The organism is Streptomyces sp. TOM-9, assembly GCF_056858595.1.
This window is the reverse complement of sequence record NZ_JBXEQB010000001.1, coordinates 6,893,015-7,007,530: the sequence shown is the minus strand read 5'-3', so window position 1 is coordinate 7,007,530 and position 114,516 is coordinate 6,893,015. Positions and strand designations below refer to the sequence as shown.

Sequence of the window (114,516 nt, the reverse complement as noted above, 5' to 3'; positions counted from 1 at the left end):
GTTGAGGGTCATGCGAAGAGCTCCTTGGCGATGATCGACCGCTGGACTTCGGTGGCACCTTCGTAGATACGCGGTGCGCGGACCTCGCGGTAGAGGTGTTCCAGGACGTGGCCGCGCTCCAGGGCGCGGGCCCCGTGGATCTGGACGGCCGCGTCGACGGCGTACTGGGCGGTCTCGGTGGCGAAGAGCTTGGCCATGGCGGAGCTGCGGGCGGTGCCGGGGGCACCGCAGTCGTAGGCCTCGGCGGCGGCGTAGACCAGCAGCCGGGCGGCCTCGGTGCGGGTGGCCATCTCGGCGAGGGTGTGGGAGACGGCCTGGAGGTCCTTCAGGGGCGCGCCGAAGGCGGTGCGGGAGGCGGCGTGGGCGGTGGCCGCATCGAGGGCGGCCTGCGCCATGCCGACCGCGAAGGCACCGACGCTGGGCCGGAAGCGGTTGAGGGTGGTCATGGCGACCCGGAAGCCGCGGTCGACCTCGCCGATCACGTCGTGCCGCCCGACCGGTACGGCGTCGAAGCGCAGCCGGCCGATGGGGTGCGGGGAGAGCATGTCGAGGTGTTCGCCGCCGAGCCCGGGGCGGTCGGCGGGGACGGCGAAGGCGGTGACGCCGCGGGCCCCGGCGCCGGGGGCGGTCCGGGCGAAGACCGTGTAGATGTCGGCCTCGGGGGCGTTGGAGATCCAGCACTTTTCGCCGGTGAGCCGCCAGCCGCCGTCCGGCGCGGGCTCCGCGGCCAGTTCGAGGGCGGCCGCGTCGGAACCGGCGCCCGGCTCGGTGAGCGCGAAGGCCGCGACGGCCTCGCCGGAGACGACCCGCGGGATCCAGCGGGCGGCCAGTTCGGGGGATTCCAGCAGGGGGTGGGCGCCCAGGCCCTGCAGGGCGAGCGCGGTCTCCGCCTCGGTGCACTCCCGGGCCAGGGACTCCCGGAGCAGGCACAGCTCGAGGGCGGTGCCGGGGAAGAGGCGCCCCAGCAGGCCGAGTTCGCCGAGGGCGGCGAGCAGCGGCCGGTTGACCCGCCCGGGTTCGCCGGACCCCGCCAGCGGCCGGAGCCGTTCGGCGGCCCAATCACGGACCTGTGCGCACCACTTGAGCTGTTCCGGGTCCAGCGCGAACGATGCCACGCGGCACCTCCCGTATCGCGTACCGTTGACTGCCGTCACAAACACGTTACGCTGAATCCGCCCGCAACCAGGTGCCAACGAGGGGCGAACCCGCCATGGACCTGCTGCCATCAGCACACGTGGACACTTTCCCGCGGGATCACCTCCCGCCGCGTGACCAGTGGCCCGTCCTGACCCAAGACCTCCCCGAGCTGGCCTATCCCGGCCGGCTCAACTGCGGCACCGAACTCCTTGCCGCCGGCCTGCCCGGGGCGCCCTGCCTGCGGATGCCGGGCGGTGAGGTCTGGTCGTACGCGGACCTGCGCGCCGCCTCCGACCGCATCGCGCACGTGCTGACCGACGAGCTCGGGGTGGTGCCCGGGAACCGCGTGCTGCTGCGCGGCCCCACCACGCCGTGGCTGGTGGCGTGCTGGTTCGCCGTCATGAAGGCGGGCGCGGTCGCGGTGACCGTGCTCGCGGCCCACCGCCCGCACGAGCTGGCGACGATCTGCGAGATCGCCGCCGTCCGGCACGCGTTGTGCGACATCCGCGCGGTCGACGACCTCGCCAAGTGCGAGGCGCCCGGGCTGCGCATCGCCACGTACGGCGGGGAGGCACCGGACGATCTGCTGCGGCTCGCGGCCGACCGGCCGGACCCCTTCCCCGCGGTGGAGACCTCGGCCGACGACGTCGCGCTGATCGCCTTCACCTCCGGGACGACCGGACGGCCCAAGGGGTGCATGCACTTCCACCGGGACGTGCTGGCGATCGCCGACACCTTCTCCGCGCACATACTGCGACCGACCTCCGCCGACGTGTTCGCCGGCAGCCCGCCGCTGGGCTTCACCTTCGGGCTGGGCGGCCTGGTCGTCTTCCCGCTGCGCGTGGGGGCGTCGGCGCTGCTGCTGGAGCAGGCCGGACCCGAACAGCTCGCCCGGGCCGTCGCGGAGCACGCGGTGACCGTGCTGTTCACCGCGCCCACCGCCTACCGGGCCATACTCGCCTCGCACGGCACCCGCGACCTGTCCTCGCTGCGGCGCTGCGTGTCGGCGGGCGAGAACCTGCCCGAGGCGACCTGGCACGCCTGGTACGAGTCGACGGGGCTGCGGATCATCAACGGCATAGGGGCCACGGAGCTGCTGCACATCTTCATCTCCGCCGCCGACGACGTGATCCGGCCGGGCACCACGGGCCTGCCGGTGCCGGGCTACCAGGCCCGGGTCGTCGACCCCGCGACGCTGTCCCCCGTGCCGGACGGCGAACCGGGGCTGCTGGCGGTGCGCGGTCCCACGGGCTGCCGCTACCTGGCGGACGAACGGCAGCGGGAGTACGTGCGCGACGGCTGGAACATCACCGGCGACACCTACGTGCGCGAGCCGGACGGCTACTTCCGCTACGTGGCCCGAGCCGACGACATGATCATCTCGTCGGGGTACAACATCGCGGGCCCCGAGGTCGAGGAGGCGCTGCTGCGCCACCCCGACGTGCGGGAGGCCGCGGTCATCGGCGTGCCGGACGACCAGCGCGGCCAGATCGTCCGGGCCTTCGTCGTGCTGCGGGACGGCCCCCCGCGCGACGAGCACACGGTCGAGGCGCTGCGCGCCTTCACCCGGGAGGAGATCGCGAGCTACAAGTGCCCCCGCGAGATCGCCTTCCTCGACGCCCTGCCCCGCACTCCCACCGGGAAACTGCAGCGCTTCCGGCTGCGCGACCTACAGTGATCGCGTGACCGAGCACACCCCCAGTTCGCTGATCGTGACCTTCTTCGGCGCCTACGGCCGGGCCGAGGCCTGGGACGGGCGGATACCCGTCGCCGGGCTGATCCGGCTGATGGGCGCCGTGGACGTGGACCCGCAGTCGGTACGCTCGGCGGTCTCCCGGCTCAAGCGCCGCGGCCTGCTGGAGCCGGACCGCGTCTCCGGCGCCGCGGGCTACGCCCTGTCCGAGGACGCCCGGCAGCTGCTCGCCGACGGCGACCGCCGCATCTACGGTCACCCGGCCGGCGGAGCCGGGGACCAGGAGTGGGTGCTCGCGGTCTTCTCCGTGCCGGAGAGCGAGCGCCACAAGCGGCACCTGCTCCGCTCCCGCCTGGCCCGGCTGGGCTTCGGCACCGCCGCCCCGGGCGTGTGGATCGCGCCCGCCCGCCTCCACGAGGAGGCCCTGCACACCCTGCGCCGGCTCGGCCTGGACACCTACGTCGACCTCTTCACCGGCACCCACCTCGGCTTCGAGCCGACGGCCGCGGCCGTGCGCCGCTGGTGGGACCTCGACGCGGTCGCCAAGCGCCACCACACCTTCCTCGACGCCCACGAGCCCGTGCTGCGCGCCTGGGCCGCCCGGGAGGCGACCCCGCCGCAGGAAGCCTTCGCGGACTACCTGCGCGCCCTCGACTCCTGGCGCCGCCTCCCCTACGCCGACCCGGGCCTGACGCCCGCCCTCCTCCCGCCCGACTGGCCCGGCGGCCGCGCCGCCGCCGTCTTCGAGGGCCTGCACGCGCGGCTGCGCGACGCGGGGGCGGAGTTCGCGCGGTCCGCCGGCCCCACGGCGTGACCGCCCTCCTCCGGTGATCGTTGGCAGGATGTACGCCCGCGCCACCCGGCGGGGCACCGCTTCGTCCCCGACGCATCCGTGGCCCCCCGGCGCTTCTTCCGCGGTCTCGACTCGTGGGCAGATGCGGACGGCGTCGTGATGACCGTCGAGGTGACGTCCTCCCGCCCGGACAAGGATCGCGGCCCGAAGCGACGCGGCCACGCCGCCGCCGGCATCCCGTTCCACCTGCCGGTGGACCGCACCGAGGGCACGGTCACCCTGTACAGCGAGCCGGACGCCGAGGACTACCGCCAGGACGTCCGGGTGCTGTTCGGCAAGGAGCTCGACCTCCCCGAGCCGTTCGCGTTCGCCCTCGACACCTCCGTCTTCGGCTGAGGCGGCCGCCTCTCACACATCCAGCGTGAGCCGGGGACGGGGGGCGTCCGTGCGGCCCGTGGGCGGTCGGCGGCTGCCCGCCTGGTACGGGAGGGGCCAGGGGGCGCCGGGTCCGGAGTAGTCCTGTTCGGCGGCGGCGTGGAGCGTCCAGTTGGGGTCGTAGAGGTGGGGGCGGGCGAGCGCGCACAGGTCGGCGCGGCCCGCGAGGATCAGGGAGTTGACGTCGTCCCAGGAGGAGATGGCGCCGACCGTGATGACGGGCACCCCGAGTTCGTTGCGGATCCGGTCGGCGTAGGGGGTCTGGTAGGAGCGGCCGAAGTCGGGGGCCTCGTCGGCGACGACCTGGCCGGTCGAGACGTCGATGGCGTCGGCACCGTGGGCGGCGAAGGCCCGGGCGATCTCGACCGCCTCGTCGGCGGTCGTACCGCCCTCGGCCCAGTCGGTGGCGGAGATGCGGACGGTCATCGGGCGGTCGGCGGGCCAGACCTCGCGGACGGCGTCGAAGACCTCCAGGGGGAAGCGCAGCCGTCCGGTCAGGTCGCGGCCGTAGGCGTCGGTGCGCCGGTTGGTGAGCGGGGAGAGGAAGGACGAGAGCAGGTAGCCGTGGGCGCAGTGCAGTTCCAGCAGGTCGAACCCGGCGCGGGCGCCGCGCGCGGCGGAGGCGGCGAACTGCTCGCGGATCTCGGCGAGCCCCTCGGCGTCCAGGGCGTGCGGGACCTGGCTCACGTGGGGGTGGTACGGCAGCGGGGAGGGGGCCGCGAGCGGCCAGTTGCCCTCCGGGAGCGGCTGGTCGATGCCCTCCCACATCAGCCGGGTGGAGCCCTTGCGGCCGCTGTGGCCGAGCTGGAGGCCGATCGCGGCCCCGGGCCGGGCGTGCACGAATTCGGTGACGCGGCGCCAGGCGTCCTCGTGCCCGTCGTTCCACAGGCCCGCGCAACCGGGGGTGATGCGGCCCTCGGGGCTGACGCAGACCATCTCGGTCATGACCAGGCCGGCGCCGCCGAGGGCGCGGGCGCCGAGGTGGACGAGGTGGAAGTCGCCGGGGGTGCCGTCGGTGGCGGAGTACATGTCCATCGGCGAGACGACGACCCGGTTGCGCAGGGTCAGCCCGCGCAGGGTGAAGGGGGTGAACATCGGCGGGGTGTCCGGCCCGGTGCCGAACTCCCGCTCCACGGAGGCGGTGAACTCCGCGTCGCGCAGCCGCAGGTTGTCGTGGGTGACCCGGCGGCTGCGGGTGAGCAGGTTGAAGGCGAACTGCCGGGGCGGCTGGGCGGTGTACTGCTCCAGGTGCTCGAACCACTCCAGGCTGGCCCGCGCGGCGCGCTGCGTGCTGGCGACGACCGGCTTGCGCTCGGCCTCGTAGGCGGCGAGCGCCTCGGGGACGCCGGGCTGCTCGTGCAGGCAGGCGGCGAGGGCGAGGGCGTCCTCCATGGCGAGCTTGGTGCCGGAGCCGATGGAGAAGTGCGCGGTGTGCGCGGCGTCGCCGAGGAGCACGATGTTCCCGTGCCGCCAGCGCTCGTTGACGACGGTGGTGAAGGCGATCCAGCGGGATCGGTTGCCGCGCAGGCCGTGGCCGTGCAGGGCGTCGGCGAAGATCTTCTCGCAGCGGGCGATCGACTCGGCCTCGTCCAGCCGGTCCAGCCCGGCGCGCTGCCAGACGTCCTCGCGCATCTCGACGATGAAGGTGCTCGCGTCCGGCCGGTACGGATAGCCGTGGGCCTGCATCACGCCGTGCTCGGTCTCGGCGATCTCGAAGCGGAAGGCGTCCAGGACGAGGTCGGTGGAGAGCCAGATGTAGCGGCAGCGGTGGCCGGTGAGGGTGGGGCGGAAGACGGCGGCGTGGGCCCCGCGGGTGGCGCTGCCCGCGCCGTCGGCGGCGATGACCAGGTCGTGGCCGCGGGCCAGCCGTTCGGCGGCCGGGGCGAGTTCGCGGCTGCGGACGGTCACGCCGAGCTCGCGGCAGCGGTCGTGGAGGACCGCCAGCAGCGTGCGCCGGTCCACCGCCGCGAAGCCGTGGCCGCCGGAGGTGACGGCACGGCCGCGGTGGCGCACGTCGATGTCGTCCCAGCGGGTGAACTCCCTTTCCAGGGCGCGGAAGACGACCGGGTCGGCGTGCTCGATGCCGCCGAGCGTCTCGTCGGACAGCACGACGCCGAAGCCGAAGGTGTCCTGCGGCGAGCCGCGCTCCCAGACCGTGATCTCACGTTCCGGGTCGAGGCGCTTGAGCAGTGCGGCCGCGTAGAGCCCGCCGGGGCCGCCGCCGATGATGGCCACCCGCACGGCTAACGGCCCTTCCAGTTGGGGCTGCGCTTGTCGGTGAACGCGGCGTGGAACTCGGCGTAGTCCTCGCTGGTCATCAGCAGCGCCTGGGTCGCGGCGTCCATCTCCACGGCGGCGCCGAGCGGCATGTCGAGCTCCGCGGTGAGCAGGGCCTTGGTCTGCGCGTACGCCAGCGCGGGACCGGCCGCCAGGCGCTTGGCGAGGGCGGCGGCGCTCGCGTCCGCCTGCCCGTCGTCGACGAGCTCGCTGACCAGGCCGATGCGGTCGGCCTCCGCGGCGCCGACGGTGTCGCCGAGCATCAGCAGCCGGGTGGCATGGCCGAGGCCGACGATGCGGGGCAGCAGGTAGGCGGCGCCCATGTCGGCGCCCGCGAGGCCGACCTTGGTGAAGAGGAAGGCGAAGCGGGCCGAGCGCTCGACGATCCGGAAGTCGGAGGCGAGGGCGATGACGGAACCGGCTCCGGCCGCGACGCCGTGGACGGCGGCGACGACGGGGAAGGGGGCCTCGCGGAGGGCGCGGACGACCTGCCCGGTCATGCGGGTGAAGTCCAGGAGCTGGCCCGCGCCCATGGCGAGGGTGGCACCGATGATCTCGTCGACGTCCCCGCCGGAGCAGAAGCCGCGACCGGCCCCCGCGAGCACGAGCACGCGGGTGTCGCCGTGGTGCGGCAGCTCGGTGAGCAGGTCGCGCAGGTCGGCGTAGGCGCCGAAGGTGAGCGCGTTGAGCTTGTCGGGCCGGTCGAGGGTGACGGTGACGACGCCGTCGGCGCGCTCGACGCGCAGGTGCCGCCATTCCTCGGTCCGGCCTGCGGAGCCTCGGTAGGGGCTCATGGGCACGTCCTCCTTCGCGGGGGAGGCAGGCTTGCCAACACCGCGAAGTTATCACTCCTTCGTGACCGCCGTCACGAGTGCGCGATATGCACGGCGCCTCACATGCCTGCCAGCGTGGCGACGAGGACGGCCTTGATGGTGTGCATCCGGTTCTCGGCCTGGTCGAAGACGATGGAGTACGCCGACTCGAATACCTCGTCGGTGACCTCCAGCGAGGTCAGCCCGTGCCGTTCGTGGATCTCCCGGGCCAAGGTGGTGCCCAGGTCGTGGAAGGCGGGCAGGCAGTGCATGAACTTCGCGTCGGGGCGGCCGGTGGCCCGCAGCACGTCCGCGGTCACGGCGTACGGCTTCAGCAGCGCGATGCGCTCGTCCCACACCTCGGCGGGCTCGCCCATGGACACCCAGACGTCGGTGTGGACGAACTCCGCGCCGGCGACCCCCTCGGCGACGTCCTCGGTCAGGGTGACGCGGGCGCCGGTGACCTCCGCGAGGCGCCGCGCCTCGGCGACGACGCCGTCGTCCGGCCACAGCTGCTCCGGGGCGGCGATGCGGACGTCCATGCCGAGGAGGGCTCCGGTGACCAGCAGCGAGTTGCCCATGTTGGAGCGGGCGTCGCCGAGGTAGGCGTAGGCGGTCTCCCCCAGCGGGGAACGGGAGTGCTCGGCCATGGTGAGCACGTCGGCGAGCATCTGGGTGGGGTGCCACTGGTCGGTGAGGCCGTTCCACACCGGCACCCCGGCGTGGGCTGCCAGTTCCTCGACGACCTCCTGGCCCGTCCCGCGGTACTCGATGCCGTCGTACATCCGGCCGAGCACGCGGGCGGTGTCCTTCACCGACTCCTTGTGGCCGAGCTGGGAGCCGGCCGGGTCCAGGTAGGTCGTGGACGCGCCCTGGTCGGCCGCGGCGACCTCGAAGGCGCAGCGGGTGCGGGTGGAGGTCTTGGCGAAGATCAGGGCGATGTTCCGGCCGGCGAGCCGCCGGACCTCGGTGCCCGCCTTCTTGGCCGCCTTCAGCTCGGCGGCCAGGTCCACCAGCCCGCGGAACTCCTCGGGGGCGAAGTCCAGCTCCTTGAGGAAGTGGCGGCCCGTGAGGTCGATGGCCATGGGGGCTCCTAGGTCGAGGTCGGCCGGGTGCCGAACATGAGTGCGCCGAGACCATGGAAGTCTATACGAATCGACGCATCCTTATACAGCCCGAACCCGGCCCACGGATCGCCCCGTCAGACCGGATCCCGCTCGATGGGGCAGCTCATGCAGCGCGGACCGCCGCGGCCGCGCCCCAGTTCGCTCCCGGGGATCTCTATGACCTCGATGCCTCGCTTGCGCAGGAAGGTGTTCGTGGTGACGTTGCGCTCGTACGCCAGCACGACGCCCGGCTCCAGCGCGAGCACGTTGCACCCGTCGTCCCACTGCTCGCGCTCGGCGGAATGGACGTCCTGGGTCGCGGTGAGCACGCGGATGTCGTCCAGGCCCAGGGCCGCCGCGATGGCCCGGTGCATGTGCTCCGGCGGGTGGTCGGTGACCTTCAGGTCGCGCTCCCCCGCGCCGGGCTCGATGGTGTACGAGCGCAGCATGCCCAGGCCCGCGTACTTGGTGAAGGTGTCGCCGTCGACCATCGTCATCACGGTGTCCAGGTGCATGAAGGCACGGCGCTTGGGCATGTCGAGGGCCACGATCGTGGTGGCCGACCCGGCGTTGAACAGGCGCTGGGCCAGCATCTCCACGGCCTGCGGGGTGGTGCGCTCGCTCATGCCGATGAGGACGGCGCCGTTGCCGATCACCAGGACGTCGCCGCCCTCGATGGTGGAGGGGTAGGCCGCCTGGCCCTCGGACCACACGTGGAAGGAGCCGCCCGCGAAGAGCGGGTGGTGGCGGTAGATCGCCTCGTAGTGGATCGTCTCGTGCCAGCGGGCCGGCCAGCGCATCGCGTTGATGCTGACCCCGTCGTAGACCCAGGCCGAGGTGTCCCGGGTGAAGATGTGGTTGGGCAGCGGGTTGACCAGGAAGTCGTCCAGGTCCGTCACGTGGAAGCGGACCGAGGTCGGCTCCGCGAAACGGGCCAGGAACTCCCGCTTGGTCATGCCGCCCACCAGGGCCTCGGTCAGCTCGGCCGCGGACAGCTCGTCGAAGGCGGCGCGCAGGTGGTCGGTGACCACCGGGCCGTACTCCTTCTCGTCGAAGACCCGGTCCAGCACCATGCGCCGGGCCTCGGGCAGGGTCAGCGTCTCGCGCAGCAGGTCACCGAAGAGGTGCACGGCCACGCCCCGGTCGCGCAGCACGTCGGCGAAGCCGTCGTGCTCGGCACGGGCCCGGCGCACCCACAGGACGTCGTCGAAGAGCAGGGCGTCCTTGTTCGACGGCGTGAGCCTTTTCAGCTCCAGGTCGGGGCGGTGGAGGATGACGCGGTGCAGCCGCCCTGCCTCGGAGTCCACATGGAATGCCATGGAGCTAGACATTCCCACTTGGCAAGGGTTTACCGCCAGGGAGGGGCGGGCACCCGGGTGCCCGCCCCCCGCCCGTCACAGCCGGGGGTCCACCGGCTCGGACTCCAGCGCCAGGACGGCGAAGACCGCCTCGTGCACGCGCCACAGCGGCTCGCCCGCGGCCAGCCGGTCCAGCGCCTCCAGGCCCAGGCCGTACTCGCGCAGCGCGAGGGAGCGCTTGTGGCCCAGGGCGCGGGAGCGGAGCCTGGCCAGCTGGTCGGGCCGGGTGTACTCGGGACCGTAGATGATCCGCAGGTACTCCCGGCCGCGGCACTTGATGCCGGGCTGGACCAGCCGGTTGCCGTCCTCGGTGCGCACCAGCGCCTGGAGCGGCTTGACGACCATGCCCTCGCCGCCGGCGGAGGTCAGCTCCAGCCACCACTGCGTACCGGCAGCCACCGACTCCTCGTCGCGGGTGTCGACCAGCAGCCGGCGGGTCTCCTGGAGCAGCCCCGTCGGGTCGGCGGCGACCATGCGGTCGATGAGCGCCAGCTGCTCGTCGTGCGCGAGCGCGGCGAGACTGCGGCCCTGGGCGGCCAGGATCTGGAACGGCGCGAGACGCACCCCGTCCAGGCCCTCGGTCGTCCAGCAGTAGCGCCGGTACGCCTCGGTGAAGGCGGCGGCGTCGGCCGACCGCCCGCGCTGCCGCTCCAGCAGGCCCGCCACGTCGGTGCCGCGCGCGGCGGCGGATTCCAGGGCGGCGATCGCGCCCGGGAAGACCGCGCCGGAGGCGGCGCCCACGGCGGCGTACTGCTTGCGCAGCAGGCCGGTGGCCTTCAGCGACCAGGGCAGCAGCTCGGCGTCGAGCAGCAGCCAGTCCGTGCCCAGCTCCTCCCAGAGCCCGGCGGCGGTGACCGAGGCCCGCAGCCGGTCCAGGACCTGCTCGGTGACGGCCGGGTCGTCGAAGAACGGACGGCCCGTGCGCGTGTGCAGGGCGCCCGTCACGCCGCCGGTCACCCCGAAGCGCTCGGCGGCCGTCTCCGCGTCGCGGCACACCAGCGCCACGGCGCGGGAGCCCATGTGCTTCTCCTCGCAGAGCACCTGGCCGATGCCGTCCGCGCGGTAGGCGGCGAACGCCTCGTGCGGGTGCTCCAGGTAACCCTCCCGTTGCGAGGTCGCGCACGGCGACATCGTCGGCGGCAGGTACATCAGCAGCCGCGGGTCGACCGCGAAGCGGCTCATGACCTCCAGCGCGGCGGCCGCGTTCTCCTCACGGACGGCGACCCGGCCGTGGTGCACGGTCTCCACGACACGGCGGCCGGCGACGTCGGCGAGGTCGAGCGGCCGCCCGTCCTGCCCACCGGGGGCCTGGCTCGCGAGCGGCTTCGCCGGCTCGTACCAGACCCGCTCGGCGGGGACGTCGACGATCTCGCGCTCGGGCCAGCGCAGGGCGGTCATCCGCCCGCCGAAGACGGCGCCGGTGTCGAGGCAGATCGTGTTGTTGATCCACGAGGTGCTCGGCACGGGTGTGTGGCCGTAGACGACGGCGGCGCGGCCGCGGTAGTCCTCGGCCCACGGGTAGCGCACGGGCAGGCCGAACTCGTCGGTCTCGCCGGTGGTGTCGCCGTACAGGGCGTGCGAGCGGACCCGGCCGGAGGTGCGGCCGTGGTACTTCTCGGGCAGGCCGGCGTGGCAGACGACCAGCTTGCCGCCGTCGAGGACGTAGTGGCTGACGAGTCCTTCGATGAACTCGCGCACCTGCTCGCGGAAGGCGGGGTCCTTCTCGTCCTCCTTCTCCAGCTGCTCGATGGTCTCGGCGAGGCCGTGGGTGTGCTGGACCTTCTTGCCCTTCAGCCAGCGGCCCAGCTTGTTCTCGTGGTTGCCGGGCACGCACAGGGCGCTGCCTGCGGCGACCATGCCCATGACGCGGCGCAGCACGCCGGGGCTGTCGGGGCCGCGGTCGACGAGGTCCCCCACGAAGACGGCCGTGCGGCCCTCGGGGTGCACGCCGTCGACGTAGCCCAGCTTGCCGAGCACGGTCTCCAGCTCGGAGCTGCAGCCGTGGATGTCACCGATGATGTCGAACGGGCCGGTGAACTCGCGCTTGTCGTTGTAGCGGCGCTCCAGCACGACCTCGGCCGCCTCGACCTCCTCGGTGCCGCGCAGGACGTGCACCTTGCGGAAGCCCTCGCGCTCCAGCTGCCGCAGGGAGCGGCGCAGCTCGCGCTGCTGGCGCTGCACGACGTGCCGGGGCAGGTGGGCGCGGTCGGGACGGGACGCGTTCCGCTCGATGCAGACCTGCTCGGGGACGTCGAGGACGATCGCGATGGGCAGCACGTCGTACTCGCGGGCGAGCCGGACGAGCTGGCGGCGGCTCTCCTGCTGCACGCTGGTGGCGTCGACGACGGTGAGCCGGCCGGCGGCCAGCCGCTTGCCCGCGATGTAGTGCAGCACGTCGAAGGCGTCGCCGCTGGCGCCCTGGTCGTTCTCGTCGTCGCTGACCAGGCCGCGGCAGAAGTCCGAGGAGATCACCTCGGTAGGCTTGAAGTGGCGCCGGGCGAAGGTGGACTTGCCGGAGCCGGTGGTGCCGATCAGGACCACGAGGGAAAGGTCGGTCACCGGGAGGGTGCGCTTGCCGGTCATGCGGACGTGACCTCCTTCGCGGTCATCGTGAGAACTGCCATCTGGGTGGGCGGGCCGACCTCGGGGTCGTCGGGGCCGACGGGGACGAACCGCACGCCGTAGCCGTACCGTCCGGCGACCTGCTCCGCCCAGGAGCGGAACTCCGCCCGCGTCCACTCGAAGCGGTGGTCCGCGTGCCGGGCGTGCCCGGCGGGCAGCGTCTCCCAGCGCACGTTGTACTCGACGTTCGGCGTGGTCACGACCACGGTCGCGGGTCGTGCCGCACCGAAGACGGCGTACTCCAGGGCGGGGAGCCGGGGCAGGTCGAGGTGCTCGACGACCTCGCTGAGCACCGCGGCGTCGTAGCCCTTGAGGCGGGCGTCGGTGTACGTCAGGGAACCCTGCACGAGCCGGACGCGGGAGGACTGCCGCTCGCCCATGCGGTCCAGCCGCAGTCGCCGCGCCGCCTCGCCCAGGGCCCGGGCCGACACGTCGACGCCGAGGACCTCGGTGAAGCGGACGTCCTTCAGCAGCGCGCCGACCAGCTGGCCCTGACCGCAGCCTAGGTCGAGGACCCGGCTCGCCCCGGCGTCGCGGAGCTCCGCCAGGATCGCCTCGCGGCGCTGCACCGCCAGGGGCAGCGGCTTCTCCTCGGTGTCCACCTCCTCGTCGACGGCGTTGTCCAGCTCCTCGGCCTCGCTGTCGTCGGCCTCGGCGAGCCGGGCCAGTTCCAGCCGCTCCATGGCCTGCCGGGTCAGCGACCAGCGGCGGGCGAGGTAGCGGCTGGTGATCAGCCGCTGCTCCGGGTGGCCGGCGAGCCATCCGTCGCCCATGCGCAGCAGCTTGTCGACCTCGTCGGGCGACACCCAGTAGTGCTTGGCGTCGTCCAGGACCGGGAGCAGCACGTACAGGTGCCGCAGGGCCTCGGACAGCCGCAGCTCGCCCTCCAGGGCCAGCCGCACGTAGCGCGACTCGCCCCACTCGGGGAACCGCTCGTCCAGCGCGACCGGTTCGGCCTCCACGGTCCAGCCCAGCGGCTCGAACAGCCGGCGGACGAGGGCGGCACCGCCGCGCGCGGGCACGGCGGGGATCTCGATCCGCAGCGGCAGCGGCTGTGCGGCCCGCTCGGGGCGGGCGTCGCAGACGCCCCTCAGGGCGCTGGCGAACACCGTGCGGAGGGCGACCGCGAGCAGCGACGAGGCGGCGTACGGCCGGTCGTTGACGTAGTGGCCGAGAGCGGAGTCCGGGGCTCCGCCCCGGCCCTTGCCCTTGCCGCGCCGCACGAGCGCCACCGGATCGACCTCCAGCAGCAGCGCGGCCGTGCACCGTTGCTCGGACACCATGGGGTAGAAGACATGGGCGTCGCCGTAGGAGGTCGAGAAGACCTGGGCCTTCTCCGGATGCTTGTGCAGCAGGAAGCCGAGGTCCGTGGCGGGCATGCCGCCGCTGCCGGTGGTCGTTATCGTCAGGAACACCGCCTGAGTATCGCCTGCCCGTCCCCGCTCCGAACAGCGGTTTTCCCCGGCTGTGGGGTGAGTGCGCGGGCGAGGGCGGATATCTGCGCAGGGCCGACCCGGCAGCATCCCCCGATGAGCCGGGCACCGGCCCGCTGCCAGCCGGACGCAAGCGCCGGGTCGAAGACGGAGCCGCCGCCCCAGTCGCGGGCCCGTTCGTCCCAGATCTCGCCGCTGTTGGGGTAGACGACCACGGGACGGTCCACGGTCGCCGCCGCCGTCTCCACCGCCAGGGCGGCGTCCGCCGGGTCACAGCAGTTGACGCCGACGGCGATCACCGCGTCCGCGTCCGCCGCGATCCGGAACGCCTCCTCCAGCGGCTGGCCCGCCCGGGTCGTCGCGCCGGCGACGGTGTAGCTCAGCCAGACCGGCACGCCGAGGTCCGCGACGATCCTCAGCAGCGCCTCCGCCTCGTCGATGTCGGGCACGGTCTCCAGCGCCAGGACGTCCGGACCGGCCTCGGCCAGCGTCTCGATCCTGGGCCGGTGGAAGCGCTCCAGTTCCGCGACGCTCAGCCCGTAGCGGCCCCGGTACTCGCTGCCGTCCGCGAGCATGGCGCCGTACGGTCCCACGGAGGCCGCCACCCAGACGTCGTCGCGGTCGTGGGCGGCGGCACGGGCGAGGGCGACGCTGCGGCGCAGCAGGGCGGTCGCCTCCTGCCGCCCGATGCCGCGCGCGGCGAAGCCCTCGTAGGTTGCCTGGTAGCTGGAGGTGATGAGCACCCGCGCGCCCGCCCGCACGTAGGCGGTGTGCGCCGCCTCGATCTGCTCCGGCGCGTCGGCGAGCAGCCGGGCCGACCAGAGCACGTCGGCCAGGTCGCAGCCCTGGTCGGCGAGCTGGTTGGACAGCCCGCCGTCGAGGACGACGGTGGACTCGGCCAGGGCCTGCGCCAAGGGCCGGCGGGGTGCGGGCATCGCGGGTGCTCCTTGCGGTGGTGTGCCGGGGTCAGCCGAGCTGCGACTGGACCTCGGAGGCGATCAGTTCCAGGTGCCCGAGGTCGCTCAGGTCCAGGATCTGCAGGTAGAAGCGGGTGGCACCGAGCTCGGCGTAGCGGCCGATCTTGTCGACGACCTCGGCAGGGGACCCGGCGAGGCCGTTGGCCTTGAGCTCCTCGACCTCGCGGCCGATGGTGGCGGCCCGGCGGGCGACCTCGGCGTCGTCCTTGCCGACGCACACGACGAGGGCGTTGGAGTAGACGATCTCGTCCTTGCCCCGGCCGTGTGCCTCGGCGGCCTCCCGGACCCGGGCGAACTGCTGGGCGGTGTCCTCCAGCGAACCGAACGGCAGGTTGAACTCGTCGGCGTAGCGGGCCGCGAGCCGCGGGGTGCGCCTGGCGCCGTGCCCGCCGATGAGGACGGGGAGCTTCGCCTGGGCCGGCTTGGGCAGGGCGGGCGAGTTCTCCACCGTGTAGTGCGCGCCCTTGAAGTCGAAGGTCTCGCCCATCGGGGTGCCCCACAGCCCGGTGACGATGGCGAGCTGCTCCTCCAGCCGGGCGAACTTCTCCTTCGGGAAGGGGATGCCGTACGCGGCGTGCTCGTCCGCGTACCACCCGGCGCCCAGGCCCAGCTCGACGCGGCCGCCCGACATCTGGTCCACCTGCGCGACCTGGATGGCGAGCACACCGGGCAGCCGGAACGTGGCGGCCGTCATCAGGGTGCCGAGCCGGATCCGCTTCGTCTCGCGGGCGAGGCCGGCCAGGGTGATCCACGCGTCGGTCGGCCCCGGCAGGCCGTCCGCGTCGCCCATCTTGAGGTAGTGGTCCGACCGGAAGAAGGCATCAAAGCCGAGCTCCTCGGTCGCCTTGGCGACGGAGAGCAGGGTGTCGTACGAGGCCCCTTGCTGGGGCTCGGTGAAGATTCGAAGATCCATGACTCCATCCTGCACCTCTCCGGTCCGAATCGATCGGCAACCTGTGGCGCGTGGCACCTTCTCCGACCAGAGGCAACGGCAATCCGCCAACTCCGTTCCCGCGCAGGAGGCTTGCCGTTCATGCGCCCTCCCGTTGCCGCGCCTCGACCGCGCGCAGGAGCACACCCACCCGGTCCTTGGACTCGTCGGCGGCGTCCACCGCCTCGATGCACTGCCAGTACTCCGTCTCGCTCTCGGCGGTGCAGGCCACCGAGACCAGGGCCATGCCCAGCTCCGACAGCAGCTCGCGCAGTTCGCGCAAGGTCCCGGCCGGCTCGCGCACGTCGGTGAGCAGGGACGCCCGCAACGGCCCGGAGGCCACCCCCGGCGGCCCCGTGGCGCCGCAGGCCCTGCCGCCCGCCTCGCAGACGGAGAAGCCGGGGGTGCGCAGCTCGGGCGCCCCGTGGAGGGCGAGGTGGCTGCCGACCGCCTCCGTCAGCGCCTGCACCTGCCAGGCCTCCGCCATCAGCTCACGCTCGGTCCCGCCGCTTCGCAGCGCCTCCCGCGTGGCCCGGATCAGCCGTACCGCGTCCATCACGACGCACCTCCGCCCCGTCTCCGCCCCGTCGATCCCGTTCCTCACTCAGAGTGACGGATCGCGACGCGAGGTGGAAGTGGCCGGTTCCCGCCTGTGGACAACCCGCTCAGCCGCCCGTGACAACGGGCGAACGCGCGGTTGACCGGAACCCCCGCACCCGTGGCGCACCCGCCGCCGCGCGCCTCAGTCCCCGGCCCCTGGCAGCGGGAAGCGCAGCTCGTTGCGGTCGATCTTGGCGGACAGCGCCTCGAGCACGTCGACGCCGAGCACCTCGCAGAACTGCAGCAGGTACGCGAGCACGTCCGCCACCTCGTCTCGTACCCGGTGGGCGCTGTCGGGGTCCTCCATGACCCGTGTCGCCTGCTCGGGCGTGAGCCACTGGAAGATCTCCAGGAGCTCGGAGGCCTCGACGCTCAGGGCCACGGCCAGGTTCTTGGGCGTGTGGTACGGCTCCCAGCGCCGGGCGGCCGCGAAGGCGGCCAGCCTGCGCTGCAGCGCGTGCAGATCCTCGGTCACACCCGCAGGTCTACCCCATCGCCGCCGCGTGCTGCGCCGTGGCCTGCCCGGCCGGCGGGGCCCCGGTGTCCGGCGCGTCCGGACCCGCCCCCTGGGCCGGCACCCGTTCCGGGTCGGCCGCGGCGCTCCCGAGGCGCAGCAGGGTGACCCCGTCCGCCCCCTCGGCCACCGAGGGGTCGTGCACCGTGCCGAGCAGCCTGATGTGGCCGCGCTCGGCGACCAGGGCGGCCAGCGCCAGCAACTGCCGCGTCTGCGCCCGGTCGAGACCGGCGTCCAGTCCGTCCGCCAGGACCGTGAGTACCTGCACGGCGTCCGGCACCTCGCCGCTGGTGTCCACCTCCAGCACGCCCGGCCCGGTGAGCAGCACCAGCGCCAGCGCGAGGAAGCGCAACTCCCCGTCGCCGAGCCGGTCCACCGGCACCAGCCCCAGCGGTCCCCGGTCGACGGCCGCGAGTACGGACTCCGCGTACGCCCCCGTCCCCGGCTCCCCCGCGGGGATCACCGTCAGGCCCTCGACGGGCGGGCTGCACACCGCCCGCAGGGCACCGACCAGCGCCGCGTGCCGCGTACGGCACTCGCCCTGGGTGCGGCGCAGCACCGCCGAGAGGTTGTCGCAGCCGCCGCGGAGCAGGCCGTCCGCCACGCGCGCGGGTTCCCGCATCGCGTGCGGCCGGGGGTCGACGGGGAACGCCCCGCGCAGCGCGAGCACCGTCTGCTCGGCGGCGGCGAGCACCAGCCGCTGCCCCTCGGTCGTCCCCGCGACGCGCAGCGGCAGCAGGGAGGTGGCCAGCCGGTCGTCGGGCAGCGGGGCCCGGGTCACCGGGACCAGCCCCGCCGTGTGCCAGGCCGCCTGGACCGTGCGCCGTCCCGGGTCGCGCAGCGCGGTGGCGAGCAGGGTCTCCCCGGCGCCGGTCAACCGCTCGCCGACGATGCGCAGTTCGGGTTCGGTCTGCACGGCGACGTCGAGCACGACGGGGCCGACCGCGCCGTCCACCGTGCACCCGATGCGGAATCCGCGCCGCCCCTCCGCGTCCGGCCGGGCCGCGTGGGGCACGCAGGCCGCCACTCCCCCGCGCACGCCGTCGAACGCCGTCGCCAGTTCCTCGCCCGCGGCGAGCCGGCCGAGCAGGCCGAGGCCCTCCAGGACGCTGGACTTGCCGGTCCCGCTCGCGCCGCCCAGCAGGGTGAGCGGCCCGAGCGGGAAGCTCGCGCCGCGATGCGACTTGAAGGCGGAGAGCCGCAGTTCGGTGACGACCGGGCGGTCACGCTTCGTGCTCATGGACGCGAACGTAGCGGCGGCGCCCGGTGCCGAACCGTTCCGCCGGGCCGGTGGTCCTCCGAAAGTGGGTAAGCCCGGCGAGGCGACGGTTAATGTGGCGGGGTGACCGGATACGTGGCGCTCCTGCGCGGGATCAACGTCGGAGCGACGACCAGGCTCCCGATGCAGGACCTGCGACAGCTGCTGGAGGAGATCGGCGGCACCTGCGTGCGCACCCATCTGCAGAGCGGCAACGCCCTGTTCGAGCACGAGCAGGCCGACCCGGGGAAGCTGGCGGACGCGCTGGAGGCGGCCATCGCCGCCGCGTTCGACGGGCGGAAGGTGCCGTGCGTCGTCCGCGAGGCGACCGCACTCGCCGGGGTCGTCGAGCGCAACCCGTTCGACATGACGGGCGTCGATCCCGCGCGCTTCCTGGTCACCTTCCTGTCCGGGCCGGTCGATCCGGACCGGATCGCCGGTCTCGACCCGGCCGACTACGCGCCCGACGACTTCCGCCCCGGCGAGCGCGAGATCTACGTGCACTGCCCGGGCGGGGTGCAGAAGACCCGGCTGTCCCACGCGCTGTGGGAGAAGCGCCTGGGCCTGACGGCCACGGCCCGCAACTGGAACACCGTGACCCGCCTGGCGGCGATGGCCACGGAGTGACGGGGCGGGCCGGCGCGCGCCCCGTCACCCCCTCCCGCTCAGCCCAGGCCCCAGCCCGTCCCGAGCCGGTACGCCGCGCAGAGGTTGACGTCGAGCATGTAGGCGGCCGCCGTGCCGCACTGGGCCGCCCCGCTGCCCGGGTCGACGGGCTGGCCGTGGCCCATGCCCGTGATGCTGTACGTCTCGACGACGGCGGCGCCCGAAGCGTCCTTGTACGTCCGGTGCGGGAAGCCCGCCACGGTGTCGGAGACGTCGGCGGTCTGGTCGGCGCCGTGCACATCCGTCCACTGCCGTACGAGGTCGTCCATGTTGACGGGCTTGACCGTGTAGTCGGCGGTGCCCTGGAAGACGGTCAGCCGCGGCCACGGGCCCGCGTGCGAGGGGAAGGCGGCGCGGACCCGGGCGCCCCACTGCGCGGGGGTCTGCGTCGCGCCGACGTACATGCACACGTACGGCGAACCCGCCGCCTGCGCGCAGCCGTACGGCAGCCCGGCGACCACGCCGCCCGCGGCGTACACGTCGGGATAGGCCGCCATCATCACCGCGGTCATCGCGCCGCCCGCGGAGAGCCCGGTGACGTACACCCGGGACGGATCCGCGCCGGCGTCCGCGATCTGACGGTCGGTCATCTGCCGGATGGAGGCGGCCTCGCCCTGGCCGCGCGCGATGTCGCCGGTCTGGAACCAGTTGAAGCACTGGCTGAGGTTGTTGGCCGAGGTCTGCCCGGGCAGCACCACGGAGAAGCCCCAGCGGTCCGCCAGGGCGGTCCAGCCGCTCTGGGCGCCGTACCCCTGGGCGTTCTGGGTGCAGCCGTGGAGGGCGACGACGACCGGCCGGCCCTGCGGCAGCCCGGCGGGGACGTAGCGGTACATCCGCAGCGCGCCCGGGTTGCTGCCGAAGCCCGTCACCTCCTCGATCGCGCCGGCGGCGTGGGCGGGACGGACGGGGACGAGGGCGGCGAGGAGCGCCACGAGGACGGCGAGCAGGGCGGCACGCGGGCGGCCCCGGTGGAGTGCGGCTCTGAGTAAGGTCATGCGCCGGACGGTAGGAGCCGTGCGACGCCCGCGACATGGCCCGGGGCACCACATCGCGGGCGCCGCGCGTGGTGCCCCGGACCGCTCAGTCCCTCCGGTGCCCGGGCAGCGCCGGGGGCTCGCCGCGTACCTCCCGCCAGTGGTCGAAGACGTACTCCAGCACGCCCTCGCCGCTGGTCAGGGCGGGCAGTCGGCGTTCCAGGGCGTGCACCTGCGATGCGGGGACGTCGCCCTCGACGACGTAGGACGCACCCTGCGGCGCCGAGGTGCGCGGCACCGCGCCCAGCCGGGCGAGGACGGGCAGCACCCGGGCGTAGGCCTGCTCGGGGAGGTCGAGGGTGAAGCGGTGGACCGGCTCGCAGACGACCGTGCCCGCCTGTTCCAGCGCGCGCATCAGCACCACCGGGGTGAGGCCCCGGAAGTCCCCGGCGGTGCTCGACATGCTCTTGTCGAACACCGCGTGCGCGTGGCTCTGCCGAGCGGCGTAACCCGAGTGCGTCATGGTGACCGTGCAGTCGACGACCCGCCAGCCGTACAGGCCGTGCCGCAGCGTCTCGGTGACGGTCTCCTCGACGGCCCGGATGAAGGCGTAGGGCATGGAGCCGAGTTCGACCTCCAGACCGAACGCCACCCCGCTGCCCGTCGGTGCCGGGTCGACGCGCAGTCCCACGGTCGCCAGGAAGGGGTTGGAGCCGGTGTGGATGACCTCGGCGGCCGCGCCCGTGCCCACCGGCCGCTCGATGTGGATCGTCGTGGTCTCCTCGAAGGTCACCTCGACGCCGAAGTCGTCCGCCAGCGTCGCCTGGACGACCTCCTTCTGCACCTCTCCGTAGAGGGAGACGGCGATCTCCTGCCGCACGTCGTCCAGCCGCAGGTCGATCAGCGGGTCCTGTTCGGCGAGCCGGGTGAGCGCCACGTGCAGCGCGCCCGCGTCCGCCGGCCGGCGGGGCACGACGACCGTCTCCAGCGTGGGCGGCGCGAAGTGCCGGTCCGCGCCGGGGGCCGTACGGTGCGGTTCGCCGATCGCGTCACCGACGCGGATCCCGCCGAGCCCCCAGAGCCTGCCGATCTGCCCCGCGCGGACCGCCTCCCCGGGCGTGTCCACGCCGCGCTCGAACACGCTGACCGCGGTGACCTTGCCCTCCTCCCCGGCGCCGTGCGGCAGGCGGTCCCGTACGCGGACGGTCCCCGAGAACATCCGTACGTGGGCAATCTTCTCCCCCGCGGGGCCGCGTTCGATCTTGAAGACGGTGCCGGAGACCGGGCCCTCCGCGCTGCTCGCGGCGACGGGGAGCAGTTCCGCGATCCCCCGGACCAGGGCGTCCACCCCGGCTCCGGTGACGGCCGATCCGAAGTAGACCGGATGGACCAGTGCCCCGCGCGTCTGGGCGGCGAGTGCCGCCCGCAGCCGCGGGTAGGACGGCGCCGTCCCGTCCGCGACGTAGGCGGCAAGGAGCTCCTCGTCCCGCACGGACAGGACGTCCAGCAGCCGGGTGGTGAACCCGGTGTCGTCCGGACCGTACGGCGTGGAGCGCGCGTCCCGGGTGCCGAGGCCCTCGACGCGGCCCATGGCCACGCAGCCCTGGCTGAGCCGCTCCGCGAGGGCGCGCAGCACTTCGGCGTCCCTGGCGCCGGAACGGTCCGTCTTGTTGACGAAGAGCAGGGTGGGGATGCGCAGCCGGTGCAGCGTCCGCATCAGCACGCGGGTCTGCGCCTGTACGCCCTCCACCGCCGACACCACGAGCACGGCGCCGTCGAGGACGCCGAGCGCCCGTTCCACCTCCGCGATGAAGTCCGGGTGGCCGGGGGTGTCGATGAGGTTGACGGTGATGTCGTCGCCGATCGCGAACGAGGCGACGGCGGACCTGATGGTGATGCCCCGCGCCCGTTCCAGGGCCAGGGTGTCGGTCTGGGTGCTGCCGTCGTCGACGCTGCCGAGCGTGTCGATGACGCCGGCGGTGTGCAGCAGCCGCTCGGTCAGGCTGGTCTTCCCGGCGTCAACATGCGCCAGGATCCCAAGGTTGAGCACGTGCATGGAATGCCATGTCCTCCGAATGGGCGATGAATTCGGGCTGGGTGGACATGTGCAGTCCCCGCATGATCACGACTCCCCGGTGGATGGCCTGTGGTCCTGGCAGTGCAGCAGAGGCCGCGGGCCGGGGGCAACCGGATTACCCCCTGCCGCCGGCCGGCCGGCGGCACCCGGGCGGCTCAGGGGACGAGGACCATGCGGAAGCGCGCGGCGCCGGACATCATGCGGGCGAACGCCTCGTTGACCTCCTCCAGCGGCACCGTCTCGGTCATCGGGCGGATCCCCGCGAGCGCGCTGAAGTCCATCGTGTGCTCGACGTCGCGCGAGGTGCCGGACGGGTGCCCGACGACCGAACGGGACGACAGGATCAGCTGGGCCGGGGTGATCGGCAGCGGCTCGGAGTCGATCCCGATGACGATCAGCTCGCCGCGCGGCTGGAGACCCTCGACACCGGCCGCCATGGCCTGGGAGTTGGAGGCCGTGGCGAGCACCGCGGTGGCCCCGCCGAGGGCCTGGATCTCCTTGGCCGGGTCGCCGGCGGAACTGTCGATGTAGTGGTGGGCGCCGAGCTCCATGGCCAGGGCCCGCTTGTCCTCGCCTCGCGCCACGGCGACCGTCTCGAAGCCGAACGCGGCCGCGTACTGCACCGCGAGGTGGCCGAGGCCGCCGATGCCGATCACCGCGACGAGGTCGCCGGGCCGGGCGGAGCTCTTCTTGAAGGCGTTGTACGTGGTGACGCCGGCGCAGCCGAGGGGGGCGGCGTCGACCGCGGTCAGCCCGTCGGGGATCCGGGCCAGCGCGTTGACCGGCGCGACCATGTGCGTGGCGTAGCCGCCCTCGTACGCCCAGCCGGGCACCTGCAGGTTCCGGCAGTCGATGAAGTCGCCCTCTCGGCAGGGCGGGCAGTGCCCGCAGTGCCCGCCGAACCAGCCGACCTCCACGCGGTCGCCCACCGTCCAGTGCCGCACGCCCTCACCGAGGGCGTCGATGCGCCCGGCGACCTCGTGGCCGGCGACCAGGGGGAAGGTGATGTGGGGGAAGGAGTTGTACACGAAGCCGGCGTCACTGTGGCAGACGCCCGACGCCTCGACGGCGATCCGGACGTGGCCGGGGCCGGGCTCCGGCAGCGCGCGCTCGACGATTTCGAATGGTCCGCCCGGTTCTGCGACCTGGGCCACCCGCATGGAGTTCATGGCCGTCCGTGTGTGAGCAGTTGCGGCGCGTGGCGCCCTTCCCACCCATCGTGACCCCGGGGGCGTGATTTCTCGCGCCGAGCACCGGTCGCCGGGCCGCCGGGCGGGGAGCGTAGGCTGCGCCCAGCCGACCGAGGGATCACCGTGAAACTACCCGCCGACCTGCTCGACCTCCTGCACCGCCCGAGCCTGTGCTTCCTGGCGACCACCATGCCGGACGGCTCGCCGCAGCTGACCCAGACGTGGGTCGACACGGACGGCGAGCATGTGCTCGTCAACAGCGTCCAGAGCCACGTGAAGACGCGGAACATCGCGCGGGACCCGCGGGTGGCCGTCGCCGTCTCCGATCCGGACGACCCGTCCCGCTACTTCCAGGTCCGCGGGCGCGTGCGCGAGGTGACCACGGAGGGCGCGGCCGACCACATCGAGAAGCTCTCGCACCGGTACACCGGCGGCCCCTACCCCTGGTACGGCGGCCGTGACCAGGTGCGCGTGGTCTTCGTGATCGAGGCCGAGAGCATCAGCGGCACGGCGTGACCGCGGCGGGTCCGCGACCGCGGCAGGCGGCCGCGGACCCCGGCCCGTTCAGCCCGTGGCGCCGGGCACGCGCTCGATGACGGCGGCCAGGTCCGTCCCGGCCGGGAGGGTGCCGAAGGCCAGGCCCCGGTCGCCGGCCAGGCGGGAGGCGCAGAAGGCGTCCGCGACCGGTGCCGGCGCGTACCGGACGAGCAGCGAACCCTGCAGCACCAGCGCCAGGCGCTCGACCAGACGGCGGGCCCGCAGCGGGGCGTCCTCGGTGGGCACCAGCTCGCCGCGCACCTGGCGCCACGCCTCGTCGAGGCGGGCGTCGCCGCCCGCGGCGGCCTCGACCTCGGCGCGGAAGGCATCGAGGGAGTCCGGCTCACGGGTCAGGGCGCGCAGCACGTCGAGGGCGTTGACGTTGCCCGAGCCCTCCCAGATGCCGTTCAGCGGGGCCTCGCGGTAGAGCCGGGGCATGCCGGACGCCTCGTCGTAGCCGTTGCCGCCCAGGCACTCCAGCGCCTCCGCGACCGCCGCGGGCTGCCGCTTGCACACCCAGTACTTGCCGACCGCGGTGGCCAGCCGCAGGAAGGCCCGCTCCTGCGCGTCCCCGCGGCGGGCCCGGTCGACCGCTCCGGCGACGCGCAGCGCGAGGGTGGTGGCGGCCTCGGACTCCAGGCCCAGGTCGGCGATGACGTTGCGCATCAGGGGCTGGTCGATCAGCCGGGCCCCGGACACCGCGCGGTGGCGGACGTGGTGGGCGGCCTGGGCGAGCGCGGCACGGGTGCCGGAGGCGGAGCCGAGGACGCAGTCCAGCCGCGTCATGGTGACCATCTCGATGATGGTCCGTACACCCTGGCCCTCGGGACCGACCAGCCAGGCCACGGTGTCGTCGAACTCGGGCTCGCTGCTGGCGTTGCTGCGGTTGCCGAGCTTGTCCTTCAGCCGCTGGATGCGGAAGGTGTTGCGGCTGCCGTCCGGCAGCACCCTGGGCACCAGGAAGCAGGACAGGCCCGCGGGGGCCTGGGCCAGCACGAGGAACAGGTCGTTCATGGGCGCGCTGGTGAACCACTTGTGCCCGCGCAGCCGCCAGGTGCCGTCCGGCTGCTCGACGGCGGTGGTGGTGTTGGCCCGTACGTCGGTACCGCCCTGCTTCTCGGTCATCCCCATGCCCGCCAGGAGCCCGCGCTTGCCGGCGGGGGCGCGCAGTCCGGGGTCGTAGACGCGGCTGGTGAGCAGCGGCTCGTACACCGCCGCCAGGTCCGGCGCGGCACGCAGCGCGGGGACGACGGCGTAGGTCATGGACACCGGGCAGCCGTGGCCGGCCTCGGCGGTGCTCCACACCATGAAGCCGGCCGCGCGGGCCACGTGCGCGCCGGGCCGGTCATCGGCCCAGGGTGCGCCGGCGAGGCCCTCGGCGAGGGCGACCTCCATGAGCGCGTGGTAGGAGGGGTGGAAGTCCACCTCGTCGACACGGTTGCCGTACCGGTCGTGGGTGCGCAGCACCGGCTCGTACCGGTTGGCCTCCTCGGCCCAGCGCTGCACCTGCTCCGATCCGGCGAGCCGGCCCAGCCGGTGCAGGTCGTCGACGTACCACCCGGCTCCCTCGCGGCGCACGCCCTCCAGCAGCACGACGTCTTCGGCGACGTCGTGGCCGACCAGCGGCGGGGCCTGGTTGGTCACCTCGTGCGTGCGCGCGGTGGGGTTGCTGCGCGGCGCGGCATCTGCGATCGCGGTCATGGCAGTCGGGCCCTTCGTGGTCGTGGGGAGTCAGACGGCGGGCGCGGCGCCCGCGCAGCGCAGGGACATCGCCACCAGTTCGGTGACGAGGTGGTCGGCGGCGGCGCCCTCGGCGGGGGCGGACAGCGGGTCCACCAGGACCTCGCCGATGGCCCCGGTCAGCGCCGCCGCGGTGACCTCGGGGTCCTGGGCGGGGAGGAGCCCGGCGGCCATCCCTTCGCGGATCACCTCGGCGAAGACGGCACGGTAGCGGCGCCGGAAGTCCAGGCGCTCCGCGCCCAGGGCCGGTTCCGCGGGGGCCGCGAGCAGGGCGTGGGCCAGTCCCCGGTTCTCCATGGCGCGGCGGGCGAAGACGGTGACCCCCAGGGTCAGCCGCTGCACCGGGTCGCCGGCGCCGTCGCGGAGCACCTCGCCGAGCACCTCGACCTCGCGGCCCGAGGCCCGTCGGAAGACCTCGACCGCGAGCGCGCCCTTGGACGCGAAGTGCTGGTACACCGTGCCCACGGACATGCCGGCCGCGGCCGCCACCGCGGTGACGGAGGCGTTCGCCCAGCCCACGTCGGCGACGACGGCCGTGGCCCGCGCCACCAGGTGCTCCCTGGCAGCGGTCAGGCGGTCCTGCACCGCGGGGGTCTTCCGGTAGGCCATGGCAACAAGTGAAGCACCGTTCAGAGCTTCGAGCCACCCCTCGGCCGGCCGCGCCGCCCGCGGAGCCGGCGGATCGCGCCGCAGCTCAGGGCAGCCCCGTGACGGGACCCGCAACTGCTGCCGCACATCTCTTGGTTGCCGCTCGATCTGCACGTTCCGCCCGCTCCAGGGCCGCTCCGCACGCCACGTGGTGTGCCGTCGGGAAGACGCGCAAGGGATCCCCTGCGGGGTGAACCCAAAGATCAGGCCATGTTTTCGGGCTTTCCGGCCAGGCTTTGCGAGTCGATGGGCGTCCCATGGGCGTCATGAATTCCGATCATGCTCGCCCCGCACTTCGAGCACCGGTTGTTCTCGGCCACACTTCCTCCATCAACGCCCGGGCCGGCATCGCGGCATGCACCGGCGCCTTGAGGCGGTCGCGCCCGGCATTGGACACACCGTCACACTTCGGAAAGATCAAGTAGTGCACTACAGCGGGGAGTTGTCGCCTGGCCGCGCGATGGCGCGAAGGCGCCCATGGGCGGTCAGCGCTCGACGGATCCAGCCTCAAAGCTTGAGCACAAATTACACACATTCACTCTTCATACCGGCGCCGATGGTCTAGATTGACCTTGCTTCAGCCGTTCGGGCACGAGGCGACCATTAATGATCTACAGGTTCGGCGCAACGGAAAGCCAGCAGTCGCGTACCCGGCGCCAGACGTGGGGGTGATCGGTCCTTGGAGCCCGAGAAGGGGCCTTGGGTGCGGGGAGCCCTGAGGTTTCGACGGGTTCCGGCACATCTCGAGAGTTCAGCGGAACCGGTAAGTCCGCTTCCGCCAGGGTGGGTTGTTCAAGTGACTCCGAAATAACCGGGAGTCATGCGCGGGAGGCGGGGGCCTCCCGAGGGGAGGAACGGTGCGGGAGGCGGGGGCCTCCCGGGGGGAGGGACCGTGTTGGGCGAACACGTCGAACCACTGGGGACCTGGGGGGTTCTGTGCGGCATGGGGGACTAGTCAGCCCGTTTCCGTCAGCACGCGAGCATCTGGGGAACGGCGCGATCAGCCGGCCCGCAATCGAATGGGAGCAGCGGTACCGCCGAGCCGTGATCACCAGCGACACGGTGGCCACCGCCTTCGTGGTGGCCGCGATCGGCAGTTTCTTCGGGGTCCGGGACGCGGCCAACTGGCACGAGAAGTGGGGGATCCTCGCCTTCGGCACCGAGCTGCTGGTGCTGGGGACGCTTGCGGTGAGCCGCTCGTGGGCTCCGGCCGTGCTCGGCCAGGGCGCCGAGGAGTTCCGCCGGCTCGGACGCTCACTGTGCACGGCGGCCGTCGTGCTGGCGCTCGGCGGGGTCGCCGTCACCTCGCGCAACATCAAGCTCTGGATCTTCGTCGCGATCCCGGCGATCGCACTCGTCACCATGACCGAGCGGTACCTGCTGCGCCTGTGGCTGCACAAGCAGCGGAAGGAAGGGCGGTGCCTGCGACCGGTGCTCGCTGCCGGGAGCCCGGCCACCGTGCGCGACCTGATCACCCGGATCCGCAAGTTCCCGCACCTGGGCTGGCAGGTGGAGGCCGTGTGCACGGCGGACGCTCCCGGGCTCGACGGTGACCACGTGGACGGGGTGCCGGTCGTCGGCCGGCTGACCGACGTCGCGGGCCACGTCCGCCGCAACGGCTACCGTGTCGTCGCGGTCACACCGGACCCGCACTGGTCACCGGACCGGCTGCAGCGGCTTGCCTGGAACCTCGAGGGCAGCGACGCCGAGATGGTCGTGGCCCCCGTGCTGATGGAGGTGGCCGGCCCGCGGCTGCACGTCGACGCGGTGCTGGGGATACCGCTGCTGCGGCTCAGCATGCCGACCTTCACCGGGGGCCGCCGCGCGGTCAAGGAGGTCGTCGACCGGCTGGGCGCGGCGGTCCTGCTGATGCTGTTCGCGCCGCTGATGGTGTTCGTCGGGCTGCTCGTGCTGGCCGACAGTCCGGGTGGGGCGTTCTACCGCCAGCGCAGGGTCGGCAAGGACGGACGCGAGTTCACCATCTTCAAGTTCCGCACCATGGTCTCCGGGGCCGACAGGGCACGTGCCGAGCTGGCCGACCGCAACGAGGGTGCCGGCCTGCTGTTCAAGCTCCGCCGGGATCCGCGGGTGACCCGGGTGGGAGCGGTGCTGCGCCGGTACTCGATCGACGAGCTCCCGCAGCTCTTCAACGTGCTCACCGGCTCGATGTCGCTCGTCGGTCCGCGGCCTCCGCTGCCGGAGGAGTCCGCCGCGTACGGCCCGGACATCCGGCGGCGGCTGCTGGTCAAGCCCGGGCTCACCGGCCTGTGGCAGATCAGCGGACGCAGCGACCTGCCGTGGGACGAGGCGGTCCGGCTGGACCTGCGGTACGTGGAGGACTGGTCGCTCGCCCTGGACACGGTGATCTTGTGGAAGACGCTGCGTGCGGTGCTCCACGGGCAGGGGGCCTACTGATGCGCGGAGGTCGTCGTCCGGCCGGCGCGAGGATCGCAGGCCGGGAGAGCCTGCCTGGGGGGAGGAACGGGTCATGAGGGTCAGCGTTTTCGGGCTCGGCTACGTGGGCTGCGTGTCGGCAGCGTGCCTGGCCAGCATGGGTCACGAGGTCATCGGGGTGGACGTGAACCCGGTGAAGGTCGACCTGGTCAACGACGGCAAGGCCCCGGTGGTCGAGGAGCGGATCGGCGAGCTCACCGCCGACGTCGTGCGGACCGGAGCGCTGCGCGCCACCGGCGACGTCCGCGAGGCGATCATGGGCAGCGAGGTGTCACTGATCTGCGTGGGCACACCGTCGGAGCCCAACGGCAGCCTGTGCACCACGTACTTGGAGCGGGTCACCGAGCAGATCGGCGCCGCGCTGGCCGAGCGGGGTGGGCGGCACACCGTCGTGTTCCGCAGCACCATGCTCCCGGGCACCTGCCTGAACCTGCTGGTGCCGATCCTGGAGAAGTACGTCGGCGGCACGGCCGGGGTGGACATCGGGGTCGCGGTCAACCCGGAGTTCCTGCGCGAGGGCACGAGCGTGCGGGACTTCTTCGACCCGCCCAAGACCGTCATCGGCGAGCTCGACGCGGCGAGCGGCGACGTGGTGACGGCGCTGTACGACGGCTTGCCCGGCGAGGTGTTCCGGGTACCGGTCCCGACGGCCGAGGCGATCAAGTACGCGGACAACGCGTTCCACGGCCTCAAGATCGGCTTCGCGAACGAACTGGGCGCGGTGTGCCAGGCGCTCGGGGTGGACTCGCACCAGGTGATGGACGTGTTCCTGGCCGACCGCAAGCTGAACATCAGCCCCGCCTACCTGCGGCCCGGCTTCGCCTTCGGCGGCTCCTGCCTGCCCAAGGACCTGCGCAGCCTGGTCCACGCCGCGCAGCGGGCCGACGTCTCGGTGCCGATCCTCGCCAACGTGCTGACCTCCAACTCCGAACATCTGCAGCGCGCGGTGGAGCTGGTCGAGCGCACCGGCAAGCGCCGGGTGGGCCTGTTCGGGTTGTCCTTCAAGCCCGGCACCGACGACCTCCGCGAGAGCCCGCTCGTCGAGCTGGCGGAGAGGCTCTTCGGCAAGGGGTACGACCTGCGCATCCACGACGCCAACGTGAGCCTGTCCCGGCTGATGGGCGCGAACCGCGAGTACATCGAGACCCGGCTGCCGCACCTGGCGCAGCTGCTCGGGGACTCCGTCGGCGAGGTGCTCGAGCACGCCGAGGTGGTCCTGGTCGGGACCAGGGATCCCGCCGTGCTGTCGGCGCTGCCCCATGGCGACGGCCCGCTGATCGTCGACCTCATCCGCCTTCCCGACGCCGAGGCGCGCCGGGCCGAACCGGGGTACATGGGCCTTGCTTGGTGACACGACCAGCGGCGACCGGCCGGACCGGCGCGCGCTGATCCTGGTGGAGAACCTGTCGGTGCCGTTCGACCGGCGGGTGTGGCAGGAGTGCACGACGCTGCGCGACGCGGGCTGGGAGGTGCACGTCATCTGTCCCCGGGGGAGCAAGCGGGACACGGAGCCGGAGGCGGAGATCGACGGGGTGCGGATCCACCGCTACCCGTTGCGCGCCGCCACCGGAGGGCCGGCCGGCTACCTCGGCGAGTACGGATCGGCGTTGTGGCACACGTTCCGGCTGGCCCGCAAGGTCGGTCCGGTCGACGTGGTCCACGCCTGCAACCCGCCCGACCTGCTGTTCCTGCCGGCGCTGTGGCTGAAGCGGCGCGGCGCGCGGTTCGTCTTCGACCAGCACGACCTGGTGCCCGAGCTGTACCTGTCCCGGTTCGACCGCGGGAAGGACCTCCTCTACCGCGCGGTGTGCGCGCTGGAACGGCGGACCTACCGGGCCGCGGACGTCGTGCTCGCCACGAACGAGAGCTACCGGGACGTCGCGCTGCGCCGTGGCGGCAAGCGGCCGGAGGACGTCTTCGTGGTGCGCAGCGCGCCCGACGTCGACCGTTTCCACCCGGTACCGCCGGAGCCGGAACTGAAGCGCGGCAAGCCTCATCTGCTGTGCTACCTCGGTGTCATGGGTCCGCAGGACGGCGTCGACTACGCCTTGCGGGCCCTGGCGAAGCTGCGCGACGAGTTCGGGCGGAGCGACTGGCACGCGGTGTTCGTCGGCGCCGGCGACGCCTTCGACGCGATGGTCGAGCTGTCCCGGCGGCTCGGGCTCTCGGACCAGGTGCAGTTCACCGGGCGCATCCCGGACGCCGACCTGGTGCGCTACCTGTCGACCGCGGACGTGTGCCTCTCCCCCGACCCGCGCAATCCGCTCAACGACGTGTCGACCATGAACAAGGTCCTGGAGTACATGGTGATGGGGCGGCCGATCGTCTCGTTCGACCTCCGGGAGGCACGGGTCTCCGCCGGTGACGCCGCCGTCTACGCGCCCGCCAACGACGAGGCCGAATTCGCGGGGCTCATCGCACTGCTGCTGGACGATCCGGAGGAGCGGGCCCGGATGGGCAAGATCGGCCAGGAGCGGATCACCGGGCAGCTCTCCTGGCGCACCTCGCAGCGGTCGCTCCTCGCCGCCTACGCCGCCGCCTGTCGTGACCGGGCTCCGGCGTCGGCGGGCGACCCGGTTCCGACAGAGAAAAGGCCGCCCCGTTGAGCGATGACACGATACGCCTGGCCATGATCGGGCGGATGATCCGTCGGCGCTGGCGGCTGCTCGCCGTCCTCGCCGTGGTGGGCGGGCTCGTCGGCTACGGCGCCTCCTTGCTGTTCCCACCGCGGTACACGACGTCGGCATCGGTACTGCTGCCGGGGGCGTGGGAGGAGCGCGAGCTGCTGACCCAGTCGGAGATCGCGACCAGTTCGGTGGTGCTCGACCGGTCGGCCGCCACGCTCGGCTGGGCCGGGGTCGGCGGCGCCGAGCTGCGGGACCGGGTGAGCGCCAAGGCCACCGAGGGGAACATCATCAAGATCTCGGGTACGGCCGACACCCCGGAGCGCGCGCAGCGGCTCTCCGACGAGGTGGCCCAGCAGTACGTCACCTTCGCCGCACGGGTCGTGGGCGACAACACCGATCCCGAGGCGTCGGCGAATCCCGAGGCGCTGCGGGAGCTGATGGAGCAGACCAGCCGCCGCATCACCGACCTCGCCAAGGCGGCCGATCCGGGCCGGACCGTGGAGAGCGTGCAGGCCCGCACCGAGCTCGAGAAGCTGCGCACGACGCTGGAGCAGGCCATGGACAAGCTGGACCAGACCGATCCGGCGACCAACAAGGCCAACATGGTCGTCATGGGGGCGGCGGCCCGGCCGATCGGCCAGGCACCACCGACCAGGACGCAGTTCATCGTCACCGGGGCGCTGCTGTTCCTGCTGTTCGCGGTCGTCGGCCATCTCGCCGCCGCACGGATGAGTCGCCGGCCGCGCACCGAGCCGGAGATCGCCGCGGCGCTGGGTTCGGCGCTGCTGGGTACCGTCGACGTACCTGAGGGACGGCGCGCGCACCGGCCGGAAGGCCGTGGCGCGCGGACCCGGATCCGCCGGCTGCTGGGTGTCGACACCCGGTGGGACGTGCCGGCCCTGCACGCGTCCGGTGACGAGGCCGGCAGGAAGATCCGCTACGGCCGGGTGTGCGCTCGCCTCCGGGACCAACTTCCGGCCCCCCGGCGGCTGCTGGTGGTCGTCCCGGACGGCGACGGGACCGCCCGCCGGGCCGCCGAACAACTCGTCGCCGAGGCCGGGAGCGATCCGCTGCTGCGGGTGGTGGGGGTTTCGGTGTCCCGGCCGTTGGTGCCGGACCGCGACACCGAGTCCGGTGTCCTGGTCGTGCTCAGCGCGGGCAGCTGGACGGCAGGGGAGCTCGCCGGCATCGGCGAGGCATGTGCGGACGCCCGGCATACGGTCGTCGGCATCGTCGTCGCCGGCGCGGTCAGGGACCGTCGGGCCCGGTCTGCCGCGCGTCCTCCGGACGGCGCCACGCCGGCGGTCACGGTGGGCGTCGACGCGATGGGAGGTTCGGTGTGACGACGAGCACGACTTCGCAGTCGCCGGCAGCCGCTCCGCTGCTGGACCTGCAGGCGCTGGTGGTGGCGGTACGCAGGCGCCGCCGCCTGTGGTGTTCCGTGGCGCTGCTGGGGTTGCTGGTCGGCGCGGGGGGCGCGGTCCTGCTGCCACCGCAGCCGACCGCGGTGACCACGGTGCTGGTCGCCCATCAGGCGGACCAGCCGAACGACCCCGGAACGCTGATCCGCACCGACGCCGCGCTGCTGGAGACCACGCAGATCGCCGGTGAGGCCCTGCGGTCGCTGAGGTCCTCGGAAGACCCGGAACACTTCATGCGGGACTACCGGGGCATCGGTCTGACCAACAACCTGCTGCAGATCAACGTGACGGGTGACAGCGACGCGGAAGCCGTGGCCCGCGCCAAAGCACTGGCCGACGCCTTCGTCGCGGACCATGTCGAGCGGATACAGAAGGCCGCGAACGCCGAGGCCAAGACCCTGCTCGACCAGCGTGACCGCATGCGGGACGAACTCGCCCAGGTCAACAAGTCGATCGGAGAAGGGCCGCCGGAGAGCGACCCGAACGCGTCGGCGAACCTCGAGTCGCTCTTCGCCCGCCGGGCCGAACTCACCTCGCGCATCGCCGATTTCGACCAGCGCGCCGCGGAGGCGGGCGTCGGCACGCCCCAGCTCATCGCCGGCACGCAGATCGTGGACGCCCCGCGCGCGGTGCAGCACTCCCTGCCCAAGGCCGCTGCCACCAACTCCGCGATCGGACTCGGCCTCGGGCTCGTGCTCGGGCTCGCGCTGGCCGCGGTCGGCGCGGTGGTGGCGGACCGCCCCGTGCTGCGCCGGGAGATCGCGGCGAACCTGGGCGCCTCGGTCATCGCGGAGCTGCGCCGCACGCCCCGCCGCCGGTCGGCCGGGCGGTGGCAGCGCCGGCGGACCCGGGCGGCACGCGAACGGCTCACCGCGACCCTGGCCCGCACCGTACGCGGCTCCGCGGAACCGGTGTCGCTGCTGGAACTGGGCTGCGCACGCGGCGTGAGCGTGATCGCCCTGGACCTCGCCGGCGCACTGGCGGCGGATAGGCCCGTGGTGATCATCGACGGTCTGCCCGGCCGGCAGCTCGCCAACCGCCGCCGGAAGTCGGGAGACCCGGCCGTGGTCGTCGGCGAGCGTGCCGCGACCGTGTCGGACGAGGTGCGCCGGCTCGGCGTCGGCTCGGTCGCGCCCGGCACGGCGTGGACCGACCTCCAGTTCCTCGGCACCCAGACGGTGCTCGTCGTGCGTGCCGGGCACGGCAGCGCCGCATGGCTGCACACCGTGGCGCGGCAGCTCGCGGACCTGCGCATCCCGGTGATCGGTGTGGTGCTGATCGACCCCGATCCGCGTGACCGGACCGACGGCACGCTGTGGGACGGGCTGCACACCGCGCTGCGCGGCCACAACGAACGGCTGGCCCGGCAGAGCGGGACGGGCCAACCGCGGCCGAAGCAGCCGTCGTGGGCCGCACGGGTCCCGGACAGCGACCAGGAGGCGCGCTAGACATGTGTGGCATCGCAGGCACGTACCGATGGCCGGACGGGAAGGCCGTGGCCGACCGGCTCACCGACACCCTCGCCCACCGCGGTCCGGACGGCGCGGGCCGGTACGGCCATCCCGTCGGTGACGGCGAAGTGCACCTCGGGCACCGCCGGCTGGCCATCATCGACCTGTCCGAGACCGGCGCCCAGCCGATGGTCTCGGACGGCCTGGTCCTGACGTACAACGGCGAGCTGTACAACGCGCCCGAGCTGCGTGCCGAACTGGCCTCCGCCGGGGTGCGCTTCCGCGGTACCTCCGACACCGAGGTCCTGCTGGAGGCCTGGCGGCGCTGGGGCACGGACTGCCTGCCCCGGCTGCGCGGCATGTTCGCGTTCGGGATCTTCGACGAGCGAACCGGTGAACTGGTGCTCGCCCGCGACCAGCTCGGCATCAAGCCGCTGTTCCTGCTCCGGCGCGGCGAGGGTCTGGTGTTCGCCTCCGAGCTCAAGGCGCTCGCCGCCGTGACCGGCGGGTCGCTGCAGGTGGACCCTGCGGCGCTGGTGGCCTCGCTGCTGTACTACTGGGTGCCGGACTCGCGGTGCGCGTTCCGCGAAGCGGAGAAGCTGCCGCCGGGGACCTGGCTGCGGTGCCGGCCCGACGGCCGCGTGGAGCGCGGCCGGTTCTGGAACCTCAAGGACGTCGCCGCCGAGGGACGGGAGCGGGCCCTCAGCGGCGAGCAGCCGGACATCGCCGCCGTCGTCGAGGAGTCGACCCGGCGCCACCTGCTCTCCGACGTACCCGTGGCGACCTTCCTGTCCGGCGGGCTGGACTCGAGCTACCTGACCGCGCTGGCCGCCCGCGACCGCCCCGGGATCTCCGCTTACACGATCGGGTTCCGCGCCGAGGACGCCAAGTTCGAGGCGATGCCGGACGACCTGCGCTACGCCCGGCAGGTGGCCGAGCGGTTCGGCGTCGACCTGCACGAGATCGAGATCGCTCCGAACGTGCTCGACCTGCTGCCGCGGATGACCCACCACCTGGACGAGCCGATCGGCGACCCCGCCGCCATCAACACGTTCCTGATCTGCTCGGCCGCCCGGGAGGCCGGGGTCAAGGTGATGCTCTCGGGGATGGGCGCCGACGAGCTGTTCGCCGGTTACCGCAAGCACCTGGCCAACACGATCGCGCTGCGCTATCAGCGCATCCCGCGGTCCGTGCGGCGCGGCCTGTCCGCGGCCGTGGACCGGCTGCCGGTCGCAACGGCCCGCCGGGGGTACCGGTCGGTGCGCTTCGCGAAGCGGTTCCTGTCCTTCGCCGATCTGCCGGAGGAGACCGCGTTCCGGCGCAGCTACACCATGTACGACCAGGACGAGCTGCTCGCCCTGGTCGATCCGGACCTGGCCGGGTCGGTCGATGACGTGCTGACCGAGCACGCGGACGTCTACCAGGACAACGACCTGGACGACTTCGTCAACCGCATGTGCCTGGGCGACGCCCGGATGTTCCTGCCGGGCCTGAACCTCACCTACACGGACCGGTCGAGCATGGCCGCGTCGACCGAGGTGCGGGTGCCGTACGTGGACGTCGAGGTGGTCAGGGCGGCGTTCGCCGTGCCCGGCGACCGCAAGATCGTCGGACGGCAGGGCAAGGCCGTCCTCAAGGAGGCGGCCACCTCGATCCTGCCCCGGGAGATCGTGTACCGGCCCAAGGGCCTGTTCAGCGCCCCGCTGCGAGCATGGATGAGCCGGGACCTGGCACCGCTGGTGCGCGAGGTGGTGAACGACGGCGTGCTCGTCACTTCCGGGTTCCTGCGCCGCGACGCGCTGGCCCGCATGGTCGCCGAGGACGCCGCCGGACAGCGGGACTTCTCCAAGCATCTGTGGCATGTACTGACCCTCGAGTACTGGTACCGCGACGCGACCTCCGGGTCCGGCCAGGACTCTCGCTCGGCGGCGTAGAAGACGGCGTAGAAACAAGGGGACTTCGGGTGAAGCAGGTTGTGCAGAACTACAAGAGCGGCGAGCTGGCGGTGCTCGACGTGCCCGAGCCGGGGTGCAAGCCGGGCGGTGTGCTGGTCAGGACCGCCTACTCGCTGATCTCCACCGGGACCGAGCTCATGAAGGTGTCCGAGGCGGGCATGTCGATGCTGGGCAAGGCCCGCTCGCGGCCGGACCAGGTGGCCAAGGTCATGCAGAGCGTGGCCACCAACGGGGTGCCCGCCACCTACCGCAAGGTGATGGGGAAGCTGGACTCCTACACCCCGCTGGGCTACTCGCTGTGCGGGGTGGTCGAGCAGGTCGGCAGCGGGATCGACGACGTGAAGGTCGGCGACCTCGTGGCCTGCGCCGGCAACGAGCACGCGCTGCACGCCGAGCTGAACTGGGTTCCCAAGAACCTCTACACCCCGGTGCCGGACGGCCTCGCGCCGCGGCACGCGGCCTTCGGCACCGTCGGGTCGATCGCGATGCAGGGTGTCCGCCAAGGCGAGCCGCAGCTCGGCGAGGTGGCGCTGGTCATCGGCCTCGGGCTGATCGGGCAGCTGGTGGTGCAGCTCCTGACCGCCGCGGGGGTGCGCGTCGTCGGGGTCGACCCCGACCCGGTGCGCTGCGAGCTCGCCGAGCGCCTGGGCGCCGCGGCCTGCGGCGATCCCTCGTCCGCGGCCGTGGAAGCCGCCGTCGCCGAACTCACCGGCGGTCACGGCGTGGACCAGGTGTACCTGGCCGCCGGCGGCGGCAGCAACCAGCCCGTCGAGCTGGCCGCGCGGCTGAGCCGGGACCGCGGCCGGGTCGTCGACATCGGCAAATGCCGTCTGGACCTGCCGTGGAACGCGTACTACGAGAAGGAGCTCGACGTCCGGTTCTCCCGCTCCTACGGCCCCGGGCGCTACGACCCGGAGTACGAGCTCGAGGGACGGGACTACCCGATCGGCTACGTGCGCTGGACCGAGCGGCGCAACCTGGCGTGCTTCCTCGATCTCCTCGCCCGCGGCAGCGTTGACGTGGAGCCCCTGGTCTCCCACGTCGCCGACTTCGACGACGCCGTCGAGACGTACCGGAGCCTGAAGGACGGCGACCTGAAGGCCGTGGCCGTGCTGTTCCGCTACCCCGACCACGCGGGAGAGGTGCAGGCCCCGGCGGTGGCCGTGCCCGCGGTGCGACGTGACGCAGGGGTCCCCGCCCCGGCCCGGTCCGCCAAGACGCCGGTGCGGCTCGCGTTCGTCGGCGCGGGGAACTACGCGACGTCGATGCTGCTGCCGCACCTGGCGCAGCGCGACGGCGTCGAGCTGTCCACGGTCGTCACCACGACGGCGCTGTCCGCGGCCAACGCGCAGCGGAAGTTCGGCTTCGCGCAGGCCACCACCGATCTCGACGCCGTGCTCGGCGACACCTCCATCGACGCGGTGTTCGTCGTCACCCGGCACAGCTCGCACGCCGAGCTGACCCGAAGGGCGCTGCTGGCCGGCAAGACGGTGTTCGTGGAGAAGCCGTTGGCACTCACCGAGGACGAGCTGGCGGACGTGCTCGCGGCGGTCGAGGAATCCGGCAACGACCGGCTGCAGGTGGGCTTCAACCGCCGGTTCGCGCCGCTGCTGCAGGACGCCAAGAAGCGGTTCGGCGCCCGGACCGGTCCGGCGAGCCTGCGCTACCTGGTCAACGCGGGCCGGCTGCAGCACGGGAGCTGGTACCTCCAGCAGGGCACCGAGGGCTCGCGCTTCGCCGGCGAGGGCGGGCACTTCATCGACACGGCGAGCTGGCTGCTCGACGCCGACCCGGTGTCGGTGTACGCGGTCGCCACGTCCGGCAACGAGGACCTGCAGGTCGTGCTGCACTACCCGGACGGGTCCACCGCCACCATCAGCTACGTCACCACCGGCGCGCCCAGCTTCCCCAAGGAGACGCTGGACCTCGTCGCGGACGGCAGGGTGCTGCGGCTCGACGACTTCGTCCGTGCCTCGGTCTACGGCCGCAAGCGGTGGGTCAGTTCGCGGCTGCCCAAGGCCCGGGACAAGGGCCAGTCCGCCGAGCTGGCCGCGTTCGTCAAGGCCGTGCGGACCGGCGGACCGATGCCGGTGCCGCTGGAGTCGCTGGTCGCCACCACGGCGGCCACCCTCGCCGTGCAGGCCGGCCTGGCCGGCGGCGTGCCGGTGACGTTGGCGAGGGCCCGATGACCATGACCGCGGGCTGGTACCTGCGGCGGCTGTCCCGGATGGGACCGCGTGAGGTCGGCGGCCGGGTGGGCGACGCGGTGCGCAGGCGGCGGTGGCGGTCGGCGCTGCCCGACGGCCCGGGCGTGAGCGGCGCCCGGTTCACCGCGGTCCTGCCCGCCGGGACGATCGCCGCGGTGCCACCGGACGCGGCGAAACGTCTCATCGCCCAGGCGGACCGGCTGATGGACGGGCACGCCGAGTTCTTCGGGGTGGAACGCGACGACCTCGCCGACCCGGACTGGTGGTACGACCCGAAGACCGGGCGCCGGGCCCCGGCGGGTTACGCCTTCGACGTGCCGTACCGGAACGAGGACGCGGTCGGGGACATCAAGCAGATCTGGGAGCCGTCCCGGCACCAGTACCTGACCGTGCTCGCCGTCGCCTACGCGATCACCGGGAACGACCGGTACGCCGAGCGCGTGGCCGAGCACCTGCGGTCGTGGTGGGCGGCCAACCCGCCGCTGCGCTCGGTGCACTGGATCAGCGGCATCGAGCTGGGCATCCGGCTGCTGTCCTGGGTGTGGATCCGCCGGCTGCTCGACGGCTGGCCGGGCGCGGCCGGGCTGTTCGAGGACAACCCGGTGGCGCTCCGGCAGATCTGGCACCACCAGCGCTGGCTGGCCGCCTTCCCCAGCCGGGGGTCCTCCGCGAACAACCACGTCGTCGCCGAGGCCGCCGGGCAGTTCGCCGCGGCCTGCGCGTTCGGGTGGTTCCCCGCCTCGGCGCGCTGGCGGGCCGGCGCGGTGCGGTCGCTGGAACGGCACCTGCGGAGCAACACCTTCGAGTCCGGCCTCAACCGCGAGCTGGCCACCGAGTACCACGGACTCGTGCTGGAACTCGGCCTGGCCGCGGTGGCCGAGGCGGACGCCGCCGGCGTGCCGGTCCCCGCGTCGATCCGGCTGGTGCTGCTGCGGATGACCGACGCGCTCGCGGCCGTCGTGGACAGCCGGCTGCGGCCGCCGCGTCAGGGGGACGCGGACGACGGGCACGGTCTGGTCGTGGACGGCGCGGGCACCGACCGCTGGGCCTCGCTGCTGGCGACCGGGGAGGCCGTGTTCGGCCGGCTCGCCTGGTGGCCCGCGGTGACCGGCGCCGACGTACGCACCCCGCTGCTGGCCGCGCTCATCCGGCCCGGCGCACCGGCCGCGGCCCGCCCGGCAAGCCGACCGGACCACCTCGCCGACGCGGGACTCACGATCCTGCGCGGTCCTGGGGAGATCTGGTGCCGCTGCGACGGCGGTCCGCACGGCTTCCTGTCCATCGCCGCGCACGCCCACGCGGACGCGCTGTCCGTCGAGGTCCGGCACGACGGGGTCGACGTGCTCGCCGACCCCGGGACGTTCTGCTACCACGGGCAGCCCGAGTGGCGGCGGTACTTCCGGTCGACCCTCGGCCACAACACCCTGCAGCTGGACGGCGGCGACCAGTCCGTCTCCGGCGGCCCGTTCCTGTGGACCCGGCACGCCCGCAGCCGCGTCCTGGTCGCGGACACGTCCGGCGCCTCGGAAGGGGGGACGGTGCGCTGGTGCGCGGAGCACGACGGTTACCAGCGCTCCGTGCACCGCCGCCGGGTGGAGCTGACCGCCGCGAGCCGGGAGCTGCGGGTGGTCGACGAGGTGCGCGGCCCGCGCCGGGCCGTGCAGCTGGCGTTCCACCTCGGCCCGGCGATCGCCGCGGACCTGGTGGGGAACCGGGCGGTGCTCACCTGGACCCGGGACGGCGAGGACCGCTCCGCGGTGCTCGACCTGCCCGGGCAGTTGCGCTGGCAGGCGCATCGTGGCGAGAGCGACCCGCCGCTGGGCTGGTACTCCGCCGGCTTCGGGCGCAAGGAACCCGCCACGACGCTGGTCGGCACCGGGTTCGCCGACGGCACGGCGATGTCAGGGGAGTTCACCACCCTACTCAGGTTCCGCGGCTAGGGGGACGCGTGGGATTCAAGTGGAGGCACGGGGCGTGGCCGGCGGCACCGCTGGCACTGGCCCTGCTGGCGGCGACCGCCTGTACGAGCACGCCGGACGACGCCCGGGCGGAGCCGACGCGTGCGCCCTCCACGTCCGGAGCGCCCTCCACGTCCGTGGCCCGGGTGTGCGCCAAGCCCGCGGCCGGGCCGGCGGAAGCGCCGACGGGCGCGGTGACGGTCGACCCCGGGGTGGTCGGCGACCTGGCCGAGAAGACCGAGAACAGCCCTCCGGGCACCACGTTCTGGCTTCGGCCGGGCACGCACACGCTCGACAAGGGCCGCTACGCCCAGGTCATCGCCAAGAAGGGGAACCGCTACCTCGGCGCGCCGGGCGCGGTGCTCGACGGCCGGAAGACCAACAACTACGCGTTCAGCGGCACTGCCCCCGACGTCACCATCAGCCATCTGACCGTGCAGCGTTTCGTCGCGCCGCACGACGAAGGCGTGGTCAACCACGACATGGCCGACGGGTGGGTGATCGAGCACACGACGATCCAGAACAACTCCGGCGCCGGGCTGATGGCCGGTGCCCGCCAACAGGTCCGGGCCAATTGCCTGCGCGACAACGGGCAATACGGAATGAACGCGTACAAGACCGGTGACACCATCCGCGACCTGGTGGTCGAGGGCAACGAGATCGTGGGCAACAACACCGACGACTGGGAGAAGCAGCGGCCAGGCTGCGGCTGCACCGGTGGCATCAAGTTCTGGGCCGTCAACGGCGCCGACGTCCGCGGCAACTGGGTGCACGACAACCGCGGCGCCGGGTTGTGGGCGGACAACAACAACAACGACTTCCGTATCGAGAACAACGTGCTCGAGGCCAACGACGGTGCCGCGCTGATCTACGAGACCAGCTACAACGCGGTCATCCGGAACAACACGATCCGGCGGAACAACTGGGTCGAGGGCCGCACATCCGCTGAAGCCGGCGACAGCTTCCCGTTCGCGACCATCTACCTGTCCGAGTCCGGCGGCGAGCCACGGGTCCGGGCCCGCACGGACAAGATCGAAATCTATCGGAACGTACTGACGGACAACTGGTCCGGGATCACCCTGTGGGAGAACGCCGACCGGTTCTGCAACAGCCCGGCCAACACCTCGGCCGGTGAATGCACCTTGCTGGTGCCGGACATCGCCCGCTGCGCGCAGCCGGCGATCGCCACCGCACCGCTCTACGACGACTGCCGGTGGAAGACCCAGCGGGTGGACATCCACGACAACCGCTTCATGCTGGACGCGGCCGTCGTCGGGTGCACGGTGCAGTGCGGCCGCATGGCGGTGCTGTCCAACTACGGCACCTATCCGGACTGGTCGCCGTACCAGGGCGAACGGGTGGCCGAGGCGATCACCGACAAGCAGCACAACCGCTGGCACGACAACGTCTACGTCGGGCCGTGGAGCTTCGTCGCCCACGACCCGAGCCGGACGCTCGACGTCTTGCAGTGGCAGGGCACGCCGTACCGGCAGGACACGGGCAGCACCTTCCGCCCACGGGCCGGTGGTTGAGATGGGCGGGGACATGACACCCGGTGGGCCGCGGGGCGGACCGGCCGCGGCGGGCACGTGGCCCGGCGCCGAACCGCGCCCTGCCGGCACGCCGAAGACCGTCGGGGTGGTCTGGGGGCTGCTGGTCCTCAACACGCTCGGCTCCGCCGGGGCGAAGACCATCATCCCGCTGCCCCGCTCCCTCATCCAGATGGCCACCATGGGTGCGCTGGTCGCCGCGTTCGCGCTGGCGCTCACGCTCAATCTCCGGCTGCGCATCCGGCCCAGCGCCTTCCTGCTCCTGCTCACCCTGCTGCTGGTGCCGAGCGTGATCTCCAGCGCGGACCTGGAGTCAGGGTTCGGCGCGCTGTTCCGCTGCGCCCGGTTCGCACTGTTCGTCGGCACACTGTGGCTGCTCAGCCGCTGGTGGGACGGCGGCCTGACGTTCGTCCGGTACCACATCCGGATGTACTTCGCGGTGCTCGCGTTGGTGATGGCCGGCCTGGTCATCTCACCGGGAGCGGCCATGCCCGAGCTCTACGGCGAGCGACTGGTCGGCGCGTTGTGGCCGCTCACCCCGCCGCAGATCGGACAGTACGCCGCGGTGATCATCGGGCTCACCGTGCTGCTCCTGCTGGGCCGCCGGACCGACAGGGCGGGCGCGGCGATGATCATCGTGCCGTCCCTCGTCCTGCTCGCGTTGACCCATACGCGGACGGCCACGGTCGGCCTGCTCCTCGGGTTGGCGTTGGCGATCGGCTCGCTCGTCCTGACCAGCGCCGCCGCCCGCCGGTTCTTCGCCTGGGCGGTGCTGTGCGCCACCGTGGCCGCGGTGGGGTTCGCCTCCGCGCTACAGGCGTGGTTCCTGCGCGGACAGAGCCAGGAGAACTTCACCAGTCTCACCGGTCGGGCCAAGGTCTGGGACGCCCTGCTGGCAGCGCCCCGGACGACCGCGGAGAAGTTGTTCGGCATGGGTCTGGGCGACAAGTCGTTCGGCGGGCTGCCGATCGACAACAGCTGGCTGGCCGTTTACAACGAGCAGGGTCTGATCGGCGTCACCCTCGTGGCGGCGTTCATCCTCGTGCTGGGCGGTGTCGCGTTGCTGCGGCCACCGTCGCTGCCGAGGGCCTGCGCGATCTTCCTGATCAGCTACGTCGCGATCTCGTCGTACACCGAGGCCGGGCTGGGCGACGCCTCACCGTACCTGCTGCATCTGGCCCTGGCCGCCTCGCTGCTGGCGGCACCTGCCGCGGCCACGCCCCTGACGACGCCCGCTGTCCCCCGGCGACGTATCCCTCGCTGGGCCCGGGATCGGGAGGTGACCTGACCATGCACGTCCTCGTGGTGCACAACCGCTACTCCTCGGCGCAGCCGAGCGGGGAGAACAGGGTCGTCGATGAGGAGGTGGGGCTGCTGCGCGAAGCCGGCCACCGGGTCGAGGTGTTCGAGCGCCGCAGCGACGACATCGCCACCCGGTCCCTGCTGGGCAAGGTCGCGGTGCCGCTGCTGGTGCCATGGAATCCGGCGGTCCGCGCGGAGCTCGCCGGCCGGCTTCGCACCGAGCGGCCGGACGTGGTGCACGTCCACAACGTCTTCCCGCTCCTGTCGCCCGCGGTGCTGGCCGCCTGCGCCGACGCCGGCGTGCCCGTCGTCGCCACGCTGCACAACTACACCCAGGTCTGCCCGCCCGGCACGCTGCAGCGGGACGGCCGGCTGTGCACCGAGTGCGTCGGGTCGGCGGCGCCGCTGCCCGCCGTCCGGCACGGCTGCTACCGGAACTCCCGGCTGGCGACGGTGCCGCTCGCGGTCAGCCTGTCGGTCAACCGGCGCCGGTGGTGGTCCGGCGTGGACCGGTTCTTCTGCATCTCCGCGGCCCAGCGCGACGTCCTGGTGCGGTCCGGCATGCCGCCCGAGCGGCTGGCGGTGAAGCACAACTTCGTGCCCGACCCGGGCGCCTGCCGGGCCGGCGTCGGCGAGCAACTGCTCTTTCTCGGCCGGCTCGCGGAGAGCAAGGGCGTGCACCTGCTCATGGCCGCGTGGGACGAGATCGCAGCGAGCGGCGGTGTGGGCGTGCCGCTCGTGATCGCCGGCGCGGGGCCGCTGGAGCGGGACGTGACCACCTGGGCGGCGGGCCGGGACGACGTGCGGTACGTCGGCCTGCTTGACCCGGCAGAGTGCCGGCAGCTCGTCGCGCGGTCGGTCGCCGTGGTGGCTCCCTCGATGGCCCTGGAGACGTTCGGCCTGGTGGTCGCGGAAGCCATGGCGGCGGGGGTCCCGGCCGTCGCGGCCGGTCACGGCGCCTTCGTCGAACTCGTCGAGGACGGGGTGACCGGGCTGCTGCACCAGCCGGGCGAGGCCGCCTCGCTCGCGTCGTGCCTGCGCCGGATCACGGCCGATCCGGCCGGCAACCGGGAGATGGGCCAGGCGGCCCGGCGCCGTTACGAGCAGGGTTTCAGTCCGGCCGTCGGGCTGGAGCGTCTGGTGGAGGGGTACCGGGCCGCGATCGCGGCTCGGTCCGGCGGCGGGGACAGCGCGCCGCCGGCAGGAACGGAAACGCTGGCTCGCGGTGGGGACACCCGCGCGGGCAGGGATGGGGGCAGTAGATGACACGATGCCGACTCTGCGGCTCGACGGCGCTGGCGAGCGTCGTCGACCTGGGGGCGACCCCGCCGTGCGAGAGCTTCCTCGCCGCGGACCAACTCGACCGACCGGAACCGGCGTACCCGCTGCACCTGCGGGTCTGCACCGACTGCTGGCTCGCCCAGATCCCGCCGCTGATCACGCCGGAGGAGACGTTCAAGGAGTACGCGTACTTCTCCTCCTACTCCACCTCCTGGGTGGAGCACGCGCGCACGTTCGTCGCCGGTGCCGTGAAGCGGCTGGGTCTGGGCCCCGAAGCCTTCGTGGTCGAGGTCGCGAGCAACGACGGGTACCTGCTGAAGCACGTGGTGGACCGGGGGATCCGCTGCCTCGGCATCGAGCCGTCGGTGAACGTCGGCGGCGCGGCGCGGGACGCGGGCGTACCCACGCTCACGGAGTTCCTGAGCCCGGAGACCGGCGCGGCCGTCCGCGCGGAGCACGGCCCGGCGGACCTGGTCGTGGCCAACAACGTGTACGCGCACATCCCCGACGTCGTCGGGTTCACCCAGGGGCTGCGCGCCCTGGTCGCCGACGACGGCTGGGTCTCCATCGAGGTGCAGCACCTGCTGACGCTGATCGAGGAGAACCAGTACGACACGATCTACCACGAGCACTTCCAGTACTACACGGTCGCGTCCGCGATCCGGGCGCTGGCCAGCGGCGGACTCACGCTCGTGGACGTCGAGCTGCTGCCCACGCACGGCGGCTCGATCCGGCTGTGGGCCCGGCCGTCCGAGGTGGCCGGCGAGCCGACGCAGCGGGTGGCCGACGTGCTGGCCCAGGAGAAGGCCGCCGGGCTGCAGGAGCTGTCGGGGTACACCGAGTTCTCCGCCCGGGTGGCCAAGGTGCGCCGGGACCTCCTGCGGTTCCTCGTCGAGGCGGCCGAACGCGGCGAGACGGTCGTCGGCTACGGCGCCCCGGGCAAGGGCAACACGCTGCTCAACCACTGCGGCATCCGGCCCGACCTGCTCGCCTACACGGTCGACCGCAACCCCTACAAGCACGGCAGGTTCACCCCGGGCACCCGCATCCCGATCCTGCCGCCCGAGCAGATAGCCGCCGACAAACCCGACTGGGTCCTCGTCCTCCCGTGGAACCTGCGGGCCGAGCTGGTCGAGCAGCTGTCCTTCGTGCACGACTGGGGCGGCCGCCTTGTCTTTCCCATCCCGGAACTGAGCATTGTCGAGGTCGAGTCATGAAGGTCGTCCTGTTCTGCGGCGGTTACGGGATGCGGATGCGCAACGGCGTCTCCGACGACGTGCCCAAGCCGATGGCGATGGTCGGCCCGCGTCCGCTGATCTGGCACGTCATGCGCTACTACGCGCACTTCGGGCACAAGGAGTTCATCCTGTGCCTCGGGTACGGGGCGCACCACATCAAGAACTTCTTCCTCAACTACGAGGAGACGACGTCCAACGACTTCGTGCTGCGGGGCGGCAGGACCGAGCTGCTGTCCACCGACATCGCCGACTGGACGATCACGTTCGCGCAGACCGGCATCGAGTCCCCGATCGGGGAGCGGCTGCGCCGGGTGCGGCACCACCTGGACGGTGACGAGATGTTCCTCGCCAACTACGCCGACGTGCTCACCGACGCCCCGCTGCCGGAGATGATCGACCGGTTCGCCGCGCGCGACGCAGGGGCGTCGATGATGGTGGTGCCACCCCAGTCCTCCTTCCACTGCGTGGAGTTGGGCGAGGACGGCCTGGTGGGGGGCATCACCGCGGTGAGCGACCTGCCGATGTGGGAGAACGGCGGCTACTTCGTGCTCCGGCAAGAGGTCTTCGACCACATACCGGAGAACGGGGACCTGGTCGCCGACGGATGCGCCCAACTGGCCAAGCGCGGCCGGCTGGTGGCACACCGGCACCGCGGCTTCTGGAAGCCGACCGACACCGTGAAGGAGCGGGCCGCGCTCGACGACGCCTACGCCAGGGGCGACCGCCCGTGGGCCGTGTGGGAACAGGGCGCCGGAATGAGGACCGCATGATCCGGCTCAGCGCCGGGCACCCGGACCGGATCGTCGCGGTGGGCGCGCACTGCGACGACATCGCCATCGGCGCCGGCGGCACGCTGCTGACCCTGTGCCGCGCGCGGCCGGGCATCCGCGTCGACGCGCTGGTGCTCTCCGGCGGCGGCAGCGAGCGGGAGCAGGAGGAGCAGGCCGCGCTCGCCGCCTTCTGCCCCGGTGCCGACCTGCGGCTGACCGTGCTCAAGCTGCCGGACGGCCGGCTGCCCGCGCACTGGGAGGAGGCCAAGGCCGCGGTCGAGGAGCTGCGCGAGCGGACCGAGCCGGATCTGATCCTCGCGCCGCGTACCGATGACGCGCACCAGGACCACCGCGGCCTGGCGCAGTTGCTGCCCACCGCGTTCCGCGACCACCTCGTGCTCGGCTACGAGATCGTCAAGTGGGACGGCGACCTCGGCCGGCCGTCGGCGTACCAGCCGCTGTCGCCGGAGACCGCCGAGCAGAAGGTGCGGCTGCTGCAGGAGCACTACCCCTCGCAGCGGCACCGGCCCTGGTACGACCGGGAAGCCTTCCTCGGCCTTGCGCGGATCCGCGGCATCGAATGCCACGCGCGCTACGCCGAGGCGTTCGCCGTCACCAAACTCACTCTCGACCTGGGGGAATGAACCTTGCGCGTACTGCTGACCGGACACCAGGGCTACCTGGGCACCGTGATGGCCCCGGTCCTGGCGGCCGCCGGGCACGAGGTCGTCGGTCTCGACGCCGGCCTGTTCGCCGACTGCGTGCTGGGCCCGGCGCCCGCGGACCCGCCGGGGCACCGGGTGGACCTGCGCGACGTCACGGCCGACCACGTGGCCGGGGTGGACGCCGTGATCCACCTGGCCGCGCTCTCCAACGACCCGCTGGGATCGCTGGCGCCGGAACTCACCTACGACATCAACCACCAGGCCTCCGTGCACCTGGCCCGGCTGGCCCGCGACGCCGGGGTGCGGCGCTTCCTGTACGCGTCGACCTGCTCCGTCTACGGCGCCGCCGGCGGGGACGACCTGGTGACCGAGGAAGCCCCGCTGCGCCCGGTGACGCCGTACGCGGAGTCCAAGGTGCGCGTGGAGGACGACCTGCACGAGCTGGCCGACGGCGACTTCACCCCGGTGTTCATGCGCAACGCCACCGCCTTCGGCTACTCGCCCCGGCTGCGCGCCGACATCGTGCTGAACAACCTGGTGGGCCACGCGCTCCTGTCCGGCGAGGTCCTCGTGCTCTCCGACGGCACCCCATGGCGCCCGCTGGTGCACGCCGCCGACATCGCACGGGCCTTCACGGCCGCGCTGACCGCGCCGCGCGAGGCGGTGCACGACCGCGCGTTCAACATCGGCAGCGAGGTCAACAACGTCACGGTCGCCGAGATCGCCGAGCAGGTCGCCGAGGCGGTGTCCGGCGCGAAGGTGGTGATCACGGGCGAGACCGGTGCCGATCCGCGGTCGTACCGGGTGGACTTCTCCCGGTTCCGCGCCGCGATCCCCGGCTTCGACTGCGAGTGGACGGTCAAGCAGGGCGCGCTCGAACTCGCCGATGCCTACCGGAAGTTCGACCTGACCCGGGAGGACTTCGAGCAGCGCTTCACCCGGCTCGCCGTGCTGCGCGCGGCGTCCGACGCCGGCGAGGTCGACGACACCCTGCGGTGGCGCCGATGACCGCAGTCGGCGAGGAGATGCACGCGCTGGTGGAGCGGCTGTACCCGCTGTGCCGCAGCATCACCGGCGACGGTGTGCGCGCCACCCTGGAGATCGTCGGCGAGTACGTCCCGCTGCAGGTGCACGAGGTGCCGACCGGCACGCAGGTGCTCGACTGGACGGTGCCGCAGGAGTGGAACATCCGTGACGCGTACGTCGCCGACGCCGGCGGCAACCGGGTCGTCGACTTCGCCGCGTCGAGCCTGCACGTGCTCGGCTACAGCGTGCCGGTGTCGGCGACCATGCCGCTGACCGAGCTGCGCTCGCATCTGCACACCCTGCCGGAGCACCCGGCCTGGGTGCCGTACCGCACCAGCTACTACAAGCCGGAATGGGGATTCTGCCTGGCGCAGGAGACCCTGGACGGGCTGCCGGACGGCGAGTACGAGGTCCGTATCGACTCCACGCTCGCGGACGGTCACCTCACCTACGCCGAGCACGTGGTCCCGGGGCAGGTCCCCGACGAGGTGATCGTCTCCTGCCACGTCTGCCACCCGTCGCTGGCCAACGACAACCTCGCCGGCATCGCGGTGGCGACGTTCCTGGCCCGCGCGCTGGCACAGGGGACGCCGTACTACACCTACCGGTTCATCTACGCGCCCGGCACCATCGGGGCGATCACCTGGCTGGCCCGCAACGCGGAGCGGGTGGACCGGGTCAAGCACGGGCTCGTGCTGGCCTGCGCCGGCGACCCGGGCCGGCTGACGTACAAGCAGAGCAGACGCGGCGACGCGGAGATCGACCGGGTCATGCGGCATGTCCTGGCCGCCTCCGAACGGCCGCACCACGTCAAGGAGTTCACCCCGTACGGGTACGACGAGCGGCAGTACTGCTCGCCCGGGTTCGACCTCGGCGTGGGATCGCTCAGCCGGACCCCGTACGCCGGGTACCCCGAGTACCACACCTCGGCGGACAACCCGGACTTCGTCTCCCCGGAGGCGATGGCGGACACCCTCGCGGTCTGCCGCGAGGCGTTCGCCGTGCTCGACCGCAACCGGCGGTACGTCAACCTCAGCCCCTACGGCGAGCCACAGCTGGGCCGGCGCGGGTTGTACGACTCGCTCGGCGGCCGCAGCGACGCGCAGCAGGCACAGATGGCCATGCTCTGGGTGCTCAGCCTCTCCGACGGCGAGCGCAGTCTGCTGGACGTCGCCGAGCGGTCCGGGCTGCCGTTCGACACCGTCGCCGCCGCGGCCGGCGCCCTGCACGACGCCGGGCTGATCAAGGCATGACACCGATGACCACCGAGGGGGAGAATCCGCGGATGACGGCGCCACCGGCCGGGTCCGCCAGACGGGCCCTGGTCGGCCGGCTGTCCTGGGGACTGGCCGACCAGGCGGCCTCCAGCGTGAGCAACTTCGTGGTGGGCGTCTACGTGGCCCGCTCGCTGGGGGTGACCGCGTTCGGCGTGTTCAGCCTCGCCTGGGTGACGTACGGCGTGGTGCTCAACGTCTCCCGCGGGCTGGCCACCGATCCGCTCGTGGTGCGCTTCAGCGGCGTACCGGACGCGTCCTGGCGCGGGGCGGTGGCCCGGTCGACGGGTACCGCACTCGGCGTCGGTGCGGCCATCGGCGCGGCGTGCCTGGTGGCCGGGCTCGGTCTCGGCGGCCGGGTGGGGCCCGCGTTCGCCGCCCTTGGTGTCGCGTTGCCGGGGCTGCTGCTCCAGGACGCCTGGCGGTTCGCGTTCTTCGCCGCCGGCACCGGGCGGAAGGCGTTCGTCAACGACGTCGTATGGGGTGTCGCCCTCGTCCCGGCCATGGTGGTGGCGGCCCGAGCGGGCAGCGTGGCGGCCTTCGTGCTCGCCTGGGGCGCGTCCGCCACGGTGGCGGCCGGTTACGGCTACCTCCAGTCCGGCATCCGGCCCCGGCTGACCGAAGCGCGCGGGTGGCTCCGCGAGCAGCGCGACCTCGGCTACCGGTACCTGGTCGAGAACGTCAGCCTCAGCGGTGCGAGCCAACTGCGGGCGTACGGGCTCGGCGCGATCGTCGGGGTGAGCGCGGTGGGTGCGGTGCGGGGCGCAGAGCTCCTGCTCGGCCCGTTCCTGGCGGTGCTCATGGGGCTTTCGCTGGTCACCGTCCCGGAGGCGGCCCGGGTGCTACGGCGGGCCCCGCACCGGCTCGGCACCTTCTGCCTCCTGCTGGGCGGGGGGCAGGCCGCCGCCGCTCTGCTCTGGGGCTCGGCGCTGCTGCTGATCCCCGGCCGGCTCGGCGAGCTGGTGCTCGGCGGAGTCTGGCACTCCGCCTCGCAGCTCATCGTGCCGGTCACCCTCGGCGTCGCCGGCGCGGGTCTCGGCACCGGCGCGGCAGCCGGGCTGCGCGCGCTCGGCGCGGCCCGGCGCAGTCTGCGCTGCCAGCTGTTCGCCTCCGCCTGCTACGTCGGCGGCGGGCTCGGCGGGGCGGCCGCCGCCGGCACGGTCGGCTCGGCCTGGGGCGTCGCCGCCGCGACCGTCAGCGGCTCGGCCGTGTGGTGGCTGCAACTGCGGTCCGCCCTGCGCGAGCACCACCGCGATCCCATCCCCGAAGTGAGGACCTCATGACCGCCCAACCCAGGCTGAGCATCGGCCTGCCCGTGTACAACGGCGAGGAGTACCTGGCCGAGTCGCTCGACGCCCTGCTCGGCCAGACCTACGAGGACTTCGAGCTGGTCATCTCCGACAACGCCTCGACCGACGGGACGCAGGACATCTGCCGCAGTTACCTCGCGCAGGACTCACGCATCCGCTACCTCCGGCTGCCCCGGAACATCGGCGCCGCCCCGAACCACAACCACGTGTTCACCGAGTGCCGCGGCGAGCTGTTCAAGTGGGCCTCGCACGACGACCTGTACGCCCGGGACCTGCTGCGGCGCTGCGTGGAGGCGCTGGACGAACGGCCGGACGTGATCCTCGCGCACGCCGACCAGGCGGTCATCGACGCCGACGGCAAGGTGAAGGTCCCGTACGAGTACACGCTCGCCACCGACTCGCCGCACGCGCCGGAGCGATTCCGCAGCATGCTGTTCGAGCCCGGCGGCGACGACTTCTACGGGGTGATGCGGGCCGACGTGCTGCGCCGGGTGAAGCCGCACGACAGCTACCACCACGCGGACCGCACGTTCGTCGCCGAGATCGGCCTGCACGGCCCCTTCCACCAGGTGCCGGAGCTGCTGTACTTCCGCCGCGACCACCCCACCCGCGCCGAGCGGGCGAACCCGTCCAAGCGCTCCCGGTGCGTCAACCTGGACCCGCGCCGGGCCGGCTTGCTGCACCCGACGCCCCGGCTGCTCGCCGAGTACGTGTGGGGCTTCGTCGCGGCGATCCGGCGGGCGCCGTTGTCCCCGGCCGACCGGCGCGCGTGCTACCGGCACCTGTCCGCGTGGATGACCAGCCGGGTCCGGCCGGGCGCCGGCGAGCGGGTCGAGGACCGCGCCCCGGTCGACCCGGACCGGCTCACCGTCTCCGTCGACGCCCTCGTCGCCGGCCGTGAGGGGAGGCGGGCATGACGGCCGCGGCCGGGGCCCCGGTGCGCGTCGGGGTGTTCGGCCTGCTCGGCTCGGGCAACCTCGGCAACGACGGATCGCTCGAGGCCGTGCTCGGGTACCTGCGCGCCGAACACCCGGACGCGGTCGTGGACGCGCTGTGCGGCGGTCCCGAGGCCGTGACGACCCGGTTCGGGATCCCCGCGACGCGGCTGCACTGGTACCGCGGGGAGTACCGGACCGCCTCGCGTGCGGGCGCGGTCGCGGGGAAGGGCCTGGGCAAACTCGTCGACGTCTTCCGCACCGCCGCCTGGGTGCGCCGGCACGACGTGGTGATCGTCCCGGGCATGGGCGTCCTGGAGGCCACGCTGCCGCTGCGGCCGTGGGGCTTCCCGTACTCGCTGTTCCTGCTCTGCGCCGGTGGCCGGTTGCTGCGCACCCGGGTGGCGCTGGTCAGCGTCGGCGCCGCGGCGATCGGCGACCGGCCGACCCGGGCCCTGGTGCGCTGGTCGGCGCGGCTGGCCGCCTACCGGTCGTACCGGGACGCGCAGTCCCGCGACGCGATGCGGGCGATGGGCGTGGACACCGCGCGCGACGAGGTCTACCCGGACCTCGCGTTCGCCCTGCCGACGCCGCAGTCGGGCGGACCCGACAAGCTCTCAGTCCCGCCGGCGCCGCCGGGCCCGGTCTGCGTCGGCGTCATGGACTTCCACGGCGGCAACGACGATCGCGCCCGGGCCGACGAGATACACCGGCGCTACCTCGACGGGACGATCCGGTTCGTCCGCGCGCTCGTCGAGGAGGACCGGGCCGTCCGGCTGCTCACCGGTGACGAGTGCGACACGTCGGTGGTCGCCGCGATCCTCGACGCGGTGGACTCGCCGCTGGTCACCGCCGCCGAGCCGTCCTCACTGGCCGACCTGATGAAGGAGATGGCGGCTGCCGACACCGTGGTGGCGGTCCGCTACCACAACCTGATCTGCGCGCTGAAGACCGGTACGCCGGTGCTCGCCCTCAGCTACGCGGCGAAGAGCGACGCGCTCATGGCGGAGATGGGCCTCGGCGCGTACTGCCACCCGGCGCGCGAGGTCGACGCCGACCGGCTGCTCGAACAGTTCCGTGCGCTGGAGAAGCGTTCGGCCGAGCTGCGGCGGACCCTCACCGAGCGGAACCTGGCCGCCGCCCTGCGACTCCAGCACCAGTTCCACTCCCTGACCGCGGCCCTGTTCCCCGCGGCCGGCCACACCCACACCTCGCGGAAGGCCCCATGAAGGCGACCCAAGTCCCGGAGATCACCGGCGCGTACCTCTTCGAACCGACGCCGTACGCCGACGAACGCGGCTTCTTCTGCCGCACCTTCGACGCCGACGTGGTCCGCTCGGTGGGACTCGACCCGGACTCCTTCGTCCAGGACAGCCTGTCCCGCTCGGTCCGGGGCGTGCTGCGCGGCCTGCACCTGCGCTCCGGCGCCGGCGAGGCCAAGCTGGTGCGGTGCTCGTACGGGAGGATCTTCGACGTCGTCGTGGACCTGCGGCCGGACTCGCCGACGTACCGCAACCGGGCCACCTTCGAGCTGTCCGGCCAGACGCAGGTGACCCTCTACATCCCGGCGGGGTGCGCGCACGGCTTCCAGGCGCTGACCGACACCGCCGACACCTCGTACCGGATCGACCGCCCGCACGATCCGGCCGAGGACGTGACGATCGCCTTCGACGACCCGGAGCTCGCCATTGCCTGGCCGCTGCCGGTCACATCGATGTCCCAGCGGGACCGGGAGGCGCCGAGCCTCGCCGAGGTCCTCAAGCACCTGGAAGGTTGAGGTCGTCGTGTACACCGAAGACACCGGAGAGTTCCTTCTGCCCCGGTCGCAGATGGCGAACGAGCGGCTGCACGCCATGATCCCCGGGGGCGCGCACACCTACGCCAAGGGCGACGACCAGTACCCCGAGAACCTGGCCCCGGTCATCAGTCACGGCCACGGTGCCCACGTGTGGGACGTCGACGGCAACCGCTACGTCGAGTACGGCTCCGGCCTGCGGTCGGTCAGCCTCGGCCACGCCCACCCACGCGTGATCGAGGCGGTGCGCCGGGAACTCGACCGCGGCAGCAACTTCGTGCGGCCGTCCATCGTGGAGGTCGAAGCCGCGGAACGCTTCCTGGCCACGGTGCCGACCGCCGAGATGGTGAAGTTCGCCAAGAACGGCTCGGACGCCACCACCGCCGCGGTGCGCCTCGCCCGCGCCGCCACCGGGCGCCCGCGGGTGGCCCTCTGCGCCGACCATCCGTTCTTCTCCGTCGACGACTGGTTCATCGGCACCACGCCGATGTCCGCCGGTGTCCCGGCGGCGTCCAACGAGCTCACCGTGGCGTTCCCTTACGGGGACCTGGCCGCCACGGAGGAACTGCTCACCCGGTACCGGGACGAGGTCGCCTGTCTGATCCTCGAACCCGCCACCCACACCGAGCCGCCGCCGGGGTACCTCGCCGGCCTGCGCGAGCTGGCCGACCGGCACGGCTGCGTACTGATCTTCGATGAGATGATCACCGGCTTCCGCTGGTCCGAGGCGGGCGCCCAGGGCCTGTACGGCGTCGTCCCCGACCTCTCCACGTTCGGCAAGGCGCTGGGCAACGGATTCGCCGTCTCCGCGCTGGCCGGGCGCCGCGATCTGATGGAGCGGGGCGGGCTGCGGCACTCCGGCGACCGGGTGTTCCTGCTGTCCACCACGCACGGTGCGGAGACGCACTCCCTGGCAGCCGCGATGGCCGTGCTCACCACCTACGTCGAAGAGGGCGTCACCGCGCGGCTGCACACCCTGGGCGAGCGGTTGGCCGCCGGTGTCCGCGACGCCGCGGCCGCCATGGGCGTCGGCGACCACATCGTCGTCCGAGGCCGGCCCAGCAACCTGGTCTTCGCCACCCTCGACGAGAAGCTGCAGCCCTCGCAGGAGTACCGCACCCTGTTCCTGCACCGGCTCCTCGCCGGCGGGGTGCTGGCCCCGTCGTTCGTGGTGAGCAGCGCGCTCAGCGACGCCGACATCGATCACACCGTCGACGTGGTGGCCCGGGCATGCGCGGTGTACAGGAAGGCACTGGACGCCGCCGACCCCACCCCCTGGCTTACCGGACGACCGGTGAAACCCGTGTTCCGCCGCCTGGCGTGACGGAGCGTCAGCGACGCTCCAGCCGACCGGCGTCGGCCATCTCACCGGCCGCCCCGTCGGCCGTCCCGTCGCCCAGCCGGTCGGCCATCCGGTCGACCAGCCAGGCGGTCGCCGGTACCACGGCCAGCGCGGTGCACCCACCGCCGAGGGCGTCGGTCGGGTAGTGCGCGCCCAGGGTGACCTGCGCCCAGCCCATGGCAGCGCCGGCGACCAGCGCCGCGGCGAGCACGAGTGACGTGCCGCCTGCCCTGCGGAGGCCGAGCCGGTCGGCGGCGAGCAGCGCCACCGCGAGGGCGAGCGCGGTGGCGAAGGCGGTGTGCCCGCTCGGGTAGGACAGGTTCGCGCCGTGGATGGTGCGACCCACCACGGACTTGAGCAGCGTCGTCGTCCCCACGGTCAGGCCGGCGCCCGCGACGACGAGCACCGCCGCGCGAGGACGCCGAAGTAGCAGGCAGCCCGTCACGGTGGCCACGAGCAGCATCACCGCTCCCCCGGGCTCCCCCAAGAAGTCCGTGGCCAGAGCGACGTTCCGCCACGGCGCCCGCACACCGTCCACTGCCGCCATGATCCGCGCGTCCACCGTGCTGGGCTCGCTGTCGCCCGCATACAGGACCCCGAGCGCGAGGACCATCAGCGCGGCGAGGGCCGCGATCGGCCCGAGCCACCCACGCAGCGACGGAGGCAGCACCGCAGGCCCCGGCCGGCGGTTCACCCGCCCACCGGGTGGTCCGGACCCGCGCCGCGGGCCCCTACGTGGTGACGGTCGATCCGGGCGCCCCGCACGTCGTCACGGACCGTCCGGCGGATGCGACGCACCTCGCTGCCGGCCGCCGACCCGGCCGGGATCGTCAGTCGCACGGGTTGCGCACGGCTCGACCGGGCACGATGACCAGCACGTCGAGCACGAACGGAGCCGGGCCGGCGTCCTGGCCCGCTCCGGCCTGCGGCTCCTGCCGGCGCCAACTCCCCACCAACGACCCCCCGTCGTATCCGGCGTGGCCCTCGCGGGAGCCATCAGCCCGTGCGGCCCACCCTAACCAACAACACGGTCGCGGCAAACCGCCGTCGGGGCGGCCGCGGGTCAACACTCGGCGAAGACCAGGGTGTTGTCACCCTCCTGCCGGCCTCGACGTGGGCCGGGGCACGTCGTCCGCTCAGACGGCCTCTCGCACCGGTTCCAGGATGGCCACGCACTCCACGTGGTGCGTCATCGGGAAGAGGTCGAACGCACGCATACGCCGCGGGGCGTACCCGGCCGCGGCGAAGTAGCCGAGGTCGCGGGCGAGTGCGGCGGGGTCGCAGGCGACGTAGGCGATGCGGCGGGGGCCGAGGGAGGCGACGTGCTCCACGGTGGCGCGGCCGGCGCCGGTGCGGGGCGGGTCGAGGACGACGAGGTCGGCCTCGGTGATCCCGGTGCGCGGCAGTACGGACTCGACCTTGCCCTGCTCGATGCGGACGCGGTCGAAGTCGGCCAGGTTGTGCCGGGCGTCCTCCACGGCGCGCTTGCCGGACTCGATGCCGAGCACCGCGCCGGTCTCGCCGACCCGCTCGGCGAGGGCGCCCGCGAACAGGCCCACGCCGCAGTAGAGGTCCAGTGCGGTCTCGCCCTTGCGCGGCATGAGGCCCTGCATGACGGCCTCGACCAGGAGCCCGGGGGCCTGCGGGTGGACCTGCCAGAAGCCGCCGGAGCCGACGCGCCAGGTGCGGTCGATCGCGCGCTCACGCACGAAGCCGCGGCCGTGCACGCGGTGGACGCCGTCCTGCTCGTCGACGCGCAGGACGGAGACGGGACGGTCCAGCTCGACCAGGGGCAGCCGGCCGCCGGGGCGGGGGGTGAGGATCACCTGGCGGTCGGAGGAGCCGGTGGCGGCGATGGCCTCGACCGAGGCGATGCCGGACCAGTCGCGGGACTCCACGCCCAGCTCGGAGACGCCCGGAGCGGCGATCAGGCAGCGGTCGATGCGCTCGACCTCGTGCGAGCGGTGGCGGCGCAGCCCCGCGTGGCCCTCGGCGTCGACGGCGTACTGGACGCGGGTGCGCCAGGCCGGGACCTCGCCCTTGGCGACCTTGTCGCCCGGGGCGGGCTCCACGGTGCCGTCCCAGCCGGCCTCCTCGGGGGTGAGGTGGGCGAGCCGCTGCAGCTGCTCGGTGATCACCTGCACCTTGAGCCGCCGCTGCGCGCCGGGGGCGGCGTGCTGCCAGTCGCAGCCGCCGCACTTGCCCGGGCCGGAGAACGGACAGGGCGCCTCCACGCGGTCCGGGGAGGCCTCCAGGACCTCCACGGCGTCGGCGCGCAGGAAGCGCGAGTCCGGGCCGCCCTCGGTGATCTCGGCGATGACCCGCTCGCCGGGGAGCGTGTGCCGGACGAAGATCACCTGCGGCCGGTCGTGGCCCGGCAGGACCGTCCTCGCGATGCAGTGGCCGCCGTGCGCCACCGGGCCGACCTCGACCTCGTAGCGCTCGCCGACGAGGGCGTCGGCCTCAGGGGCCTTCGTACGGTGCTGCATGACGGAACAGGCTCCTGGGGGCAGGGGGCGGGGAAGGACGGCAGCTCACCAGTCTACGGCCCGCCGCCGCCCCGGGTTCACGCCCGCCCGCTGGGCTCCCGGCGCCGCTTGGACGGCCCCGCCTCGCCGCGGCGCACGGAGCCCGGCGCGTTCCACTCGGCGCCCTTGCGGGCCCGCTGCTTGGCGCGCTCGGAGGACTCCAGCTGCCAGGGCACGGAGGTCACCATGACGCCGGGGGTGAACAGCAGCCGGCCCTTGAGCCGCAGCGCGCTCTGGTTGTGCAGCAGGTGCTCGTACCAGTGGCCGACCACGTACTCCGGGATGAAGATCGACACGACGTCGCGCGGGCTGCTGCGGCGCAGGCTCTTGACGTAGTCGATGATCGGCCGGGTGATCTCGCGGTACGGCGAGTCCAGCACCTTCAGCGGCACCTCGATGCCGCGGCGGTGCCACTCGGCCTGCAGCGCCTTGGTGTCGGCCGGGTCCACGTTGATGCTGAGCGCCTCCAGGGTGTCCGACCGGAAGAGCTTGGCGTACGACAGGGCCCGCAGGGTCGGCTTGTGCACCTTGGAGACCAGGACGATGGAGTGCACGCGGGAGGGCTTGACCTCCTCCTCGCTGCGCTCCTCTGCGGCCGCGAGTTCGCTGGAGACCCGGTCGTAGTGGCGCCGGATGGCCGTCATCATGCCGTAGAAGAGGACCATGCCCAGGACGGCGACCCAGGCGCCGTGCGTGAACTTGGTCAGCAGCACGACGACGAGGACGAGCCCGGTGAAGAAGGCGCCGAAGGTGTTGATCGCCCGGGAGCGGACCATGTGGCGGCGCACGGCGGGGTCGGTCTCGGTCGCCAGGTGCCGGTTCCAGTGCCGGACCATGCCGATCTGGCTGAGCGTGAAGGAGACGAAGACGCCGACGATGTACAGCTGGATCAGCCGCGTCGAGTCGGCCCCGTAGATGTAGACCAGCACGCACGCGAAGGCGGCGAGCAGCACGATGCCGTTGCTGAAGGCGAGCCGGTCGCCGCGGGTGTGCAGCTGGCGCGGCAGGTAGCGGTCCTGGGCGAGGATCGAGCCGAGCACGGGGAAGCCGTTGTACGCGGTGTTGGCGGCCAGGAACAGCACCAGCGCCGTGGCCCCGGCCAGGAAGATGAAGGGGATCGACCCGTCGCCGAAGACGGCGGAGGCGACCTGGGCGATCACCGGGTCCTGGGTGTAGCCGGGGCCGACCGGCTTGCCGTTCACCAGCAGGTCGGCGGCCGGGTTCTCGGCCATGCGCACGTTGGTGTTGAGGGCGAGCGCGATGATGCCGCAGAACATGGTCACGGCGAGGACGCCCATCAGCGCCAGGGTCGTCGCGGCGTTCTTGGACTTCGGCTTGCGGAAGGCGGGCACGCCGTTGCTGATCGCCTCGACGCCGGTGAGCGCGGCACAGCCGGAGGAGAAGGCGCGCAGCAGGAGGAAGACGAGCGCGAAGCTCGCGAGTCCGGTGTGCTCGGCTTTGATCGTGTAGCCGGCGGTCGGCGCGTGCATCTCGTCGCCGCTCGCGATCCGGAAGATCCCCCAGGCCAGCATGCAGAAGACGCCGAAGACGAAGGCGTAGGTGGGGATGGCGAAGATCGTGCCCGATTCACGCACGCCGCGCAGGTTCATCAGCATGAGCAGGACGATCATGCCGATGGCGCCCAGCACCTTGTGCTCGACGAAGAACGGCACGGCGGAGCCGAGGTTCTCCACGCCGGAGGCGACCGACACGGCCACGGTGAGGACGTAGTCGACCAGCAGCGCGCTGGCCACGGTGAGCCCGGCGCGCGGGCCGAGGTTGGTCGTCGCGACCTCGTAGTCGCCACCGCCGGAGGGGTAGGCGTGCACGTTCTGCCGGTACGAGGCGACGACGGTGAACATCAGCACGACGACCGCGACCGCGATCCAGGGGCTGAAGTGGTAGGCCGACACTCCGGCGATCGACAGGACCAGGAGCACCTCTCCGGGCGCGTACGCCACGGAGGACAGCGGGTCGGAGGCGAAGACGGGGAGCGCGAGCCTCTTCGGGAGGAGCGTCTCTCCGAGCCTGTCGCTGCGGAGCGCCCGCCCGATCAGGATCCGTTTCGGAAGGTCGGTCAGTTTGGACACCCCGCGATGTTAGAGGATCGTCAAGATTTCCGATCCCCCGCCCACCTATCAAGGGCTTACGTGCGTGTGTAGCTTTGGGCGCGGTCTGAGACCCTGAGGGGGATCGGCCGGAATTGTTGACAGCCGGAAGGACGGTCGTGCACGTCGTGATTATGGGGTGTGGGCGAGTGGGTTCCACTCTCGCGCACTCCCTTGAGCAGCAAGGTCATACAGTGGCCGTGATCGACCAGGACCCGACGGCGTTCCGCCGCCTGGGCTCCGGGTTCAGCGGACGCCGCGTGACCGGGGTCGGATTCGACCAGGACACGCTGCGCGAGGCCGGCATCGAGGAGGCGGGCGCCTTCGCGGCCGTCAGCAGCGGTGACAATTCCAACATCATCGCAGCCCGGGTGGCCCGGGAGATGTTCGGGATCGAGAACGTCGCCGCCCGGATCTACGACCCCCGGCGGGCGGAGGTGTACCAGCGCCTGGGCATCCCCACCGTCGCCACCGTCCGCTGGACGGCCGACCAGATGCTGCGCCGGCTGTTGCCGTCCGGCGCGGAGCCGCTGTGGCGCGACCCGAGCGGGGGTGTGCAGCTCGCCGAGGTGCACACGGACACCGCCTGGGTGGGCCACAAGATCAGCAGGCTCCAGGAGGAGACCGGAGTGCGCGTGGCGTTCCTCACCCGGCTGGGCGAGGCGATGCTCCCCACGTCGGAGACGGTCCTGCAGGAAGGCGACCTGGTGCATGTGATGATGCGCACGGGCGAGGTCGAACAGGTCGAGGCGGCGTTCGCCAAGGGGCCCGAGGAGGCGCACCGATGAGGGTCGCCATTGCCGGGGCCGGGGCCGTGGGCCGCTCGATCGCGGGTGAGCTGCTGGAGAACGGCCACGAGGTCCTGCTGATCGACAAGAACCCGACCTCGATCTCGGTGGAGCGGGTGCCCCAGGCCGAGTGGCTGCTGGCCGACGCCTGCGAGATCACGTCGCTGGACGAGGCCGCGCTGCAGCGTTGCAACGTGGTGATCGCCGCCACGGGCGACGACAAGGTCAATCTGGTCGTCTCGCTGCTCGCCAAGACCGAGTACGGCGTCCCGCGGGTCGTCGCGCGGGTGAACAACCCCAAGAACGAGTGGCTGTTCAACGAGGCCTGGGGCGTGGACGTGGCCGTCTCCACCCCGCGCCTGATGTCGGCGCTGGTGGAGGAGGCGGTGAGCGTCGGCGACCTCGTCCGGCTGATGCGCTTCAGCCAGGGCGACGCGAACCTGGTCGAGCTGACCCTCCCGGAGGAGGCCGCCCTGGTGGGCACCCGGGTCGGGGAGGTCGCCTGGCCGGAGGACACCTCGCTGGTCACGATCATCCGCGGCCACCGCGTGCTCACCCCGTCCAAGGACGACGCGCTCGAGGCGGGCGACGAGCTGCTGTTCGTCGCGGCCCCGCACCGCGAGGAGCAGCTGGAGGACCTGCTCTCGGTGCGCAGCGCCGAGGCCGGTGCGTAGGGCGTAGGACGTCCGGGCCGTACGACGAGGGGCGGCCGGAACCCGTGGGTTCCGGCCGCCCCTCGTGCGTTCGCCGTCGGCGCGGGGCGCCGGCTCAGCGGTTGGCGGCCTCCTCGGCGGCGCGCTCGGCCTTCTCGGCCCGCTCGGCCTCCTCCATCTCCGCGATCACGTCGATCGGCGGCGGCGCCTTGGCCAGGAAGATCCAGGTCAGGTAGACGCAGAGCAGGAACGGCGGGATGCCGAGGGCGACCTTGACCCAGCCGAGCTGGGTGGCGTTCCCCCAGAAGTAGAGCGGGAAGAGGATCGCCGACTTGACGAGCAGGATGACGCCCCAGGCCCAGGTGGCCTTGGTGTACGCGACGAGCCGGCCCGGGTTCCGCGTCCGCCAGGACAGGTTCTCCTTGAGGATCGGGCCGAGCAGCAGTCCGATCAGCGGGTACTTCACCAGCGCGGAGACCACGTAGGCGACCGCGAGCCCGAGGGTGTAGAGCATGCCGGGCAGGTAGAAGTTCTTCGCGTCGCCGGACATCATCGCGAACACCGCACCGAAGGCGACGCCGAAGACGCCGCTGAAGGCGTGCTTGAGGGTCTGCCGGCGCACCAGGCGGGCCAGTGCCAGCACCAGCGACAGGCCCAGGGCGGCGATGGCCGCGACGTGGATGTCCCGGTTGATCGTGTAGATCAGGACGAAGACGAGGCCGGGCACCGTCGTGTCGATCATGCCCCAGACGCCGCCGAAGGCCTCCAGGAGCGCATGGTCGGCGGCCGCCTTCGAGGCGGCCGCGTCCTGCTCCGGCCCGTGCTCGGTCCCGGTCGTGGGCTGTGCCCCGGTCCGCTTGTCGATCGACGCCACCGGCTACTCCTGTCCGACCGGACGCAACTCGTACTTGGGATTGAACAGCACCGGACGGCCGCGGTTCATGGAGATCCGCCCCGACGCGATGATCCTGCGGCCCGGCTCGATGCCGACGATGCTGCGCCGGCCCAGCCACACCACGTCCAGCGGTGCGGAACCGTCGAACAGCTCGGCCTCCAGGGCGGGCACGCCGGCCCGCGGCCGCAGGGTGACAGCGCGTAGTGTACCGGTCACGGTCACTATGTCGCGATCGGAGCAGTCGCAGATCCGGGTGCACCCGACGTCCGCGGTGTCCTGCCGCAGCTCGTCGGAGTGCAGCTCCTCCTGGGAGCTGGACAGTCGGTCGAGCATCCTGCGGAAGCGGCCGGCAGGCCGGTCCGAACGGGTGGTACCACTCATACCTGGAAGGGTACCGGGCCCGGGTGAACGGATCACCGATCACTTCTCGAAGCGGTAGCCCATGCCCGGCTCGGTGATGAAGTGCCGCGGGTGCGCGGGGTCGGCCTCCAGCTTGCGCCGCAACTGCGCCATGTAGACCCGCAGGTAGTTGCTCTCGGTGCCGTAGGACGGGCCCCAGACCTCCTGGAGCAGCTGTTTCTGGCTGACCAGACGGCCGGTGTTGCGGACCAGGACCTCCAGCAGGTGCCACTCGGTGGGCGTGAGCCGGACGTCGGCGCCGTCGCGGTTGACCTTCTTGGCGGCGAGGTCGACGGTGAAGGACTCGGTCTCCACGGTCGCGGCGCCGTCCTCGGGGCCACCGGGCGTGGCGCGGCGGACGGCGGCGCGCAGCCGGGCCAGCAGCTCGTCCATGCCGAAGGGCTTGGTGACGTAGTCGTCGGCGCCCGCGTCGAGGGCCTCGACCTTCTCGTCGGAGGCCTGGCGGGCGGAGAGCACGATGATCGGCACCCGGGTCCAGCCGCGCAGTCCGCGGATCACCTCGACACCGTCCATGTCGGGCAGGCCGAGGTCGAGCACGATGACGTCGGGGTGGCGGGCGGCGGCGAGCTGCAGCGCGGTCGCGCCGTCGTGGGCGGCGTCGACCTCGTACTTGCGGGCCCGCAGGTTGATCACGAGAGCGCGCACGATCTGCGGCTCGTCGTCGACCACGAGCACCCGGTTCATGGAGCCTGCCTTTCCTTCTCGGTGAGGGGGGTGGAGCGGGGGTGCGGTGCGGGCACGGTCAGGTCGTCGCCTCGGCCGGGAGGTCCGGGGCGGCGGGGGTGCTGCCGGGCGCGGCCGGGAGGGTGAGCACCATCGTCAGGCCGCCTCCCGGGGTGTCCTCGGGTTGGAGCGTGGCGCCCATGGCGTCGGCGAAGCCGCGGGCCACCGCGAGGCCGAGGCCCACGCCGTTGCCGCGGGGGGCGTCGCCGTACCGCTGGAACGGCTCGAAGATCCGTTCCTTGGCGACGTCGGGGACGCCGGGCCCGCGGTCGACGACGCGCAGGTCGACGTGGCCGCCCAGGGCGCTGGCGGCGACCAGCACCCGGGTGCCGGCGGGGCTGTACTTGACGGCGTTCTCGACGATGTTGGCGACGCTGCGCTCGAGGAGCCCCGGGTCGACGGAGACCATCGGCAGGGTCTCGGGGACGTCCAGGGTGACGCTGCCGTCGGGGACTCCGCGCAGGGCCTTGGGGACGACCTCGTCGAGGTCCACCTCGCGGATCAGCGGGGTGACCGTGCCGGTCTGCAGGCGCGACATGTCCAGGAGGTTGCCGACCAGGTTGTCGAGCCGGTCCGCGCCCTCCTCGATGGCCTCCAGGAGCTCGGCCTCGTCCTCCTCGGACCAGGCGACGTCGTCGGAGCGCAGCGAGCTGACGGCCGCCTTGATGGCGGCGAGCGGGGTGCGCAGGTCGTGCGAGACGGCGGCGAGCAGGGCGGTGCGGATGCGGTTGCCCTCGGCGAGCTTGTGGGCCCTGGCGGCCTCGTCCTCCAGCCGCTGCCGGTCAAGGACGCCGGCGGCCTGGGCCGCGAAGGCGGAGAGCACCCGGCGGTCGGAGGCGGGCAGCACCCGGCCGACCAGGGCCAGCGAGAGGTTGTCGCTGACCGGCACCTCCACGTCCGCGTCCTCGGGGCGCGGGCACTGCCGGCTGCCGACGCCGGCGGCGCAGGTCCACGCGTCGTGCTCGCTGGTCCGCTCCAGCAGCGACACGGCCTCCATGCCGAAGGTCTCCCGGACCCGTTCCAGCAGGGCGTCCAGGGAGTGCTCGCCGCGCAGCACGCTGCCGGCCAGGTACGACAGGATCTCGGCCTCGGACTGGAGTCTGGCGGCCTGGTGGGTGCGGCGCGCCGCCAGGTCCACCACGGAGGCCACCGCGATGCCGACCAGCACGAAGATCACGATGGCGATCAGGTTCTCGGGCTGGGCGATGGTGAAGGTGTGCAGGGGCGGGGCGAAGAAGTAGTTCAGCAGCAGGGAGCCGCCGACCGCCGAGACCAGCGCCGGGTAGAGGCCGCCGACGAGGGCCGCCGCGACCGTCAGGGTCATGAACAGCAGCATGTCGGTGGCGATGCCCAGGGCGGGGTGCAGCTGGGTGAGCACCAGGCAGAGCAGCGCGGGGCCGAGCACACCGGTCAGCCAGCCGGCGATCACCCGGGAGCGGCCGAGCTGGGCGCCGCGGGCCACGGGCAGGCCCCGGCCCTTGGCGGCGTGCTCGTGGGTGACGATGTGCACGTCGAGGTCCGGCCCCGACTCGCGGGCCACGGTCGCGCCGACGCCCGGCCCGAAGACGTACTGCCACGCGGGCCGGCGGCTGGTGCCGAGCACGACCTGGGTGGCGTTGACCCCGCGGGCGAAGTCCAGCAGGGCGCCGGGGACGTCGTCGCCGACGACGTGGTGGAAGGAACCTCCGAGGTTCTCGACGAGGGTGCGCTGGACGGCGAGTTCCTTGGGCGAGCCGGCCGTCAGGCCGTCGCTGCGCGCGATGTGGACGGCGAGGATCTCCCCGCCGGAGCCCTTGGCGGCCATCCGGGCGGCGCGCCGGATCAGCGTCCGCCCCTCGGGGCCGCCGGTGAGGCCGACCACGATGCGCTCACGGGCCTGCCAGGTGGCGGAGATCCGGTGGTCGGTGCGGTACTGCCGCAGGTATTCGTCGACCCGGTCGGCCACCCACAGCAGGGCCAGCTCGCGCAGCGCGGTGAGGTTGCCAGGCCGGAAGTAGTTGGACAGGGCCGCGTCGACCTTGTCGGAGGCGTAGATGTTGCCGTGCGCCATGCGGCGGCGCAGCGCCTGTGGCGACATGTCGACCAGCTCGATCTGGTCGGCGCGGCGGACCACCTCGTCGGGCACGGTCTCGCGCTGGCGCACCCCGGTGATCGACTCGACGACGTCGCCGAGCGACTCCAGGTGCTGGATGTTCACCGTCGATATGACGTTGATGCCGGCCTGGAGCAGTTCCTCGATGTCCTGCCAGCGCTTCTCGTTGCGGCTGCCCGGGATGTTGGTGTGCGCCATCTCGTCGACGAGGGCGACCTCGGGCCGGCGTGCGAGCACCGCGTCGACGTCCATCTCGGTGAAGACGGTGTCCCGGTACTCGATCTCCTTGCGCCGCACGACCTCCAGGCCGTGCAGCATGACCTCCGTGCGGGCGCGGTTGTGGTGCTCGACGAAGGCGACGACGACGTCGGTGCCGCGCTCGAGCCGCCGGTGGGCCTCGGAGAGCATGGCGTAGGTCTTGCCCACTCCCGGGGCCGCCCCCAGGTATATCCGCAAAGTCCCGCGTGCCATGGCTCCACGTTCCGCTTCGTGGCGTGCCCCTTCCGGGCGCGTCCGACGTTAGGAATCCTATGGTCCCAGCAGCGGACAAATCGGGCGTGGTGTTCCTGCGGGGAGCACGTTGACGCGTCCTTGACGCTCTCCTCGTGCCGCCGCCTGCGGTCAGCGGAACTCCGCGAGCCGCGCCCTCAGGCCGAGGACGACCAGGGCCGCCGCGGCCCCCAGGGCCCCGGCGAGGCCCAGGGGGACGGACAGCGCCCGGTCCGCGCCGTCCGCGGCGGCGCGCTCGTAGGCGGCGGAGTTGATGGCGATGACCTTGCCGAGCGCCTGGTCGAACGCCGCGAAGTCGTGGTTCGACTCCCCGGGTCCGTAGCCGGTGCCGTACGCGACGGCGGCGGGAAGCCGGCCGGCCTCGGCCAGGGCCCGGATCCTGCGGTCGTCGCGCTCGTACGCCTGGTAGCGGAGCAGGGCCCGCTCGGCGGCGGCGCGCTCACCGGGGAAGGTGATGTTGCGGAACTCGTCACCGAGGAAGCCGGTGAAGCGCGGGTCCGCGGGATCCGCGCGGTAGGCGTCGAGGGCCCGGTCGAGGGCGGGGTCGTAGTCGTCGACGGAGGCGACGCCCGGCAGCCGCGCCAGCCTCTGGCTCTTGTCGAGGAAGTCCGCCTCGTGCCCGGCGGCGTGCGCCCGGTCCAGGAGGTAGCGCGACTCGTCGGCGTTGGCGTCGTAGGCGACCGCGCGGGCGCGGGTGAGCGCGAGGACGGAGTCGAAGGCGTCCCTGCGGGCCACCGTCAGGTCGTCCCGCTGGGCGCCGAGGCCCACCGTGCCGGCGGCCGTCGCGGCGAGCGCGATCAGCGTGGCGGCAGCGAGGGCGGGGTTGGCCACGCGCCGGAAGCGGCTCGCGAGGAAGAGCTGCAGCACCACGAGGACGGCGAGCAGGAGGAGGCCGGTGCACACGACGGCCGTGCGCACGGCGCCCGCCCTGTCGTACGCGCGGCCGTAGGCGCGCTCGAAGGAGGCGTCGTTGACCGTCACCAGGGCGTCCGCCTCGGGGAGCAGCCGGGTGCGCATCAGGTCGGACGCGGAGCGGTAGGCGTCGACGGCGCCCCGGTCGGAGCGTTCGCCGAGCAGCAGCGCCCGGGCGGCCCGTTCCTCGTAGCGGCCGAAGTCGCGGATGGCGGCGGCGACCTCCCGCTCGGCGTCGGGGTCGCCCGCTGCGGCCTCCGCGAGGTCGCGGAGGTATCCGGCGGCTTCGGAGCGGCGCTGCCCGTAGATCCGCGCGGCGTCCCCGCCGCCGGGGGTCAGGAGCTGGTTGGCGATCTGGGCGTCCATGTCGCTGAGCGCGAAGTACAGGCCCGCGGCGCTGGTGACCTGGGGCGCGGAGTGCGCGCGGATCGCCGACCAGGAGTCGTCCGCCGACGCACCGCCCGCCAGGAGCACCGCCGCCAGGGCGCCGCACGCCGCGAGGGCCGTCGTCCGCAACAGCCGTAACCGCGCGGGTACGGTGCCGGGACGGCCGCGCAGCCACGCCGTCAACGTGCGACGCGGCCGGCCCGGCCACCCCCCACGGAGGGGAGACCTGCGCGGAACACGGTGCCGTCTCCCTGACCCGGAATCCCCACCGCCGTCCGGATCCGGACCAGGTGGCACCTGCCGCCGCTCCTCAGCGGTAACGGTGTGCGCCATTCCGCAGCCCCCTCCGCACCGCCGAGCGGCCTCCGCCGGCCTCCCCTCCGTGCTTCCACTCTCTCCCCGCCGGCCACGTCCCGGGCTCCGCGTTGTCGGCCCCCTGACGGCGGACCCCCGGCGCTTGACGCCTTCCTGACGCGACCCGCCCCACGGCCCCACGACGGCGGGCGCTCACGGCCGGGCGCGGCGGTGCTTCAGGCGTGAGGCCCAGGGCGGCGACCGTCGTGACGGTCGGCGCCGGGTAGCCGGCCGTGGCGGGTCGTGGCGGCCGGGAACCGCCACCACGGGCCGGGCAACCCTCGGCGCAGCGGTGCGTCCCCGCGCGCGCCGAAGCCCACCCGGCGGGCGTGACGCCGGGTGGGTGGGGGGCGGCGGGTCAGCCGGCCAGCTTCTCCAGCGCGATGTTGAGCTCCAGGACGTTGACGGTCGGCTGGCCGAGGATGCCGAACTGCCGTCCGTCCGTGTGCTCCTTGACCAGCCGGGCGACCTCGGTGGTGCTCAGCCCGTTGGCCTTGGCGACGCGCGCGGTCTGGATGTCCGCGTACGCCGGGGAGATGTCCGGGTCGAGGCCGGAGCCGGACGCCTGGACCGCGTCCGCGGGGACCTTGGACTCCGGGACGCCGTTGAAGGCGGCGACCTCCTGCTTGCGCTCCTTCACCAGGTCGGTGAGGGCCTTGCTGGTGACCGCGAGGTTGGACGCGCTGGTGTAGGTCGGGTCGTACGGCCCGGCGCCGGCGCCCGCGTCGGCCGCCGAGGGGCGCGGCTGGAACCACTTGGGGTCCGGGGCGAAGTCCTTGCCCGTGGTGAAGTTCTGGCCGATCAGCGTGGAGCCGACGACCTTGCCGCCCACCTTCACCTCGGAGCCGTTGGCCTGGTCGTGGAAGGCCGCCTGGCCCACCCCCCACACCGCGACGGGGTAGACGACGCCGAGGACGACGGTCAGCACCAGCAGCGCGCGCAGGGCGCTCCAGAGCAGCCGGGCGGAGTTGCGTACGGAAGTGTTCATGGTTCTCTGCACGCCTCGCGTCAGTGGATTCCGGGGATCAGGGAGATGAGCATGTCGATCAGCTTGATGCCGATGAACGGGGCGACCAGGCCGCCGAGTCCGTAGATCCCGAGGTTCCGGCGGAGCATCCGGTCGGCGCTGGTGGGCCGGTAGCGCACGCCGCGCAGGGCGAGCGGCACCAGGGCGATGATGATCAGCGCGTTGAAGATGACCGCGGACAGGATCGCGGACTGCGGCGAGGACAGCTGCATGATGTTGAGCTTGTCCAGGCCCGGGTAGACGATCGCGAACATCGCGGGGATGATCGCGAAGTACTTCGCCACGTCATTGGCGATGGAGAAGGTGGTCAGCGCGCCGCGGGTGATGAGCAGCTGCTTGCCGATCTCCACGATCTCGATCAGCTTGGTGGGGTTGGAGTCCAGGTCCACCATGTTCCCGGCCTCCTTGGCGGCCGAGGTGCCGGTGTTCATGGCCACGCCCACGTCGGCCTGGGCCAGCGCCGGGGCGTCGTTGGTGCCGTCACCGGTCATCGCGACGAGCTTGCCGCCCGCCTGCTCCCGCTTGATCAGCGCCATCTTGTCCTCGGGCGTCGCCTCGGCCAGGAAGTCGTCGACCCCCGCCTCGTCCGCGATCGCCTTGGCCGTCAGCGGGTTGTCACCGGTGATCATCACCGTGCGGATGCCCATCCGCCGCAGCTCGTCGAACCGCTCCCGCATGCCCTCCTTGACCACGTCCTTCAGGTGGATGACGCCCAGCACACGGGCCGCACCGTCCTCCTTGACCGCGACCAGCAACGGGGTGCCGCCGGCGGCGGAGATGGTGTCGACGGTGCGCTGCGCGTCGGGGGCGACGGTGCCGCCGTTCCCGCTGACCCAGGCGGCGATCGCGCCGGCCGCGCCCTTGCGGATCTGGCGGCCGTCGACATCGACGCCGGACATGCGGGTCTGCGCGGTGAAGGGCACGAACTCGGCGTGCCCGAGCTCGCCCTCGTTTCGCTCGCGCAGGCCGTACTTCTCCTTCGCCAGGACGACGACGGAACGGCCCTCGGGCGTCTCGTCGGCCAGCGAAGACAACTGCGCGGCGTCGGCGAGCCCGGCCTCGTCCGCGCCCGCCACGGGCACGAACTCCGCGGCCTGGCGGTTGCCGAGGGTGATGGTCCCGGTCTTGTCGAGCAGCAGGGTGGAGACGTCGCCGGCGGCCTCGACGGCCCGGCCGGACATGGCGAGCACGTTGCGCTGCACCAGGCGGTCCATGCCGGCGATGCCGATCGCCGACAGCAGGGCGCCGATCGTCGTCGGGATGAGGCAGACCAGCAGCGCGACCAGGACGATCATCGACTGCTCGGCGCCCGCGTAGATCGCGAACGGCTGCAGGGTGACGACCGCGAGCAGGAAGACGATGGTCAGCGAGGCCAGCAGGATGTTCAGCGCGATCTCGTTGGGCGTCTTCTGCCGGGCCGCGCCCTCCACCAGGGCGATCATCCGGTCGATGAAGGTCTCACCGGGCTTGGTCGTGATGCGGACGACGATCCGGTCCGACAGCACCTTGGTGCCGCCCGTGACCGCGCTGCGGTCACCGCCGGACTCCCTGATGACCGGGGCCGACTCACCGGTGATCGCCGACTCGTCGACCGACGCGACGCCCTCCACGACGTCACCGTCACCCGGGATCACGTCGCCCGCCTCGCAGACCACCAGGTCGCCGACGCGCAGTTCCGTCCCCGGCACGCGCTCCTCGGCGCCGTCCGTGAGACGGCGGGCGACGGTGTCGGTCTTGGCCCGGCGCAGCGTGTCGGCCTGGGCCTTGCCGCGGCCCTCGGCGACGGCCTCCGCGAGGTTGGCGAAGATCACCGTGAGCCAGAGCCATGCGGTGATCGCCCAGCCGAACCAGTCGGCCGGGGAGAGCAGCGCCAGCACGGTGGTGAGCACCGAGCCGATCAGGACCACGAACATGACGGGCGACTTGATCATCACCCGGGGGTCGAGCTTGCGCAGGGCGTCCGGGAGGGACCGCAGCAGCTGGGCCGGGTCGAAGAGCCCGCCCGAGACACGGGCGCCGGGCCCCGCGTCCGGGGCGTGCGGTGCCAGTCCTCCCTCGGGCGCGCGTACGGGCGTGTCGGTGGACATGGTTTCCTCTGCGGGGGTGGGGGTGGTCGCGCGGCTCATGACAGGCCTTCCGCGAGCGGGCCGAGGGCGAGCGCCGGGAAGTAGGTCAGTGCGGTGATGATCAGGATCGCGCCGACGAGCAGGCTCGCGAAGAGCGGCTTCTCGGTGCGCAGGGTGCCCGCGGTGGCGGGCACCGGCGTCTGCCGGGCGAGCGAGCCGGCCAGGGCCAGGACGAAGACCATCGGCACGAAGCGCCCGAGGAGCATCGCGAGGCCGAGCGTGGTGTTGTACCACTGCGTGTTGGCGCTCAGGCCGGCGAAGGCGGAGCCGTTGTTGTTGCCGGCGGAGGTGTAGGCGTACAGGACCTCGGAGAAGCCGTGCGGCCCGCTGTTGAGCATGGAGTGCGGCGGGGTCGGCAGGGCCATCGCCAGGGCGGTGAAGACCAGTACGACGGTCGGGGTGACCAGGATGTAGAGGGCGGCGAGCTTGATCTCGCGGGTGCCGATCTTCTTGCCCAGGTACTCCGGGGTGCGGCCGACCATCAGGCCGGCGATGAACACCGCGATGATCGCCATGATCAGGATGCCGTAGAGGCCGGAGCCGGTACCGCCCGGGGCGATCTCGCCCAGCATCATCCCGAGCAGGGTGATGCCTCCGCCGAGGCCGGTGAAGGAGGAGTGGAAGGAGTCCACCGCGCCGGTCGACGTCAAGGTGGTGCTCACCGCGAACAGCGACGAGGCGCCGACGCCGAAGCGCTGTTCCTTGCCCTCCATGGCGGCGCCCGCGATCTGGTTCGCCGAGCCGGGGTGCGCGAACTCGACCCAGGTCATCAGCGTGACGAAGCCGATCCAGATCAGGCCCATCGCGGCGAGGATCGCGTAGCCCTGCCTGATGTTGCCGACCAGCTTCCCGAAGGTGCGGGTCAGCGAGAGCGGGATCACCAGCATCAGGAAGATCTCGAAGAGGTTGGTGAACGCGTCCGGGTTCTCGAAGGGGTGGGCGGAGTTGACGTTGTAGAAGCCGCCGCCGTTGGTGCCGAGCTCCTTGATGGCCTCCTGGGAGGCCACCGCGCCACCGGTCAGCGTCTGGTGGCCGCCGGCGAGGGTGGTGATCTCGTGCCAGCCGGCGAAGTTCTGGATTGCCCCGAAGCCCACCAGCACGATCGCGGCGACGAACGCCACGGGCAGCAGGATGCGGACGGTGCCGCGGACCATGTCGGTCCAGAAGTTGCCGAGCTCGCCGGTGCGGGAGCGCACGAAGCCGCGGACCAGCGCCACGGCCACGGCCATGCCGACCGCCGCCGAGACGAAGTTCTGCACGGCCAGGCCCGCGGTCTGGGCGGCGTGGCCCATGGCGTTCTCACCCATGTACGACTGCCAGTTCGTGTTGGTCACGAACGAGGCCGCGGTGTTGAACGCCTGGTCGGGCGTGATGGCGGCGAAGCCGAGCGACAGCGGGAGGTGGTCCTGGAGCCGTAGGAACAGGTACAGGAACAGCACGCCCACGAAGGAGAAGGCCAGCACCGCCCTGAGGTAGGCGGGCCAGCGCATCTCGGCGTCCGGGTCGGCGCCGAAGCAGCGGTAGATCAGCCGCTCCACCCGCAGGTGGCGGTCGGAGCTGTAGACGGCGGCCATGTAGTCGCCGAAGGGGCGGTACACCAGGGCCAGCGCCACGATGAGGGCGGTGACCTGGAGCACGTCAGCGGTGATGGGGCCCATGTCCGGAACTCAGAACCTCTCGGGTCGGACGAGCGCCAGGATCAGGTAGCCCAGCAGGGCGACGGCGACGACGAGTCCGACGACGTTCTCGGCGCTCACAGCTTCGCCACCCCCTTGGCGATGAGGGCCACCAGCGCGAAGACCGCGATCGTGGTGACCACGAAGGCCAGGTCGGCCATCGTGTGCTCCTAGCTTCGGATCGAACGTTTACCAGGCCAGGAAACCTCCGTCCCCGCCGTACGAGGACCTCGTTGACGGCTTCCATACGGGCTCTCACGGCGCCTTGACGGACCTTTGACGTTCACCCCGATGACCTGCGAAAACGCCCGTGGGCCGACCTGTTCTCACAGGTCGGCCCACGGGCGTTTTGCGTGGCCGGGGCACTGGGCCCCGGGGTTCAGTGCACCTCGGTGATCTCCGGTCCGCGACGCATCGGGTCGATGCCGTCGGAGAAGCGACCGGCCTCTTCCTGGGCGATGCCCTCGGGCACCATCTGGGCGTCGTTGGGCAGCTTCAGCACGATCGGGTCGCGCGGCGCCATCGGCGACTCGCCGCGGACGACGACCGTGTCGCGGAAGATCTGCTCCAGCAGGCCGGCGGTCTCGGGCTGGACGGCGCCCTGCCCGGAGATGACGCCCCGCAGGAACCAGCGCGGGCCGTCACAGCCGACGAAGCGCACGACCTGGACGCCGTTGGCGCCGTTGGGCAGCTGCACCGGGACCTGGGCGCGCAGCTCCCAGCCCAGCGGACCCTCGACCTCGTCGACGATGCCGCCCTGCTTGGTGATGCCGGACGCGATCTCGTCGCGGACCTCGCCCCAGATGCCCTCCGACTTGGGGGCGGCGAAGCCCTGCAGCTGGACGGCGCTCTCCCGGAGCACCACGGTCGCGGCGACGATGGACTCCCCGGCCACCTCGACGCGCAGCTCCATGCCCTGCACACCGGGCACGAACAGCCCGCCCAGGTCGACCCGGCCCTCGGCCGGGTCCCTGACCTCGCTCACGTCCCACGGGCCGTCCGGCCTGGGGGCGGGCGGAAGGTTGTACCGACGGGACTCCATGGAGTCGTCCGACTCCTCGGCGTCTTCGGCCAGCTCGTCAGGGCCCTCGGCCTCGAGCTCGTCGAGGGCGTCTCCGCGCTCCTTGCGACGACGACGGAACACGTCACTGTCCTTCCCGGTCAGCGATGACCGATGCGTATCCATTGCCGGACGGACCGACCGGCGAGCCATCCACCGCGGCATGACCCCCCGTGGAGCCGAAGCCCCCTGCCGCCCGTTCCGAGCCGGGCAGCTCCGCCACCTCGTGGAAGCGGACCCGCTCGACCTGCTGGACGACCAGTTGGGCGATCCGGTCCCCTGCTGCGAACCGTACGCTCTCGCGCGGGTCCAGGTTGACCACGATCACCTTGATCTCCCCACGGTACCCGGCATCAACCGTTCCCGGGGCATTCACGAGCGCCACTCCGCACCTCGCGGCCAGGCCCGAGCGCGGGTGCACGAAGGCGGCGTAGCCGTACGGCAGCGCGATCGACACCCCCGTGGGCAGCACGGCACGCTCACCGGGGGCCAGTTCGGCCGCCTCGGTGGTGACGAGGTCGGCCCCGGCGTCGCCCGGGTGCCCGTACGAAGGAATCGGGACGTCCTCGTGCAAACGGTGGATGAGGACGTCGACCGGGGGGCGACCGCCGCCGGTCACGGGTTCACCTCGAAGGCGCGCGCGACCTTGACCTGGTCGGGGTCGGACATCGCGGCCCGGATCTCCTCGGGGCGGCCGTTGTCGGTGAAGTGCTCCAGCTTGACCTCGATGAACAGCGCGTCCGCACGGACGGCGACGGGGCCTTCGGGGCCGCCGATGCGGCCGACCGCGGTGGAGTAGATCTTGCGCCCGGCCACTGCGGTGCAGCGGGCCTCCAGGTGGAGGGTCGCACCGACCGGCACGGGCTGCACGAAGTCGGTCTCCAGGCGGCCGGTCACGGCGATGGTCCGCAGCAGCCAGGCCAGCGAGCCGAGCGTCTCGTCGAGAGCCGTGGCCAGCACACCGCCGTGCGCCAGGCCCGGGGCGCCCTGGTGGGCGGGCTGGACCGTGAACTCCGCGGTCACGCTGACGCCCTCACCGGCCGTGGCCTCCAGGTGCAGGCCGTGCGGCTGCGCCCCGCCACAGCCGAAGCAGTGGTCGTAGTGCGCGCCCAGCGGTTCGCCGGGAGCGGGGGCGTCGGGGTGCCGCTCGGGCGCGACGGCGTCGCTCGGCGGTGTCAGGCCCGGGCGGTCCGGGCCGGCGTCGGTCGTAGCTCCACTCACGCGGGAGACCCTACCCTCCTGCGGGATCCATTCCCGCCGCCCGGCCGTTGTCCTTGCGGCCCCGCGGCCCGCCCATCACCGGAGCACCCTCCCTTGGAGCACCACATGACCCCCAGGTCCGTCGTCGTCACAGGAGCCGGGTGCGGGATCGGCCTCGCCACCACCCTGGAACTCGCCCACGCCGGTTTCGACGTCATCGGGACGGTACGGAGCGAGGAGAAGGGCGAGGCGCTGCGGGAAGCGGTGGAGCGCACCGGCGCGTCGGTGCGCACCGTGCTGCTGGATGTCACGGACGCCACGTCCTCCGTCCGGGCGTTCACCGAGATCGCCACGATGACGGACGGCGGCCCGTGGGCGGTGGTGAACAACGCCGGGATCGCCCAGCCCGGTGCGATCGAGGACGTCGACGACGAGCAGGTCCGGCAGCAACTGGAGACCAACCTGGTGGCACCGGCGCGCATCGCCCGCCTGGTGCTGCCCACGATGCGGGCCCGGCGCGCGGGGCGGATCGTCAACATCTCGTCGATCTCCGGGCGGGTCTCGATGCCGCTGCTCGGCTGGTACTGCGCCAGCAAGCAGGGCCTGGAGGCGGTGACGGACGCGCTGCGGATGGAGGCCGCCCCGTTCGGGGTCAAGGTCGTGCTGGTGGAGCCCGGCTCGTACGGCACGGACATCTGGCAGCGCGGCGCGAGCCGGCTGCCGCAGCGCCGCAACTCCGCCTACCGGCACCAGTACGAGGCCGCGGAGGAGATGATCAAGCGGGAGCTGCCCTCGCCGCGCCCGGTGGCGCGCACGGTCCTCAGGGCGCTCACGGCACCGCGGCCGCTCCCCCGCTACCTGGTGGGCACCGACGCCCGGTCCTCCGCCGTCCTGGACGCCGCCCTGCCGACCGCCGCGACCGACTGGGCCAAGCAGGTCGCCACGGGGCTGCGGCGTCCCCCGCGCGCGGCGCACGCGCTGACGAGGCTGCGGTCCCGGGGCGGGCGCTGAGGACACGGCATGACAAGCTTGGTGTCATGACCGTCATGAGCTATGAGGAGCGGCTGACCGCGCCGCGTTCGTGGTGGGGCCTCGCCGTCGGCGCGGGCGTCTCACTGGCGCTGATCCTGCTGCCCCTGGGGCCCCTGGCGCTGCTCGGCGGGCTGGTGGGCGGTACGGCCGCCGGAGCGGCCCTGGTCAGCGCGTACGGCTCGCCGCGGCTGCGGGTGGTCGCCGGTTCGCTGGTGGCCGGGGACGCGAGGATCCCCGTGACGGCGCTCGGCGAGGCCACGGTGCTGGACCGGGACGAGGCCGTGGCCTGGCGGTCGTACAAGGCCGATCCGCGCGCCTTCATGCTGCTGCGCGCGTACGTGCCGACCGCGCTCAAGGTCGAGGTCACCGACCCGGACGACCCGACGCCCTACCTCTACCTGTCGACCCGCTCGCCCGAGCGCCTCGCCGCGGCCCTGCGGGACGTGCGCGTCTGAGCACACGGGCGCCCTTGCTCGGGGTGCCCGGTGCCGGGTGGCTCAGCCACCGGGCCCGAGCGCGGGCGGGGGCTCCTCCTCTGCGGACAGCAGGCCCCAGGGCACCTGGCGGACGCGCAGGTCCTTGCGGATCTGCTCCGCGAGCTTCTTGGTGTCGCGCCGGTTCATCACGGCACCGACGGCCGCGCCGACCATGAACGGGGTCAGCGTCGGCAGGTTGCGCATGGTGCGCTTCATCAGTTGCTGGCGCAGCTCGCGCTTCATCCTGCCGCCGAGCGCGATGTTCAGCGTGGACGGCTTGGAGAAGTCGATCCCGCGCCGCTCCGTCCACTCGGCGAGGTACATCGCCGACCGCTGACGCAGCGTGCCCGGGGCGCGCAGCCCGTAGACCTCGTGCAGCTCGGCGATGAGCTTGTACTCGACCAGGGCGACGCCGAGGGTCTCCGAGGCCAGCTCCGCCGGCATGGCCGGCGGGGTGGGCAGCATGGCGGCGGCGCCGATGCCGGCGCCGACCGTCGCCGTGCCCATCGTGGCGGCGTTCACCAGCTTGTCGGCCAGCTCCTCGGGCCCGAGCCCGGGGAACTGGCGGCGAAGCGTCTCCAGGTCCCTCACGGGGACCCTCGGGGCCGTCTCGACGAGCCCGTCGACGAAGGTGTTCAGCGCCGCCTTGGCGCGTGCCCGTGCCCGTGCGGCACGTCCGGGGGGACGGAACGGGACGAGCTCGCCCGCCGGCCCCTCCGTTGCGCCCGCGAGCGAGGCCTCATGGCCCCGCTCGTCGTCGCTCGCCACGGTCCGGCTCTCCGTCAGGCCGCGCAGTCGCGGCAGATCGGGTTGCCGTTCTTCTCCGTCGCCAGCTGGCTGCGGTGGTGCACGAGGAAGCAGCTCATGCAGGTGAACTCGTCCGCCTGCCGGGGCAGCACCCGGACCGACAGCTCCTCATTGGAGAGGTCGGCTCCGGGCAGCTCGAGGGACTCGGCCTGGTCGAACTCGTCGACGTCGACCGTCGAGGTCGACTTGTCGTTCCGCCTGGCCTTGAGTTCCTCGATGCTGTCCTCGTTGACGTCATCGTCGGTCTTGCGTGGGGTGTCGTAATCAGTAGCCATGTATCGCTCTCCCCCTCTGGGTGTCTGCGGTGTCTCCAGCGCACGTAACGCACGGGAGGCCGGTCTTGTGCCCGGCCCGAAGCGGAGATTTTGCCTTACATCAAGTGCCGTTACTCAATCGACACCCAAACGCACCCCCGAAGAGGTGATCGCATCCGCTGCCGGTCATGACCGGAAACGGCCCGCTTGTCGCACCTTGCTCGCGCCTCCACGTGTACTTCCCGTGATCATGACCTGCGGAAACATGGATTTTTCCGGTCTTTTCCCGGAGGTCGCAATCACGGAGAGTACCCGCGGCCGGAATCGTATGTGTGATCGCTCACAGCATGCTCCCGAGGCGCGCAGACCGCAAAATTCAGCGCAAAGCGAACACGCCTCCGGGGGTGTCGTGTGACGGGTCACACGGGGACGACAACCCGCATGACCAGGCCACCTCCCTCGCGCGGGACCGCGCTGATCGTGCCGCCGTGGGCCCGGGCGACGGACTTGGCGATGGAGAGCCCGAGACCGACGCCCTTGTCACTGCCCGTGCGCTCGTTGCCCAGCCGGCGGAAGGGTTCGAACAGATTGTCGATCTCGTACGCGGGAACGACGGGCCCGGTGTTGACGACCGTCAGGACCGCGGAGCCCGCCTCGACGCCCGTGGTGACCTCCACCCAGCCCTGGTCCGCGACGTTGTACCGGACGGCGTTCTGCACCAGGTTCAGCGCGATGCGCTCCAGCAGCACCCCGTTGCCCTGGACGACCGCCTCGCCCAGCGCGGCACGCAGCTCCACGCCCTTGGCGTCGGCCTCGCTGCGGGTCTGCTCCAGCGCCTGGGTGGCCGCCTCGGCGAGGTCCACCGGCTTGCGGTCGACGATCTCGTTGTCGCTGCGGGCGAGCAGCAGCAGGCCCTCCACCAGCTGCTCGCTGCGCGTGTTGGTGACGAGCAGGTTCTTCCCCAGCTGTGCCATGTCCGGGGAGGCGTTGGGGTCGGCGAGCTGGACCTCCAGCAGCGTGCGGGTGATCGCCAGCGGCGTTCTCAGCTCGTGGGAGGCGTTGGCGACGAAGCGCCGCTGGGCGTCGAAGGACCGCTCCAGGCGCTCCAGCATGTCGTCGAAGGTGTCCGCCAGCTCCTTGAGCTCGTCGTCCGGGCCGGTCAGGTGGATCCGCTGGGTCAGGTCGGAGCTCACCACGCCGCGCGCGGTGCGGGTGATCCGGCCGAGCGGCGCCAGCACCCGGCCGGCCAGCAGGTAGCCGAAGGCGAAGGCGAGCACGGCGAGACCGACGAGCGCGAACAGCGAGCGCTTGAGCAGGACGTTCAGGGCGGTCTCGCGCTGCACGGCCAGGCAGTGGACGTAGGCCTTGTTGAAGGCGTCGGGGTTGGTCGGGCCGGTGGGCAGTTCGGGACACAGCCCGGTGAGCGACAGCCGGCCGGCCTCGACGTGGAACTGCGCCTCGGTGCCCTGGCGGATGGCCTGGGCCGCCAGCAGGTAGATGATCCACAGCAGTATCACCCCGGCGATCAGGAACATGCCGCCGTAGAGCAGGGTGAGCCTTATCCGGATCGTGGGGCGCAGCAGCGGCATGGGGCGGGCGGCCGGCTTCGGGTCCCAGGTGGGCTTGGGCGGGATGGCCTGCGACGCGGGCGGGGTCGTCGGCGAGGACGAGGGCGCGGGCACGGCGGATCAGATCCGGTAACCGGAGCCGGGCACGGTGACGATCACCGCGGGCTCCCCGAGCTTGCGGCGCAGCGTCATGACGGTGACGCGCACGACGTTGGTGAAGGGGTCGGTGTTCTCGTCCCAGGCCTTCTCCAGCAACTGCTCCGCGGAGACCACGGCACCCTCGCTGCGCAGCAGCACCTCCAGCACCGCGAACTCCTTGGGGGCCAGGTGGACCTGCCGGCCCTCCCGGGTCACCTCGCGGCGGTTGGGGTCGAGCTTGATCCCGGAGCGCTCCAGCACCGGCGGCAGCGGCGCGGTCGTACGGCGCCCGAGGGCCCGTACGCGGGCGGTCAGCTCGGTGAAGGCGAAGGGCTTGGGGAGGTAGTCGTCCGCGCCCAGTTCCAGCCCCTCCACGCGGTCGCTGACGTCGCCCGCGGCGGTCAGCATCAGGACGCGGGTCGGCAGGCCCAGCTCCACGAGCTTGCGGCACACGTCGTCCCCGTGGACGACCGGCAGGTCGCGGTCGAGGACGACGACGTCGTAGTCGTTGACCCCGATCCGCTCCAGGGCGGCGCCGCCGTCGTAGACGACGTCGACGGCCATGGCCTCACGGCGTAGTCCGGTGGCTACCGCATCGGCGAGCAGTTGCTCGTCCTCGACGACCAGTACGCGCAAGGCGCTGTTCCTTCCCTAGGCACTTCTCAAAGAGCCGTGCACAGCCCGCTGCGCAGGCTGAACGCCCCTCCATCCTGCACCGGGAGGCCGTAAAACAGGGGTAAGAGCAGTTGGCGCCCAATTCTTCGCGTCCCGGAGGTTTCCCCTCCGGCGGGCCTGGGGAGGACGACTGCACACCCCCGATCACGCCCCCAGGGCGTCCGCAACTCCCGTGGCAGTAGCCGCTGTGTGATCCGAGGGGTCCCCGGACAAGACCTGTGAACGACCCCGCACATCGCACGACCCCGAATATCCCTGTGTCAACCCACGACGACGAGGGGGCGCCACCTGATGGACGCATTCACCACTGGAATCCTGCAGCGCATACACAGCACCGAATCGGACCTTCTGCGCGCCCGTGAGGACGGGGACGAGTTCCTGGCCGAGGTCGAGGAGGCCGAACTGGCCGACCTGCGCCGCCTCGCCGCCGAGCACGGCGTCCAGGTGCTGCCCAAGATCGCCTGAGATCGCCCAGGGCGGCACAGCCGAACGCCGCGCCCCGGACACCTGGACAGGTGCCGGGGCGTTCGCGTGCCCGCCGCCGGTTGCGCACGGGGCGGCCGGCCGTCACGGGGGGCGTCAGCGGCCCTCAGTCGTGCCAGGCGCCGAGTTCGTCGAGCCGGCGCTGCAGGGGCTCGAACAGTCCCGGCGGGGCCGCCACGGTGAGCTCAGTGGACTCCGGCACCCCGGGGCGGCCGCCGGTCAGGGCTCCGGCCTCGCGGGCGAACAGCGCGCCCGCCGTGTAGTCCCACGGGTTCAGGCCGCGCTCGTAGTAGCCGTTGAGGCGGCCGCAGCCCACGTCGCACAGGTCGATGGCGGCGGATCCGCCGCGGCGTATGTCCCGCACCTGCGGCACCAGCTCGCGCAGCACCCTCGCCTGGCCCTCGCGGCGCTCCTGCAGGTAGCCGAAGCCGGTGCCGATCAGCGCCTGGTCCATCGGCGGCGCAGGGCGCACGGCCGCCGGCCGGTCGCCGACCCACGCACCCCGGCCCAGCACCGCGCGGTAGCTCTCGCCGCGCATCGGGGCCTCGACGACCCCGACGAGCGTCTCGCCGTCCCGCTCGGCCGCGATGCTCACGGCCCACGACGGCAGGCCGTACAGGTAGTTCACGGTGCCGTCCAGCGGGTCGATCACCCACCGGACCCCGCTGGTGCCCGGGGTGCTGGCGCCCTCCTCGCCCAGGAGCCCGTCGTCCGGGCGGCGCTCGATGATGAAGGAGGCGATCAGCTTCTCCGCGGCGATGTCCATCTCGGTGACGACGTCGATCGGGCTGCTCTTGGTGGCGGCCACACCGAGGTCGGCCGGGCGGCCGTCGCGCAGCAGCTCGCCCGCCCTGCGGGCGGCCTCGAGGGCCACGGCCAGGAGTTCGTCCTTGAGGTGGTCGTTCACGGTACTCCTCGTGCGTTCGGGTACGTCGGTCACTCGGCGCCCGCGGCAGCGGGCCGCGGGCTGCGCGCCGGGCAGCAGCCCACGGGGCACACGTCGTGGCTGGGCCCGAGCGCGCCCAGCGCGCACCGCTCGGGGGTCAGGCCCCGCTCGGTGGCGGCGCGCTCCAGCACCAGCTCGCGCACGGCGGCCGCGAAGCGCGGGTCCGCGCCCACGGTGGCGGCGCGGGATACGGGCAGGCCCAGTTCCGCGGCCTTGGCGGTCGCCTCGGTGTCGAGGTCGTACTTGACCTCCATGTGGTCGGAGACGAAGCCGATCGGCACCATGACGGCGGCGGGGGCGCCGGCGGCGTGCAGCTCCTCCAGGTGGTCGCAGATGTCGGGCTCCAGCCACGGGATGTGGGGGGCGCCGCTGCGGGACTGGTAGACCAGCTTCCACGGGCGGTCGGTGCCGGTGGCCTCGCGGACGGCGTCGGCGATCACCCGGGCGGTGTCCAGGTGCTCGGCGACGTAGGCGCCGCCGGCTCCGTCCTCGGTGTGCTCCTCGGGCCGGCCCGAGGTGTCGGCGGCCGCGGTGGGGATCGAGTGGGTGGTGAACGCCAGGTGCGCCCCGTCCCGGACGTCCTCGGGCAGCGTGGCGAGGGCGGTCAGCACCGCGTCGGCCATGGGCCGGACGAAGCCGGGGTGGTTGAAGTAGTGCCGCAGCTTGTCCACGCGGGGGACGGGGTGTCCTTCGGCCTCGAGGGCGGCCAGGGAGTCGGCGAGGTTCTCGCGGTACTGCCGGCAGCCGGAGTAGGAGGCGTACGCGCTGGTGGCCAGGACCAGGACCCGGCGGTGGCCGTCCCCGGTCAGCTCGCGCAGCGTGTCGATGAGGTAGGGCGACCAGTTGCGGTTGCCCCAGTACACGGGCAGGTCGAGGCCGTGCTCGGCGAAGTCCTTGCGCAGCGCCTCCAGCAGCTCGCGGTTCTGCGCGTTGATGGGGCTGACCCCGCCGAAGAGGAAGTAGTGCTGCCCCACCTCCTTCAGGCGCTCACGGGGGATGCCACGGCCGCGCGTGACGTTCTCCAGGAAGGGGACGACGTCGTCGGGCCCCTCGGGCCCCCCGAAGGACAGCAGGAGCAGTGCGTCGTACGGAGTGGCGGTGCCGGCCTCGGTGTGATCGGACATGTTCCGATCCTGCCACCCGGGGGTGACGGCCGAAGAACCGGGAAAATTCGCTTGCGCTCCCTTTGTAAGCTGTGTGACGCAGTCACATTCCTTACCCCCGCCCCCACCTCAGCCCCCGAACATCGGCGACGAAGCCGTTGGAGCGCCCTGTGCCCAGTCCCTATCGCGCGATCTTCTCCACTCCGGGGACCAGGGGTTTCTCGGCGGCGGGCTTCATCGGCCGGATGCCGCTGTCCATGCTCGGCATCGGCATCGTGACGATGATGTCCCAGGTCACCGGCCGCTACGGGATCGCGGGCGCCCTGGCGGCCACCCTGGCGCTGGCCGGGGCGGCGCTGGGTCCGCAGGTCTCCCGCCTGGTCGACCGGTACGGCCAGCGCAGGGTGCTGCGCCCGGCGGCCGGGGTGACGGTGCTGGCGGTGGCGGGCCTGCTGGTGTGCGTACGGACCGGGGCTCCGGACTGGGCGCTCTTCGTCTGCGTCGCGCCGGCGGGGACGACCCCGAGCCTGGGCGCCATGGTGCGGGCGCGGTGGGCCATGATCCACCGCGGGTCGCCCGCGCTGCTGCACACCGCCTACTCCTTCGAGTCCGTCGTCGACGAGGTCTGCTTCATCGTGGGCCCGATCCTGTCGATCGGGCTGTGCACGATCTGGTTCCCGGAGGCGGGGCCGCTGCTGGCCGTGCTCTTCCTGGCGGCCGGGGTGTGGCTGCTGAGCGCGCAGCGCGCCACCGAACCGCCGCCCCACCCGCGCGAACAGCACACCCCCGGCTCCGCGCTGCGCTCCCGCGGGCTGCAGGTGCTCGTGCTGACCTTCGTCGCGACCGGGGCGCTCTTCGGTGCCGTGGACGTGAACACCGTGGCCTTCGCCGAGGAGCAGGGCCACAAGGCCGCGGCCAGCGTGGTGCTGGCGGTGTACGCGGCGGGTTCCTGCCTCGCGGGGGTGCTTTTCGGCCTGATGAAGCCGACGGGAACGGCCTCCCGCCGCTTCCTCCTGGGCGTGGCGGCCATGGCCGTGAGTATGATCCCGCCACTACTGGTCGGGAACTTGCCGTTCCTGGCCGTGGCGCTGTTCGTCGCGGGCCTGTCCATCGCACCGACGATGGTCACCACCATGGCGCTCGTCGAGCAGTTGGTACCGCGCGCGAAGCTGACCGAGGGCATGACGTGGACGAGCACGGGGCTCGCGGTCGGTGTGGCGCTCGGCGCCTCTGCGGCCGGGTGGGTGGTCGACGCGGCGGGGGCCCGGGCCGCGTTCGCGGTGCCCGCCTCCGCCGCGGCGCTCGCCGTGGTGGCGGCCTTCCTGGGGTACCGCCGGCTGGAGCCGGCGCCTGAGCTGGAGGGGACGCGTGCGCATGGCTACGACGAACAGGACCGCCGGGAAGGCCACATGGCGTAACTGGGCGGGCAACGTGCGGGCCCTGCCCGCGCGGACCGAGTCACCCGCCTCGGTGGACGAACTGGCCGCCGTGGTGCGCAAGGCGGCGGCGGACGGGCTCCCGGCCAAGGCGGTCGGCACCGGGCACTCCTTCACCTCGACGGCGGCGACCTCGGGCGTCCTGATCCGGCCCGAGCGGATGACCGCGGTGCGGCGCGTCGACCGCGAGGCCGGCACGGTCACGGTGGAGGCGGGCGTCCAGCTCAAGCACCTCAACGCGCTGCTCGCCGCCGAAGGCCTGTCGCTCACGAACATGGGCGACATCATGGAACAGACCGTGGCCGGCGCGACCAGCACCGGAACCCACGGCACGGGCCGCGACTCGGGCTCCATAGCCGCCCAGATCAAGGCGCTGGAACTGGTGCTCGCCGACGGTTCGGTGCTCACCTGCTCGGCGGAGGAGAACGCCGAGGTCTTCGCCGCCGCCCGGATCGGGCTGGGCGCGCTCGGCGTGGTCAGCGCGCTCACCTTCGCGGTCGAGCCGCTCTTCCTGCTCGCCGCGCGCGAGGAGCCCATGCGCTTCGACCGGGTGGTCGCCGAGTTCGACCAACTGGTCGAGGAGAACGAGCACTTCGAGTTCTACTGGTTCCCGCACACCGACGGCTGCAACACGAAGCGGAACAACCGCAGTCAGGGGCCCGCCGCCCCGGTCCCGGGCGTGCGCGGCTGGATCGACGACGAGTTCCTGTCCAACGGGGTCTTCCAGGCGGCCTGCGCCGTGGGCCGGGCGGCGCCCGCCCTCATCCCGGGCATCGCCCAGGTCTCCAGCCGGGCCCTGTCGGCCCGCGCCTACACCGACGTCCCGTACAAGGTGTTCACCCATCCACGCCGTGTGCGTTTCGTGGAGATGGAGTACGCGGTGCCGCGGGAGGCCGCGGTGGAGGTGCTGCGCGAGCTGAAGTCCATGGTCGAGTCCTCGCGGTTCAGGATCAGCTTCCCCGTGGAGGTGCGCGTCGCCCCGGCGGACGACATCGCGCTGTCGACGGCCTCCGGCCGGGACACCGCGTACGTCGCGGTGCACATGTACCGCGGCAGCCGGTACCAGGAGTACTTCACGGCGGTCGAGCAGATCATGACCGCCCATCAGGGACGCCCCCACTGGGGCAAGATCCACACCCGGGACGCGGACTACTTCGCCGAGGTCTACCCGCGCTTCGCCGAGTTCACCGCCCTGCGCGACCGGCTGGACCCGGACCGGCTGTTCCGCAACGACTACCTGCGGCGGGTGCTCGGCGAATAGTTCCACTTGTGTGGTTTTTGTGAAGATCCCGGCCCAACTCCCTTGGCGTGCGCGAAGTTCGACGGCGCGGCGCCCCACCGACGTGGCCCAAATGGAGTACTGTGACAAATCCTGGCTCCGGGGGGAGACGGCGCACTCGTCCCGGGGTGCCGTCGATCGAACCGGAGACACTTGACGCCGAGTGGTTCGTTTGGTCACTCAGCGTTGCGAATAGGTAACCGTGCCATAACGGCGAGTCACGGCACACGCCCGACACGCCGGGAAACTCAGCAAGGTTGTGGCAGGCTGCACCCGGGCAGGTCACACTCGTCCATCGGGAGCAGCGACGCACGTGACGTCGGCAGGCACCACCCGGGAGGTAACCGTGCCCGAACTGCGTGTCGTGGCCGTCAGCAACGACGGCACACGGCTGGTGCTCAAGGCTGCCGACAGCACGGAGTACACGCTTCCGATCGACGAACGTCTGCGTGCCGCCATCCGCAACGACCGGGCGCGGCTGGGCCAGATCGAGATCGAGGTCGAGAGCCATCTGCGCCCGCGCGACATCCAGGCGCGGATACGAGCCGGTGCCACCGCGGAGGAGGTCGCTCAGCTCGCCGGGATCCCGGTGGAGCGCGTCCGGCGCTTCGAGGGCCCCGTGCTGGCGGAGCGCGCCTTCATGGCCGAGCGGGCCCGCAAGACCGCGGTGCGGCGTCAGGGCGAGAGCACCGGTCCGCAGCTCGGTGAGGCCGTCGCGGAGCGGCTGCTGCTGCGCGGCGCCGAGAAGGACAGCGTCCTGTGGGACTCCTGGCGGCGTGACGACGGTACCTGGGAGGTGCTCCTCGTCTACCGGGTGGCCGGTGAGCCGCACTCCGCGAGCTGGACGTACGACCCTCCGCGCCGGCTCGTCCAGGCCGTGGACGACGAGGCGCGCGCGCTCATCGGGGAGACGACCCAGGAGGCCGCGCAGGAGCCGAGCTACCCCTTCGTGCCGCGGATCGCGCGGCTCCCGCGCGACCGTGCGCTGGAGCGGCCCGACCGCGCCGATCGGGCGGAACGCACGGCCGAGGAGCGGGCGGAGGAGGAGCGCGACTCCCTGACCAGCCTCCTGGAGGCGGTCCCCAGCTTCCGCGGCGACATGGTGGTGCCGGCCCAGGCGGGGCCGCCCTCCGTCACGCCCGACACGCCGGCTGCGGCAGCGGTCACCGAAGACGGTCCCGACACGCCCGGGGCGGAGGAGGAGGCGCCGCCGGCCCCCGCCGCCAGTGCGGGCGCGGGCTCCGCGTACGCCGACGTCCTGATGCCGCGTTCGGTCGGCGCCCACCGCGACCGGCTGGTCGGCTCCACCGACCGCCAGGCCGAGGCGGACGGGGTCCGTCCGGGACGGCGGGCGACGGTGCCGAGCTGGGACGAGATCGTCTTCGGGAGCCGGCGCAAGAAGCAGGACTGACCGGGGCACGCTGCCCCTCAGGGGGTGCCCCGGTGCGGTCCTCCGTAGGGGCCGGCCTCCAGCCGCCGGCGCCCGGTCAGCCCGGTTGCGGGCCGGTCGCGACGTCGCGGCCCGCCGTGGACCACTCGCTCCAGGAGCCGACGTAGAGCGCCGCGGGGATGCCGGCGACCGCCAGGGCCAGCACCTCGTGGGCGCCGGAGACGCCCGAGCCGCAGTAGACGCCGACCTCGGCGCCGGGCGTGGCACCGGCCTTGCCGAAGCGCGCCGCGAGTTCGTCGGCGGCGAGGAAGACGCCGGTGTCCGCGGCGACGTTCTCCGTGGTCGGGGCGTTGACCGCGCCGGGGATGTGACCGGCGACGGGGTCGATGGGCTCGGTGTCGCCCCGGTAGCGCTCCGGCGCACGGGCGTCCAGGAGGACGCCGCGGCGGGCCAGTGCCGCCGCCTCGTCGGCGGTGAGCACGGGAAGCGCGCCCGGCGCCGCTGCGAAGTCGCCCTCCTCGTCGGCGGGGACGTCCGCATCGAGAGGCAGTCCCGCCGCGGTCCACGCCGCGAGCCCGCCGTCCAGGACGCGGACCCGTTCGTGCCCGGCCCAGCGCAGCAGCCACCACGCGCGGGCCGCGCCCCAGCCGGGACCGCCGTCGTAGACGACGACGTCGCGGTCCGCGCCGACGCCCGCGCGGCGCATCGCGGCGGTGAACACCGCGAGGTCCGGGAGGGGATGGCGGCCCGCCGCCCCGGGCGGTCCGGCGAGTTCGGTGTCGAGGTCGACGTAGTGCGCGCCGGGCAGGTGACCGGCCTCGTACGCGGGACGGCCGGGCGGCCCGCCCAGTTGCCAGCGGACGTCCAGAAGGGCGGCGCCTCCCGGGACGCCCTTCGGCAGCGCGGCCAATTCGGTTACGGTAATGACAGGATGCATAAGCCCATTGTGGTCACCCGGCGCGGGAAACCTGCGGCGCGGCCCCGGTCCGCGGCACACCCGGTGGTGCGAGCATCGCTGTGGCACGTCCCCTGCAAGCCCGAGCGTTGCTCCCCAGGAGAGAATTGATGACCGAGGTAGGGAACCGCCACCCGCACGGCACCCCGTGCTGGGTCAGCCTGCTGGCTCACAGCGTCGAGGCCACGCAGGAGTTCTACAGCCATCTGTTCGGCTGGGAGTTCCACCCCGGTCCGCATTCCCTGGGCCTGTACGTGCGCGCCACGCTGGACGGGAAGAGCGTGGCCGGCATCGGCGAGCTGCCCAGGGACCGGCACCTGCCGATCGCGTGGACGACCTACTTCGCCACGGACGACGCCGACAAGACCGCCGAGCTGATCCGGATCTGCGGCGGCACGGTGGGCGTCGGCCCGCTGGACGCGGACGACGCGGGACGGCTGGCCGTCGCCTCGGACCCGATGGGCGCGGTGTTCGGGGTGTGGCAGGCCCGGCACCACCGCGGGACCGAGGTCTTCGGGGTACCGGGCGCGCCGGTCTGGAACGAACTGCTCACCCGGGAGACCTCGCTGGTCGGCAAGTTCTACTCGGTGGTCTTCGGGCTGGAGACCGACGCGGTGGTCTCCACCGACTTCGACTACCTCACGCTCCACCTCGCCGGCCGTCCGGTCGGCGGGATCCACGGCGTCGGCCGGGCCCTGCCGCGCGACCGCGGGGCGCACTGGATGACGTACTTCGAGGTCGCCGACACCGACGCCGCCACCCGCCAGGTGACGGACCTGGGCGGGACGGTCATCCGCACGCCGCGCGACTCCGAGTACGGCCGGCTGGCCACCGTGGCGGACCCCGAGGGCGCGGTCTTCACCGTGATCCGGTCCCGGCCGCAGCCGGGGGCCGGCGGCAGCTAGTCGACCGGCAGGACGTCCGGCGAGATCGCCGCCGCGCGCGCCGCGGCCGCGGTCATCCGCCGGATGTGGTGGCGGCGGCAGAGCACCTCGTAGCCGATGTCCGCGCCGGGGCGGTTGACGTCGCCGACGACGACCTGCTCGCCCTCGACGACCATCTCCCCGCCCACCGTACGGGCGTTGTGCGTGGCACGGGCGCCGCACCAGCACAGGGCCTCGACCTGGAGCACTTCGATCCGGTCGGCCATCTCCACCAGGCGCCGGGAGCCCGGGAAGAGCTTGGTGCGGAAGTCGGTGGTGATCCCGAAGGCGAAGACGTCCAGCCGCAGGTCGTCGACGATGCGCGCGAGCTGGTCGATCTGGTCCGGGGTGAAGAACTGGGCCTCGTCGACGATGACGTAGTCGGCGCGGGCGCCGCCGGACAGGTGCGTGACGAGGTAGCCGTAGAAGTCGAAGTCGTCGGCGGCCTCGACGGCCTTGGTCTCCAGGCCGAGCCGGGAGGAGAGGACGCCCTCGCCGGCCCGGTCGTTACGGGTGAAGATCAGTCCCTCCAGGCCGCGTGCCGAGCGGTTGTGCTCGATCTGCAGGGCGAGGGTGCTCTTCCCGCAGTCCATCGTTCCGGAGAAGAACACGAGCTCAGGCATGAGGAGGCGGCGGCCTTTCGGGGCGGGGTGGTGGGCGGTGGGGAGGGAGGGCGGTGCGTCAGGTGCGGACTTCGAGCAGCGGCACCAACTGCTCCACGGGGGTCATCGAGCCGTGCAGGCCGACCATGGTGGACTCCCCCGGCTCGGAGCGGGTGGCAACGATCGCGATGTCGTCCCGGGCGACGGCGACGACGTCGCCGATGCGGCCGAGCACCCGGTCCTCCACGACGGGCCCGAACCAGCCCGCGGCGACCGCCTCTTCACGGGAGGCCACCCACATCTGCTCGCCGAGCACCTCGCTCCACACCGCGTGCACGTCGGCTGCGGCACCCGGCACGGCGTAGACGTGACGGGCCCGGGCCTCGCCGGCGAGGACGGCGACGCCGGCGCGCAGCTCCCAGTCCTCGTCGAAGTCGATCCGGGACTCCGGGTCGAAGGGGATGTCGATCATGCCGTGGTCGGCGGTGATGTACAGCGCGCTGCGCGGCGGGAGCTGCTCGGCGAGCCGCTGGGCGAGCCGGTCGGCCATCATCAGCTGGCCGCGCCAGGCGTCGGAGTCGACCCCGTGCCGGTGGCCCATGGAGTCCAGCTCGCTGTAGTACGTGTAGACCAGCGCCCGGTCGGTCGCGGCGAGCCGCTCGGCGGTGAGGTCCATGCGCTCCTCGCCGGTGAGCCGCCCGTGGAAGGTGCCGCCGCTGAGGGCGATCTTCGTCAGCGGGGTGTGCTGGAAGGTGGGCGAGGTGACCTGGCAGGTCTCGATGCCGGCGGCCTGGGCGAGCTGGAAGACCGTGGGGTACGGCTGCCAGACGTACGGGTCGGTCCACGGCTGCCAGCGCAGCTGGTTCATCAGCTCGCCGGTGTCCGGGTTCAGCACGGTGTACCCGGCCAGGCCGTGCGCGCCGGGCGGCAGCCCGGTGCCGACGGAGGCGAGCGAGGTCGCGGTGGTGGAGGGGAAGCCCGCGGTGATCGGCCGGCCGCTGTTGGTGGCCGAGCCGGCGATCAGGGAGGTGAGGAACGGCGCCTCGTCGGGATGCCGGCGGATCAGCTCCCAGCCCATGCCGTCCACGAGGAACACGCAGACCCGGTCGGCGGGCGCGAGGTCGAGCGCCGTCCGCGGGGCGCCGGTGATGCCGAGCCCGGCGGCGACCGCGGGCAGCAGGTCGCTCAGCGAGCCGCTGCCGTAGCGCGGGGCGGGCGCGGCGTACGGGTCGAGCGGTTCGTAGGACGGGGCGGGATGGACCATCAGGAGGCCGCGCCCGCGGTCGCCTCGGAGAGCGCCTGCGCGAAGGCGAGGGCCTGGCGGACGGTCTCGGGGCCGTCGCCCGCCTCGCTGACCCGCAGGCTCAGGTCGTCGGCGCTGGAGGAGCCGGTGTAGCCGTGGTCGGCCTCGCAGTTGGGGTCGCCGCAGGCGGCGGGCTCCAGGTCGATGCGGCTGACCGCGCCCCAGCCGATGGTCAGCACGACCTCGCGGGGCAGGGTGCCCGGGGTGTACGACTCGGGGTTGGCGACGACCCGGCTCAGCACGACCGACGAGATCCGCTCCAGCTTGACCGACTCGGTGGAGGTGGTGGCGTAGGGGCTCGGGGAGGTGTCGTCGGCGCTCTGCTCGTCGGTGTGGCTGACGATGAAGCGCGTGCTGGTCAGGACCAGGACGGTGACGTGCCGGCGGACCTCGTTCGCGTCGAAGGTGGTCTCCTGGTGGACCAGGTACGAGGCGACCGCCTCCCCACCGACGGAGGCCTCCACGGCCTCGGCCACGAGGGCGGGGTAGTAGCCGCTGCGCTCGATCGCCGCGCGCAGCCCCTGGGTCGTCGTACCGGTCTTCGCCATGGCGACCATCCTAGTGCGGAGCACGTGTTCAGAAGGACGACAGTGCACGAGGCCCGAGGTCCGTGCGGGCCGGGGGCCGCGCGAGGCGCACGGAGGCGCCGAGCACGGTGAGGCCGGCGGGGGCCACCACAACCGGTTCGAGGTCGACGGAGACCACCTCGGGCAGGTCGTCGACCAGCCGCGACACCCGCAGCAGCAGCTCCTCCAGGGCGCCGGTGTCCACCGGCTCCGCGCCGCGCCAGCCGAACAGCAGCGGGGCCGCCTTGATGGAGCGGACCAGCTCGGCGACGTCCCGGTCGGTGGCCGGGACCAGCCGGTGCGCCATGTCGTCGAGGAGTTCGGAGGGGGCGCCGGCGATGCCGAAGGAGAGCACGGCGCCCGCGGCCGGGTCGACGGTGGCGCGTACGACCGTGTCGACGCCGCGCGGTGCCATGGCCTGCACGACCAGGTGCAGCTCCTCGGGCTTGCCCAGCCGGGCGGTCAGCTCCTCGAAGGCGCGGCCGAGGTCGTCGGGGCCGGCGATGTCCAGGCGTACGCCGCCGAGGTCGGCGCGGTGCCGAAGGTGGGGCGCGGTGGTCTTCAGGGCGACCGGGTAGCCGAGCCGCCGGGCCGCCTCCAGGGCCGCGTCGATCCCGGGGGCGGGCAGCGTGGGCCGGACCGTGATGCCGTAGCGGGCCAGCAGGGCGGCGGCCGCGGAGTCGTCGAGGGGAACGCCGTGGGTGTCCCCGGCGGGCTCCGCCGCCTCGTCGAGCAGCCGGGTGACGTCCTGGCAGGCGCCCGCCTCGTCGACGTCCTCGAACTCCGGCACCCTGCCGGGCACCTGGGCGTCCCTGCGCCACTGGGCGTAGGCGGCGGCCCTGGCCAGTGCCTTCACGGCGCGCTCGGCGGCGCCGTACGCGGGGATGCGGACCGCGGCGAGGCGGGTGGCCATGGCCTCCAGGGCGGTGTGGACGATCACGACGGGCTTGCCGGTGCCGGCCTCGTCCGCGGCGGCGTGGAGCGCTTCGGCCAGCGCGGGGTCGTCGCTGCTCGCGGGGGTCTCGCCGAGGTCGGAGCCCACGCGCGGGATGGCGGTGACCACGACGGCGTCGTGGGCGGGGTCGGCGAGGGCGGCGGTGAGGGCGGCCCGGAAGTCCTCGGGGCCGGCGGCCGTGGTGAGGTCGAGCGGGAGGCCCGGTTCCAGCCCGGCGGTGAGGCAGGCGTCGTAGGTGAGCAGGCCGAGCGACTCCGAGTTGCCGAGGACCGCGACACGGGGCCCCGCGGGCAGCGGCCGGCAGGACAGCAGCAGTCCGGTGTCGAGGAGCTCGGTGACGGTGTCGGTGCGGATGACGCCGGCCTGCTGCAGCAGGGCGGAGACGGTGCTGTCGGGGATACGGGCGGGGGGCACCGCGTGTCCGGGCGGGGCGGCCGCCGAGTGCCTGGCGCCCTTGACGACGACGACCGGCTTGACGGCGGCGGTGCGCCGGGCGAGGCGGTAGAACTTGCGCGGGTTGCCGAGGGTTTCGAGGTAGAGCAGGGCGACGTCGGTGGCCGGGTCGTCGTACCAGAACTGCAGGATGTCGTTGCCCGAGACGTCCGCCCGGTTGCCGGCGGAGACGAAGGACGACAGTCCGGCGCCGCGCCGGCGCAGCCCCGACAGCAGGGCGATGCCGATGGCGCCGGACTGGGTGAACAGGCCGAGCCGTCCGCCGTCCGGGGTCTGGGGCGACAGGGAGGCGTTGAGCCGGACGTCCTCGGCGGAGTTGAGGATGCCGAACGCGTTGGGGCCGATGACGCGCATCCCGTACGAGTGGGCCTGCCGCACCAGGGCGCGCTGCCTGCGGCGGCCGTCGGCGCCGGACTCGGCGTAGCCGGAGGAGATCACCAGCAGGCCCAGGACGCCGTGCCGGCCGCATGCGTCGACGGCCTCGGCGACGTCGTCGGCGGGCACGGCGATCACGGCGAGGTCGACGGTGTCGGGGATCTCGGCGACGGAGCGGTGGGCGGGGACGCCCTCGGGGTCCAGGGTGCGCAGCTCCTCGGGGAAGGAGCGGTTCACGGCGTGGACGCGGCCGGTGTAGCCGCCCGCGACGATGTTCCGGAGCACTCCGCGGCCGACGCCGCCCGGCCGGCGGCCGGTGCCGATGACGGCCACGGAGGCCGGGGCGAGCAGCCGCTGGACGGAACGGGCCTCGGCGCGCTGCTCGCGGGCGCGCATGACGGCGAGGGACTGCTCGGTGGGCTCCAGGTCGCATTCGAGCCGGACGACGCCGTCGGTGAAGCTGCGCTGCTGGGTGTAGCCCGCGTCGGTGAAGACCTTGATCATCTTGCGGTTGGAGGGCAGCACCTCGGCGATGAAGCGGCGGATGCCGCGCTCGCGGGCCACCGCCGCGATGTGCTCCATCAGGGCGGAGGCCACCCCGCGGCCCTGGTGCGCGTCCTGGACCAGGAAGGCGACCTCGGCCTCGCCGTCGTCGGTGCGGTCGTAGCGGACGGTCGCGATGAACTCGCCGCCGACCAGGGCCGCCAGGCCGACGCGGTCGCGGTAGTCGTGGTGGGTGAAGCGGTGCACGTCCCGGTCGGAGAGCCGGGGGTAGGGCGCGAAGAAGCGGTAGTACTTGGACTCGTCGGAGACCTTCTCGTAGAAGCTGACCAGCCGTCCCGCGTCGTCCGGCGCGATGGGCCGGACGTGTGCGATCCCGCCGTCGCGCAGGACCACGTCCGCCTCCCAGTGGACCGGGTAGTCGCGCTCTGCGGCGGACGGCGTCGTCATGGCCCAAGCGTACGGGCACCTGCCGGTCGCGGGACCGGTGCGACGATGTGGGGACGGACCGGTGTCCGAGGCATGGCAGACTGGTCTAGACCTCCCAGGAACGACCCGAAGGGCAACACCATGGCTGAGCGCCGCGTCACCATCGGCTGGGCCGAGGGCCTGCACGCACGTCCCGCTTCGATCTTCGTCCGCGCCGCCACCGCCGTGGGCGCCCCCGTCACCATCGCCAAGGCGGACGGGGCCCCGGTCAACGCCGCCTCGATGCTCGCCGTGCTGAGCCTGGGCGTGGCCGGCGGCGAGGAGGTCGTGCTGGCCTCCGACGCGGAGGGGGTGGACGCCGCTCTGGACAGCCTGGCCAAGCTCGTCTCCGAAGGGCTGGACGAGCTCCCCGAGACCGTCTGACAGCGCGCGAAGCCGCGGTGCGGCAAAAGGGGCGGGCCTGCGCGTGAAATCCGGCCGGATTTCGCGGACCCGCCCCTTCGCCATTGCGAAGTCATTTTCGGGCAGCGCGCAGCACAATAGGGCGCAGAAATACCCCGCGCACAATTCCCCAAGTTGTATACGGCACTTCTGTTAAACCCGGCCGCGCGAAGTGTGTACGGCGTGTTTCCGATTCCTCACCGCGCCGCGGCGCCGCGCCCCGTGCTCTCCGGACGGCGCAGCCGGTGCACCGCCGTCGCCCGCTCCACATGGGCCGCCATCAGCCGCCGGGCCCGCTCCGCGTCACCGCGCGCCACCGCGTCCACGACCGCCCCGTGCTCCTCCCAGGACTCCACGGCCCGCCCAGGGGTGTCCACCGCGTACACCCAGGCGATCTTGTGCCGCAGCTGGGTCAGCAGCGCCACCAGGGTCGGGCTGCCCGACGCCTGGGCCAGCGTCTCGTGGAACCAGCCGTCCAGCGCGGGCAGGTCGGACAACTGGCGCCGGAGGGAACGTTCCTGGCCCAGCCGGACGAGCCCGCGCAGCACCTTCACATGGGCCTCGGTGCGCCGCTGCGCCGCCCGCGCGGCGCCCAGCGGCTCCAGCAGGGCGCGGATGTCCAGCAGGTCGGCGGCCTCCTGCTCGGTCGGCTCGGCCACGGACGCCCCGGCGTGCCGGCGGGTCCGCACGAAGCCCTCGGACTCCAGGGTGCGCAGCGCCTCGCGCACCGGGACCCGGGACACCCCGTAGCGCTTGGCCAGCTGCTCCTCGGTCAGCCGGCTCCCCGGCGCGAAGAACCCGCTGATGATGTCGTCACGGATCGCGGTGCACACCGCCCGGGCCGAAATCGGGCGGCCCGCGCCGCCGGCCCCCTTCACGTACGACCCCACATAGCAGGTTCCTTTCGGTGCGCGCCGACGGCCGTCCTTTAATCCCCGCGTAACGGAGGAGCCGGCGTTTCTGCCGCGACTCTATTCCAGCACGCCGCCGATTCCGACGGCCGCCCTGAATTCATGGAGCATTTTTGGACACCCGCGGCCGGGAAGCGCCGGCATGCCGAAGGCCCCGGCGGGGGGAACCGGGGCCTTCGTGTGGGGGGAGGGGAATGGCTCAGATGCGGACGCCCTTGGAACGCAGGTACGCCAGCGGGTCCACGTCGGCGCCGTAGGACGGTGCCGTACGGGCCTCGAAGTGCAGGTGCGGCCCCGTCACGTTGCCGGTGGCGCCCGACAGGCCGATCTGCTGCCCCGCGGAGACGGTCCGGCCCACGGACACGCCCAGCGAGGACAGGTGGGCGTACTGGGTGTACATGCCGTCCGCGTGGCGGATCACGACGTTGTTGCCGTAGGAGCCGCCCCAGCCCGCCTCGACGACGGTGCCCGCGCCGGCGGCGTGCACCGGGGTGCCGACGGAGGCCTGGAAGTCCACGCCGGTGTGGTAGCCGGAGGACCACAGGCTGCTCGTCGCGTGGTAGGGGGTGCCGATGGAGCCGGCGACCGGCAGCATCCAGCCGCCGAGCGTGCCGCGGCCCTTCGCGGCGCCCCGGGAGGCGTGCGCGGTGCCGCTCTCCCGGGCCGCCTTGGCCTTGGCTGCCTTGGCCGCGGCCTCCTTGGCGGCGCGCTCACGGGCGACGCGCTTGGCGCGCGCGACATCGGCGTCGTGGCGCTTGCGCGCGACGACGGCGGCCCGGTGCTGGGCCGAGGCCTGGTCGGCGAGGTGCGCGGCGAGGTCCCCGGCGACCGCGGCGCAGCGGGCGAAGGCGGAACCCTCGGCCCTGGCGTCGGCAGCCGCGGCGGGCACGACGAACGCGCCGGTGGTGACGGTGGTCAGCGCGGCGGCGCCGGCCAGGGTGGAACGTATGGAGAACGACGCCATGGGCAGGCGGGGATCCTTTCCTTCCTTCTCGCCTACCGGGTTAGCTGACGGGTTCGGAGCAGGAAGGTCTCCTACGGGCGGCGGCAGGCCGCCCGATTCACCCCAGGGACATCTCAGGTGGGTCCCCGGCTCCCCAGGCTCACGCCCGACGGGGACTCGGCGATCGTTGCTCCGGTGCCGCGGGAGGCGGCTGCTTCCGCCGGACAACCCGAGGACGTTAACCAGGCGTTGCTCCCGGCTCCAAAAAAATCCGGCAATATGTGCGGGATGCCACACCGGCCGCCAACCGGTCGCAACCGTCCGCAATCCCGCGATGCCGCAGCTCCCCGGCGGTGCGCGCCCCTCCGGGAAGCCCCCGCACGTCCATGGCGCGGTCCGCGGTGACCGGCGTCACCGTCCGGCCCGGCCGAACGGGACCCGGCGGCGGCACCGCGTACGTAGGGTCACGGGGTGACCACGACACCAGGGGCGGCCACCGACGCCGCCCGCGCCGCCGAGGACTTCCTGCGCGCCTTCCACGACCGGATGCCCGGGCGTCAGTCGGAGGGGACCGAGGCCGCCCCCACCCGCGACGGGCGGACGAGTTACGAGGTGCTCGCCGAGCGTGTCGCGGGCGCCCGGCGGGTCCTGGACCTCGGCTGCGCGGACGGCGCCCTGCTGGAACTGCTCGCCCGGCGCGGGGCCGGGGTTCCGGCCGGCGTCGACCTGTCGGAGAGCGAGCTGGCCCTCGCCCGCCGGCGGCCCGCGCTGGCCGGCGCCGACCTGCGGCAGGGGCGTGCGCAGGAGCTGCCCTTCGCCGACGGCTCCTTCGACGCCGTGGTCTCCCACATGGCGCTCATGCTGATGTCGGACGCCGACCGGGTCGTGGCCGAGGCCGCCCGGGTGCTCGCGCCGGGCGGCACGTTCGCCGTCGCCGTCGGCGGCGGGCCCGTCCCCGGCGAGGCCGTGGAGCTCTTCCTGACGCTGGCCGTGCCGTACTTCAAGGCGGCGAAGCGGCGCCTTCCTCGGCTGGGCGACCGCAGGACACGGAGCCGGGAGGGGCTCGACGGGCTCCTCGCACCGCTGGGCTTCGCGCCGCTGTCCTGGGAGACGGTCGTCATCGCCATGGACGGGACGCCCCACGAGGTCTGGTCCGCCCTCACCGGGACGTTCTACGACATGGAGGTCCTGGACGAGGAGCCGACCGAGGAGCTGCACGCCGTGTTCCTGGATCGGGCCGCCGGCCTGAGCGGAGCCGGCGGACGGGTTCCGTGCGGCATGCGGATCAACGTGGCGGCGGCCCGGCTGGGCCGCTGAACGGGCACCCCCGCGCACCGCGGCCCCGGGCGCCGCAGGGGCACCCGGGGCCGCGGTGTGGAGCTACCGGTCAGCCGCCCGTGACGACCTCGACCGGGCCGATGCCCAGCTCGCGGATCGGGTCCGCGATGGCGGAGGCGTCGCCGACGAGGACGACCACGAGCCGGTCCAGGGGGAAGGCGTTGACGGCCGCGGCCGTCGCCTCCACCGTGCCGGTGACGGCCAGCCGCTCGTAGAGCCGGGCCTGGAAGTCGTCCGGCAGGGACTGCTCGACCTGGTCGGCGAAGGTCCCGGCCACCGCCGAGGCGGTCTCGTAGCGCAGCGGCGCGACGCCCACCAGGTTCTGCACGGCGGCGTCGCGCTCCTCGTCGGTGAGCCCCTCCGCCGCCAGGGTGCGCAGCACCTGCCAGGTGTCGGCCAGCGCGGGCGCGGTGACGTCGGTCGCCACGGACCCGCTGATGCCGAGCAGGGAGACGCCGGTGCCCTCGGGCGTGGACAGCAGCACCTGGCCGAAGGCCCGCACGCCGTAGGTGTAACCCTTCTCCTCGCGCAGGACGCGGTCCAGGCGCGAGGTCAGCGTGCCGCCGAGGCAGTACGTGCCGAGCACCTGGGCCGCCCAGACGGGATCGTGGCGGTCCGCGCCGGCGCGGCCGATGAGCACCTGGGTCTGGACGGACCCGGGCCGGTCGACGATCACGACGCGCGCGGTGTCGTCCGCGGTGATCGCGGGCAGCGGGCGGCGCTCGGCGGGCTTGCCGCTCCACTCCCCCAGCGTGCTCTCGAGCAGCCCCTCCAGGTCGATCCCGGTGAAGTCGCCGACCACTACGGCCGTCGAGGTGGACGGACGTACGTGCGTGTCGTAGAAGGCACGGACGGCGGAGGCGTCGATGCGCGCGACCGTCTCCTCGGTGCCCTGGCGCGGCCGGGAGCAGCGCAGGTCGGCGGCGAAGAGCTCCTTGGACAGCGCCATGGCGGCGCGCCGCGCGGGGTTGGCGAGCTCGTGCGGGATCTCGTCGAGGCGGTTGCGCACCAGCCGCTCGACCTCGCCGTCCGGGAACGCCGGGGCGCGCAGCGCGTCGGCGAGCAGGCCGAGGGCCTTGTCGAGACGGGAGGCGGGGACCTCCAGGGAGACCCGGACGCCGGGGTGGTCGGCGTGCGCGTCGAGGGTGGCCCCGCAGCGCTCCAGCTCGGCGGCGAACTCCTCGGCGGTGTGCTTGTCGGTGCCCTCGGACAGGGCCCGGGCCATGATCGTGGCGACGCCGTCCAGGCCCTCGGGCTCGGCGTCGAGCGGCGCCGTGAGCAGCACCTCGACGGCGACGACCTTCTGGCCGGGGCGCCGGCTGCGCAGCACTGTCAGCCCGTTGGGCAGCGTGGACCGCTCGGGGGCCGGGAAGTCCCAGGGCTTGGGCTGGCCCGGCCGTGGCTGCGGGTGGAACGTCATGGTGGTGTGGACGTCGGTCACTGGTCCGCGCCCTCCTCGTCCTCGTCGGAGTCCTCGCCGGAAGCGGCCGCCGAACCCGTGGGCTCGTAGACCAGCACGGCGCGGTTGTCGGGCCGCAGGGTGGCCGCGGCGACGGCGCGCACCTCGTCCGCGGTGATGTCCAGGATGCGCTTGACGGCGGTCAGCGCGAGCTGCGGGTCGCCGAACAGCACGGCGTACCGGCACAGTTCGTCGGCGCGGCCGCCGACCGTGGCGAGCCGGTCCAGCCACTCGCGCTCGAGCTGGGCCTGCGCCCGCTCCATCTCCTCCGGGGTCGGGCCCTCCTCGGCGAAGCGGGCCAGTTCCTCGTCGACGGCGGCCTCGATGGTGGGCACCTCGACGCCGCTGGACGTCTTCACGTCGAGCCAGCCGAGCGACGGCGCCCCGGCCAGCCTCAGCAGGCCGAACCCGGCCGCGACGGCGCTGCGGTCCCGGCGCACCAGGCGGTTGTGCAGCCGGGAGGACTCACCGCCGCCGAGGACGGTCAGCGCCAGGTCCGCGGCGTCGGACTCGCGGGTGCCGTCGTGCGGCAGCCGGTAGGCGGCCATCAGGGCGCGCGAGGGGACGTCCTCCTCGACGACCTCGCGGAGCTCCCCGCCGATCACCCCGGGGAGTGAACCGTCACGGGGCGCCGGCTTGCCGTCGTGGGACGGGATGGTGCCGAAGTACTTCTCGATCCAGGCCAGCGTCTGCTCCGGGTCGATGTCCCCGACGACCGCGAGGACGGCGTTGTTCGGGGCGTAGTAGGTCCGGAAGAAGGCGCGCGCGTCCTCCAGGGAGGCGGCGTCCAGGTCCGCCATCGAGCCGATGGGGGTGTGGTGGTACGGGTGGCCGTCCGGGTACGCCATCGCCGTCAGCCGCTCGAAGGCGGTGCCGTAGGGGACGTTGTCGTACCGCTGGCGGCGCTCGTTCTTGACCACGTCGCGCTGGTTGTCCAGGCTCTGCAGGTCCAGTGCGGACAGCAGGCTGCCCATGCGGTCGGCCTCGAGCCAGAGCGCGAGCTCCAACTGGTGGGCCGGCATGGTCTCGAAGTAGTTGGTGCGCTCGAAGCTGGTGGTGCCGTTGAGGGAGCCGCCGGCGGACTGGACCAGTTCGAAGTGGCCGTTGCCCTTGACGTTCGCCGAACCCTGGAACATCAAGTGCTCGAAGAGGTGGGCGAGTCCGGTACGGCCCTTCACCTCGTGGCGGGAACCGACGTCGTACCAGAGGCAGACCGCGGCGACCGGGGTGAGGTGGTCCTCGGAGAGCACGACGCGCAGGCCGTTGGCCAGGCGGTGCTCGGTCGCGGTGAGGCCGCCGGATTCTGCCTCCGGCGTGGCCGTGTGACCCATGGGCAAGCTGTCCTTCCGGTCGCGTACTCGTTGTTTTGTGCTGAGACCTGCCACTCTAGGCAGCGGACAAACGGCCCGCGAAGTTCCCGTCACCGCCACGTATGAGGCGGGGGGGTGGTCCGGGCTGTCGGTGGGGCGGTCCACAATGGTCCGCGACAGTCCCGTGTCCTTATCCGATGAGGTCCAGCCGAAGGAGCAGCGCCCTGATGGCCCGCCGCACCACGAAGACCCCGCCGCCGGACGATTTCGAGGAGCGCATCCTCGACATCGACGTCGTCGACGAGATGCAGGGGTCCTTCCTCGAGTACGCCTACTCGGTCATCTACTCGCGCGCCCTCCCGGACGCCCGCGACGGGCTCAAGCCGGTGCACCGGCGGATCGTCTACCAGATGAACGAGATGGGGCTGCGCCCCGAGCGCGGCTTCGTGAAGTGCGCCCGCGTCGTCGGCGAGGTGATGGGCAAGCTCCACCCGCACGGCGACTCCTCGATCTACGACGCGCTGGTGCGCATGGCCCAGCCGTTCTCGATGCGCGTGCCGCTGGTCGACGGCCACGGCAACTTCGGCTCGCTCGGCAACGACGACCCGCCGGCCGCGATGCGGTACACGGAGTGCCGCACGACCCCCGCCGCGATGCTGATGGTCGAGTCGATCGACGAGGACACCGTCGACTTCACGCCGAACTACGACGGCCAGGAGCAGGAGCCGGTGGCCCTGCCCGCCGCCTACCCGAACCTGCTGGTCAACGGCGCCTCGGGCATCGCGGTCGGCATGGCGACCAACATGCCGCCGCACAACCTGGGCGAGGTCATCGCGGCCGCCCGCCACCTGATCCGCTACCCGAACGCGGACCTCGAGACGCTGATGCGTTACGTCCCCGGCCCGGACCTGCCGACCGGCGGCCGGATCGTGGGCCTGGACGGCGTCCGGGACGCGTACGAGACCGGCCGCGGCACGTTCAAGATCCGCGCCACGGTGGCCGTGGAGGACGTGACGGCCCGCCGCAAGGGCCTGGTGGTGACCGAGCTGCCGTTCGCGGTCGGCCCGGAGAAGGTCATCTCCAAGATCAAGGACCTGGTCGGCTCGAAGAAGCTGCAGGGCGTCGCGGACGTCAAGGACCTCACCGACCGCGAGCACGGACTGCGGCTGGTCATCGAGGTGAAGAACGGCTTCCACCCCGAGGCCGTCCTGGAGCAGCTGTACAAGCTGACCCCCATGGAGGAGTCCTTCGGCATCAACAACGTGGCGCTGGTCGACGGCCAGCCGCTCACGCTGGGCCTGAAGGAACTGCTGGAGGTCTACCTCGACCACCGCTTCGAGGTCGTCCGGCGGCGCAGCGAGTTCCGCCGCGGCAAGCGCCGGGACCGCCTCCACCTGGTGGAGGGCCTGCTGGTCGCCCTGGTCGACATCGACGAGGTCATCTCGATCATCCGCTCCAGCGACAACGCCGCCCAGGCCAAGGAGCGCCTCATCGAGCGCTTCGCGCTGTCGGAGATCCAGACCCAGTACATCCTCGACACCCCGTTGCGCCGGCTGACCCGCTTCGACCGGATTGAACTGGAGTCCGAGCGGGACAGGCTGACCGCCGAGATCGAGGAGCTCACCCGGATCCTGGAGTCCGACACCGAGCTGCGCAAGCTGGTCGGCGCCGAGCTGGCGGCGGTCGCCAAGAAGTACGCCACCGAGCGCCGCACCCTGCTGATGGAGCCGGGCGCGGCCCCCGTCGCGGCCGTGCCGCTGGAGGTCGCCGACGACCCGTGCCGCGTGCTGCTCTCCTCCACCGGGCTGCTGGCCCGTACGGCGAACGGCGAGGCCCTGGCCCCGGGCGACGGCAAGCGCGTCAAGCACGACGTGATCGTCTCGGCGATCCCGACGACGGCGCGGGCCGACATCGGGATGGTCACCTCCACCGGGCGCCTGCTGCGGATCGCCGTGATCGACCTGCCGATCCTGCCGGAGACCTCCGGTGCCCCGAACCTGGCGGGCGGGGCGCCGCTCGCGGAGTTCCTGTCGCTGGAAGCGGACGAGCAGGTGCTCTGCCTCACCACGCTCGACGAGTCCTCGCCGGGTCTGGCGCTCGGCACCGAGCAGGGCGTGGTCAAGCGCGTCGTGCCGGACTACCCGGCGAACAAGGACGACCTGGAGGTCATCGCGCTCAAGGACGGCGACCGCATCGTCGGCGCGGTCGAACTGCGCACCGGTGAGGAGGACCTGGTCTTCATCACCGACGACGCGCAGTTGCTGCGCTACCCGGCGGGCCAGGTCCGTCCGCAGGGCCGCCCGGCGGGCGGCATGGCCGGCATCAAGCTGACGGACGGCGCGAAGGTGATCTCCTTCACCGCCGTCGACCCCTCGGCCGACGCCGTGGTCTTCACCCTCGCCGGGACCCGGGAGACGCTCGCAGGCGCCGAGGAGGGCACGGCCAAGCTCACGCCGTTCGACCAGTTCCCGCGCAAGGGAAGGGCGACCGGCGGCGTGCGCTGCCAGCGCTTCCTGAAGGGCGAGGACATGCTGCTCCTCGCCTGGGCCGGTTGCACCCCGGCCCGTGCCGCCACCTCCACGGGTGCGCCGGCCGACCTCCCGCCCAAGGACCCGCGCCGGGACGGCTCGGGCGTGGCCCTCACCAAGCGGGTCTCGGTGGTCGCCGGGCCGGTGTGACCGGCACGTCCACAGCGATGAGGGGCGCGGCACCCGGTACGGGTGCCGCGCCCCTCGGCGTACGCGGTGTCAGGACGCGTACGCCTGCGCCCCGCCGGGTCCTGCCGGGTCGTCCAGGCGCAGCCACACGCAGGTGTCCCGGGGCAGCCGGCCGTCCTCGGCGAGCGGTCCGCTGGCCAGCAGGACTTGCCGGTGCGCAGGGAGCGCGGCGAGGTCCGCGGACAGGTTGAGCACGCAGGCGAAGGCGCCCGCGCGGCGGAAGGCGAGCACGTCGCCGGGACCGTCGAGCCAGTCCATCGGGCCCTCGCCGAGGCCGGGTTCCGCGCGGCGGAGCTCCAGGGCCGTCCGGTACAGGCTCAGCAGGGAACCGGGGTCGCTCTCCTGCGCCTCGGCGGTGTAGCGCGCCCAGTCCGCCGGCTGCGGCAGCCAGGGGTTCCCGCCCCCGAAGCCGTACGGCGGCGCGTCCCCCGACCAGGGCAGCGGCACCCGGCAGCCGTCACGGCCCGGGTCGGTGCCGCCGGAGCGGAAGTACATCGGGTCCTGCAGCAGTTCGGCCGGGATGTCCTCGACCTCGGGAAGCCCGAGTTCCTCGCCCTGGTAGAGGTAGACCGAGCCGGGCAGGGCCAGGGTCAGCAGGGCGGCGGCGCGGGCGCGACGGGTCCCGAGCTCCAGGTCCGTGGGGATGCCGTGGGCCTTGGTCTTGAAGTCGAAGCCCGTGTCGGCGCGGCCGTACCGGGTGACCGTACGCGTCACGTCGTGGTTGGCCAGCACCCAGGTCGCGGGGGCACCGACCGGCGCGTGCGCGGCGAGCGTCGCGTCGACGGAGGCGCGCAGCCGGCCGGCGTCCCACGGGCAGGCGAGGAAGTCGAAGTTGAAGGCGGTGTGCAGTTCGTCGGGACGCAGGTAGCGCGCGAAGCGCTCGGTGTCCGGCAGCCACACCTCGCCGATCAGCACGCCGTCGTAGGGGTCGGCGACGCTGCGCCAGGAACGGTAGATGTCGTGCAGTTCGTCGCGGTCGATGTAGGGGTGCGGGTCGGTGCCCTCCACGAAGTCGGGCAGGTCAGGGTCCTTGGCGACCATGGCCGCCGAGTCGATGCGCACCCCGGCCACGCCGCGCTCGAACCAGAAGCGCAGGACGTCCTCGTGCTCCCGTCGCACCGCGGGATGGGCCCAGTTGAGGTCGGGCTGCTCCGGGGCGAACAGGTGCAGGTACCAGTCGCCGTCCGGGAGCCGGGTCCAGGCGGAGCCGCCGAACTGCGAACGCCAGCCGTTGGGCGGCAGCTCGCCGTCCTCGCCGCGGCCGGTGCGGAAGTGGAACAGCTTGCGCTCGGCGCTGCCGGGCCCGGCCTCCAGGGCCGCCTGGAACCAGACGTGCTGGTCGGAGATGTGGTTGGGGACGATGTCGATGATGGTGCGGATGCCCAGGGCGCGTGCTTCGGCGATCAGCTTCTCGGCGTCGGCCAGCGTCCCGAAGGCCGGGTCGATGGCCCGGTAGTCGGCGACGTCGTAGCCGCCGTCGGCCATCGGCGAGGGGTACCAGGGGTTGAACCAGAGCGCGTCCACACCCAGCGCGGCCAGGTACGGCAGTCTGGACCGCACCCCGGCGAGGTCGCCGGTGCCGTCCCCGTCTCCGTCGGCGAAGCTGCGTGCGTACACCTGGTAGATGGCGGCGCCGCGCCACCACGCGTCGGTGGCCTCGGCCGGGTGGGTGTCTGCCACGTGACTGGTCCTTTCGGGCAGCTGGGACCGCGCCGCCCGCCCCGTGGCGGGCGGCGTGGTGCTGGACGGGTGCGGCCGGAGGCCGTCGGGGCCGGGTCTCAGCCCTTGAGGCCGCCGGCGGTGAGGCCGCTCATGATGTTGCGCTGGAAGATCAGGAAGATCAGCAGGGTGGGCACCGAGGCCATCGCGATGGCCGCGACCAGCCAGTTCTCCGGCACCCCGCTGGCGAGCGAGTAGATGCCGACGTTGAGCGTCTGCTTCGTCGGGTCGGGCAGGGTGAGCATCGGCCAGAGGAAGTCCTTCCAGACCCCGACGATCGCGAAGATGGAGACCACTCCGAGGATCGGGCGGGAGATCGGCAGGACGACCGACCACAGGGTGCGCAGCGGGGAGGCTCCGTCGATGGAGGAGGCGTCCAGCAGTTCCTGCGGCACCGAGTCGAAGAACCGCTTCAGCAGGAAGATGTTGAAGGCGTTGGTGACCGACGGCAGCCAGATCACCCAGGGCGAGTTGAGCAGGTTGCGCTGGAAGACCGGCACGTCCAGCACCGTCAGGTACTGCGGTACGACCAGGACGGTGGCCGGGATCATCAGCGTGGCGAGCATCATCCCGAGGATCACGTTGCCCAGCACCGGACGGAGCTTGGACAGCGAGTAGGCGGCCGCCACGTCGAACACGAGCTGGAAGGCGAGTGCCCCGAACGCGTACCAGAGGGTGTTGAGCAGCAGGTGGGACAGGTCCATCACGTCCCAGGCGCTCTTGTAGTTCTCGGGGTGCAGGGCGTGCGGGAAGGCGGTGGGCGGGATCTGCGCGAACTCCTCCGTGGACTTCAGGCCGTTGGAGGCCATCCAGTACAGCGGGCCGAGGAAGACCAGCGTGAAGGCGACCAGTACCAGGGCGAGGACGGTCCGGTAGACGATCTTGCCGCGGCGGCTCGCCAGCTGCGTCGGCGATATCAGCGTTCGGGTGCTGCTGCTCATCGGTGGTTCCCCGCCCTACTCGTCCGTGGCGCGGCTGAGCCGCACGTACCCGGCGGAGAAGACCGCCAGCAGTACGAGCAGGACCAGGCCGAGCGCCGCGGCGCTGCCGTAGTTGTTGAAGCTGAAGGCGTACTGGTAGATCAGGTAGACGACGGTGGTGGTGGAGCCCTCCGGCCCGGAACCGCCGGTCAGCAGGAAGGGCTCGGTGAACACCTGCATCGTGGCGATGATCTGCATGAGCAGCATCAGCGACAGGATCAGCCGGGTCTGCGGGATCGTCACGTGCCAGATCTTGCGCAGGAGCCCGGCGCCGTCGAGTTCGGCGGCCTCGTAGAGCTCGCCGGGGATGCCCTGGAGCGCGGCCAGGTAGATCAGGGTCGCGCCGCCCATGTTCATCCACGTGGAGGCGATGACCACCGACAGCATCGAGGTGCTGGTGGACTGCAGCCACTGCTGCTGGGGCAGGTGCAGCACCTCGAAGATGCGGTTGAACAGGCCGTACTCGGGGTTGTAGAAGTTCTTGAAGAGCAGCACCGAGGCCACCGGAGGCAGCATCACCGGCAGGTACACCAGCAGTCTCAGATAGCCCCGCGCGTGCCGCAGTTCGTTGAGCAGCAGGGCGATGACGAACGGCACCGCGAAGCCGAGCAGCAGCGCCAGGGCGGTGAAGAGCAGGGTGTTGCGCCAGGCCTGCCAGAACGCGGGGTCGTGGAAGACGTAGTTCAGGTTCGACCAGCCGGCCCAGGTGGTGGCCCCGTCCTCGGTCTTCTGGAAGGCCAGCAGGACCTCCCTGACCATCGGGTACCAGGAGAAGAACCCGAAGCAGAGCACGGCGCCGATCAGGAAGCCGTGCGCGGTGAGGTTGCGGCGCAGGGCGCGGCCGGCCCGCCCCGGACGGCGGCCGTCCGGGGCGGGGCGGCGCACCGTACGGCGCGACCGGCTCTTCGCGGGAGTGCTGGTGGGCAGGGTGGGGGCGCTGGGGGCCGACATCGTCGCTCCTGGGTGCCGGGTGCCGAGGGGACCTGGGCTACTGGTTGGCGAGGACCTGGTTGACCTGGGTCTCCGCGGTGGACAGCAGCTTGGCGGGGTCCGCGTTCTTGTTGGTGAGGACACCGGACATCACGTTGTCCAGGACCTTGTAGATCTCCTGGGCCTTCGCCGGCTCGGCCTTGCCGGGGATCGGGTTGTCCATGAAGGCGCGGAAGTTCTCCACCGGCATCGTGGCGCTCTCGGTCTTCAGCTGGTCGTCCTTGGTCTTGCTGGCGCCGATGAAGAAGGCCGGCTGGGGCAGACCGACGGGCAGGCCGTCCGCCTTGGAACGCGCGTACTCGAACTGGCCCTTGCCGACGCTGAGCGTCTTGAAGTTCAGCCAGGCGATGGCGGCCTTGATCTTGTCGGGCGAGCTGCCCTTCTTGATCATGTAGTCGTTGCCGCCGAAGAGGGTGGCCTTGCCGCCGGGGATCGGGCCCATGCCGAAGTTGGCGTAGTCGGCGCCGAGCTGCTGGACCATGTACGTGATGTCGTCCGGCGCGGCCAGGAACATGCCGAGCTTGTCGGTGGCCATCTGCTTCTGCAGGTCGCCCCACTTGAGCAGCTGCGTCTGGCCCATGCTGTTGTCGGTCCAGCGCATGTCGTGCAGGTTCTGCACGACCTGCTTGCCGAGGTCGGTGTTGAACCCCGCCTTGGTGCCGTCCGCGGAGACGACGTCGCCGCCCAGGCCGTACATCGTGGCCGTGAAGTGCCAGCCCCCGGTGTTCTGGGCGCTGTAGTCGCCGTAGCCGGCGATGCCCTTGCCGAGGCCGGCGATCGCCTTGGCCGCGGTGCGCACGTCCTCCCAGGTGGTCGGCGGCTTGTTGGGGTCGAGGCCGGCCTGCGTGAAGAGCTTGCGGTTGATCAGCAGACCCATGGTGTAGTTGCTGGTGGGCAGGCCGTAGAGCTTGCCGTCCTTCTTCAGGACGTTCAGCACGTTGGGGTCGATGTCGTTCAGGGCCGGGACGGTCTTGTCGGTGACGTACGCGGAGATGTCCGCGGCGCCGTCGTTGTCGAGCACCTGCTGCAGGTCGGTGAAGTACGTGTAGAACACGTCCGGCTGGGACTTGGCCTTCAGCGCGGCCGTGAAGCGGGCCGGCTCCTCGCACTGGCCGGGCGTCGACTTACCGTCGATCGTCACGTTCGGGTACTTCTTGTTGAAGGCGGCGACGTCCTCCTTCCACTCCTTGAGCTCCGCCTTCTTCGCGGCCGGCGGCATGCAGTCGATGGTCAGCGTGACCTTGGCCTTCGGGTCCAGCGGGGCGGTGGGGTCGGACGAACCGCCGGCCGCGTCGTTGTCGTTGTCCGCACTGCTGCTGGTGCCGCAGGCGGTGAGGACGGCCAGGGCCATCACGGAGACGAGCGTGGCCGCGGAGGCACGGCGAGCGGGGCGGAACCAGGAGCTTCTCATCGGTGGTCCCCTTCGGGCATGAGCGTGGAAGCCCCCGACCACACGCAGCGGGGGCGTCGCACACTCAAGCACCACAAACAGATGTCCGCAAGATCTCGCGCAGATTTCGCAAAAGATTGACGGCCTTGCGCAGCTCGGCAACGAAGGAAGCGAACACCGGGAACGGAGCGGGAACCCCGGTCCGCGGGGCGCGCGGCCGCTCAGCCGCGAACAGGCCCCGTCGTCCCGCGGACGACCAGCTCGGGCTCGTACAGCAGCTCGTCGGAAGCCACCTGCTTGCCCGCGATCTTCAGCGCGAGCAGCTCGACGGCGGTGCGGCCCATCGCCTCGATGGGCTGCCGCACCGTGGTCAGCGGCGGGTCGGTGCAGGTCATGAACGCCGAGTCGTCGTAACCGACCACGGAGACGTCGCCGGGCACGGACAGCCCCAGCCGGCGCGCCGCCCGCACCGCGCCGAGCGCCATCGGGTCGTTGGCGCAGATGATCCCGGTGACCCCGCGCTCCCAGAGCTTGGCGGCCGCGGCCTGGCCGCCCTCCAGCGTGAACATCGCCCGCCCGACGTGCTCGTCGGGCAGCGACCCGCCGCCCGCGGCGGCCGCGGCCCGCGCCGCGGTCAGCTTGCGCCGCGACGGCATGTGGTCGGTGGGCCCGAGCAGCAGGCCGATCCGCTCGTGGCCCAGCGAGGACAGGTGCCGCCAGGCCTGCTCCACGGCGACCGCGTCGTCGCACGACACCCGTGGGAAACCGAGGTCCTCTATCGCGGCGTTGATCAGCACCACCGGCAGGTTCCGCTCGGCCAGCAGGCGGTAGTGGTCGTGCGGCGCGTCCGCCTGCGCGTACAGACCGCCGGCGAAGACCACGCCGGAGACGTGCTGCTGCAGCAGGAGCGAGACGTAGTCCGCCTCCGACACCCCGCCCGCGGTCTGCGTGCACAGCACCGGCGTCAGGCCCTGCTGGGCGAGGGCCGCCCCCACGATGTCGGCGAAGGCCGGGAAGATCGGGTTCTGCAGCTCCGGCAGCACCAGCCCGACCAGCCGGGCCCGGTTCCCCCGCAACTGCGTCGGCCGCTCGTACCCCAGCACGTCCAGCGCCGTGAGCACCGCCTGCCGGGTGCCCTCCGACACCCCCGGCTTCCCGTTCAGCACACGGCTGACGGTGGCCTCACTGACCCCGACCTTCTTCGCTACTTCGGCAAGCCGTCGCGTCATGAGCGCAAGCATACGACATGGCATGCAAGTGGTTTGCGCTCATGCGCAAGACCGTTGGGACGCCCGGCACCCGGGGGTGCCGCCGCGGCAGGAGCGACCGAAGCGTCGCCTCACCCTCAACCTGGGCCAATACAGCGCCCACCTGTCCTGAATAGCGCGCTTCACGACCGTTCCCTGCGGGTAACACTCATTCGACGGCGGGTGCCGGACCCGTACGTCCCTGCGTGCTTCTCACCTCTCCGAGGCAGTCGATCAGAGCCGCTCGTACCTGCCCGGAGCTTCGCTTCTTCGGGCTGCCGCCGCCATGACGGGCGGGCGTGCGCCGATCGGGGGGTCACATGGCGCGTTCCAGAGAGGTGGGCGGAATCGCCGCCCTGCTGGTCATCGGGGTCACCGCCGTCCTGGTGCTCACGGCCGCCGTCGCCGTGGCCCTGGGCAAGCTCATGGTGGCCCTCGCCTCCCCCTCAAGCCCCGGCCAGGACTCCGCCGCGTCCACCTTCATGGCCGCCAACGCCGCCTTCTCGGGGCTGGCGCTGGCGGCGGTGCTCGTAACGTTCGGCGTGCAGCAGCGGAAGGCCCGGCACCAGCGGCGGGAGTTGTCCCTGCAGCGCCGCGAACTCTCGCGTACGCACGCCCAGTTGTACCGCAGCGCCGAGGCGGACTTACGCACCCTGCACGTGGAGTTGTTGAAGCTAGCCATCGACAACCCGGAACTCATGATCGTCTGGGCGGGATTCGACGAGGTGTCCGCCGAGCAGGGCCGCGAGATGCTGTACGCGAACCTGGTCTTCTCCCACTACTTCCTGGCGTACAGGCTGGGTACGTTTCCGCTGTCCGAGATACGGGGACAGTTGCGGGTACTCGTCCAGAGCCGCAAATTCCGGGAGTACTGGGCCTTCACCGCGGCACATCGCGCTGTCCTGGACCCGACCGGCGAAGAACGTCTCTTCGGCGCGATCATCGACGGGGCGATCCAGGAGTTCGAGAGCCGCGGGAGCATCTGACGCAGTCGCACGCCGCTCCACGGCGTCACTCCAACGGCACGAATAATGCTCCGTCGCACGCCACTCACTGGCAATCTCTCGTACCATGGATATCCTGCGACGCATCGGTGCGTCCCCACGCGAACGCGGAAGCATGAACGGCACCACGTGTCCGGACATCTTCGAACTGGCGAACGGTGACTTCGCCGTCATCGGCACCGATGCGACGGCCGCACTTGACGGAAAATTGCCGGCCGATGCCGGACGCGCGGACTACGAACGCATCGTCGTGATCTCACGTGAGACCCTCGTACGCGCGAAGAGCGAGATCCCGGACGCCTGACCTGCAAATATACCCCTCGTCGGCCTCCCCGCAGCTCGATAGCGGGGAGGCCCCGTCATGTCACGGCAAGGCACCCGCAGCGCGAACCGCTCGGAACGGGAGGGGCGGGAGAGCCGGGGGTGGTGCGGAAGGTTAGGCTTACCTTCATGAGCACCTGCACCTCCGCGTCCAGCTCGCTGGCGGAGCCCGTCGCCGCGACGGCGGCCACCGCGCGGACCTGGCTGCTGCTGGAGCAGCCGGGGCCGTGGGGTCCCAAGGCGCTGACCGGGAGCCATCTGGATCCGCGGGTGGGCAGGGCGCTGGAGCGGGCCGCGGCCGGGACCGGGGTACGGGTCGGGCTGATCCGGCGGCCCGGGCGGCACGCGGACCGGCATGACGTGCGGCGGCGCACGGCGTACGTGGCGCACACCGTGCCGGGTGGCTCCTGGGTGCGGGACGCGGTCGTGGAGGACCCGGCCGCGCTGCTGGGCCTGGACTTCGGGGCGCTGGGCCGCGGCGACCACCGCGGCTTCGGGATGCCGTACGAGGGCGACCCGCTCGCCCTCGTCTGCACCAACGGCAAACGCGACCGCTGCTGCGCCCTCAACGGCCGGCCGCTCGCCGCGGAGCTGGCCGCCTCGGGGCTCGGTGAGGTGTGGGAGGTGACCCACCTGGGCGGGCACCGGTTCTCGCCGACGATGCTGGTGCTGCCGTACGGCTACGCCTACGGCCGGGTCGACGCCGCGCTGGCCCGGCAGGTGCTGGCGGCCGCCCGCGAGGGCGACATAGTGCTGGAGGGCTGCCGCGGACGTTCCGCGTGGGAGCGTCCGGGCCAGGCCGCCGAGCTGGCCGTGCGGCGGCTGACCGGCGAGCTGGACGCCGAGGCGCTGACCGTGGACGGTGAGCACGGCACCCGCGTGCGGCACCGCGACGGGCGGGCCTGGGACGTCGCGGTGACGCCGGTCGCGGCGGAGCCGCCCCGGCCCGAGAGCTGCGGGGCGGCCCTGGGGGCGCCGCTGCGGATGGAGATCAGCGGCATTCAGCCGGCGCTCTTGACGAACTCCGTGGTGTAGGTCTTGCCCAGGTCCACCTGGGCGTTCTGAAGGTTGGGGTTGAAGGCCTTGAGGACCCGCTCCACCGTCTCGGGTCCGCCCTCGGGCATCACGCCGTCCTTGGTGAACATCGGCAGCGTGCTCTCGATCGCCTTGACGTAGAGCTCCTGCCCGCCGCCCTGCGCGTAGTCGGCGGGCATCTTCGCGGCGATCTCCGCGGCGCTGTGCGTGGACATCCAGCGGAGCGTCTTCACGAAGGCGTTGGCGAGCTTCTGCACCGTCTCCTTGTGGCTGTCCACCCATTCCGTCTGCATGTAGAGGCTGGAGGACGGGTAGAGCCCGCCGAGCGCCTGCCGCGAGCCCTCCGGCGTGCGCATGTCGACGAGCACCTTGCCGAGCCCCTTGTCCAGGATCGTGGCCACGGTCGGGTCCGTGGTCATGCCGCCCTGGATCGAGCCCTGCTCCATCGCGGAGATGAAGGTCTGCCCGGCACCGACCGCGACCGGGGTGAACTCGCTGGTCTTCACGCCGTTGCTGACGGCCAGGTACTTGGTGAGGAAGTCCGTGGACGAGCCGATGCCGGTCACGCCCAGCTTCCTGCCCTTGAAGTCCTCAGGGCCCGTGAGGTCGCCGGCCGCCGCGTTGGAGACGATCTCCACCTCGCCGGGCGCCTGCGAGAACTGCACCACGGACTCCACCTGCTTGCCCTTCACCTGCAGGTCGAGCGTGTGGTCGTAGAAGCCGACGGTGCCCTGCACGTCGCCGGAGACGAGCGCGGTCTCGGCCTGGACGCCGGCCGGCTCGGTGAGCAGTTCGACGTCCAGGCCCTCGGCCTTGAAGTAGCCGAGCCGCTCGGTGAGCATCGCGGGCAGGTAGATGACCTTGTCCAGGCCACCGACCATGATCTTGACCTTGTCGCCCTTGCCGCCGGAGGCGGAGGCGGAGTCGCCGCCGCACGCGGTGAGCGTGGTGAGGGCGACGGCGGAGGCGGCGACGGCGGCCGCGGCCCTGAGGGTTGCGCGCATCTGGTTCACGTCCTTGTGAAGGGGGTGGGCGGGAGGCGGTTGCGGGGTCAGCGGGCGGAGCCGGACTCGCCCGGCTTCCAGCGGAAGAGCCGCTTCTCCAGGAAGGTCAGCAGGCCCTCGGCGAGCAGCGCGACGACCGCAAGGATCGCCATCGCGGCGTAGACGCCCGCCGAGTTGAAGGTGCCCTGCGAGGCGGCGACCAGCAGGCCCAGGCCCTTGGTGGCGCCGATGTACTCGCCGACGATGGCGCCGATGAGGGCGAAGCCGAAGCTCACGTGGAGGCTGGTGAAGATCCACGAGGTGGCCGAGGGGATGACGACCTGGAAGGTGACCTGACGGTCGCGGGCGCCCAGGATGCGGGAGTTGGCCACCAGGTTGCGGTCGACCTCGCGGGCGCCCTGGAAGGCGTTGAAGAAGACCGGGAAGAAGACCAGGACGACGGCGGAGGCCACCTTGGATGCCGGGCCGAGTCCGAACCAGATCAGGAAGATCGGCGCGAGCACGATCCGCGGCAGCGCGTTGAGCACCTTGATGTACGGGCCGAGCACGTCGGCGAGGAAACGGATCCGCCCGAGGGCGATGCCGAGCACCACGCCCGCGACGACGCCGATGACCCAGCCCAGCAGGGCCTCGTAGAGCGTGTACCAGATCTGCTCCCACAGGGTTCCCTGCGCGGTGCCGTCCACGGCCCAGGTGCGGATCTGCTCCCAGATCCTGGAGGGCATCGAGAAGTGGAAGGGGTCGACGGCCCCGGCCCTGGCCAGCCACTCCCACAGCCCGAGGACGGCGACCAGGAGCAGCACGCGGCTGCCGTGGACGAGGTAACTGCGGTTGCGGGCGGCACGGGCGCGCGAGCGCGCGCGGTCGGTGCCCGCGGGGTCCGAGGTGGCGGCGGCCGAGGGGGCCGCCACGGTCTCAGGCGACATCGGCCGCACCCCTCTCGCGGGTGATGCGGACCTCTTCGCCGAGCGAGGCCCAGATCTCCCGGTAGATCTCGATGAACCGCGGCTCCAGCCGCACGGACTCGACCTGGCGCGGGCGCGGCAGGTCGATCTCGAAGACCTCCTTGACCGTGGCCGGCCCGGCGGTCATGACGACGACCTTGTCGGCGAGCGCGATGGACTCCTCCAGGTCGTGGGTGACGAAGACGACCGAGGCGCCCGTGCCGGACCACAGCTCCAGCAACTCGTCGGACATCAGCGCGCGGGTCTGCACGTCGAGCGCGGAGAAGGGCTCGTCCATGAGCAGGATCTCGGGGTCGTTGACGAACGTGGCGGCGAGCGCGACGCGCTTGCGCTGGCCGCCCGACAGCTGGTGCGGGTAGCGGTCCTCGAAGGCGGACAGGCCGACGCGGGCGAGCCACTCACGGGCCCGCTCCCTGGCCTCGGCCTTGGGCACGCCGCGGAAGCGGGGGCCGGCCATGACATTGGACAGCACGGTCCGCCAGGGGAAGACGGCGTCCTGCTGGAAGACGTAGCCGACCTTGTCGCCGATGCCGCGCACCGGCTCGCCGGCGACCAGCACCTCGCCCTCGGTGGGTTCCTCCAGCCCGCTGACCAGGGTCAGGGTCGTGGACTTGCCGCAGCCGGTCGGGCCCACGACGGCCACGAACTCCCCGCGGCCGATGGTCAGGTCCAGGTCGCGGACGGCGGTGTGGAGGGCCCCGGACGGGGTCCGGAACGCTTTGCTCGCTCCCCGCAGTTCGATGGCGGGGCCGGTCTGTGTGCTCATGCGCCGGGACGGTAGGCGTGGCCCGGGTCACGGCGGCACCCTTGCGGTCACAACTGCGCCTTGTGCCCACAACCCCCTGTTCTGCTCGTTTTGCTCGCGCTACGACAACGAAAGGGCCACGGGGGCTGGGCAGCGGGCCCTGGCCGCGTTTACGTTGCGTTCACAGCCAGGCGAACGGACGGGCGAATTCCGCAAGGGCGCGGAACACCGGGAAGGACAGGGGTGACGTCGATGCGCATCCGCTGGCCCCGCCGCGTCTTCGCCCAGGTGCTGCTCGTCCAGGTGGTCCTCACCACCGGCGTCATCACCCTGGCCACCGGGCTGTTCCTCGCCCCCCTCAGCTCCCAGCTGGACCAGCAGGCGATGCGGCAGGCGCTGTCGATCGCCCAGACCACCGCCGCGACCCCGGGTCTCGCCCACGACCTGGTCACCACGCGCCCGAGCGTCACCGGGCCGGTGCAGGAGGAGGCCGAGCGGATCCGCCGTGCCACCGGCGCCCTGTACATCGTGGTCATGGACACCCGCGGTGTGCGCTGGTCGCACACGGACGTCGCCCAGATCGGCCGACACGTCTCCACCGACCCCAGCGTGGCCCTGTCGGGGCGCGAGATCATGCAGATCGACCGGGGCACCCTCGGGCGTTCCGCGCGCGCCAAGGTGCCGCTGCACGGGGCCGGCGGGAGGATCGTGGGCGCCGTGTCGGTGGGCATCGCGTACGACAGCGTGCGGGAGCGGCTGCTGGCCACGGTGCCGGTGCTGCTGCTGTACGCGGGAGCGGCGCTCGCGGTCGGCGTCCTCGCGGCTCTGTTGGTGTCGCGGCGGCTGCAGCGCAGGACGCACGGGCTCGCCTTCGCCGACATCTCCGCGCTGCTCGACGAGCGCGAGGCGATGCTGCACGGCATCCGTGAGGGCGTCATCGCCCTGGACGCCCAGGGGCGGGTGCGGCTGCTCAACGACGAGGCGCAACGGCTGCTCGGCCTCGGTCCGGACGCCGCCGGCCGCGCCCTGGACGAGGTGCTGCCCGCCGGGCGGACGACCGAGGTGCTGACCGGCCGGGTCGCGGGCACCGACCTGCTCACCGTCAGCGGGGCGCGGGTGCTGGTCGCCAACCGGATGCCGACCGGGGACGGCGGGGCGGTGGCCACCCTGCGGGACCGCACCGAACTGGAGCGGCTGGGGCGGGAGCTGGACAGCACGCACGGTCTGCTGGACGCGCTGCGCGCCCAGGACCACGAGCACGCCAACCGCTTGCACACGTTGCTCGGGCTGCTCGAACTCGGTCTGTACGACGAGGCGGTGGACTTCGTCGGCGAGGTCGCCGACGCGCAGCGGGCTTCCGCGGAACAGGTCGCGGAACGGGTCAGGGACCCGCTGGTGTCCGCCCTGCTGGTCGGCAAGTCGGCGATCGCCGCGGAGCGGGGGGTGGCCCTGTCGGTCTCCCCCGTGACCCTGCTCCCGGACCGGGTCGTGGACCCGCGGGACCTGGTCACCGTGCTCGGCAACCTCATCGACAACGCCCTGGACGCGGC

General features: G+C 72.6%; 98 protein-coding genes, 1 pseudogene and 1 riboswitch (2 of these 100 only partly in view). Of the genes and pseudogenes, 42 read left to right on the top strand and 57 right to left on the bottom strand.

The window, feature by feature from the left end:
- Both AC1VWI_RS32545 and AC1VWI_RS32540 read right to left on the bottom strand, forming a co-directional pair.
- Positions 1–12: the start of a RidA family protein gene (locus tag AC1VWI_RS32545; protein ID WP_499514566.1), read on the bottom strand. 387 nt of this gene lie to the left of the window's left edge; only the first 12 of its 399 coding nucleotides appear in the window; the start codon lies at positions 10–12; its stop codon lies beyond the left edge, outside the window.
- The gene (locus AC1VWI_RS32540) at positions 9–1,115 is read right to left on the bottom strand and encodes an acyl-CoA dehydrogenase family protein (RefSeq protein ID WP_499514565.1); all 1,107 of its coding nucleotides are present in this window, start codon (positions 1,113–1,115) and stop codon (positions 9–11) included. Before AC1VWI_RS32540 ends, AC1VWI_RS32545 begins: the two co-directional genes overlap by 4 nt.
- Before the next feature lie 95 nt (positions 1,116–1,210).
- Here AC1VWI_RS32540 and AC1VWI_RS32535 point away from each other — a divergent pair, with 95 nt between their 5' ends.
- The 3 genes and pseudogenes from AC1VWI_RS32535 to AC1VWI_RS32525 all read left to right on the top strand — a co-directional run.
- Complete coding sequence (locus AC1VWI_RS32535; protein WP_499514564.1) at positions 1,211–2,815, top strand: AMP-binding protein; 1,605 nt, start codon at positions 1,211–1,213, stop codon at positions 2,813–2,815.
- Positions 2,816–2,819: 4 nt separating this feature from the next.
- Positions 2,820–3,644, top strand: a complete 825-nt coding sequence (locus tag AC1VWI_RS32530; RefSeq protein WP_499514563.1) for a PaaX family transcriptional regulator — start codon at positions 2,820–2,822, stop codon at positions 3,642–3,644.
- 39 nt (positions 3,645–3,683) lie between these two features.
- Positions 3,684–4,019: pseudogene (locus AC1VWI_RS32525) on the top strand (Uma2 family endonuclease); the annotation flags it as partial.
- 12 nt (positions 4,020–4,031) lie between these two features.
- Here AC1VWI_RS32525 and AC1VWI_RS32520 read toward each other — a convergent pair.
- From AC1VWI_RS32520 to AC1VWI_RS32470, 11 genes are all read right to left on the bottom strand, one after another.
- Positions 4,032–6,299: a bifunctional salicylyl-CoA 5-hydroxylase/oxidoreductase gene (locus AC1VWI_RS32520; protein ID WP_499514562.1), complete on the bottom strand. Its 2,268-nt coding sequence runs from the start codon at positions 6,297–6,299 to the stop codon at positions 4,032–4,034.
- A gap of 2 nt (positions 6,300–6,301) precedes the next feature.
- Positions 6,302–7,129 carry an enoyl-CoA hydratase family protein gene (locus tag AC1VWI_RS32515; RefSeq protein WP_499514561.1) on the bottom strand — a complete coding sequence of 276 codons (828 nt, stop codon included), beginning with the start codon at positions 7,127–7,129 and terminating at the stop codon, positions 6,302–6,304.
- A 98-nt stretch (positions 7,130–7,227) separates the two neighbouring features.
- Positions 7,228–8,232, bottom strand: a complete 1,005-nt coding sequence (argF, locus tag AC1VWI_RS32510; protein ID WP_499514560.1) for an ornithine carbamoyltransferase — start codon at positions 8,230–8,232, stop codon at positions 7,228–7,230.
- A 116-nt stretch (positions 8,233–8,348) separates the two neighbouring features.
- Positions 8,349–9,572 carry an arginine deiminase gene (locus tag AC1VWI_RS32505; RefSeq protein ID WP_499514559.1) on the bottom strand — a complete coding sequence of 408 codons (1,224 nt, stop codon included), beginning with the start codon at positions 9,570–9,572 and terminating at the stop codon, positions 8,349–8,351.
- Positions 9,573–9,647: 75 nt separating this feature from the next.
- Positions 9,648–12,194 (bottom strand): polynucleotide kinase-phosphatase, encoded by a 2,547-nt coding sequence (locus tag AC1VWI_RS32500; RefSeq protein ID WP_499514558.1) that lies wholly within the window; start codon positions 12,192–12,194, stop codon positions 9,648–9,650.
- Complete coding sequence (locus tag AC1VWI_RS32495) at positions 12,191–13,648, bottom strand: 3' terminal RNA ribose 2'-O-methyltransferase Hen1 (protein WP_499514557.1); 1,458 nt, start codon at positions 13,646–13,648, stop codon at positions 12,191–12,193. Before AC1VWI_RS32495 ends, AC1VWI_RS32500 begins: the two co-directional genes overlap by 4 nt.
- Entirely contained in the window at positions 13,639–14,601 is a 963-nt protein-coding gene (mmuM, locus tag AC1VWI_RS32490; RefSeq protein ID WP_499514556.1) for a homocysteine S-methyltransferase, read from the bottom strand. Before mmuM ends, AC1VWI_RS32495 begins: the two co-directional genes overlap by 10 nt.
- Before the next feature lie 31 nt (positions 14,602–14,632).
- Positions 14,633–15,556, bottom strand: coding sequence for an LLM class F420-dependent oxidoreductase (locus AC1VWI_RS32485; RefSeq protein WP_499514555.1), 924 nt, complete (start codon positions 15,554–15,556; stop codon positions 14,633–14,635).
- Between the two features lie 118 nt (positions 15,557–15,674).
- Positions 15,675–16,130 carry a DUF6099 family protein gene (locus tag AC1VWI_RS32480; RefSeq protein WP_499514554.1) on the bottom strand — a complete coding sequence of 152 codons (456 nt, stop codon included), beginning with the start codon at positions 16,128–16,130 and terminating at the stop codon, positions 15,675–15,677.
- Positions 16,131–16,316: 186 nt separating this feature from the next.
- On the bottom strand, positions 16,317–16,649 hold the full coding sequence (locus tag AC1VWI_RS32475) for a nucleotide pyrophosphohydrolase (protein ID WP_499514553.1): 333 nt from the start codon (positions 16,647–16,649) through the stop codon (positions 16,317–16,319).
- 10 nt (positions 16,650–16,659) lie between these two features.
- Positions 16,660–17,928, bottom strand: a complete 1,269-nt coding sequence (locus AC1VWI_RS32470) for an AAA family ATPase (protein WP_499514552.1) — start codon at positions 17,926–17,928, stop codon at positions 16,660–16,662.
- 102 nt (positions 17,929–18,030) lie between these two features.
- On the opposite strand from AC1VWI_RS32470, the gene AC1VWI_RS32465 reads away from it, so the two are divergent.
- Positions 18,031–18,573 (top strand): DUF1697 domain-containing protein, encoded by a 543-nt coding sequence (locus AC1VWI_RS32465; RefSeq protein WP_499514551.1) that lies wholly within the window; start codon positions 18,031–18,033, stop codon positions 18,571–18,573.
- Between the two features lie 38 nt (positions 18,574–18,611).
- On the opposite strand, the gene AC1VWI_RS32460 is transcribed toward AC1VWI_RS32465, so the two are convergent.
- The 3 genes from AC1VWI_RS32460 to AC1VWI_RS32450 form a co-directional block, all read right to left on the bottom strand.
- Positions 18,612–19,607, bottom strand: coding sequence for an extracellular catalytic domain type 1 short-chain-length polyhydroxyalkanoate depolymerase (locus tag AC1VWI_RS32460; RefSeq protein ID WP_499514550.1), 996 nt, complete (start codon positions 19,605–19,607; stop codon positions 18,612–18,614).
- Between the two features lie 85 nt (positions 19,608–19,692).
- The gene (locus tag AC1VWI_RS32455) at positions 19,693–21,642 is read right to left on the bottom strand and encodes a GTP-binding protein (RefSeq protein ID WP_499514549.1); all 1,950 of its coding nucleotides are present in this window, start codon (positions 21,640–21,642) and stop codon (positions 19,693–19,695) included.
- A 176-nt stretch (positions 21,643–21,818) separates the two neighbouring features.
- Entirely contained in the window at positions 21,819–22,832 is a 1,014-nt protein-coding gene (locus AC1VWI_RS32450; protein WP_499514548.1) for an alcohol dehydrogenase, read from the bottom strand.
- Between the two features lie 144 nt (positions 22,833–22,976).
- Between AC1VWI_RS32450 and AC1VWI_RS32445 the strand changes: the two genes are divergently transcribed.
- Positions 22,977–23,369 (top strand): PPOX class F420-dependent oxidoreductase, encoded by a 393-nt coding sequence (locus tag AC1VWI_RS32445; protein ID WP_499514547.1) that lies wholly within the window; start codon positions 22,977–22,979, stop codon positions 23,367–23,369.
- 48 nt (positions 23,370–23,417) lie between these two features.
- Here the strand turns inward: AC1VWI_RS32445 and AC1VWI_RS32440 are convergent, their stop codons facing one another.
- Positions 23,418–25,091 carry an acyl-CoA dehydrogenase family protein gene (locus AC1VWI_RS32440; RefSeq protein WP_499514546.1) on the bottom strand — a complete coding sequence of 558 codons (1,674 nt, stop codon included), beginning with the start codon at positions 25,089–25,091 and terminating at the stop codon, positions 23,418–23,420.
- Positions 25,092–25,121: 30 nt separating this feature from the next.
- Positions 25,122–25,739 carry a TetR family transcriptional regulator gene (locus AC1VWI_RS32435; protein WP_499514545.1) on the bottom strand — a complete coding sequence of 206 codons (618 nt, stop codon included), beginning with the start codon at positions 25,737–25,739 and terminating at the stop codon, positions 25,122–25,124.
- A gap of 975 nt (positions 25,740–26,714) precedes the next feature.
- Between AC1VWI_RS32435 and AC1VWI_RS32430 the strand changes: the two genes are divergently transcribed.
- The 21 genes from AC1VWI_RS32430 to AC1VWI_RS32330 all read left to right on the top strand — a co-directional run bounded on the left by AC1VWI_RS32430 (position 26,715) and on the right by AC1VWI_RS32330 (position 54,321).
- Positions 26,715–28,193 (top strand): sugar transferase, encoded by a 1,479-nt coding sequence (locus AC1VWI_RS32430; RefSeq protein ID WP_499514544.1) that lies wholly within the window; start codon positions 26,715–26,717, stop codon positions 28,191–28,193.
- A gap of 73 nt (positions 28,194–28,266) precedes the next feature.
- Positions 28,267–29,583, top strand: a complete 1,317-nt coding sequence (locus AC1VWI_RS32425; RefSeq protein ID WP_499514543.1) for a nucleotide sugar dehydrogenase — start codon at positions 28,267–28,269, stop codon at positions 29,581–29,583.
- Positions 29,573–30,838, top strand: a complete 1,266-nt coding sequence (locus tag AC1VWI_RS32420; protein ID WP_499514542.1) for a glycosyltransferase family 4 protein — start codon at positions 29,573–29,575, stop codon at positions 30,836–30,838. Before AC1VWI_RS32425 ends, AC1VWI_RS32420 begins: the two co-directional genes overlap by 11 nt.
- Positions 30,835–32,202: a YveK family protein gene (locus AC1VWI_RS32415; protein ID WP_499514541.1), complete on the top strand. Its 1,368-nt coding sequence runs from the start codon at positions 30,835–30,837 to the stop codon at positions 32,200–32,202. Before AC1VWI_RS32420 ends, AC1VWI_RS32415 begins: the two co-directional genes overlap by 4 nt.
- Positions 32,199–33,728: a Wzz/FepE/Etk N-terminal domain-containing protein gene (locus AC1VWI_RS32410; protein WP_499514540.1), complete on the top strand. Its 1,530-nt coding sequence runs from the start codon at positions 32,199–32,201 to the stop codon at positions 33,726–33,728. The genes AC1VWI_RS32415 and AC1VWI_RS32410 overlap by 4 nt, the downstream gene beginning before the upstream one ends.
- A 2-nt stretch (positions 33,729–33,730) precedes the next feature.
- On the top strand, positions 33,731–35,665 hold the full coding sequence (gene asnB / locus AC1VWI_RS32405; RefSeq protein WP_499514539.1) for an asparagine synthase (glutamine-hydrolyzing): 1,935 nt from the start codon (positions 33,731–33,733) through the stop codon (positions 35,663–35,665).
- Between the two features lie 29 nt (positions 35,666–35,694).
- Positions 35,695–37,875 carry a bi-domain-containing oxidoreductase gene (locus tag AC1VWI_RS32400; RefSeq protein WP_499514538.1) on the top strand — a complete coding sequence of 727 codons (2,181 nt, stop codon included), beginning with the start codon at positions 35,695–35,697 and terminating at the stop codon, positions 37,873–37,875.
- The gene (locus AC1VWI_RS32395; protein ID WP_499514537.1) at positions 37,872–39,833 is read left to right on the top strand and encodes an alginate lyase family protein; all 1,962 of its coding nucleotides are present in this window, start codon (positions 37,872–37,874) and stop codon (positions 39,831–39,833) included. Before AC1VWI_RS32400 ends, AC1VWI_RS32395 begins: the two co-directional genes overlap by 4 nt.
- 8 nt (positions 39,834–39,841) lie before the next feature.
- On the top strand, positions 39,842–41,383 hold the full coding sequence (locus tag AC1VWI_RS32390; RefSeq protein ID WP_499514536.1) for a right-handed parallel beta-helix repeat-containing protein: 1,542 nt from the start codon (positions 39,842–39,844) through the stop codon (positions 41,381–41,383).
- 1 nt (position 41,384) lies between these two features.
- Positions 41,385–42,689, top strand: coding sequence for an O-antigen ligase family protein (locus AC1VWI_RS32385; RefSeq protein ID WP_499514535.1), 1,305 nt, complete (start codon positions 41,385–41,387; stop codon positions 42,687–42,689).
- A gap of 2 nt (positions 42,690–42,691) precedes the next feature.
- Positions 42,692–43,969, top strand: a complete 1,278-nt coding sequence (locus tag AC1VWI_RS32380) for a glycosyltransferase (protein ID WP_499514534.1) — start codon at positions 42,692–42,694, stop codon at positions 43,967–43,969.
- Positions 43,966–45,201 (top strand): class I SAM-dependent methyltransferase, encoded by a 1,236-nt coding sequence (locus AC1VWI_RS32375; RefSeq protein ID WP_499514533.1) that lies wholly within the window; start codon positions 43,966–43,968, stop codon positions 45,199–45,201. The genes AC1VWI_RS32380 and AC1VWI_RS32375 overlap by 4 nt, the downstream gene beginning before the upstream one ends.
- Positions 45,198–45,992: a sugar phosphate nucleotidyltransferase gene (locus AC1VWI_RS32370; RefSeq protein ID WP_499514532.1), complete on the top strand. Its 795-nt coding sequence runs from the start codon at positions 45,198–45,200 to the stop codon at positions 45,990–45,992. Before AC1VWI_RS32375 ends, AC1VWI_RS32370 begins: the two co-directional genes overlap by 4 nt.
- A complete protein-coding gene (locus tag AC1VWI_RS32365; RefSeq protein WP_499514531.1) occupies positions 45,989–46,636 on the top strand; it encodes a PIG-L deacetylase family protein in 648 nt (215 codons plus the stop codon). The genes AC1VWI_RS32370 and AC1VWI_RS32365 overlap by 4 nt, the downstream gene beginning before the upstream one ends.
- A gap of 3 nt (positions 46,637–46,639) precedes the next feature.
- Positions 46,640–47,665, top strand: a complete 1,026-nt coding sequence (locus tag AC1VWI_RS32360) for an NAD-dependent epimerase/dehydratase family protein (protein ID WP_499514530.1) — start codon at positions 46,640–46,642, stop codon at positions 47,663–47,665.
- Positions 47,653–48,936, top strand: coding sequence for a DUF4910 domain-containing protein (locus tag AC1VWI_RS32355; RefSeq protein WP_499514529.1), 1,284 nt, complete (start codon positions 47,653–47,655; stop codon positions 48,934–48,936). Before AC1VWI_RS32360 ends, AC1VWI_RS32355 begins: the two co-directional genes overlap by 13 nt.
- Positions 48,933–50,240: a hypothetical protein gene (locus tag AC1VWI_RS32350; RefSeq protein ID WP_499514528.1), complete on the top strand. Its 1,308-nt coding sequence runs from the start codon at positions 48,933–48,935 to the stop codon at positions 50,238–50,240. The genes AC1VWI_RS32355 and AC1VWI_RS32350 overlap by 4 nt, the downstream gene beginning before the upstream one ends.
- Entirely contained in the window at positions 50,237–51,184 is a 948-nt protein-coding gene (locus tag AC1VWI_RS32345; protein ID WP_499514527.1) for a glycosyltransferase family 2 protein, read from the top strand. The genes AC1VWI_RS32350 and AC1VWI_RS32345 overlap by 4 nt, the downstream gene beginning before the upstream one ends.
- Positions 51,181–52,431 carry a polysaccharide pyruvyl transferase family protein gene (locus tag AC1VWI_RS32340; protein WP_499514526.1) on the top strand — a complete coding sequence of 417 codons (1,251 nt, stop codon included), beginning with the start codon at positions 51,181–51,183 and terminating at the stop codon, positions 52,429–52,431. Before AC1VWI_RS32345 ends, AC1VWI_RS32340 begins: the two co-directional genes overlap by 4 nt.
- Entirely contained in the window at positions 52,428–52,979 is a 552-nt protein-coding gene (gene rfbC, locus AC1VWI_RS32335; protein ID WP_499514525.1) for a dTDP-4-dehydrorhamnose 3,5-epimerase, read from the top strand. The genes AC1VWI_RS32340 and rfbC overlap by 4 nt, the downstream gene beginning before the upstream one ends.
- A gap of 7 nt (positions 52,980–52,986) precedes the next feature.
- Complete coding sequence (locus AC1VWI_RS32330; RefSeq protein ID WP_499514524.1) at positions 52,987–54,321, top strand: glutamate-1-semialdehyde 2,1-aminomutase; 1,335 nt, start codon at positions 52,987–52,989, stop codon at positions 54,319–54,321.
- Positions 54,322–54,328: 7 nt separating this feature from the next.
- Here the strand turns inward: AC1VWI_RS32330 and AC1VWI_RS32325 are convergent, their stop codons facing one another.
- The 4 genes from AC1VWI_RS32325 to AC1VWI_RS32310 form a co-directional block, all read right to left on the bottom strand.
- Positions 54,329–55,009: a phosphatase PAP2 family protein gene (locus AC1VWI_RS32325; RefSeq protein ID WP_499514523.1), complete on the bottom strand. Its 681-nt coding sequence runs from the start codon at positions 55,007–55,009 to the stop codon at positions 54,329–54,331.
- Positions 55,010–55,169: 160 nt separating this feature from the next.
- Positions 55,170–55,292, bottom strand: coding sequence for a hypothetical protein (locus AC1VWI_RS32320; RefSeq protein WP_499514522.1), 123 nt, complete (start codon positions 55,290–55,292; stop codon positions 55,170–55,172).
- A gap of 183 nt (positions 55,293–55,475) precedes the next feature.
- Positions 55,476–56,828 carry a class I SAM-dependent RNA methyltransferase gene (locus tag AC1VWI_RS32315; RefSeq protein WP_499514521.1) on the bottom strand — a complete coding sequence of 451 codons (1,353 nt, stop codon included), beginning with the start codon at positions 56,826–56,828 and terminating at the stop codon, positions 55,476–55,478.
- 77 nt (positions 56,829–56,905) lie between these two features.
- On the bottom strand, positions 56,906–58,957 hold the full coding sequence (locus AC1VWI_RS32310) for an APC family permease (protein ID WP_499514520.1): 2,052 nt from the start codon (positions 58,955–58,957) through the stop codon (positions 56,906–56,908).
- A 137-nt stretch (positions 58,958–59,094) separates the two neighbouring features.
- On the opposite strand from AC1VWI_RS32310, the gene AC1VWI_RS32305 reads away from it, so the two are divergent.
- Positions 59,095–59,763, top strand: coding sequence for a potassium channel family protein (locus AC1VWI_RS32305; protein ID WP_026251763.1), 669 nt, complete (start codon positions 59,095–59,097; stop codon positions 59,761–59,763).
- Positions 59,760–60,437, top strand: a complete 678-nt coding sequence (locus tag AC1VWI_RS32300; RefSeq protein ID WP_499514519.1) for a potassium channel family protein — start codon at positions 59,760–59,762, stop codon at positions 60,435–60,437. The genes AC1VWI_RS32305 and AC1VWI_RS32300 overlap by 4 nt, the downstream gene beginning before the upstream one ends.
- 94 nt (positions 60,438–60,531) lie before the next feature.
- Here AC1VWI_RS32300 and AC1VWI_RS32295 read toward each other — a convergent pair whose 3' ends face one another.
- The 12 genes from AC1VWI_RS32295 to AC1VWI_RS32240 all read right to left on the bottom strand — a co-directional run bounded on the left by AC1VWI_RS32295 (position 60,532) and on the right by AC1VWI_RS32240 (position 73,819).
- Complete coding sequence (locus AC1VWI_RS32295) at positions 60,532–61,290, bottom strand: DUF3159 domain-containing protein (RefSeq protein WP_499514518.1); 759 nt, start codon at positions 61,288–61,290, stop codon at positions 60,532–60,534.
- Between the two features lie 3 nt (positions 61,291–61,293).
- Positions 61,294–61,692: an OB-fold nucleic acid binding domain-containing protein gene (locus tag AC1VWI_RS32290; protein WP_499514517.1), complete on the bottom strand. Its 399-nt coding sequence runs from the start codon at positions 61,690–61,692 to the stop codon at positions 61,294–61,296.
- 39 nt (positions 61,693–61,731) lie between these two features.
- Entirely contained in the window at positions 61,732–62,415 is a 684-nt protein-coding gene (locus tag AC1VWI_RS32285; RefSeq protein ID WP_499514516.1) for a response regulator, read from the bottom strand.
- Positions 62,416–62,473: 58 nt separating this feature from the next.
- A complete protein-coding gene (locus AC1VWI_RS32280) occupies positions 62,474–65,017 on the bottom strand; it encodes a DUF4118 domain-containing protein (RefSeq protein WP_499514515.1) in 2,544 nt (847 codons plus the stop codon).
- 150 nt (positions 65,018–65,167) lie between these two features.
- Positions 65,168–66,688, bottom strand: coding sequence for a GlnX family signal transduction membrane protein (locus tag AC1VWI_RS32275; RefSeq protein WP_499514514.1), 1,521 nt, complete (start codon positions 66,686–66,688; stop codon positions 65,168–65,170).
- Positions 66,689–67,067: 379 nt separating this feature from the next.
- Entirely contained in the window at positions 67,068–67,697 is a 630-nt protein-coding gene (gene kdpC, locus AC1VWI_RS32270; protein ID WP_499514513.1) for a potassium-transporting ATPase subunit KdpC, read from the bottom strand.
- Between the two features lie 20 nt (positions 67,698–67,717).
- Positions 67,718–69,823, bottom strand: coding sequence for a potassium-transporting ATPase subunit KdpB (gene kdpB / locus AC1VWI_RS32265; protein WP_499514512.1), 2,106 nt, complete (start codon positions 69,821–69,823; stop codon positions 67,718–67,720).
- Positions 69,824–69,858: 35 nt separating this feature from the next.
- Complete coding sequence (gene kdpA / locus AC1VWI_RS32260; RefSeq protein WP_499514511.1) at positions 69,859–71,520, bottom strand: potassium-transporting ATPase subunit KdpA; 1,662 nt, start codon at positions 71,518–71,520, stop codon at positions 69,859–69,861.
- A 9-nt stretch (positions 71,521–71,529) separates the two neighbouring features.
- On the bottom strand, positions 71,530–71,619 hold the full coding sequence (kdpF, locus tag AC1VWI_RS32255; protein WP_499514510.1) for a K(+)-transporting ATPase subunit F: 90 nt from the start codon (positions 71,617–71,619) through the stop codon (positions 71,530–71,532).
- Positions 71,620–71,917: 298 nt separating this feature from the next.
- Complete coding sequence (locus AC1VWI_RS32250) at positions 71,918–72,682, bottom strand: DUF3710 domain-containing protein (protein ID WP_499514509.1); 765 nt, start codon at positions 72,680–72,682, stop codon at positions 71,918–71,920.
- A 1-nt stretch (position 72,683) separates the two neighbouring features.
- Positions 72,684–73,217, bottom strand: coding sequence for a dUTP diphosphatase (gene dut / locus AC1VWI_RS32245; protein ID WP_499514508.1), 534 nt, complete (start codon positions 73,215–73,217; stop codon positions 72,684–72,686).
- On the bottom strand, positions 73,214–73,819 hold the full coding sequence (locus tag AC1VWI_RS32240) for a PaaI family thioesterase (RefSeq protein ID WP_499514507.1): 606 nt from the start codon (positions 73,817–73,819) through the stop codon (positions 73,214–73,216). The genes dut and AC1VWI_RS32240 overlap by 4 nt, the downstream gene beginning before the upstream one ends.
- A 105-nt stretch (positions 73,820–73,924) precedes the next feature.
- Here AC1VWI_RS32240 and AC1VWI_RS32235 point away from each other — a divergent pair, with 105 nt between their 5' ends.
- Positions 73,925–74,809 (top strand): SDR family oxidoreductase, encoded by an 885-nt coding sequence (locus tag AC1VWI_RS32235; RefSeq protein WP_499514506.1) that lies wholly within the window; start codon positions 73,925–73,927, stop codon positions 74,807–74,809.
- Positions 74,810–74,835: 26 nt separating this feature from the next.
- Positions 74,836–75,285, top strand: a complete 450-nt coding sequence (locus AC1VWI_RS32230; protein WP_499514505.1) for a DUF3093 domain-containing protein — start codon at positions 74,836–74,838, stop codon at positions 75,283–75,285.
- A gap of 42 nt (positions 75,286–75,327) precedes the next feature.
- On the opposite strand, the gene AC1VWI_RS32225 is transcribed toward AC1VWI_RS32230, so the two are convergent.
- From AC1VWI_RS32225 to AC1VWI_RS32210, 4 genes are all read right to left on the bottom strand, one after another.
- Entirely contained in the window at positions 75,328–76,074 is a 747-nt protein-coding gene (locus tag AC1VWI_RS32225; protein ID WP_499514504.1) for a hypothetical protein, read from the bottom strand.
- 14 nt (positions 76,075–76,088) lie between these two features.
- Positions 76,089–76,388, bottom strand: a complete 300-nt coding sequence (locus AC1VWI_RS32220) for a DUF4193 domain-containing protein (RefSeq protein WP_018561848.1) — start codon at positions 76,386–76,388, stop codon at positions 76,089–76,091.
- 398 nt (positions 76,389–76,786) lie between these two features.
- Positions 76,787–78,049 carry a sensor histidine kinase gene (locus AC1VWI_RS32215; protein WP_499514503.1) on the bottom strand — a complete coding sequence of 421 codons (1,263 nt, stop codon included), beginning with the start codon at positions 78,047–78,049 and terminating at the stop codon, positions 76,787–76,789.
- Positions 78,050–78,055: 6 nt separating this feature from the next.
- Positions 78,056–78,709, bottom strand: a complete 654-nt coding sequence (locus tag AC1VWI_RS32210) for a response regulator transcription factor (RefSeq protein WP_499514502.1) — start codon at positions 78,707–78,709, stop codon at positions 78,056–78,058.
- Positions 78,710–79,039: 330 nt separating this feature from the next.
- Between AC1VWI_RS32210 and AC1VWI_RS32205 the strand changes: the two genes are divergently transcribed.
- On the top strand, positions 79,040–79,213 hold the full coding sequence (locus AC1VWI_RS32205; protein ID WP_018561851.1) for a hypothetical protein: 174 nt from the start codon (positions 79,040–79,042) through the stop codon (positions 79,211–79,213).
- Between the two features lie 124 nt (positions 79,214–79,337).
- On the opposite strand, the gene AC1VWI_RS32200 is transcribed toward AC1VWI_RS32205, so the two are convergent.
- Together AC1VWI_RS32200 and AC1VWI_RS32195 are read right to left on the bottom strand one after the other, a co-directional pair.
- Positions 79,338–80,138, bottom strand: a complete 801-nt coding sequence (locus tag AC1VWI_RS32200) for an inositol monophosphatase family protein (RefSeq protein ID WP_499514501.1) — start codon at positions 80,136–80,138, stop codon at positions 79,338–79,340.
- Positions 80,139–80,167: 29 nt separating this feature from the next.
- Positions 80,168–81,301: a ferrochelatase gene (locus AC1VWI_RS32195; protein ID WP_499514500.1), complete on the bottom strand. Its 1,134-nt coding sequence runs from the start codon at positions 81,299–81,301 to the stop codon at positions 80,168–80,170.
- A 149-nt stretch (positions 81,302–81,450) separates the two neighbouring features.
- On the opposite strand from AC1VWI_RS32195, the gene AC1VWI_RS32190 reads away from it, so the two are divergent.
- The 3 genes from AC1VWI_RS32190 to sepH all read left to right on the top strand — a co-directional run bounded on the left by AC1VWI_RS32190 (position 81,451) and on the right by sepH (position 85,406).
- Positions 81,451–82,698: an MFS transporter gene (locus tag AC1VWI_RS32190; RefSeq protein WP_499514499.1), complete on the top strand. Its 1,248-nt coding sequence runs from the start codon at positions 81,451–81,453 to the stop codon at positions 82,696–82,698.
- A complete protein-coding gene (locus AC1VWI_RS32185; RefSeq protein WP_499514498.1) occupies positions 82,655–83,977 on the top strand; it encodes a D-arabinono-1,4-lactone oxidase in 1,323 nt (440 codons plus the stop codon). Before AC1VWI_RS32190 ends, AC1VWI_RS32185 begins: the two co-directional genes overlap by 44 nt.
- Before the next feature lie 331 nt (positions 83,978–84,308).
- Positions 84,309–85,406, top strand: coding sequence for a septation protein SepH (gene sepH / locus AC1VWI_RS32180; RefSeq protein ID WP_499514497.1), 1,098 nt, complete (start codon positions 84,309–84,311; stop codon positions 85,404–85,406).
- Between the two features lie 76 nt (positions 85,407–85,482).
- Here sepH and AC1VWI_RS32175 read toward each other — a convergent pair whose 3' ends face one another.
- On the bottom strand, positions 85,483–86,322 hold the full coding sequence (locus tag AC1VWI_RS32175; protein WP_499514496.1) for a sulfurtransferase: 840 nt from the start codon (positions 86,320–86,322) through the stop codon (positions 85,483–85,485).
- Between the two features lie 128 nt (positions 86,323–86,450).
- Between AC1VWI_RS32175 and AC1VWI_RS32170 the strand changes: the two genes are divergently transcribed.
- Positions 86,451–87,245, top strand: a complete 795-nt coding sequence (locus AC1VWI_RS32170; protein WP_499514495.1) for a VOC family protein — start codon at positions 86,451–86,453, stop codon at positions 87,243–87,245.
- On the opposite strand, the gene AC1VWI_RS32165 is transcribed toward AC1VWI_RS32170, so the two are convergent.
- The 4 genes from AC1VWI_RS32165 to AC1VWI_RS32150 are packed head-to-tail and all read right to left on the bottom strand — an operon-like array spanning position 87,242 to position 92,468.
- Positions 87,242–87,886, bottom strand: a complete 645-nt coding sequence (locus AC1VWI_RS32165; protein WP_499514494.1) for a thymidine kinase — start codon at positions 87,884–87,886, stop codon at positions 87,242–87,244. The genes AC1VWI_RS32170 and AC1VWI_RS32165 overlap by 4 nt on opposite strands.
- A gap of 58 nt (positions 87,887–87,944) precedes the next feature.
- Positions 87,945–89,129: an alkaline phosphatase family protein gene (locus AC1VWI_RS32160; protein ID WP_499514493.1), complete on the bottom strand. Its 1,185-nt coding sequence runs from the start codon at positions 89,127–89,129 to the stop codon at positions 87,945–87,947.
- On the bottom strand, positions 89,129–89,716 hold the full coding sequence (locus AC1VWI_RS32155) for a DUF5998 family protein (RefSeq protein WP_499514492.1): 588 nt from the start codon (positions 89,714–89,716) through the stop codon (positions 89,129–89,131). The genes AC1VWI_RS32160 and AC1VWI_RS32155 overlap by 1 nt, the downstream gene beginning before the upstream one ends.
- A 28-nt stretch (positions 89,717–89,744) precedes the next feature.
- Positions 89,745–92,468: a bifunctional acetate--CoA ligase family protein/GNAT family N-acetyltransferase gene (locus tag AC1VWI_RS32150; RefSeq protein WP_499514491.1), complete on the bottom strand. Its 2,724-nt coding sequence runs from the start codon at positions 92,466–92,468 to the stop codon at positions 89,745–89,747.
- Between the two features lie 120 nt (positions 92,469–92,588).
- Here AC1VWI_RS32150 and AC1VWI_RS32145 point away from each other — a divergent pair, with 120 nt between their 5' ends.
- Positions 92,589–92,870, top strand: coding sequence for an HPr family phosphocarrier protein (locus AC1VWI_RS32145; protein ID WP_499514490.1), 282 nt, complete (start codon positions 92,589–92,591; stop codon positions 92,868–92,870).
- 215 nt (positions 92,871–93,085) lie between these two features.
- Here the strand turns inward: AC1VWI_RS32145 and AC1VWI_RS32140 are convergent, their stop codons facing one another.
- Positions 93,086–93,778 carry a GntR family transcriptional regulator gene (locus AC1VWI_RS32140; protein WP_499514489.1) on the bottom strand — a complete coding sequence of 231 codons (693 nt, stop codon included), beginning with the start codon at positions 93,776–93,778 and terminating at the stop codon, positions 93,086–93,088.
- Positions 93,779–93,998: 220 nt separating this feature from the next.
- A complete protein-coding gene (locus tag AC1VWI_RS32135) occupies positions 93,999–94,763 on the bottom strand; it encodes a M23 family metallopeptidase (RefSeq protein WP_499514488.1) in 765 nt (254 codons plus the stop codon).
- A gap of 15 nt (positions 94,764–94,778) precedes the next feature.
- A riboswitch (cyclic di-AMP (ydaO/yuaA leader) is annotated at positions 94,779–94,935 on the bottom strand.
- 278 nt (positions 94,936–95,213) lie between these two features.
- On the opposite strand from AC1VWI_RS32135, the gene AC1VWI_RS32130 reads away from it, so the two are divergent.
- Positions 95,214–96,059, top strand: coding sequence for a class I SAM-dependent methyltransferase (locus tag AC1VWI_RS32130; RefSeq protein ID WP_499514487.1), 846 nt, complete (start codon positions 95,214–95,216; stop codon positions 96,057–96,059).
- Between the two features lie 70 nt (positions 96,060–96,129).
- On the opposite strand, the gene AC1VWI_RS32125 is transcribed toward AC1VWI_RS32130, so the two are convergent.
- Together AC1VWI_RS32125 and AC1VWI_RS32120 are read right to left on the bottom strand one after the other, a co-directional pair.
- Positions 96,130–97,500, bottom strand: a complete 1,371-nt coding sequence (locus AC1VWI_RS32125) for a M16 family metallopeptidase (RefSeq protein WP_499516971.1) — start codon at positions 97,498–97,500, stop codon at positions 96,130–96,132.
- A 17-nt stretch (positions 97,501–97,517) separates the two neighbouring features.
- Positions 97,518–98,870 carry a M16 family metallopeptidase gene (locus tag AC1VWI_RS32120; RefSeq protein ID WP_499514486.1) on the bottom strand — a complete coding sequence of 451 codons (1,353 nt, stop codon included), beginning with the start codon at positions 98,868–98,870 and terminating at the stop codon, positions 97,518–97,520.
- Between the two features lie 206 nt (positions 98,871–99,076).
- Between AC1VWI_RS32120 and AC1VWI_RS32115 the strand changes: the two genes are divergently transcribed.
- Positions 99,077–101,527 carry a DNA gyrase/topoisomerase IV subunit A gene (locus AC1VWI_RS32115; protein ID WP_499516970.1) on the top strand — a complete coding sequence of 817 codons (2,451 nt, stop codon included), beginning with the start codon at positions 99,077–99,079 and terminating at the stop codon, positions 101,525–101,527.
- Positions 101,528–101,596: 69 nt separating this feature from the next.
- Here AC1VWI_RS32115 and AC1VWI_RS32110 read toward each other — a convergent pair whose 3' ends face one another.
- The 5 genes from AC1VWI_RS32110 to AC1VWI_RS32090 form a co-directional block, all read right to left on the bottom strand.
- On the bottom strand, positions 101,597–103,246 hold the full coding sequence (locus tag AC1VWI_RS32110; RefSeq protein WP_499514485.1) for a glycoside hydrolase family 13 protein: 1,650 nt from the start codon (positions 103,244–103,246) through the stop codon (positions 101,597–101,599).
- Between the two features lie 98 nt (positions 103,247–103,344).
- Positions 103,345–104,226: a carbohydrate ABC transporter permease gene (locus AC1VWI_RS32105; protein ID WP_499514484.1), complete on the bottom strand. Its 882-nt coding sequence runs from the start codon at positions 104,224–104,226 to the stop codon at positions 103,345–103,347.
- A 15-nt stretch (positions 104,227–104,241) separates the two neighbouring features.
- On the bottom strand, positions 104,242–105,216 hold the full coding sequence (locus tag AC1VWI_RS32100; protein WP_499514483.1) for a carbohydrate ABC transporter permease: 975 nt from the start codon (positions 105,214–105,216) through the stop codon (positions 104,242–104,244).
- Positions 105,217–105,253: 37 nt separating this feature from the next.
- Complete coding sequence (locus AC1VWI_RS32095; protein ID WP_499514482.1) at positions 105,254–106,666, bottom strand: ABC transporter substrate-binding protein; 1,413 nt, start codon at positions 106,664–106,666, stop codon at positions 105,254–105,256.
- 200 nt (positions 106,667–106,866) lie between these two features.
- Positions 106,867–107,874 carry a LacI family DNA-binding transcriptional regulator gene (locus tag AC1VWI_RS32090; protein ID WP_354796787.1) on the bottom strand — a complete coding sequence of 336 codons (1,008 nt, stop codon included), beginning with the start codon at positions 107,872–107,874 and terminating at the stop codon, positions 106,867–106,869.
- 338 nt (positions 107,875–108,212) lie between these two features.
- On the opposite strand from AC1VWI_RS32090, the gene AC1VWI_RS32085 reads away from it, so the two are divergent.
- The 3 genes from AC1VWI_RS32085 to AC1VWI_RS32075 all read left to right on the top strand — a co-directional run bounded on the left by AC1VWI_RS32085 (position 108,213) and on the right by AC1VWI_RS32075 (position 110,252).
- Positions 108,213–108,878 (top strand): DUF6082 family protein, encoded by a 666-nt coding sequence (locus AC1VWI_RS32085; protein ID WP_499514481.1) that lies wholly within the window; start codon positions 108,213–108,215, stop codon positions 108,876–108,878.
- A gap of 85 nt (positions 108,879–108,963) precedes the next feature.
- Positions 108,964–109,200 (top strand): hypothetical protein, encoded by a 237-nt coding sequence (locus AC1VWI_RS32080; RefSeq protein ID WP_499514480.1) that lies wholly within the window; start codon positions 108,964–108,966, stop codon positions 109,198–109,200.
- A gap of 146 nt (positions 109,201–109,346) precedes the next feature.
- Positions 109,347–110,252, top strand: a complete 906-nt coding sequence (locus tag AC1VWI_RS32075; RefSeq protein WP_499514479.1) for a ferredoxin family protein — start codon at positions 109,347–109,349, stop codon at positions 110,250–110,252.
- Here AC1VWI_RS32075 and AC1VWI_RS32070 read toward each other — a convergent pair.
- Genes AC1VWI_RS32070 through AC1VWI_RS32060 form a run of 3 tightly spaced genes read right to left on the bottom strand, consistent with a single transcriptional unit; the run spans position 110,219 to position 112,987 of the window.
- Positions 110,219–111,256, bottom strand: a complete 1,038-nt coding sequence (locus AC1VWI_RS32070) for an ABC transporter substrate-binding protein (protein ID WP_499514478.1) — start codon at positions 111,254–111,256, stop codon at positions 110,219–110,221. The two genes, AC1VWI_RS32075 and AC1VWI_RS32070, sit on opposite strands and share 34 nt — an antisense overlap.
- A 47-nt stretch (positions 111,257–111,303) precedes the next feature.
- The gene (locus AC1VWI_RS32065) at positions 111,304–112,182 is read right to left on the bottom strand and encodes an ABC transporter permease (RefSeq protein WP_499514477.1); all 879 of its coding nucleotides are present in this window, start codon (positions 112,180–112,182) and stop codon (positions 111,304–111,306) included.
- Complete coding sequence (locus tag AC1VWI_RS32060; protein WP_499514476.1) at positions 112,172–112,987, bottom strand: ABC transporter ATP-binding protein; 816 nt, start codon at positions 112,985–112,987, stop codon at positions 112,172–112,174. The genes AC1VWI_RS32065 and AC1VWI_RS32060 overlap by 11 nt, the downstream gene beginning before the upstream one ends.
- A gap of 231 nt (positions 112,988–113,218) precedes the next feature.
- On the opposite strand from AC1VWI_RS32060, the gene AC1VWI_RS32055 reads away from it, so the two are divergent.
- Positions 113,219–114,516: the 5' portion of a sensor histidine kinase gene (locus tag AC1VWI_RS32055; RefSeq protein ID WP_499514475.1), read on the top strand. Its footprint extends 331 nt past the window's final position; only the first 1,298 of its 1,629 coding nucleotides appear in the window; it begins with the start codon at positions 113,219–113,221; the stop codon falls past the right edge of the window.

What these genes read in the sequence shown, in the direction of transcription:
- AC1VWI_RS32460 (WP_499514550.1), bottom strand. Translation starts at nt 19,607, where the DNA reads ATGACCTTACTCAGAGCCGCACTCCACCGGGGCCGCCCGCGTGCCGCC.
- AC1VWI_RS32230 (WP_499514505.1), top strand. Translation starts at nt 74,836, where the DNA reads ATGACCGTCATGAGCTATGAGGAGCGGCTGACCGCGCCGCGTTCGTGG.
- AC1VWI_RS32395 (WP_499514537.1), top strand. Translation starts at nt 37,872, where the DNA reads ATGACCATGACCGCGGGCTGGTACCTGCGGCGGCTGTCCCGGATGGGA.
- AC1VWI_RS32535 (WP_499514564.1), top strand. Translation starts at nt 1,211, where the DNA reads ATGGACCTGCTGCCATCAGCACACGTGGACACTTTCCCGCGGGATCAC.
- AC1VWI_RS32160 (WP_499514493.1), bottom strand. Translation starts at nt 89,129, where the DNA reads ATGGTCCATCCCGCCCCGTCCTACGAACCGCTCGACCCGTACGCCGCG.
- kdpB (WP_499514512.1), bottom strand. Translation starts at nt 69,823, where the DNA reads ATGTCCACCGACACGCCCGTACGCGCGCCCGAGGGAGGACTGGCACCG.
- kdpC (WP_499514513.1), bottom strand. Translation starts at nt 67,697, where the DNA reads ATGAACACTTCCGTACGCAACTCCGCCCGGCTGCTCTGGAGCGCCCTG.
- AC1VWI_RS32450 (WP_499514548.1), bottom strand. Translation starts at nt 22,832, where the DNA reads ATGAACTCCATGCGGGTGGCCCAGGTCGCAGAACCGGGCGGACCATTC.
- AC1VWI_RS32155 (WP_499514492.1), bottom strand. Translation starts at nt 89,716, where the DNA reads ATGGCGAAGACCGGTACGACGACCCAGGGGCTGCGCGCGGCGATCGAG.
- AC1VWI_RS32125 (WP_499516971.1), bottom strand. Translation starts at nt 97,500, where the DNA reads ATGACGTTCCACCCGCAGCCACGGCCGGGCCAGCCCAAGCCCTGGGAC.
- AC1VWI_RS32090 (WP_354796787.1), bottom strand. Translation starts at nt 107,874, where the DNA reads ATGACGCGACGGCTTGCCGAAGTAGCGAAGAAGGTCGGGGTCAGTGAG.
- AC1VWI_RS32385 (WP_499514535.1), top strand. Translation starts at nt 41,385, where the DNA reads ATGGGCGGGGACATGACACCCGGTGGGCCGCGGGGCGGACCGGCCGCG.
- AC1VWI_RS32165 (WP_499514494.1), bottom strand. Translation starts at nt 87,886, where the DNA reads ATGCCTGAGCTCGTGTTCTTCTCCGGAACGATGGACTGCGGGAAGAGC.
- AC1VWI_RS32435 (WP_499514545.1), bottom strand. Translation starts at nt 25,739, where the DNA reads ATGGCCTACCGGAAGACCCCCGCGGTGCAGGACCGCCTGACCGCTGCC.
- AC1VWI_RS32145 (WP_499514490.1), top strand. Translation starts at nt 92,589, where the DNA reads ATGGCTGAGCGCCGCGTCACCATCGGCTGGGCCGAGGGCCTGCACGCA.
- AC1VWI_RS32235 (WP_499514506.1), top strand. Translation starts at nt 73,925, where the DNA reads ATGACCCCCAGGTCCGTCGTCGTCACAGGAGCCGGGTGCGGGATCGGC.
- AC1VWI_RS32070 (WP_499514478.1), bottom strand. Translation starts at nt 111,256, where the DNA reads ATGCGCGCAACCCTCAGGGCCGCGGCCGCCGTCGCCGCCTCCGCCGTC.
- AC1VWI_RS32500 (WP_499514558.1), bottom strand. Translation starts at nt 12,194, where the DNA reads ATGACCGGCAAGCGCACCCTCCCGGTGACCGACCTTTCCCTCGTGGTC.
- AC1VWI_RS32150 (WP_499514491.1), bottom strand. Translation starts at nt 92,468, where the DNA reads ATGACGACGCCGTCCGCCGCAGAGCGCGACTACCCGGTCCACTGGGAG.
- AC1VWI_RS32380 (WP_499514534.1), top strand. Translation starts at nt 42,692, where the DNA reads ATGCACGTCCTCGTGGTGCACAACCGCTACTCCTCGGCGCAGCCGAGC.
- AC1VWI_RS32285 (WP_499514516.1), bottom strand. Translation starts at nt 62,415, where the DNA reads ATGAACCGGGTGCTCGTGGTCGACGACGAGCCGCAGATCGTGCGCGCT.
- AC1VWI_RS32205 (WP_018561851.1), top strand. Translation starts at nt 79,040, where the DNA reads ATGGACGCATTCACCACTGGAATCCTGCAGCGCATACACAGCACCGAA.
- AC1VWI_RS32175 (WP_499514496.1), bottom strand. Translation starts at nt 86,322, where the DNA reads ATGCATCCTGTCATTACCGTAACCGAATTGGCCGCGCTGCCGAAGGGC.
- AC1VWI_RS32485 (WP_499514555.1), bottom strand. Translation starts at nt 15,556, where the DNA reads ATGGATCTTCGAATCTTCACCGAGCCCCAGCAAGGGGCCTCGTACGAC.
- AC1VWI_RS32135 (WP_499514488.1), bottom strand. Translation starts at nt 94,763, where the DNA reads ATGGCGTCGTTCTCCATACGTTCCACCCTGGCCGGCGCCGCCGCGCTG.
- AC1VWI_RS32515 (WP_499514561.1), bottom strand. Translation starts at nt 7,129, where the DNA reads ATGAGCCCCTACCGAGGCTCCGCAGGCCGGACCGAGGAATGGCGGCAC.
- kdpA (WP_499514511.1), bottom strand. Translation starts at nt 71,520, where the DNA reads ATGGGCCCCATCACCGCTGACGTGCTCCAGGTCACCGCCCTCATCGTG.
- AC1VWI_RS32345 (WP_499514527.1), top strand. Translation starts at nt 50,237, where the DNA reads ATGACCGCCCAACCCAGGCTGAGCATCGGCCTGCCCGTGTACAACGGC.
- AC1VWI_RS32100 (WP_499514483.1), bottom strand. Translation starts at nt 105,216, where the DNA reads ATGTCGGCCCCCAGCGCCCCCACCCTGCCCACCAGCACTCCCGCGAAG.
- AC1VWI_RS32060 (WP_499514476.1), bottom strand. Translation starts at nt 112,987, where the DNA reads ATGAGCACACAGACCGGCCCCGCCATCGAACTGCGGGGAGCGAGCAAA.
- AC1VWI_RS32455 (WP_499514549.1), bottom strand. Translation starts at nt 21,642, where the DNA reads ATGCACGTGCTCAACCTTGGGATCCTGGCGCATGTTGACGCCGGGAAG.
- AC1VWI_RS32065 (WP_499514477.1), bottom strand. Translation starts at nt 112,182, where the DNA reads ATGTCGCCTGAGACCGTGGCGGCCCCCTCGGCCGCCGCCACCTCGGAC.
- AC1VWI_RS32120 (WP_499514486.1), bottom strand. Translation starts at nt 98,870, where the DNA reads ATGGGTCACACGGCCACGCCGGAGGCAGAATCCGGCGGCCTCACCGCG.
- AC1VWI_RS32315 (WP_499514521.1), bottom strand. Translation starts at nt 56,828, where the DNA reads ATGCAGCACCGTACGAAGGCCCCTGAGGCCGACGCCCTCGTCGGCGAG.
- AC1VWI_RS32185 (WP_499514498.1), top strand. Translation starts at nt 82,655, where the DNA reads ATGGCTACGACGAACAGGACCGCCGGGAAGGCCACATGGCGTAACTGG.
- asnB (WP_499514539.1), top strand. Translation starts at nt 33,731, where the DNA reads ATGTGTGGCATCGCAGGCACGTACCGATGGCCGGACGGGAAGGCCGTG.
- AC1VWI_RS32365 (WP_499514531.1), top strand. Translation starts at nt 45,989, where the DNA reads ATGATCCGGCTCAGCGCCGGGCACCCGGACCGGATCGTCGCGGTGGGC.
- AC1VWI_RS32170 (WP_499514495.1), top strand. Translation starts at nt 86,451, where the DNA reads ATGACCGAGGTAGGGAACCGCCACCCGCACGGCACCCCGTGCTGGGTC.
- AC1VWI_RS32220 (WP_018561848.1), bottom strand. Translation starts at nt 76,388, where the DNA reads ATGGCTACTGATTACGACACCCCACGCAAGACCGACGATGACGTCAAC.
- AC1VWI_RS32085 (WP_499514481.1), top strand. Translation starts at nt 108,213, where the DNA reads ATGGCGCGTTCCAGAGAGGTGGGCGGAATCGCCGCCCTGCTGGTCATC.
- AC1VWI_RS32340 (WP_499514526.1), top strand. Translation starts at nt 51,181, where the DNA reads ATGACGGCCGCGGCCGGGGCCCCGGTGCGCGTCGGGGTGTTCGGCCTG.
- mmuM (WP_499514556.1), bottom strand. Translation starts at nt 14,601, where the DNA reads ATGCCCGCACCCCGCCGGCCCTTGGCGCAGGCCCTGGCCGAGTCCACC.
- AC1VWI_RS32375 (WP_499514533.1), top strand. Translation starts at nt 43,966, where the DNA reads ATGACACGATGCCGACTCTGCGGCTCGACGGCGCTGGCGAGCGTCGTC.
- AC1VWI_RS32290 (WP_499514517.1), bottom strand. Translation starts at nt 61,692, where the DNA reads ATGAGTGGTACCACCCGTTCGGACCGGCCTGCCGGCCGCTTCCGCAGG.
- AC1VWI_RS32080 (WP_499514480.1), top strand. Translation starts at nt 108,964, where the DNA reads ATGGATATCCTGCGACGCATCGGTGCGTCCCCACGCGAACGCGGAAGC.
- AC1VWI_RS32105 (WP_499514484.1), bottom strand. Translation starts at nt 104,226, where the DNA reads ATGAGCAGCAGCACCCGAACGCTGATATCGCCGACGCAGCTGGCGAGC.
- AC1VWI_RS32095 (WP_499514482.1), bottom strand. Translation starts at nt 106,666, where the DNA reads ATGAGAAGCTCCTGGTTCCGCCCCGCTCGCCGTGCCTCCGCGGCCACG.
- AC1VWI_RS32425 (WP_499514543.1), top strand. Translation starts at nt 28,267, where the DNA reads ATGAGGGTCAGCGTTTTCGGGCTCGGCTACGTGGGCTGCGTGTCGGCA.
- AC1VWI_RS32280 (WP_499514515.1), bottom strand. Translation starts at nt 65,017, where the DNA reads ATGGCACGCGGGACTTTGCGGATATACCTGGGGGCGGCCCCGGGAGTG.
- argF (WP_499514560.1), bottom strand. Translation starts at nt 8,232, where the DNA reads ATGGCCATCGACCTCACGGGCCGCCACTTCCTCAAGGAGCTGGACTTC.
- AC1VWI_RS32440 (WP_499514546.1), bottom strand. Translation starts at nt 25,091, where the DNA reads ATGACCGCGATCGCAGATGCCGCGCCGCGCAGCAACCCCACCGCGCGC.
- AC1VWI_RS32195 (WP_499514500.1), bottom strand. Translation starts at nt 81,301, where the DNA reads ATGTCCGATCACACCGAGGCCGGCACCGCCACTCCGTACGACGCACTG.
- rfbC (WP_499514525.1), top strand. Translation starts at nt 52,428, where the DNA reads ATGAAGGCGACCCAAGTCCCGGAGATCACCGGCGCGTACCTCTTCGAA.
- AC1VWI_RS32075 (WP_499514479.1), top strand. Translation starts at nt 109,347, where the DNA reads ATGAGCACCTGCACCTCCGCGTCCAGCTCGCTGGCGGAGCCCGTCGCC.
- AC1VWI_RS32480 (WP_499514554.1), bottom strand. Translation starts at nt 16,130, where the DNA reads ATGGACGCGGTACGGCTGATCCGGGCCACGCGGGAGGCGCTGCGAAGC.
- AC1VWI_RS32370 (WP_499514532.1), top strand. Translation starts at nt 45,198, where the DNA reads ATGAAGGTCGTCCTGTTCTGCGGCGGTTACGGGATGCGGATGCGCAAC.
- AC1VWI_RS32505 (WP_499514559.1), bottom strand. Translation starts at nt 9,572, where the DNA reads ATGGCATTCCATGTGGACTCCGAGGCAGGGCGGCTGCACCGCGTCATC.
- AC1VWI_RS32470 (WP_499514552.1), bottom strand. Translation starts at nt 17,928, where the DNA reads ATGAGCACGAAGCGTGACCGCCCGGTCGTCACCGAACTGCGGCTCTCC.
- AC1VWI_RS32300 (WP_499514519.1), top strand. Translation starts at nt 59,760, where the DNA reads ATGAGGGTCGCCATTGCCGGGGCCGGGGCCGTGGGCCGCTCGATCGCG.
- AC1VWI_RS32350 (WP_499514528.1), top strand. Translation starts at nt 48,933, where the DNA reads ATGACACCGATGACCACCGAGGGGGAGAATCCGCGGATGACGGCGCCA.
- AC1VWI_RS32275 (WP_499514514.1), bottom strand. Translation starts at nt 66,688, where the DNA reads ATGGCGCACACCGTTACCGCTGAGGAGCGGCGGCAGGTGCCACCTGGT.
- AC1VWI_RS32115 (WP_499516970.1), top strand. Translation starts at nt 99,077, where the DNA reads ATGGCCCGCCGCACCACGAAGACCCCGCCGCCGGACGATTTCGAGGAG.